General features: G+C 46.6%; 80 protein-coding genes. 45 read left to right on the top strand and 35 right to left on the bottom strand.

Translation table 11 applies throughout. The features are described from left to right. Positions 1-43: 43 nt before the first annotated feature. From hemG to R7Z47_RS21230, 3 genes are read right to left on the bottom strand one after another with little or no spacing between them, the layout of a single operon-like run. Positions 44-571 (bottom strand): menaquinone-dependent protoporphyrinogen IX dehydrogenase, encoded by a 528-nt coding sequence (gene hemG, locus R7Z47_RS21240; RefSeq protein WP_005378894.1) that lies wholly within the window; start codon positions 569-571, stop codon positions 44-46. A 9-nt stretch (positions 572-580) separates the two neighbouring features. Next, a complete protein-coding gene (locus tag R7Z47_RS21235; protein ID WP_005378893.1) occupies positions 581-2,038 on the bottom strand; it encodes a TrkH family potassium uptake protein in 1,458 nt (485 codons plus the stop codon). Positions 2,039-2,084: 46 nt separating this feature from the next. After that, entirely contained in the window at positions 2,085-2,708 is a 624-nt protein-coding gene (locus R7Z47_RS21230; protein WP_170897609.1) for a YigZ family protein, read from the bottom strand. A gap of 261 nt (positions 2,709-2,969) precedes the next feature. Between R7Z47_RS21230 and fadB the strand changes: the two genes are divergently transcribed. The 3 genes from fadB to R7Z47_RS21215 all read left to right on the top strand — a co-directional run bounded on the left by fadB (position 2,970) and on the right by R7Z47_RS21215 (position 7,564). After that, the gene (gene fadB, locus R7Z47_RS21225; protein WP_262607081.1) at positions 2,970-5,141 is read left to right on the top strand and encodes a fatty acid oxidation complex subunit alpha FadB; all 2,172 of its coding nucleotides are present in this window, start codon (positions 2,970-2,972) and stop codon (positions 5,139-5,141) included. A 14-nt stretch (positions 5,142-5,155) separates the two neighbouring features. Further along, positions 5,156-6,331 carry an acetyl-CoA C-acyltransferase FadA gene (gene fadA, locus R7Z47_RS21220; protein ID WP_005378883.1) on the top strand — a complete coding sequence of 392 codons (1,176 nt, stop codon included), beginning with the start codon at positions 5,156-5,158 and terminating at the stop codon, positions 6,329-6,331. Between the two features lie 252 nt (positions 6,332-6,583). Next, positions 6,584-7,564: an MDR family oxidoreductase gene (locus R7Z47_RS21215; protein ID WP_005378882.1), complete on the top strand. Its 981-nt coding sequence runs from the start codon at positions 6,584-6,586 to the stop codon at positions 7,562-7,564. Positions 7,565-7,616: 52 nt separating this feature from the next. On the opposite strand, the gene R7Z47_RS21210 is transcribed toward R7Z47_RS21215, so the two are convergent. Together R7Z47_RS21210 and R7Z47_RS21205 are read right to left on the bottom strand one after the other, a co-directional pair. Next, positions 7,617-8,561: a LysR family transcriptional regulator gene (locus R7Z47_RS21210; RefSeq protein ID WP_017821924.1), complete on the bottom strand. Its 945-nt coding sequence runs from the start codon at positions 8,559-8,561 to the stop codon at positions 7,617-7,619. A 167-nt stretch (positions 8,562-8,728) separates the two neighbouring features. Next, a complete protein-coding gene (locus R7Z47_RS21205; protein WP_005378880.1) occupies positions 8,729-8,911 on the bottom strand; it encodes a hypothetical protein in 183 nt (60 codons plus the stop codon). 133 nt (positions 8,912-9,044) lie between these two features. On the opposite strand from R7Z47_RS21205, the gene tusA reads away from it, so the two are divergent. After that, a complete protein-coding gene (gene tusA, locus R7Z47_RS21200) occupies positions 9,045-9,293 on the top strand; it encodes a sulfurtransferase TusA (protein WP_005378879.1) in 249 nt (82 codons plus the stop codon). A 44-nt stretch (positions 9,294-9,337) separates the two neighbouring features. Here the strand turns inward: tusA and R7Z47_RS21195 are convergent, their stop codons facing one another. Next, the gene (locus R7Z47_RS21195; protein ID WP_005378878.1) at positions 9,338-9,598 is read right to left on the bottom strand and encodes a hypothetical protein; all 261 of its coding nucleotides are present in this window, start codon (positions 9,596-9,598) and stop codon (positions 9,338-9,340) included. A gap of 160 nt (positions 9,599-9,758) precedes the next feature. Then, a complete protein-coding gene (locus R7Z47_RS21190) occupies positions 9,759-10,313 on the bottom strand; it encodes a TMEM165/GDT1 family protein (RefSeq protein ID WP_005378877.1) in 555 nt (184 codons plus the stop codon). A gap of 484 nt (positions 10,314-10,797) precedes the next feature. Here R7Z47_RS21190 and glyQ point away from each other — a divergent pair, with 484 nt between their 5' ends. The 4 genes from glyQ to R7Z47_RS21170 all read left to right on the top strand — a co-directional run bounded on the left by glyQ (position 10,798) and on the right by R7Z47_RS21170 (position 17,580). Continuing rightward, positions 10,798-11,715: a glycine--tRNA ligase subunit alpha gene (gene glyQ, locus R7Z47_RS21185; protein WP_005383818.1), complete on the top strand. Its 918-nt coding sequence runs from the start codon at positions 10,798-10,800 to the stop codon at positions 11,713-11,715. A gap of 13 nt (positions 11,716-11,728) precedes the next feature. Continuing rightward, on the top strand, positions 11,729-13,795 hold the full coding sequence (gene glyS, locus R7Z47_RS21180) for a glycine--tRNA ligase subunit beta (RefSeq protein ID WP_005378875.1): 2,067 nt from the start codon (positions 11,729-11,731) through the stop codon (positions 13,793-13,795). A 217-nt stretch (positions 13,796-14,012) separates the two neighbouring features. Beyond that, positions 14,013-16,097, top strand: a complete 2,085-nt coding sequence (locus R7Z47_RS21175; protein WP_170897607.1) for an alpha-amylase — start codon at positions 14,013-14,015, stop codon at positions 16,095-16,097. 229 nt (positions 16,098-16,326) lie between these two features. Then, positions 16,327-17,580, top strand: a complete 1,254-nt coding sequence (locus tag R7Z47_RS21170; protein WP_170897606.1) for a valine--pyruvate transaminase — start codon at positions 16,327-16,329, stop codon at positions 17,578-17,580. A gap of 126 nt (positions 17,581-17,706) precedes the next feature. On the opposite strand, the gene R7Z47_RS21165 is transcribed toward R7Z47_RS21170, so the two are convergent. The 6 genes from R7Z47_RS21165 to dnaA all read right to left on the bottom strand — a co-directional run bounded on the left by R7Z47_RS21165 (position 17,707) and on the right by dnaA (position 25,528). Continuing rightward, the gene (locus R7Z47_RS21165; protein ID WP_005378857.1) at positions 17,707-18,144 is read right to left on the bottom strand and encodes an Hsp20 family protein; all 438 of its coding nucleotides are present in this window, start codon (positions 18,142-18,144) and stop codon (positions 17,707-17,709) included. A 533-nt stretch (positions 18,145-18,677) separates the two neighbouring features. Continuing rightward, complete coding sequence (locus tag R7Z47_RS21160; RefSeq protein ID WP_054579440.1) at positions 18,678-19,094, bottom strand: GreA/GreB family elongation factor; 417 nt, start codon at positions 19,092-19,094, stop codon at positions 18,678-18,680. 343 nt (positions 19,095-19,437) lie between these two features. Further along, positions 19,438-21,855, bottom strand: a complete 2,418-nt coding sequence (gene gyrB / locus R7Z47_RS21155; protein ID WP_005378841.1) for a DNA topoisomerase (ATP-hydrolyzing) subunit B — start codon at positions 21,853-21,855, stop codon at positions 19,438-19,440. A gap of 13 nt (positions 21,856-21,868) precedes the next feature. Next, positions 21,869-22,948, bottom strand: a complete 1,080-nt coding sequence (gene recF, locus R7Z47_RS21150) for a DNA replication/repair protein RecF (RefSeq protein ID WP_005378839.1) — start codon at positions 22,946-22,948, stop codon at positions 21,869-21,871. 9 nt (positions 22,949-22,957) lie between these two features. Beyond that, positions 22,958-24,058 carry a DNA polymerase III subunit beta gene (gene dnaN, locus R7Z47_RS21145; RefSeq protein ID WP_158157052.1) on the bottom strand — a complete coding sequence of 367 codons (1,101 nt, stop codon included), beginning with the start codon at positions 24,056-24,058 and terminating at the stop codon, positions 22,958-22,960. A 63-nt stretch (positions 24,059-24,121) separates the two neighbouring features. Then, positions 24,122-25,528, bottom strand: coding sequence for a chromosomal replication initiator protein DnaA (dnaA, locus tag R7Z47_RS21140; RefSeq protein ID WP_005378835.1), 1,407 nt, complete (start codon positions 25,526-25,528; stop codon positions 24,122-24,124). A gap of 412 nt (positions 25,529-25,940) precedes the next feature. On the opposite strand from dnaA, the gene R7Z47_RS21135 reads away from it, so the two are divergent. From R7Z47_RS21135 to glmU, 23 genes are all read left to right on the top strand, one after another. Continuing rightward, positions 25,941-26,687, top strand: a complete 747-nt coding sequence (locus R7Z47_RS21135; protein WP_005378831.1) for an amino acid ABC transporter substrate-binding protein — start codon at positions 25,941-25,943, stop codon at positions 26,685-26,687. A gap of 114 nt (positions 26,688-26,801) precedes the next feature. Next, the gene (locus R7Z47_RS21130) at positions 26,802-27,473 is read left to right on the top strand and encodes an amino acid ABC transporter permease (protein ID WP_005378829.1); all 672 of its coding nucleotides are present in this window, start codon (positions 26,802-26,804) and stop codon (positions 27,471-27,473) included. Beyond that, entirely contained in the window at positions 27,470-28,207 is a 738-nt protein-coding gene (locus R7Z47_RS21125; RefSeq protein WP_005378827.1) for an amino acid ABC transporter ATP-binding protein, read from the top strand. Before R7Z47_RS21130 ends, R7Z47_RS21125 begins: the two co-directional genes overlap by 4 nt. A gap of 242 nt (positions 28,208-28,449) precedes the next feature. Further along, the gene (gene rpmH / locus R7Z47_RS21120; protein ID WP_005378825.1) at positions 28,450-28,584 is read left to right on the top strand and encodes a 50S ribosomal protein L34; all 135 of its coding nucleotides are present in this window, start codon (positions 28,450-28,452) and stop codon (positions 28,582-28,584) included. A 46-nt stretch (positions 28,585-28,630) separates the two neighbouring features. Continuing rightward, entirely contained in the window at positions 28,631-28,954 is a 324-nt protein-coding gene (gene rnpA / locus R7Z47_RS21115; RefSeq protein ID WP_005394102.1) for a ribonuclease P protein component, read from the top strand. Continuing rightward, positions 28,921-29,178, top strand: a complete 258-nt coding sequence (gene yidD / locus R7Z47_RS21110; RefSeq protein ID WP_005378822.1) for a membrane protein insertion efficiency factor YidD — start codon at positions 28,921-28,923, stop codon at positions 29,176-29,178. Before rnpA ends, yidD begins: the two co-directional genes overlap by 34 nt. A 2-nt stretch (positions 29,179-29,180) precedes the next feature. Beyond that, on the top strand, positions 29,181-30,803 hold the full coding sequence (gene yidC / locus R7Z47_RS21105; protein ID WP_005383834.1) for a membrane protein insertase YidC: 1,623 nt from the start codon (positions 29,181-29,183) through the stop codon (positions 30,801-30,803). Between the two features lie 130 nt (positions 30,804-30,933). After that, positions 30,934-32,295, top strand: coding sequence for a tRNA uridine-5-carboxymethylaminomethyl(34) synthesis GTPase MnmE (gene mnmE / locus R7Z47_RS21100; RefSeq protein ID WP_213867295.1), 1,362 nt, complete (start codon positions 30,934-30,936; stop codon positions 32,293-32,295). A gap of 100 nt (positions 32,296-32,395) precedes the next feature. After that, a complete protein-coding gene (gene mioC / locus R7Z47_RS21095; protein ID WP_005378900.1) occupies positions 32,396-32,830 on the top strand; it encodes an FMN-binding protein MioC in 435 nt (144 codons plus the stop codon). 477 nt (positions 32,831-33,307) lie between these two features. Then, a complete protein-coding gene (gene mnmG / locus R7Z47_RS21090; protein WP_005378901.1) occupies positions 33,308-35,203 on the top strand; it encodes a tRNA uridine-5-carboxymethylaminomethyl(34) synthesis enzyme MnmG in 1,896 nt (631 codons plus the stop codon). After that, the gene (gene rsmG / locus R7Z47_RS21085; RefSeq protein WP_005378902.1) at positions 35,203-35,838 is read left to right on the top strand and encodes a 16S rRNA (guanine(527)-N(7))-methyltransferase RsmG; all 636 of its coding nucleotides are present in this window, start codon (positions 35,203-35,205) and stop codon (positions 35,836-35,838) included. Before mnmG ends, rsmG begins: the two co-directional genes overlap by 1 nt. 10 nt (positions 35,839-35,848) lie before the next feature. After that, on the top strand, positions 35,849-36,622 hold the full coding sequence (locus R7Z47_RS21080) for a ParA family protein (RefSeq protein ID WP_005383838.1): 774 nt from the start codon (positions 35,849-35,851) through the stop codon (positions 36,620-36,622). Between the two features lie 24 nt (positions 36,623-36,646). Continuing rightward, on the top strand, positions 36,647-37,528 hold the full coding sequence (locus R7Z47_RS21075) for a ParB/RepB/Spo0J family partition protein (protein WP_005383840.1): 882 nt from the start codon (positions 36,647-36,649) through the stop codon (positions 37,526-37,528). A gap of 189 nt (positions 37,529-37,717) precedes the next feature. Further along, complete coding sequence (locus tag R7Z47_RS21070; protein ID WP_005378921.1) at positions 37,718-38,107, top strand: F0F1 ATP synthase subunit I; 390 nt, start codon at positions 37,718-37,720, stop codon at positions 38,105-38,107. A gap of 8 nt (positions 38,108-38,115) precedes the next feature. After that, positions 38,116-38,928, top strand: coding sequence for a F0F1 ATP synthase subunit A (gene atpB / locus R7Z47_RS21065; RefSeq protein WP_005378922.1), 813 nt, complete (start codon positions 38,116-38,118; stop codon positions 38,926-38,928). 57 nt (positions 38,929-38,985) lie between these two features. Next, a complete protein-coding gene (gene atpE / locus R7Z47_RS21060; RefSeq protein WP_002540812.1) occupies positions 38,986-39,240 on the top strand; it encodes a F0F1 ATP synthase subunit C in 255 nt (84 codons plus the stop codon). A 74-nt stretch (positions 39,241-39,314) separates the two neighbouring features. Continuing rightward, the gene (atpF, locus tag R7Z47_RS21055; RefSeq protein WP_005378929.1) at positions 39,315-39,785 is read left to right on the top strand and encodes a F0F1 ATP synthase subunit B; all 471 of its coding nucleotides are present in this window, start codon (positions 39,315-39,317) and stop codon (positions 39,783-39,785) included. 14 nt (positions 39,786-39,799) lie between these two features. After that, positions 39,800-40,333, top strand: coding sequence for a F0F1 ATP synthase subunit delta (gene atpH / locus R7Z47_RS21050; protein ID WP_017635596.1), 534 nt, complete (start codon positions 39,800-39,802; stop codon positions 40,331-40,333). A 13-nt stretch (positions 40,334-40,346) separates the two neighbouring features. Beyond that, positions 40,347-41,888 carry a F0F1 ATP synthase subunit alpha gene (gene atpA, locus R7Z47_RS21045; RefSeq protein WP_005378931.1) on the top strand — a complete coding sequence of 514 codons (1,542 nt, stop codon included), beginning with the start codon at positions 40,347-40,349 and terminating at the stop codon, positions 41,886-41,888. A gap of 44 nt (positions 41,889-41,932) precedes the next feature. After that, the gene (gene atpG / locus R7Z47_RS21040) at positions 41,933-42,799 is read left to right on the top strand and encodes a F0F1 ATP synthase subunit gamma (RefSeq protein ID WP_005378932.1); all 867 of its coding nucleotides are present in this window, start codon (positions 41,933-41,935) and stop codon (positions 42,797-42,799) included. 35 nt (positions 42,800-42,834) lie between these two features. Continuing rightward, positions 42,835-44,238 (top strand): F0F1 ATP synthase subunit beta, encoded by a 1,404-nt coding sequence (atpD, locus tag R7Z47_RS21035; RefSeq protein ID WP_005383849.1) that lies wholly within the window; start codon positions 42,835-42,837, stop codon positions 44,236-44,238. A gap of 18 nt (positions 44,239-44,256) precedes the next feature. Further along, positions 44,257-44,679, top strand: a complete 423-nt coding sequence (locus R7Z47_RS21030) for a F0F1 ATP synthase subunit epsilon (protein ID WP_005378937.1) — start codon at positions 44,257-44,259, stop codon at positions 44,677-44,679. A 149-nt stretch (positions 44,680-44,828) separates the two neighbouring features. Continuing rightward, on the top strand, positions 44,829-46,190 hold the full coding sequence (gene glmU, locus R7Z47_RS21025) for a bifunctional UDP-N-acetylglucosamine diphosphorylase/glucosamine-1-phosphate N-acetyltransferase GlmU (RefSeq protein ID WP_262607082.1): 1,362 nt from the start codon (positions 44,829-44,831) through the stop codon (positions 46,188-46,190). 80 nt (positions 46,191-46,270) lie between these two features. Here glmU and R7Z47_RS21020 read toward each other — a convergent pair whose 3' ends face one another. Continuing rightward, on the bottom strand, positions 46,271-47,011 hold the full coding sequence (locus R7Z47_RS21020) for an amino acid ABC transporter permease (RefSeq protein ID WP_005383852.1): 741 nt from the start codon (positions 47,009-47,011) through the stop codon (positions 46,271-46,273). A gap of 115 nt (positions 47,012-47,126) precedes the next feature. On the opposite strand from R7Z47_RS21020, the gene R7Z47_RS21015 reads away from it, so the two are divergent. Further along, positions 47,127-47,903 (top strand): transporter substrate-binding domain-containing protein, encoded by a 777-nt coding sequence (locus R7Z47_RS21015; protein WP_005378944.1) that lies wholly within the window; start codon positions 47,127-47,129, stop codon positions 47,901-47,903. A gap of 43 nt (positions 47,904-47,946) precedes the next feature. Here R7Z47_RS21015 and punC read toward each other — a convergent pair whose 3' ends face one another. Further along, complete coding sequence (punC, locus tag R7Z47_RS21010; RefSeq protein WP_005378946.1) at positions 47,947-49,152, bottom strand: purine nucleoside transporter PunC; 1,206 nt, start codon at positions 49,150-49,152, stop codon at positions 47,947-47,949. 152 nt (positions 49,153-49,304) lie between these two features. Here punC and punR point away from each other — a divergent pair, with 152 nt between their 5' ends. After that, positions 49,305-50,207: a DNA-binding transcriptional activator PunR gene (gene punR / locus R7Z47_RS21005; protein WP_017821565.1), complete on the top strand. Its 903-nt coding sequence runs from the start codon at positions 49,305-49,307 to the stop codon at positions 50,205-50,207. A 54-nt stretch (positions 50,208-50,261) separates the two neighbouring features. Here punR and ilvA read toward each other — a convergent pair whose 3' ends face one another. The 5 genes from ilvA to ilvG are packed head-to-tail and all read right to left on the bottom strand — an operon-like array spanning position 50,262 to position 56,560. After that, positions 50,262-51,809: a threonine ammonia-lyase, biosynthetic gene (gene ilvA / locus R7Z47_RS21000; protein ID WP_053304042.1), complete on the bottom strand. Its 1,548-nt coding sequence runs from the start codon at positions 51,807-51,809 to the stop codon at positions 50,262-50,264. 2 nt (positions 51,810-51,811) lie between these two features. After that, a complete protein-coding gene (gene ilvD, locus R7Z47_RS20995; protein ID WP_222712607.1) occupies positions 51,812-53,653 on the bottom strand; it encodes a dihydroxy-acid dehydratase in 1,842 nt (613 codons plus the stop codon). A gap of 13 nt (positions 53,654-53,666) precedes the next feature. Continuing rightward, positions 53,667-54,605, bottom strand: coding sequence for a branched-chain-amino-acid transaminase (gene ilvE / locus R7Z47_RS20990; protein ID WP_318130619.1), 939 nt, complete (start codon positions 54,603-54,605; stop codon positions 53,667-53,669). A gap of 12 nt (positions 54,606-54,617) precedes the next feature. Continuing rightward, the gene (gene ilvM, locus R7Z47_RS20985; RefSeq protein WP_005378958.1) at positions 54,618-54,902 is read right to left on the bottom strand and encodes an acetolactate synthase 2 small subunit; all 285 of its coding nucleotides are present in this window, start codon (positions 54,900-54,902) and stop codon (positions 54,618-54,620) included. A gap of 11 nt (positions 54,903-54,913) precedes the next feature. Further along, positions 54,914-56,560 carry an acetolactate synthase 2 catalytic subunit gene (gene ilvG, locus R7Z47_RS20980; RefSeq protein ID WP_005378960.1) on the bottom strand — a complete coding sequence of 549 codons (1,647 nt, stop codon included), beginning with the start codon at positions 56,558-56,560 and terminating at the stop codon, positions 54,914-54,916. A 465-nt stretch (positions 56,561-57,025) separates the two neighbouring features. Between ilvG and R7Z47_RS20975 the strand changes: the two genes are divergently transcribed. Continuing rightward, positions 57,026-58,549 carry a YifB family Mg chelatase-like AAA ATPase gene (locus R7Z47_RS20975; RefSeq protein WP_258488561.1) on the top strand — a complete coding sequence of 508 codons (1,524 nt, stop codon included), beginning with the start codon at positions 57,026-57,028 and terminating at the stop codon, positions 58,547-58,549. A 55-nt stretch (positions 58,550-58,604) separates the two neighbouring features. Here the strand turns inward: R7Z47_RS20975 and R7Z47_RS20970 are convergent, their stop codons facing one another. Then, a complete protein-coding gene (locus R7Z47_RS20970) occupies positions 58,605-59,561 on the bottom strand; it encodes a DUF2860 domain-containing protein (protein ID WP_054729808.1) in 957 nt (318 codons plus the stop codon). Between the two features lie 149 nt (positions 59,562-59,710). Between R7Z47_RS20970 and R7Z47_RS20965 the strand changes: the two genes are divergently transcribed. After that, complete coding sequence (locus R7Z47_RS20965; protein ID WP_137282462.1) at positions 59,711-60,589, top strand: acyltransferase; 879 nt, start codon at positions 59,711-59,713, stop codon at positions 60,587-60,589. A 46-nt stretch (positions 60,590-60,635) separates the two neighbouring features. Here the strand turns inward: R7Z47_RS20965 and R7Z47_RS20960 are convergent, their stop codons facing one another. The 5 genes from R7Z47_RS20960 to R7Z47_RS20940 all read right to left on the bottom strand — a co-directional run bounded on the left by R7Z47_RS20960 (position 60,636) and on the right by R7Z47_RS20940 (position 64,637). Beyond that, a complete protein-coding gene (locus R7Z47_RS20960; RefSeq protein WP_005379036.1) occupies positions 60,636-61,238 on the bottom strand; it encodes a thiol:disulfide interchange protein DsbA/DsbL in 603 nt (200 codons plus the stop codon). A gap of 34 nt (positions 61,239-61,272) precedes the next feature. Then, on the bottom strand, positions 61,273-62,259 hold the full coding sequence (locus R7Z47_RS20955) for a serine/threonine protein kinase (RefSeq protein ID WP_005379037.1): 987 nt from the start codon (positions 62,257-62,259) through the stop codon (positions 61,273-61,275). Positions 62,260-62,307: 48 nt separating this feature from the next. Beyond that, on the bottom strand, positions 62,308-63,729 hold the full coding sequence (gene ccoG, locus R7Z47_RS20950) for a cytochrome c oxidase accessory protein CcoG (RefSeq protein WP_005379038.1): 1,422 nt from the start codon (positions 63,727-63,729) through the stop codon (positions 62,308-62,310). Positions 63,730-64,036: 307 nt separating this feature from the next. Continuing rightward, complete coding sequence (locus R7Z47_RS20945; protein WP_005379040.1) at positions 64,037-64,303, bottom strand: YihD family protein; 267 nt, start codon at positions 64,301-64,303, stop codon at positions 64,037-64,039. Positions 64,304-64,469: 166 nt separating this feature from the next. Then, positions 64,470-64,637 carry a hypothetical protein gene (locus tag R7Z47_RS20940; protein ID WP_005379043.1) on the bottom strand — a complete coding sequence of 56 codons (168 nt, stop codon included), beginning with the start codon at positions 64,635-64,637 and terminating at the stop codon, positions 64,470-64,472. Positions 64,638-64,933: 296 nt separating this feature from the next. On the opposite strand from R7Z47_RS20940, the gene R7Z47_RS20935 reads away from it, so the two are divergent. Next, on the top strand, positions 64,934-65,740 hold the full coding sequence (locus R7Z47_RS20935) for a sporulation protein (RefSeq protein WP_005379045.1): 807 nt from the start codon (positions 64,934-64,936) through the stop codon (positions 65,738-65,740). 70 nt (positions 65,741-65,810) lie between these two features. Continuing rightward, complete coding sequence (trhA, locus tag R7Z47_RS20930; protein WP_175413472.1) at positions 65,811-66,464, top strand: PAQR family membrane homeostasis protein TrhA; 654 nt, start codon at positions 65,811-65,813, stop codon at positions 66,462-66,464. 33 nt (positions 66,465-66,497) lie between these two features. On the opposite strand, the gene R7Z47_RS20925 is transcribed toward trhA, so the two are convergent. From R7Z47_RS20925 to def, 6 genes are all read right to left on the bottom strand, one after another. Beyond that, positions 66,498-67,082: a DUF3157 family protein gene (locus R7Z47_RS20925; RefSeq protein WP_005379050.1), complete on the bottom strand. Its 585-nt coding sequence runs from the start codon at positions 67,080-67,082 to the stop codon at positions 66,498-66,500. A 26-nt stretch (positions 67,083-67,108) separates the two neighbouring features. Beyond that, positions 67,109-68,554: a TrkH family potassium uptake protein gene (locus R7Z47_RS20920; RefSeq protein WP_005386656.1), complete on the bottom strand. Its 1,446-nt coding sequence runs from the start codon at positions 68,552-68,554 to the stop codon at positions 67,109-67,111. Between the two features lie 9 nt (positions 68,555-68,563). Further along, positions 68,564-69,940 carry a Trk system potassium transporter TrkA gene (gene trkA, locus R7Z47_RS20915; protein ID WP_005379062.1) on the bottom strand — a complete coding sequence of 459 codons (1,377 nt, stop codon included), beginning with the start codon at positions 69,938-69,940 and terminating at the stop codon, positions 68,564-68,566. Positions 69,941-70,003: 63 nt separating this feature from the next. Continuing rightward, positions 70,004-71,287, bottom strand: coding sequence for a 16S rRNA (cytosine(967)-C(5))-methyltransferase RsmB (gene rsmB, locus R7Z47_RS20910; RefSeq protein ID WP_213969047.1), 1,284 nt, complete (start codon positions 71,285-71,287; stop codon positions 70,004-70,006). 80 nt (positions 71,288-71,367) lie between these two features. Continuing rightward, entirely contained in the window at positions 71,368-72,315 is a 948-nt protein-coding gene (gene fmt, locus R7Z47_RS20905; RefSeq protein ID WP_005461453.1) for a methionyl-tRNA formyltransferase, read from the bottom strand. A 33-nt stretch (positions 72,316-72,348) separates the two neighbouring features. Beyond that, positions 72,349-72,867 (bottom strand): peptide deformylase, encoded by a 519-nt coding sequence (gene def, locus R7Z47_RS20900; protein ID WP_005379068.1) that lies wholly within the window; start codon positions 72,865-72,867, stop codon positions 72,349-72,351. Positions 72,868-73,005: 138 nt separating this feature from the next. On the opposite strand from def, the gene R7Z47_RS20895 reads away from it, so the two are divergent. The 4 genes from R7Z47_RS20895 (at position 73,006) to R7Z47_RS20880 (ending at position 76,321) form a co-directional block, all read left to right on the top strand. Further along, positions 73,006-74,100, top strand: coding sequence for a LysM peptidoglycan-binding domain-containing protein (locus tag R7Z47_RS20895; RefSeq protein ID WP_151514380.1), 1,095 nt, complete (start codon positions 73,006-73,008; stop codon positions 74,098-74,100). Next, positions 74,084-75,193: a DNA-processing protein DprA gene (dprA, locus tag R7Z47_RS20890; RefSeq protein WP_213969048.1), complete on the top strand. Its 1,110-nt coding sequence runs from the start codon at positions 74,084-74,086 to the stop codon at positions 75,191-75,193. The genes R7Z47_RS20895 and dprA overlap by 17 nt, the downstream gene beginning before the upstream one ends. Positions 75,194-75,195: 2 nt before the next feature. After that, positions 75,196-75,675, top strand: a complete 480-nt coding sequence (locus R7Z47_RS20885; protein WP_005379074.1) for a DUF494 family protein — start codon at positions 75,196-75,198, stop codon at positions 75,673-75,675. Between the two features lie 76 nt (positions 75,676-75,751). Continuing rightward, on the top strand, positions 75,752-76,321 hold the full coding sequence (locus R7Z47_RS20880) for a type I DNA topoisomerase (protein WP_085570045.1): 570 nt from the start codon (positions 75,752-75,754) through the stop codon (positions 76,319-76,321). A 56-nt stretch (positions 76,322-76,377) separates the two neighbouring features. Here the strand turns inward: R7Z47_RS20880 and R7Z47_RS20875 are convergent, their stop codons facing one another. Continuing rightward, positions 76,378-77,511, bottom strand: coding sequence for a 5-(carboxyamino)imidazole ribonucleotide synthase (locus R7Z47_RS20875; protein WP_085570044.1), 1,134 nt, complete (start codon positions 77,509-77,511; stop codon positions 76,378-76,380). 4 nt (positions 77,512-77,515) lie between these two features. Then, positions 77,516-78,001 (bottom strand): 5-(carboxyamino)imidazole ribonucleotide mutase, encoded by a 486-nt coding sequence (gene purE / locus R7Z47_RS20870; protein WP_005379082.1) that lies wholly within the window; start codon positions 77,999-78,001, stop codon positions 77,516-77,518. Positions 78,002-78,200: 199 nt separating this feature from the next. On the opposite strand from purE, the gene R7Z47_RS20865 reads away from it, so the two are divergent. The 4 genes from R7Z47_RS20865 to R7Z47_RS20850 all read left to right on the top strand — a co-directional run bounded on the left by R7Z47_RS20865 (position 78,201) and on the right by R7Z47_RS20850 (position 80,925). Next, positions 78,201-78,758, top strand: a complete 558-nt coding sequence (locus tag R7Z47_RS20865) for an L-threonylcarbamoyladenylate synthase (RefSeq protein ID WP_005379084.1) — start codon at positions 78,201-78,203, stop codon at positions 78,756-78,758. A gap of 47 nt (positions 78,759-78,805) precedes the next feature. Then, positions 78,806-79,723 carry an oxygen-dependent coproporphyrinogen oxidase gene (gene hemF / locus R7Z47_RS20860; protein WP_053350839.1) on the top strand — a complete coding sequence of 306 codons (918 nt, stop codon included), beginning with the start codon at positions 78,806-78,808 and terminating at the stop codon, positions 79,721-79,723. Between the two features lie 101 nt (positions 79,724-79,824). Beyond that, positions 79,825-80,658, top strand: coding sequence for a shikimate dehydrogenase (aroE, locus tag R7Z47_RS20855; RefSeq protein ID WP_005379088.1), 834 nt, complete (start codon positions 79,825-79,827; stop codon positions 80,656-80,658). 3 nt (positions 80,659-80,661) lie between these two features. After that, a complete protein-coding gene (locus R7Z47_RS20850) occupies positions 80,662-80,925 on the top strand; it encodes a DUF1488 domain-containing protein (protein WP_005379090.1) in 264 nt (87 codons plus the stop codon). A gap of 7 nt (positions 80,926-80,932) precedes the next feature. On the opposite strand, the gene R7Z47_RS20845 is transcribed toward R7Z47_RS20850, so the two are convergent. Then, on the bottom strand, positions 80,933-81,481 hold the full coding sequence (locus R7Z47_RS20845; RefSeq protein ID WP_213969140.1) for a gamma carbonic anhydrase family protein: 549 nt from the start codon (positions 81,479-81,481) through the stop codon (positions 80,933-80,935). Between the last annotated feature and the right edge of the window lie 84 nt (positions 81,482-81,565).

Here is an 81,565-nt window from a genome sequence, read left to right as displayed (position 1 = left end):
CGGATAAATTTGCATCAAAAGCGGTCAAAAGAGCACGTTATTTCTACAGTTCTCTAAATTTATCTGCGAAAAGAGCCACTTTTTCCCAATTGGTGTACTCCACCTCTTTGGTCGTATCGGTTTCGCCACCCGTCATCGACATAATGAACCTAATCATAGTTCTGTCGAACCAGCTATAACGTGGGTAATAAAGTGCACCAGCAAAAACACCGATTAGCGTTGGTTTCCAAGGCGACTTAATTAGGAACTTGCGAATGTAGGCACTACCTTCAGGTGTATCCTTTCCTTGGTCCTCTTTACGAGCGGTTAGGTTTACGCAGAAAAATGCCACTTTATTTTGCTCCAATTGATTGAGGTTTCGCTCAATAAACTGGTATAGCTTTTTATTAAGATGGCCATAGCGAATAGAGGCGCCTATCAATACTCTGTCGTATTGGCTGAAGTCAATCGTCTCGACATTATGTAAATCCACCAGCTCACAATCGAAATCTGGAAGTTGTTCATCTATATAGTGGAGAATTTTTTTAGTCTGCCCTTCGCGGGAAGAGTATAGAAATAATGCTTTTGCCACGATTTCCCCTTAGCTACGCCAAAACGTCGGCGTAAGTAGAATAAGTAAGGTAAAGATTTCCAAACGACCAAACAGCATAGAAACTATTAATACCCATTTTGCTTTGTCGTTAACATCACCAAAGTGAAGCGCCACTTCTCCCAAGCCAGGACCGAGGTTGTTTAGAGTCGCAGCCACCGCCGAGAACGCACTGAGCTCATCCATTCCTGTTGCAATCAACCCCAACATACAAACCACAAATACCAATGCGTATGCGGAGAAGAAACCCCAAACCGCATCGACAACACGTTGCGGTAGGGCACTGCCACCTACTTTGATGGTGTAAACCGCGCGTGGATGGACTAAACGTTTTAGTTCACGCGCACCTTGTAAGGTAAGAAGCAGGATACGGATCACTTTCATGCCGCCGCCTGTTGAACCAGCACAACCACCTATAAAGGAAGAGAACAATAACAGCACAGGTAAGAAGAGCGGCCAATCCGCAAAACCTGTTGTCGTAAAGCCCGCTGTTGTGGATATTGATACGGTTTGGAACAGAGCCTGATCGAAAGCATCGTATGTCGATGTGTAAGAGTGATGTTTCAGTAATAATAGAAAGCAAATGATAAATAGCAGCACTTGAATAAACAAGAAGGCGCGAAACTCAGGATCTTTCCAGTAATACTTGGGATGTACGCCACCTGATGCAAATGCAGCAAAGTGCAGTGTGTAATTACATGCAGATATAAGCAGAAAAACCACCGTAATCAGGTTAATCGCGTAACTATCAAAGTATCCGATGCTGGCATCGTGGGTAGAAAAGCCGCCAATAGCAATGGTGGAAAAGCTGTGACTGATGGCGTCAAATGGCGTCATACCAGCTAACCAAAAAGCCGAAGCACAGGCGATAGTCAGGCTCAAATAGATGTACCAAAGCGCCTTAGCAGTTTCTGCTATGCGTGGCGTCACTTTAGTATCCTTGACTGGACCAGGGATCTCGGCGCGGTAAAGCTGCATACCACCGATGCCAAGTACTGGCAAAATCGCCACCGCTAATACGATAATTCCCATACCGCCGAACCACTGAAGTAACTGTCGATAGAATAGAATCGCTTTAGGTAACTCATCCAAACCAACAATAACGGTCGCCCCGGTCGTCGTGAGAGCAGAAAACGATTCAAAAAACGCATCTGTCACTGAGACGTTCGGGTTGTCAGCAATGAGAAAGGGGATCGAGCCTGCACTGCCAAGTACTGTCCAGAATAAGACGACAATAAGAAAGCCATCTCGAGCTTTAAGCTCGTGCTTATACCTGCGGTTTGGGTACCAACAAACGGCCCCACAAAACAGCAGAACAAAAAATGTCGTGACAAAAGGCACACCAGCACCATCTCGATAGATCAGAGCAACGAGTGCTGGCGCAAGCATAGTGACACTAAAGAGTGCGAGCAGTAGCCCGACGATTCGAATAATTGAACGAAATTGCATGGATAAATTGACTAGCGAAGCTGTCCCTGTTGCTTCCTGTTTTTCATTATTGTCCGTCTAGCGGAGTGACAATTGCCTTTGCTCCGCTTTTATTGATGATTGCTTGGGTAAACGCGCTCACTTCTCGAAGCTCAATTTCCACCATTAATACGACCTGATCGCTGTATTCAGCCTCGACTTCTATCGCACCAAATTGCGGCATGATTGATTGTGCGATCGGCATAAACCCATAGTCTAACGTTAGTCTGAGCTTTGTGGTTATTTTTTTCTCAATAGTTTGAAGCAGCTTGAGCGCTTGTTGTACCCCACCCCCATACGCTTTAACCAAGCCGCCTGTACCTAACTTGATTCCACCAGAGTATCGCGTAACCACAGCCGTGATCTCCCCCACACCAGATCCAGACAGCTGCGCCAGGATCGGTTTGCCTGCAGTTCCGGACGGCTCCCCATCATCACTAAAGCCCCATTTCATTGAATCTTCCGGGCGACCAGCAACAAAGCCCCAACAGTTATGTCTAGCATCAGCGTGTTTAGCTTTGATTTGATCAACAAATGCTTTTGCAGCTTCGATACTTGGCGTGTGTGCCAAATAAGTAATGAAGACGCTCTTTTTAATTTCTTCTTCAAATTGAGCGGGCTCTGCTGGAATCAGATAAGGCTTGTCATTCATAGGATTATGGATTCAGGTCTATTTGCCTGAAGTCTATCACGAGTGTGATTTACCCGTCGCATAAGATCTGCCACAGCGCACAATGTTAAACACTTGTTTAAAAAATGTATTGAAATTAAACAATCCACGATCCAAACTAACTTTACTGGTCAAACCAGAACAAAAATAAAACGACTTCCTCGATACCTATCTGCCGAGGTACACGGCGTCGTTGAAATAGGTATACAGACAATCCACGATTGTATGTCATGGAGATAGACAATGATTTACCAAGCCGAAACCCTACAGGTAAAGGAAATACAAGATGGTATTGCAGAGCTAAGCTTCTGCTCTCCAAAATCCGTCAACAAACTCGACCTAGCGACATTGGAATCGCTAGATAAAGCTCTTGATGCGCTCATTGCCCATCAAGGCCTCAAGGGGTTGTTGCTCACTTCAGATAAAGACGCATTCATTGTAGGCGCAGACATTACCGAGTTTTTAGGTCTGTTTGCTAAAACGGATGCCGAGCTCGACCAATGGCTGCAATTTGCTAATAGCATCTTTAACAAATTAGAAGACTTACCCGTTCCGACCATCTCAGTGATCAAAGGCCACGCTCTTGGTGGCGGTTGTGAATGTGTGCTAGCAACAGACATGCGTATTGGTGACAAAACCACCAGCATCGGCCTACCAGAAACGAAACTGGGAATCATGCCTGGCTTTGGTGGTTGTGTACGCTTACCTCGCGTTACTGGCGCAGACAGCGCAATGGAAATCATCACCCAAGGTAAAGCATGCCGAGCTGATGAAGCATTGAAAATTGGCTTACTCGATGCAGTTGTAGAGACTGATGCTTTATACGAATCAGCACTACAAACTCTTAACTCTGCAATTAACGAGAAACTTGACTGGCAAGCACGCCGAGCACAGAAAACATCTCCGCTAACGCTGAGTAAGCTTGAATCAATGATGAGCTTCACCATGGCGAAGGGTCTGGTGGCACAAAAAGCAGGTCCTCACTACCCTGCCCCAATGACAGCCGTTATCACGATTGAAGAAGGTGCTCGCTTTGCACGTAATGAAGCGTTAGACATTGAACGTAAGCACTTCGTGAAATTGGCTAAATCGGAAGAAGCAAAATCACTCGTTGGCCTATTCCTTAATGATCAATACATCAAAGGCATTGCGAAAAAAGCAGCGAAGTCAGCAAGTAAAGACACGCAACGTGCAGCCGTATTAGGTGCAGGTATCATGGGTGGCGGCATTGCTTACCAATCAGCGCTAAAAGGTGTGCCAGTCTTAATGAAAGACATCGCGCAAGCGTCGCTCGACCTAGGCATGACTGAAGCATCTAAGCTGCTGAATAAACGCTTATCTCGCGGTCGCATTGATGGCTTTAAGATGGCGGGTATTTTAGCGTCAATCACACCGAGCTTACATTACGCAGGTATTGAAAACTCTGATGTGATTGTTGAAGCTGTAGTTGAAAACCCGAAAGTAAAAGCAGCAGTTTTAAGTGAAGTTGAATCCCATGTCGGTGACGACACCGTTATCACCTCAAACACCTCAACGATTCCTATCAACCTATTGGCAAAATCACTAAAACGCCCAGAAAACTTCTGTGGTATGCACTTCTTCAACCCAGTGCATCGTATGCCTCTTGTTGAGATCATCCGTGGTGAGCACACCTCTGATGAAACCATCAATCGTGTTGTGGCGTATGCTGCGAAAATGGGCAAATCACCAATTGTCGTTAATGACTGCCCAGGGTTCTTCGTTAACCGCGTATTGTTCCCATACTTTGGCGGCTTCAGCATGCTACTTCGTGATGGTGCTGACTTTACGAAAATCGACAAAGTCATGGAGCGTAAGTTTGGCTGGCCGATGGGACCGGCGTACTTGCTTGACGTAGTCGGCATTGATACCGCGCACCACGCACAAGCTGTGATGGCTGACGGTTTCCCTGAGCGTATGGGTAAACAAGGTCGTGATGCGATTGATGCACTGTTCGAAGCAGACAAATATGGTCAGAAAAATGGTAATGGCTTCTACAGCTACACCATAGATAAAAAAGGTAAGCCGAAGAAAACCTTCTCCGAAGCGATCTTACCGGTACTTGCTGACGTTTGTGCCGATAAGCAGGACTTTGACGATCAGACCATCATTCAACGTATGATGATTCCAATGATCAACGAAGTGGTGCTGTGCCTACAAGAAGGCATCATCGCGACTCCGCAGGAAGCAGATATGGCATTGGTTTATGGTCTTGGTTTCCCTCCATTCCGCGGTGGCGTATTCCGCTATCTAGACAGCGTGGGTATTGCTGAATACGTTGAAATGGCAAAACAACATGCCGAGCTAGGTGCGATGTACCAAGTACCGCAAATGCTGATTGATATGGCGGCGAAAGGTGAAAGCTTTTACGGTGCACAACAGCAAGGTTCTATCTGAGGAGGGATTCTAAAATGACTAATCAAACAAGAAACGTTGTCGTAGTCGATTGTCTACGTACTCCAATGGGTCGCTCTAAAGGTGGTGCTTTCCGTCATACACGAGCAGAAGATCTATCTGCGCGCCTAATGACAGGCATTCTTGCGCGTAACCCACAAGTGAACCCAAGCGAGATTGAAGACATCTACTGGGGCTGTGTACAGCAAACACTAGAGCAAGGCTTTAACGTTGCACGTAATGCGGCGCTGCTTGCTGGTCTGCCGATTGAAATTGGCGCCGTGACGGTGAACCGCTTGTGTGGCTCATCAATGCAAGCGCTTCACGATGGTACACGTGCCATCATGACTGGCGATGCTGAAATCTGCCTAATTGGTGGTGTTGAGCACATGGGGCATGTGCCAATGAACCACGGTGTAGACTTTCACCCAGGTATGTCAAAGAACGTAGCAAAAGCTGCGGGCATGATGGGCTTAACGGCTGAAATGCTTGGTAAATTACATGGTATTAGCCGTGAGCAACAAGACGAGTTTGCCGCTCGCTCTCACGCTCGTGCGCACGCAGCAACCGTAGAGGGTCGTTTTAAAAACGAAATTCTACCAATTGAAGGCCACGCAGCAGACGGCACACTGTTCACTCTGGATTACGACGAAGTGATTCGCCCTGAAACATCCGTTGAAGGTCTATCTCAACTTCGCCCAGTGTTCGACCCAGCAAACGGTACAGTAACAGCCGGTACATCATCGGCTCTGTCCGATGGTGCATCAGCGATGTTGATCATGAGCGAAGAGAAAGCCAATGAGCTTGGCTTGAAGATTCGTGCACGTATTAAAGGCATGGCCATTGCGGGCTGCGATCCTTCTATTATGGGTTACGGTCCTGTACCTGCGACGAAAAAAGCGCTCAAGCGTGCCGGTCTTTCAATTGAAGACATGGATGTGGTTGAGCTAAACGAAGCATTTGCCGCGCAGTCTCTGCCGTGTGCTAAAGACTTAGGCCTGCTTGATGTTATGGATGAGAAGGTCAACCTTAACGGTGGTGCGATAGCATTGGGTCATCCACTCGGCTGTTCTGGTTCACGTATCTCAACAACGTTGATCAACCTAATGGAAGCGAAAGACGCGAAATACGGTCTGGCCACCATGTGTATCGGTTTGGGTCAGGGCATTGCGACAGTATTTGAACGACCATAACAGTTCAAGACGTTGTTGTAGTGATCGAGCCAACAATCATAAGCAAATGAACTAATAATAAAATTTTTAGTATTACACTTAAGGGCGACAATTGATGTCGCCCTTTTTGTTTTACATCAAACATGCATGAAGAGCATACATTAAATGCTCAAGTTTCATTTTATTCATAGACAAAGAAGACATACACTTAGACCAGTTGATATCTTGCTGCATGTGACCCAGAGTCATGCTACCGCACAATCGGAGAACCTTATGTTTAATGCTCTAGTTCTAAATCAAGAAGACAAACGTACTATCGCTAACATCGAGCAAATCGATGAAACACAACTGCCTGAAGGCGACGTTCTGATTGACGTTGATTACTCATCGTTAAACTACAAAGACGGTCTTGCGATCACAGGTAAAGGTAAAATCATCCGTAACTTCCCGATGGTGCCAGGTATTGACCTAGCAGGTACGGTAGTAAGCTCAGAAGACGACCGCTACCAAGCTGGTGACAAAGTTGTCCTTACTGGCTGGGGCGTGGGTGAAAACCACTGGGGTGGTATGTCTCAGCGTGCTCGTCTAAAAGCAGATTGGCTAGTACCACTACCAAAAGGTCTAGACAGCAAGAAAGCAATGATGGTTGGTACTGCTGGCTTCACTGGTATGCTGTGTGTTCAAGCACTGCTTGATGCAGGCATCAAACCTGAAAATGGCGAAATCCTAGTAACTGGCGCAAGTGGCGGTGTAGGCTCAGTCGCAGTAACGCTTCTAGCACAGCTTGGCTACAAAGTTGCTGCAGTGACAGGTCGTGTAGAGAAAAATGGCCCGCTACTTGAAAAACTAGGTGCTAGCCGCATCATCGACCGTACTGAATTTGAAGAACCAGCACGTCCGCTTGAAAAACAAGTATGGGCAGGTGCGGTTGATACTGTAGGCAGCAAAGTACTAGCAAAAGTATTGGCGCAAATGGATTACAACAGTGCAGTTGCAGCTTGTGGTCTTGCAGGTGGTTTTGATCTACCAACCACAGTGATGCCGTTCATCCTACGTAATGTTCGCCTACAAGGTGTGGACTCAGTAATGTGCCCAACAGAGAAACGTATCGCTGCATGGGAAAAGCTGGTAGAGCTACTACCAGACAGCTACTTCGAGCAAGCGTGTACTGAAGTTGCTCTTGCTGAAGCACCGAAATATGCAGAAGACATCACCAACGGTCAAGTAACGGGTCGTGTGGTTATCAAGCTATAAACACTGACTCAGTGTAAACAGACGAAGAGCCGGCATTGCTGGCTCTTTTTTGTTAGCAGTTCAGTCCCATATCTTCGATACGTTTAGCTATCAGACGACTACACTCTTCACGCACAATCGTTCTTAACCATTCTTGAGCGGGAGAATGCTCGCAACGCGCATGCCAAATCATCGAGTATTCAAACGGCGTGAATTGGAATGGTAACGGTTTCACCACCAAGTCATAACGCTCGGCAACCAGATACGCCAAATCCGCTGGCACTGTGATGATAATTGGCAAGGTATCCATGATCGCCAATGCGGCTTCTAAATGGTACGCCCGCAGGACCATTTTACGCTTAGGTTTCTCCATCAAAGCTTGTTCGATCAGTGCCTTAACACCATCACTGATGGCGATCATGGCATGTGGATGACTCAGATAATCATCCAAGCTCATTTCTTTATTCGCTAATGGATGCTGTTTTGAAAGCATACACAGCACCCCCACTCGCCCCAACACTTCACTGCGTAGAGGCTCCACCGGGCCTGTCGGGCGACAAATCGCTAAGTCTGCACCTTCATAAGTGAGCTGATCTGATAAACGGTCGTGTTGCAGTGGTAAGAAGTTGAAAGACACGTTTGGCGCTTCTTGGTAAATTCTCGGCAAAGCGAACGGTAAGATCGTTTGCATGGCATAGTCGGTGGTCACGATGTTGAAAGTCTGTACGCATTGCAATGGGTCAAACTCAACCGGAGATAACAACTGACGTAAAGACTCTAATGGTTCGCCCAATGAGCGATCGATCTCTAACGCTTTCTGAGTTGGGATCAAATGCTGTCCCTGACGAGTAAACAGCGGGTCTCCCAATAAGTCGCGTAGACGACCAAGCACACGACTCATTGCCGATTGACTCAAGTTCAGACGTGTTGCCGCCTTACTGACACTGTTTTCTTCTATCAGTACTCGCAACGCAACCAGTAAATTTAAATCTCGGCGATAGATGTCTTCCAGTTCCACGAATTAGCCACTTATTTTGTATGTGTTTGGGTAAATTGTACTCTTTAGGCAAAAAAAATCCCGCCTTTCAGCGGGGAAGCCCAAGAAAAATGGGGATAGTGTCGGAATGAAGTGTCGGTAAAAATAGGTGAGCGTTATTAAAAGCATTCTGATCCAAGCAAGAAGCGCTAATTTTCTTGCTCAGATGCGCCAGACCATCTGCGCATCTCGATCCAAATCCCAATAATAGTGGCAACCATGCCTACTAGAGGCGTCAAAGAGGTGTCAGCTGGCGTCCTGAGTACCAATGCACAAAACGAGATAAAACACAGCACTGAGTAAATCGTAAGTCTGTCTAACGCTGTTAACATTGCCTCTCCCTTGCCAGTTGTTACCAAATTGTTAATTTAAGGTAAAACAAAAAATTCGGTTTGCCAAGTGGTTATTGAATATTTTTTCAACGAAAGTAAAATTCAACGCTCAGTTAGTTACGAGAATCACACTATGAGCTTTAATCCTGAACTGGCAAACAAGACATTAGAGGCGGAAGGACTGCGCTGCCCAGAGCCAGTGATGATGGTCAGGAAGACAATTCGCAACATGCAAGATGGTGAGATTTTGCTGGTCAAAGCAGACGATCCATCCACAACTCGAGACATTCCGAGTTTCTGCCGCTTTATGGACCACCAATTAGTTGCGGCACAAACGGAGCAAGTTCCGTATCAGTACCTGATCAAGAAAGGATTGGAATAATCTGGTCGAACTAAAAACGGCAGCCAATATTGGCTGCCGTTTGTTTATTCGTCGTATTCGAGTGTGCGAACTTCTGATTGGAGCTTGTTAAGTTGTTTCTTCATTGCCCGCATCTCTTCATGCATAGGAATGATGTGAGCGACACGAATCCACGCTTCTACTGTCAATCCAGTAAGAACGAACGATCCTGCTACAATCGGTAACCACATATCAGTTAGCACCATCGCTAGTAAACACAGCGCTAAACCAAAAGTGAATAAATAACTCTGACTCTTCGGGGACATCCCCATGTAACGTGTAAGCATAAACTTGCCCTCTCGCTATCATTCACACCATTAAACTACCATGACAAGTATGACACTTATATGTCATCCGTCACGCAACGGAACGATTTAGAGTCAGAGTTTGAACTCGCGCAGCACGCCACTAATGATTGATAACTCACATCATTTCAAGTGCAAAAAATCAGAACAGTGCAGCCCCTATTGCCAGAGCAATAAACAAAAATGCGGTGATTTTACGGATCAGCCCTAAAGGCATCTTGTCGGCCGACAATTTACCAATCAGGACCACAGGAACATTCGCCAGCAGCATACCGATTGTGGTACCGATAATCACCAAACTTAACGCATCCGCGTATTGCGCCCCTAAGATGGAAGTGGCGATCTGAGTTTTATCGCCTATCTCCGCAACGAAGAACGCGATAAAGCTGGCAATAAATGGGCCTCGATTAGAAATCTGTTCGTCATCATCCAGTTTGTCCGGGATCAGAACCCAAGCCGCCATCGCGACAAAACTGACCACCAGCACCCACTTTAAAATCTCAGGTGATAGATAGTCTGCGACAACCACACCTAACCATGCAGCCAAAGCGTGGTTGGCAATAGTTGCCAAAAAGATTGCTGCAATAATTGGGATTGGTTTTCGGTAACGACTTGCGAGTAATAGAGATAGCAATTGGGTCTTATCGCCAATTTCTGCTAACGCTACAGTAGTAATTGAAATAGCTAAAACGCTCACGACATGCTCATTGGGGCAGGGATTATTATTTTTAACCGAAGACAAACCTCACGCCCCTACCCCGGTTCGTGATGATTTGTCTAAGGTCTTGCTAAACTTGAAAGGCTTCAAGTCTCGAACGCCATGGTGATTTTGCACCAATTATGTTGACGGACGAACCAGATGAAACAGAAACTTCATCAGGTAAGCTACTCCCCAAAGACAGGCGCAATTCTAGCCACCTTTGTTGCGCTTCTCAAGAGCCAAAGCAGGCAAAAACTCCCTTTTAGGAAAAATACAGCAGATAACGCGGTAAAAATTCATTAAAGGAGAAAATCGCCCACGAATTAATCAAGATTAGCTCTACTCCCATGCTCAATATCTGGTTATACTAGATTGTTAATTTATTCAACCGTAATTACTCTTTATCGCCGTTGTTAGAGTTGAAAAACTCGGCATAGATGACGAATTAACGAGTAACAAGAGAATCGCGCGAACCTGACTTATGCAAAAATACGATATCAAAACCTTCCAGGGAATGATCCTCGCGCTGCAGGATTATTGGGCTCAAAATGGTTGTACCATTGTTCAACCGCTAGATATGGAAGTGGGTGCGGGTACCTCTCACCCAATGACCTGTCTACGAGCGCTTGGCCCAGAGCCAATGTCGACAGCTTACGTACAACCTTCACGTCGTCCTACTGATGGCCGTTACGGTGAAAACCCTAACCGTCTTCAGCACTACTACCAATTCCAAGTAGCGCTAAAACCATCGCCTGACAATATTCAAGAGTTGTACCTTGGCTCCCTTGAAGTTCTTGGTATTGACCCTCTTGTACACGACATCCGTTTCGTAGAAGACAACTGGGAAAACCCAACACTAGGCGCATGGGGTCTGGGCTGGGAAGTTTGGCTAAACGGCATGGAAGTGACCCAGTTTACTTACTTCCAGCAAGTTGGTGGTCTTGAGTGTAAGCCAGTAACTGGTGAGATCACTTACGGTATCGAACGTCTAGCAATGTACATCCAAGAAGTAGACTCTGTTTACGACCTAGTTTGGAACATCGCACCAGATGGCAGCAAAGTGACTTACGGTGATATCTTCCACCAAAATGAAGTAGAGCAATCGACTTACAACTTCGAGCACGCAGACGTGGAATTCCTATTTGGTTTCTTCGAACAGTGCGAGAAAGAGTGTAAAGAGCTGCTTGAGCTTGAAAAGCCACTGCCACTACCTGCTTACGAGCGCATTCTAAAAGCCGGTCACGCATTCAACCTACTAGACGCACGTAAAGCGATCTCAGTAACTGAACGCCAACGTTACATCCTACGCATCCGCAACCTGACGAAAGCAGTTGCAGAAGCATACTACGCATCGCGTGAAGCTCTTGGCTTCCCAATGTGTAAGAAAGAACAAGCGTAAGGGGTAGAGTAACATGGCAAAAGAATTTCTAATCGAGCTAGGTACAGAAGAGCTACCACCAACGCAACTTCGCACTCTAGCAGAAGCATTCGCAGCAAACTTCGAAGCAGAACTAAAAGGCGCTGAGCTTGCTCACGAAGGCGTGAAATGGTTCGCGGCACCTCGTCGTCTTGCACTTAAAGTAGCAGCACTGGCAGACAGCCAGTCTGACAAAGTTGTTGAAAAACGTGGTCCTGCGGTTTCTGCAGCGTTTGACGCGGAAGGCAACCCAACAAAAGCGGCTCAAGGTTGGGCACGCGGTTGTGGCATCACGGTTGACCAAGCAGAGCGCATGGTTACAGACAAAGGTGAATGGCTACTGTTCAAACAAGAAGTGAAAGGTCAGCCAACGTCTGAGATCGTAGTTGAACTTGCAGCGAAAGCACTAGCAAACCTACCTATCGCAAAACCAATGCGCTGGGGTAACAAAACGACTCAATTTATCCGTCCAGTTAAGACGCTAACCATGCTAATGGGCAGCGACCTAATCGAAGGCGAGATCCTTGGTGTCGCTTCAGACCGCACTATCCGTGGTCACCGCTTCATGGGTGAGCAAGAGTTCACTATCGATTCTGCTGAGCAATACCCTGCGATCCTAGAAGAGCGCGGTAAAGTAATGGCAGATTACGAAGCGCGCAAAGCAATCATCCTAGCTGACGCACAAAAAGCGGCAGCAGCGGTTGGCGGTATTGCTGATCTAGAAGATGACCTAGTAGAAGAAGTAACGTCTCTGGTTGAATGGCCAGTGGTACTAACAGCGAAGTTTGAAGAAGAGTTCCTAAAAGTGCCTTCTGAAGCGTTGGTTTACACCATGAAAGGTGACCAAAAATACTTCCCTGTTTACGACGAAAACAAGAAGCTACTACCTAACTTCATCTTCGTATCGAACATCGAATCAAAAGAACCTCGTTACGTAATCGAAGGTAACGAGAAAGTGGTTCGCCCTCGTCTTGCTGACGCAGAATTCTTCTTCAACACAGACCGTAAGCGTCCGCTTATCGACCGTCTGCCTGAACTAGAGCAAGCGATCTTCCAAAAGCAACTGGGTACGATCAAAGACAAAACAGACCGCATCACAGAGCTTGCTGGCTACATTGCTGAGCAAATCGGTGCTGACGTTGAGAAATCAAAGCGTGCTGGTCTATTAGCAAAATGTGACCTAATGACCTCAATGGTATTCGAATTCACGGATACTCAAGGTGTTATGGGTATGCACTATGCTCGCCACGACGGTGAAGCAGAAGAAGTTGCAGTAGCACTGAACGAGCAATACATGCCTCGTTTCGCAGGTGATGAACTGCCATCAAACGGTGTTTCAACTGCAGTTGCAATGGCAGACAAGCTAGACACTATCGTAGGTATCTTCGGTATTGGTCAAGCACCTAAAGGCAGCGACCCATTCGCACTACGCCGCGCATCTCTAGGTGTACTACGTATCATCGTTGAATACGGCTACAACCTAGATCTTGTTGACCTAGTAGCAAAAGCGAAGTCACTGTTTGGCGACCGCCTAACCAACGACAACGTTGAACAAGACGTTATCGAGTTCATGCTTGGTCGTTTCCGTGCTTGGTACCAAGACGAAGGTTTCAGCGTAGACATCATTCAAGCGGTTCTAGCGCGTCGCCCGACGAAACCAGCAGACTTCGACCAACGTGTTAAAGCGGTTTCTCACTTCCGTGAACTAGAAGCAGCAGAGTCTCTAGCAGCAGCGAACAAACGCGTAGGTAACATCCTAGCGAAATTCGACGGCGAACTAGCAGCAGACATCGACCTAGCACTTCTACAAGAAGACGCAGAGAAAGCACTAGCAGAAAGCGTTGAAGTAATGACAGAAGCGCTAGAGCCAGCATTTGCTACAGGTAACTACCAAGAAGCCCTAAGCAAGCTAGCAGACCTACGTGAACCAGTTGATGCGTTCTTTGATAACGTAATGGTAATGGCAGACGACGAAGCACTTAAGAAGAACCGTCTGACACTACTGAACAACCTACGTAACCTGTTCCTACAGATCGCAGACATTTCTTTGCTTCAAAAGTAATTCATTACTCTTAGAAGTGATTAAGAAATAAGTAAAAGGGAAGCAGATGCTTCCCTTTTTTGTTGCCTTCAAACCGATGACGGTGACGCTTATTATTCATTTTGTGAACAAGACTAAAATTTGTAGGGTGAGACGCGTTTAACTTGTTGGTGTAGAGCTCGGATTGTAGAGGCACAGTTTTGCTATAACTGAACTGTTTATTCGGGGGAAGGACACAATGAAAAAAACAATTCTCGCACTCTCTATCGGTCTACTGAGCGCCTGCAGCCAGATTCCAGAAAATGCCATCGTATTAAGCGTTGGTGATGACACCGCTGTTTTTGAGGAAAACTCACAAGGCTTACTTGTCGCCGAGCAAAGACTCGAAAAAGGCAGTTATAGCTTTACCATTGCTGACAGCAAGCAAACTTGTGGCAGTAGCTTTGCCCTAGCAGAAGAAGATCGCATCAAGTTCAATCGTCCATTAAAAATGGATAATTGCGCCACTGATGCACAAATGCCGCTGCGCATCTTCAAAGCCAATACCTATCAATTTACGCTCAATCCAACCACCAACGAACTGACGGTAAAAATTAAACCAAAACAAAGTCAGGACATCACCTACTCTTGCCCTGTCGCAACTGACACGCCAAAAACCATCAACGTTGCTCAAACTTTTAATGATGGCACTGTCGTTCGTGATGCCTTAACCGAACAAGAAACCACTGTCGCCAATGGCAGTGTCACCATGCAACCGGGTCCTATGAGCCAAGGTCTATTGCTGCTAGAAGAAGTTGAACAGCAAGCCGACAAACCGTTCAGTTGGGACAATGCGACGGTGTACTTCGTCATGACCGACCGCTTCTACAATGGCAACCCAGACAACGACAACAGCTACGGTCGCAGCAAAGACGGAAAATATGAGATTGGTACCTTCCACGGTGGTGACTTAGCGGGTCTGACGAAAAAACTCGATTACATCGAATCACTTGGTGTGAATGCTATCTGGATAACCTCACCACTGGAACAAATCCACGGCTGGGTTGGCGGCGGCGATAAAGGCGACTTTAAGCACTACGGCTACCACGGCTACTATCACCAAGATTGGACCAAGCTTGATGCGAACATGGGCACCGAAGACGAACTCAGAACCTTCGTCGATACCGCCCATAAGAAAGGCATCCGCGTGATTTGGGATGTGGTCATGAACCACACAGGTTATGCGACATTAGCAGACATGCAGGAATTCGGATTTGGTCAGCTTTACCTTGATGACCAAGAAGCCAAAGAAGTCCTTGGTGAAAAATGGACCGACTGGCAGCCAAAATCAGGACAAAGCTGGCACAGCTTCAACGACTACATCAAATACAGTAATAGCGAAGCGTGGGATAAATGGTGGGGCAAAGACTGGATTCGCACTGACATTGGTGACTACGATGCTCCGGGCTACAACGACATCACCATGTCTTTGAACTACCTACCGGATCTAAAAACCGAATCAACTCAAAAAACCGGATTACCAAACTTCTTCCACAATAAAGACACCAATGCGCAAGATGAGCTGCAAACTCCACGTGAACACCTGATTACCTGGTTATCCGATTGGGTGCGCGACTATGGCATTGACGGCTTCCGTGTCGACACCGCTAAACACGTTGAAATGGAAGCGTGGGCAGAGTTGAAAGCCAGCACCACTCAAGCGCTTGCCCAGTGGAAGCAAAACAATCCAGACAAAGCACTAGATGACCTGCCATTTTGGATGACAGGTGAAGTGTGGGCACACAGCGTAGTGAAGAGCCCGTATTTCGATAACGGCTTCGATTCCATCATCAACTTCGAGTTCCAATCTGATGTGGCACCAAAAGCGCTGAAGTGTTTCGCTCAACTTGATAATGATTACCGCCGCTATGCAGAGCGCATCAATACCGATCCTGAGTTCAATGTGTTGAGCTACCTGTCTTCACACGATACACAACTGTTTTGGTCAGCTCGCAGCCGCAGCTTTGATGACCAAGCACGTGCGGCAAATGCTCTGATGCTGGCTCCGGGTGCAGTACAGATCTATTACGGTGATGAGATAGCTCGTGATTTTGGCATTACTGGTTCAGACGCCCACCAAGGCACACGCTCAGATATGCCATGGGATAAGATTCATGGCGAGCGTGAAGATCTGCTGCAACATTGGCAAAAATTGGGTGAATTCCGTAAACGCCACCCAGCGGTTGCTCAAGGTAAGCACATCACTCGCAATCAAGAAGGTTACTACGCGTTCGAACGCCAATACCAAGACGACAAGGTACTGATTGTTTACACCGGTGAGTAAATCACACTCTCTCCACCAGCAAGGGAAGCATAAGCTTCCCTTTTTTATTGTTCTTTTTGCCATTTAGTCTCGTCCCTCTGGTCTGATGACGCACTTTTTTCTTTTTCGGCTTAATTCACACTTTGCGTTAATTACACATTGAGGTAAGGTCAAGGATTACTCGATAAGCCGATAAAACATCGGCATAAACATACACAAAGCAATCACAATGAATTAGGTATAAGTCAGCATGCAGTTCTCAAAGTTTGGTGAAAAATTTAATCAGTATTCAGGTATCACGCAGTTAATGGACGATTTGAATGATGGTCTGCGCACACCAGGTGCCATCATGCTCGGTGGAGGTAACCCAGCCGCCATTCCTGCCATGCTCGATTACTTTCGCCAAGCCAGTGAGGAAATGCTCGCCAGTGGAGAGCTCGTCGCCGCCCTCGCCAACTATGATGGTCCGCAAGGCAAAGACGCGTTCGTTAAAGCGTTGGCTCAGTTATTCCGTGAAACTTATGGCTGGGATATTTCTGAGAAAAACATCAGCCTAACTAACGGTAGCCAAAGTGGCTTCTTCTACTTGTTCAACTTGTTGGCAGGTAAACAGCCAGACGGTTCGCACAAGAAGGTGCTACTGCCTATCGCGCCTGAGTACATCGGTTATGGTGATGCAGGCATTGATGAAGATATCTTTGTCTCATACCACCCAGAGATCGAGCTGTTAGATAACGGTCTGTTTAAATACCACGTCGATTTTGAGCAGCTCACCGTCGATGACTCTGTTGCGGCAATCTGCGCGTCTCGCCCAACCAATCCAACGGGTAACGTACTGACAGACGAAGAAGTACGTAAACTGGACAAGCTAGCACGTGAGAACAACATCCCACTGATTATCGATAACGCCTACGGTCTACCTTTCCCGAACATCATCTTTGAAGATGTCGAGCCGTTCTGGAATGAAAACACCATCCTGTGCATGAGCCTATCTAAACTTGGCTTGCCGGGCGTGCGTTGTGGGATTGTGATTGCGAGTGAAGAAATCACTCAAGCATTAACCAATATGAACGGCATCATCAGCCTAGCGCCGGGCAGTGTTGGTCCAGCGCTGGCAAACCATATAATTGGCAAAGGCGATCTGCTTAAACTGAGTTCAGAGGTGATTAAGCCGTTCTACAAGCAAAAATCACAACGTGCGGTTGAACTGCTCCAACAAGCAATTACCGATGAGCGATTCCGCATCCACAAGCCGGAAGGCGCTATCTTCTTGTGGTTATGGTTTGATGAACTGCCAATCACAACAATGGAACTGTACCAACGCTTGAAAGCGCGTGGCGTATTGATTGTCCCTGGTGAATATTTCTTTATTGGTCAGCAAGACGAGTGGGATCACGCGCACCAATGCCTGCGTATGAACTACGTTCAAGATGATGAGATGATGCAAAAAGGCATTGCGATTATCGCTGAAGAAGTGGAAAAGGCTTACCGCGAAGGTAAATAGATGGATTGAACTCAGCCGTTCTTCTCTTTGAAATTACGGCTTTAAAATAGCGGATTTGAAAACCCCAAACTAAAAAGAGCGCCCATATGGCGCTCTTTCTCATTCTATAACTGGGTGGTTAACTGATTAGTTGTTCTCAATCAGGTTGTTACCACCGATAGCAATCTTACGTGGTTGCATGGCTTCAGGGATTTCACGAACTAAATCGATATGAAGTAGACCGTTTTCCATTGATGCACCCACGACTTTTACGTAATCCGCTAGCTGGAATTTACGTTCAAAATCACGTTCTGCAATACCTTGGTAAACGTAGTTTTTGCCTTCTTCGGCTTTACGTTCGCCCTTCACAATCAACATGTTTTCGTTTTGAGTCAGATCGAGCTGTTCTTCAGCAAAGCCAGCAACGGCCATAGTAATACGGTAGTTGTGCTCGTCTTTTTGCTCAATGTTGTATGGAGGGTAACCGCCAGAAGTATTTTTCGCTGTATTCGCTTCCATCAGGTTTAGCAGACGATCAAAGCCAATTGCATTACGGTATAGTGGTGAGAAATCTACATTACGCATAAATCTATCCTCTTAATTAAGCAATAGTCTTAGTTCAGATGAGTTTCATCCTACTGGCGTGTTTATGCAAAAACCAACGCCGAACTAAGAGATTCTTATCATTCCACTGGCCTTGGTTTGGCTCGGAGACATGATATTGAATCTAAAGGTTTAAGTTGTGTGCTAAAACGCCATATCCTCTTCTGAGCGATCTCGTTTTAGCGATTTCAGAGGGCTGGTCTTCTAGTCTCTAGCAAGCCAGTCACCCTCTTCACAACTAGATATAAGGTCGTCAAAAATGACTTTCAAGGGAAAAAATAAAAAATTTTTAAAGCATCCACTATCCCCTTGAACAGCTTAGTTCCTCATCACTTCACGATCAGTGATAAAAAGCCCACCGTTCTGGAGGGCTCAATCTACACTTTACTTGCGGGAGGATTTACGCGCTTTTACAACGCCCTTTTCTGCCGCCTTTTCCTGCTTTAGTTTGCGCTTTTCTTTTAGACTCAACTGCGGTTGTTTCTTTTCTTTCTTACTCATGACTTCACCTCTATTTATTGGCACAACAGACAACCACACAGCATTTTCTGAGCTGGTGGCTGCGAGTGATGAACAATTTCAGTAATCACAAAGCAGCGTCGCTGATTAAAAATTTCCACTTCGAGCGCATCATTTTTAGCTCGACCTAACAGTCGAGATCCCAAATAAGAATCGACCGCGAGCATACCTGTCATCGGCTGCCCCTTGCGCGAGCTGACTAACGTCATGCGATATTGATAGGCGCGTTCAACATCCACTAAGCGAACCGTGTCCCCAACCGCAATACGAGTTCGGTTACGGCAATGGGCTTGTTGCTCGCAGGTTTCAAATAGCGATAACAACCTTAGTGGTGATTGATAGGTTAAAAAGCGACTGGTTAACCACCAAGTTCGCAGCGCCAAGCAGTACGCTGAGAACCAGCGTTCAAACATGATTATTTCCTTCTTAATGCCTTGTCTTACAAATAAATTCAGTGCATTGAACCGGAAGTGCATCACTTCCGGCTTAGTTCAGGAAAGTCATCACCATTTTCTTAGTCTCCTTAATCATCAGCTCTTCAGCACTATAGCGAGCAGAAAAAAGAAAGCAAAAGCGCTCAAGCGAACAAAATGGCGAGAAAAAAAGAAAACAGATATAAAATGGCAGGCTTGATCGGGTTGTTGGCAGTTAGTACCAGAAAAACATCCGCTTTAGCAGAAAGTGGCGATTTTAGCTGGTGGTACAACAAAAAAAGCAGCGATTTCTCGCTGCTTTTTACGATCACGAACAGTGTCGTTATACGTCTAGGTTCGCTACTTTCAGTGCGTTCTCTTCGATGAAGTTACGACGAGGTTCTACTTGGTCACCCATTAGCGTAGTGAACAGTTGATCTGCACCTACCGCATCTTCAATCGTTACCTGCATCATACGACGAGTTTCTGGGTCCATGGTGGTTTCCCAAAGTTGGTCTGGGTTCATCTCACCTAGACCTTTGTAGCGCTGACGGCTTAAGCCACGCATTGACTCTTTCACTAACCAGTCAAGCGCTTCTGCAAAGTTTGCCACTGGCATAGTACGCTCACCACGTTTGATGTACGCGCCTTCTTCCAGAAGTCCATCAAGTGCTTCTGATAGATCAGCCAACTTGCCGTACTCTTTCGAGTTTAGGAAGTCGATGCTAATTGCATGTTCGTGCGTCACGCCGTGAGTACGAACCACAATCTTAGGCAAGTTTAAGCCTAGCTCTTCGTGCTGCTCAACTTCGTAGCTGTACTGGCTTGCACCCACTTCTTTCGCATTCAGCTGTTCAATAAGCTGCTTCGTCCACGCTTCCACAACTGATGCGTCATGGCATTGCTCTGGCGTTAGGCGAGGAGTGTAAATCAACTCGTTTACCAAAGCACTTGGGTAACGACGGCTCATACGTTCCGCCAGTTTAATACCCGCATTGTACTGTTGAACAAGCTTCTCTAGTGCTTCACCAGCCAATGCTGGTGCTTCTGCGTTTACGTGTAGCGATGCATTGTCCAGAGCCAATGATACTTGGTATTGGTTCATCGCTTCTTCATCTTTGATGTACTGCTCTTGTTTGCCTTTTTTCACTTTGTATAGTGGTGGCTGAGCGATGTACACATAGCCACGCTCGATAAGCTCTGGCATTTGACGATAGAAGAAGGTCAACAGTAGCGTACGGATGTGCGAACCATCGACATCGGCATCGGTCATGATGATGATGTTGTGGTAACGAAGCTTGTCCGGGTTGTACTCGTCACGACCGATACCACAACCTAGTGCGGTGATCAGTGTTGCTACTTCTTGAGAAGATAGCATCTTGTCGAAACGTGCTTTTTCTACGTTAAGAATCTTACCTTTTAGCGGTAGGATCGCTTGGTTCTTACGGTTACGGCCTTGTTTTGCGGAGCCGCCTGCCGAATCACCCTCCACTATGTATAGTTCAGAGAGTGCCGGATCTTTTTCCTGACAGTCTGCAAGTTTACCTGGAAGGCCAGCTAGGTCTAGTGCACCTTTACGGCGCGTCATTTCACGAGCTTTACGCGCTGCTTCACGAGCACGTGCTGCATCGATGATTTTCGAACAAACCATCTTCGCTTCTGTCGGGTTCTCAATCAGGAACTCAGACAGTTTTTCACCCATTGCAGACTCAACAGCTGATTTCACTTCAGAAGAAACTAGTTTGTCTTTTGTTTGGCTTGAGAACTTAGGATCAGGCACTTTCACCGAAACAACCGCAGTTAGACCTTCACGCGCATCGTCGCCTGAAGTCGCTGTTTTCGCTTTCTTCGAGAAACCTTCTTTATCCATAAAGCTGTTCAATGTACGTGTTAGCGCAGCACGGAAACCAGCAAGGTGAGTACCACCATCACGCTGTGGGATATTGTTGGTAAAGCAAAAGATGTTCTCTTGGAAACCATCGTTCCATTGCATCGCCACTTCAACTGAAATGCCGTCTTCACGCTCAGAGTTAAAGTGGAAGATTTTTTCGATGATTGGCGTTTTGTTGGTGTTTAGGTGATCAACGAACGCTTGAATACCACCTTCATACATGAAGTGATCATGTTTGTCCGCTTCACGTTCATCAACCAATTTGATCGACACACCAGAGTTCAGGAATGACAGTTCACGCAGGCGTTTCGCCAGAATGTCATAGTGGAACTCAGTGTTAGAGAACGTTTCGGCACTTGGCCAGAAACGAATTTGTGTACCGGTTTTATCCGTATCACCCACAACGGCTAGTGGCGCTTGAGGCTCACCATGGCGGTAGGTTTGCGTATGGATATGGCCACCACGATGAATCGTTAGCTCAACTTTCTCTGATAGTGCGTTTACTACTGAAACACCTACCCCGTGAAGACCACCCGATACTTTGTATGAGTTATCGTCGAACTTACCACCCGCGTGAAGAACCGTCATGATTACTTCTGCTGCAGAGACATTTTCCTCTGAGTGGATTTCTGTTGGAATGCCACGACCATCATCGCTAACGGAAACCGAGTTATCCTCATGAATTGTCACAACGATGTCTTTACAGTGACCTGCCAACGCTTCATCAATTGAGTTATCCACCACCTCGAAAACCATGTGGTGAAGGCCGGTGCCGTCGTCCGTATCGCCGATGTACATTCCTGGACGCTTACGTACCGCATCCAGACCCTTCAGTACCTTAATACTCGATGAATCGTAATTTTCAGACATGAGTTTCTCTCTTCTAGTTTGACTCTATCCTGCCATGTTCCACATGAAACAATTTACCGTTATCGTCCAACATATCGGCGATTTGGCTTTCAGTGATAGAGCTTACAAATACTTGTGCGCCCGTCTCTTTTAAGCAGTCAGCAAGACGCTTGCGACGTTGGCTATCTAATTCCGACGCGAAGTCATCAATTAGGTAAATGCATTGTTTACCGGCCATCTCTGTCAGGTGTTGCCCTTGCGCTACACGCAATGCACACACCATGAGTTTTAATTGACCGCGTGACAGAACATCTTCAACGGGCGTTCCGTTCACTTTAATGCGCAAATCAGCTTTGTTTGGGCCACTAAAGGTGTATCCCAATGCCTGATCACGCTCAAAATTCTTTTCTAGTATCTCGTGGTATGGAGTGTCTTTATCCCAGCCACGATAATACTTCAATTGGATCTCAAATTCTGGCAAAAATGTCTGACAGATAGTTTCTGCGACAGTTTTCATCTGCTCGATGTAACTTGCTCGCCATTGGCTGATGTTTTCAGCCAATCCTGCCATTTCCTGATCCCAATAACTGAGCTCACGATAACTATTGGCGGTTTTCAACAACGCGTTGCGCTGCTTGTTCAGGCGCTTGAACCTTCCCCATGCTTGATAAAAAGCGGGCTCGGTATGAAACACGCCCCAATCAATAAACGCACGACGATGTTTAGGGCCATCTGTCAGTAAATCAAACCCTTCTGGGTGTATCAACTGCAGAGGCAGAACTTGTGCCAACTGCGCTAATTTTTGTCCAGATTGACCGCCTATTTTAACCTCTGTTGAGCCATCACGCTGCTTATTAATGCCGATAGGTAGCTCAAATTGATCCGAGTTCAAAAAACGACCATGAACAAACAGTTCGTCACACTCATTTTGTATCACTCGTCCGGTGAGAGAGCTCTTGAATGAGCGGCCATGCCCGAGCAGATAAACCGCTTCTAAGACACTGGTTTTACCGCTGCCGTTCGGCCCGATAAGAAAGTTAAAGCCTGCTGATAACTCAATATCACAGGCTTTAATGTTTCGAAACTGCTGAATGATGAGGCGAGAAAGTGGCATTCAGATGGCTTATAGACGAATTGGCATCACCACGTACATGGCACTGTCGTCGTCTGCGTTTTCAATCAACGCACTTGCGTTCGCATCTGACATCGACACACGCACGTTATCGCAACGCAGTGTATTAAGCACATCAAGCACGTAGCTAACGTTGAAGCCGATCTCGATAGCGTCACCTTCAAAGGTCACGTCTAGCATTTCTTCTGCTTCTTCTTGCTCTGGGTTATTGGCAGTAATGCGCATTTCAGTATCAGCCAGATTCACACGCACGCCACGGAATTTTTCGTTGGAAAGAATCGCAGCACGAGAGAAGGCTTGGCGCAACTCGTCACAACTTGCTATTAGGGTCTTATTGGTGCTCTGAGGCAATACACGGCGGTAATCAGGGAAACGACCATCAACCAACTTAGAGGTAAAAGTAAAGTTATTCACCTCAGCACGAACATTGGAGCTACCGATCTGAAGTACTACGGGCTGCTCTGGCGCATCCATCAACTTTACTAATTCTTGCACACCTTTGCGTGGCACGATGATTTGCTTCTGCGCAAAGTCCGCACCTAGCTGAGTTTGCGATACCGCCATACGGTGGCCGTCCGTCGCCACGCTGCGTAGCGTGGTGCCGTCAATTTCAAACAACATGCCGTTGAGGTAGTAACGAACGTCTTGATTCGCCATCGAGAACTGAGTTTTGTCGATCAGCGTACGTAAATCAGCTTGGCTCAGTGATACTTCCACTTCGCTTTGCCAATCTTCAATATTAGGGAAATCGTTCGCAGGAAGCGTTGCCAACGAGAAACGGCTGCGACCAGAGCGAACTTGTACGCGATCACCTTCTAATACAAATGTGATGATCGCATCGTCCGGTAAACCACGGCAGATATCGAGAAACTTACGCGAAGGAACGGTAATGCTGCCCGCTTCAAAATCACCTTCTAGCGTCACTTTGCTTACTAACTCTACTTCAAGATCGGTTGCCGTCATCGACAATACGTTCTCTTCTACTTTAAGAAGTAGGTTACCCAGGATTGGCAGAGTTGGTCGGCCACCTAAAGCGCCCGAAACCTGCTGTAGCGGTTTGATTAAATGACTACGTTCAATGGTAAATTTCATGCTTGGCTCTTTACGCTGTCAGCTCAATAAATGATTTGCTTAGAATACCGTTATTCTAACCGATTACGAAGACAGGGTGCGAATCAAGTTAGAGTAATCTTCTTTAATGTCGTGGCTCTCTTCACGCAGCTGCTCAATCTTGCGACAAGCATGAAGTACGGTCGTATGATCGCGGCCCCCAAACGCATCGCCAATTTCAGGCAAACTGTGGTTGGTTAGCTCTTTTGCTAACGCCATAGCCAGCTGACGAGGACGCGCTACAGAACGAGAACGACGCTTAGACAGCAAGTCCGCCACTTTAATCTTGTAGTATTCCGCCACGGTCTTTTGAATGTTATCGATCGTCACCAGCTTCTCTTGTAGAGCAAGCAGATCGCGCAGCGCTTCACGCACAAAATCAATCGTGATTGGACGACCAGTAAAGTTCGCGTTCGCGATAACACGGTTCAATGCACCTTCTAGCTCACGAACGTTCGAACGCAGACGCTTGGCAATGAAGAATGCCACTTCATCAGCAAGGTGGATTTGGTGATCTTCAGCTTTTTTCATCAAGATCGCCACACGCGTTTCAAGCTCAGGCGGCTCGATCGCAACAGTAAGACCCCAACCAAAGCGAGATTTAAGACGATCTTCAACGCCATTAATTTCTTTAGGATAACGGTCAGACGTTAGAATGATCTGCTGATTACCTTCCAATAGTGCGTTGAAGGTATGGAAGAATTCTTCTTGCGAACGTTCTTTATTAGCAAAGAATTGGATGTCATCGATAAGGAGTGCATCCACACTGCGGTAGTAGCGTTTGAATTCTTCAATCGCATTGTTTTGCAGCGCTTTCACCATGTCTTGCACAAAACGTTCTGAGTGCATGTAGACCACTTTTGCGTTCGGGTTGTTATCCACAATCGCGTTACCCACCGCATGCAATAAGTGGGTTTTACCCAAACCCGTGCCGCCGTATAGGAATAGTGGGTTGTAAGCTGCACCTGGGTTATCCGATACCTGACGCGCCGCAGCCAAACCCAGTTGGTTCGACTTACCTTCAACAAAGTTGTCGAACTTGTGTTTTGGGTTCATGTTTGAGCGGTGATTGATAGCCGCAATCGCTTGAGCGTCGTCATCCCAGGTTTTGTGTACTGGCTTACGCGCCTGTAATTGCGCAGGTGCAGATGACTCGGCAGCCACATCTGCAGGCGTACGTGTCGGCGCTGGTTTTGGTGCAGAGACAGGTCGGCTCCCCACTTCAAAACGTAAGTTAGGAATATCGCCACCGCAGTATTCCTGCAGTAAGCGAGTAATATTGTTCAGATACTTATCACGCACCCAGTCCAACACAAAGCGGTTTGGCGCGAATAGAGTGAGAGTATTGTCATTGAGCTCCGCTTGTAGCGGACGAACCCACATGCTGAATTCTGTAGCTGGTAGCTCTTCTTGAAGCTGCTGCAAACATTGCAGCCAAAGCGAAGATGACACGGTGCCCCCACTGAGTAATTGAATTATCGGAAAAGACTGGCAATTTTACCTGTTGATAACCAAGATCGCCAGCGATTGATCGACGATCCAGTGAATAAGATCCAAGTTATTCACAATTATTTCTGCAAACTTGATGAGATCAACACACCTTGCCCCAAATTTGCCCACACAACGATCCACAATTGGGCAAAATTCACAAGATCGAGCGATTGGTGATAAGTCTGTGTATTATTTTATTCCCAATGCTGATTTTGTCGATCATTTCGCTAGGTTCAGTTCGCATTTTCGTCACATTTAACATTCTTCTTCTATTATCTAATAACTCACAGGTCTAGGTTATTGCTCTTGGTTATTTATTTAATTGAGCTAACTAACAGTAGTATTTCCAACCATAAAATTATGGAGATGTATTATGAAAAACTGGATTAAGGTTGCCGTTGCAGCCATTGCACTGTCGGCAGCAACCGTACAAGCCGCTACTGAAGTCAAAGTTGGTATGTCAGGTCGCTACTTCCCGTTTACTTTTGTAAAGCAAGACAAGCTACAAGGCTTTGAAGTCGACATGTGGGATGAAATCGGTAAACGTAACGATTACAAAATCGAATACGTAACAGCCAACTTCTCTGGTTTATTTGGTCTTTTAGAAACGGGTCGTATCGATACGATCTCCAACCAAATCACCATGACTGATGAGCGTAAAGCTAAATACCTATTTGCTGACCCTTACGTTGTAGATGGCGCACAAATTACCGTGCGTAAAGGCAACGACAGCATCAAAGGTGTTGACGATCTTGCGGGCAAAACCGTTGCGGTGAACCTAGGCTCTAACTTTGAGCAACTGCTGCGTCAATACGACAAAGACGGCAAGATCAACATTAAAACGTACGACACAGGTATCGAACATGACGTGGCGCTCGGTCGAGCAGATGCATTTGTAATGGATCGTCTTTCTGCGTTAGAGCTGATTAAGAAAACTGGCCTTCCTCTGGAATTGGCAGGCGAACCGTTTGAGACCATTCAAAACGCATGGCCTTTCGTTGACAACGAGAAAGGTCGTAAACTGCAAGAAGAAGTAAACAAAGCACTGGCTGAGATGCGCGCAGATGGTACAGTAGAGAAAATTTCCGTGAAGTGGTTTGGCGCTGACATCACGAAATAAGAACTCTTTGTACTTTAGGCCGCAAAGTGGTATCACTCTCGGACTAAAATAAACTTACGTAAAGGTGGAACTTGTTTTCCACCTTTTCTTTTCTCTAGCCTTTAGGTAAGCCGTATGGGATTTGACTTTAATTACATGTTGGAACTGTTGCCGATATTGCTGAAATATCTTGGCACAACCATGGAAATGGCGACATGGGGATTGGTGTTTTCGCTGATTTTATCCGTCATTTTAGCCAATATTCGCGTATTTAAACTGCCAGTTCTGGATCAATTAAGCCAACTGTACATCAGCTTCTTCCGTGGCACCCCACTGTTGGTTCAGCTTTTCCTGCTTTACTACGGCTTACCGCAAATTTTTCCATTGATGGTCGGTATCGACGCCTTTTCAGCAGCGGTTATCGGTTTAACGCTGCACTTTGCCGCTTATATGGCGGAAAGTATTCGTGCCGCCATTATTGGTATTGATCGCAGCCAAATGGAAGCGAGCTTATCGGTCGGTATGACGACATCCCAAGCAATGCGCCGAGTGATTTTACCTCAAGCAACGCGTGTCGCACTGCCTTCATTGATGAACTATTTCATCGATATGATCAAGTCAACGTCTCTCGCCTTCACGCTTGGTGTGGCCGAAATCATGGCGAAAGCACAGATGGAAGCCTCATCAAGTTTCCGTTTCTTTGAAGCTTTCCTTGCGGTTGCTCTTATTTACTGGGGCGTGGTGGTGATTCTGACTCGCGTACAAATCTGGGCAGAAGCAAAACTGAATAAGGCGTACGTACGATGATTAAGTTAGAAAATATTCACAAACGTTTTGGTGAGACTGAAGTGCTGAAAGGCATCGACCTCGATATTAAGCAAGGTGAGATCATCGTGATTATCGGCTCAAGTGGTACGGGTAAATCAACCTTGCTGCGTACGGTGAACTTTCTAGAGCAGGCAGATGAAGGTCGTATCACGATAGATGACATCTCCGTTGATACTCAAAAACACACTAAAGCCGAAGTATTAGCGCTGCGTCGTCGAACTGGCTTTGTGTTCCAAAACTATGCCCTGTTTGCCCACATGAATGCGCGCCAGAACATTGCCGAAGGTCTAGTGACCGTTCGAGGCTGGAAAAAAGCCGATGCTCTCAAACGAGCGCAACAAATTCTGGATGACATCGGCCTTGGGGATAAAGGCGATAGTTATCCAGCGGCATTGTCTGGCGGCCAACAACAACGTGTGGGTATCGGCCGAGCGATGGCGCTGCAACCAGAACTGCTGTTATTTGACGAACCAACTTCTGCGCTGGATCCTGAATGGGTCGGTGAAGTTCTCTCATTAATGAAGAAGTTAGCTAATCAGCATCAAACCATGCTGGTGGTGACGCACGAGATGCAATTCGCGAAAGAAGTCGCTGATAGAGTGATCTTCATGGCGGAAGGCAATATCGTAGAGCAAGGTTCTCCACAGGATATCTTCGATAATCCACAAGATCCTCGTTTGAAAAAATTCCTTAACCAAGTAGGAATAGAGTAACGATCAAGCATCAGGATCGATTGATCCTTGAGATTTTACTCACACTACGTATAATCGCCCGGCCGGAATTTCGTACTCATTGAGTCATTGACACATTATGTGAGTGTGATTACAATTCCGCCTCTTTGTTGAGAGGCGTCGGTTGTCCTTCTCTATATAAAGAGCTTCTTTATATAAGAAAGCAAATACCCACGCCGGGTTTAACAAGAACCTAAAACTACTGATCAGTAAAGGTAATTATCATGAAACGCACTTTTCAACCTACAGTTCTAAAGCGCAAGCGTACTCACGGCTTCCGTGCTCGCATGGCAACTAAGAACGGTCGTAAAGTTATCAACGCACGTCGTGCAAAAGGCCGTGCGCGCCTATCAAAATAATCGCTAGTTTATTTTGAACACGTACGCGTTTAATCGGGAGTTACGTTTGTTAACTCCCGAGCATTATCAAAACGTCTTCCAGCAAGCTCATCGAGCTGGCTCGCCTCATTTCACCATCATTGCTCGCAATAACAAACTTTCTCACCCACGATTAGGTTTAGCGGTTCCCAAAAAGCAAATCAAAACGGCTGTCGGTCGTAACCGATTTAAGCGTTTGGCTCGTGAAAGCTTTCGTAACAATCAACATCAGCTTCCAAACAAAGATTTTGTTGTGATTGCGAAAAAAAGCGCGCAAGATTTAAGCAATGAGGAAATTTTTAAGTTGTTTGATAAGCTATGGCAACGCCTGTCTCGCCCTTCACGTGGATAGCCATTGGGCTCGTTTATCTGTATCGCTGGTTTATCAGCCCTTTGATTGGTCCTCGTTGCCGGTTCACACCAACCTGTTCCACTTACGCGCTAGAAGCTTTGAGAGCTCACGGTTTTGTAAAAGGATGTTGGTTATCAGGCAAACGTCTATTAAAATGCCACCCTTTGAATGAAGGGGGGTATGACCCCGTTCCACCAGTCCAAAAACAAGACAGAGATAACTAACGATGGATTCTCAACGTAATATCCTGCTCATCGGTTTGGCCCTGGTTTCTTTTTTGCTGTTTCAACAATGGCAAGTTGCAAAGAATCCAGAACCTCAAGCAGTTGAACAGGCTCAATCAAGCAGCACTCTACCTGCACCATCTTTTGCTGATGAACTTGACCCAGTTCCTGGTCAACAGCAAGCTTCTGCAAAAACTATCACAGTAACGACTGATGTTTTAACTCTGTCGATCGACACCGTTGGTGGCGATGTGGTACATGCCAACCTTAACGAATACTCTGCTGAGTTAGATTCATCAGATTCCTTTGTTCTGCTTAAAGACGCTCAAGGTCACCAATTTATCGCTCAAAGCGGTCTAGTGGGTCCTCAAGGTATCGACTTGAGCAGCACAAATCGCCCTCACTACAACGTAAGTGCAGACAGCTTCACAATGGCTGACGGTCAAGATGAACTTCGCGTTCCGATGACATTCACTGCAAACGGCATCGAATACACCAAAACTTACATCTTTAAACGCGGCAGCTACGCGCTTAATGTTGAATACGATGTAGTGAACAACTCAGGCAACAACGCAACATTTGGTATGTACGCTCACCTACGTCAAAACCTAATGGACGATGGTGGTAGCATCACAATGCCTACTTACCGTGGTGGCGCATACTCAACAGAAGATACGCGTTACAAGAAGTACAGCTTTGATGATATGCAGGATCGCAACCTGTCTCTTAACCTAGCCGATGGCCAAGGTTGGGCAGCAATGATTCAGCACTACTTTGCCGCAGCTTGGATCCCACGTAACGAACCAGGTACTAACCTATACACTCGTGTAATTGGCAACCTAGGCGACATCGGCGTTCGTATGCCAAACAAAACTATCGCAACAGGCGATCAGGCTAAGTTTGAAGCAACACTTTGGGTTGGTCCAAAACTGCAAGATGAAATGGCAGAAGTGGCACCTAACCTAGACCTAGTAGTGGACTACGGCTGGTTATGGTTCATTGCGAAGCCTCTTCATATGTTGCTTTCATTCATCCAGAGCTTTGTTGGTAACTGGGGTGTGGCAATCATCTGTCTGACCTTCATCGTTCGTGGTGCAATGTACCCACTAACAAAAGCGCAATACACGTCTATGGCGAAAATGCGCATGCTACAGCCTAAGCTGCAAGCAATGCGTGAGCGTATCGGTGATGACCGTCAGCGCATGAGCCAAGAAATGATGGAACTGTACAAGAAAGAGAAAGTGAACCCACTAGGTGGTTGTCTACCTCTTATCCTACAGATGCCTATTTTCATCGCACTATACTGGGCGCTAATGGAATCGGTAGAGCTACGTCACTCACCATTCTTCGGTTGGATTCATGACCTTTCAGCGCAGGACCCTTACTACATCCTGCCTCTACTGATGGGTGCGTCTATGTTCCTAATCCAGAAGATGAGCCCGACAACGGTAACGGATCCAATGCAGCAGAAGATCATGACCTTTATGCCGGTTATGTTTACCTTCTTCTTCTTGTTCTTCCCATCAGGTCTCGTTCTGTACTGGTTGGTGTCGAACATCGTAACGCTTATCCAGCAAACTCTGATCTACAAAGGATTAGAGAAAAAAGGCTTACACAGCAAGTAACCTTTTAGGAAATGATTGAGAAAGGCGGCCAAAAGGTCGCCTTTTTGTTTTTGGCTGATTACAATTCAGCTAATTAATTGTGATGGCTCCCTAGGTATCTTCCCTATAGCCCAGCTCAAAAGGCAAAATTATGACTACAGATACGATTGTCGCTCAAGCGACCGCGCCTGGTCGTGGCGGTGTCGGTATTATTCGAGTTTCTGGCCCTAAAGCCAACCAAGTGGCGTTAGAAGTCACTGGCAAAACACTAAAGCCCCGCTACGCAGAGTACCTGCCGTTTAAGTCAGAAGATGGCACTGTGCTTGATCAGGGCATCGCACTGTACTTCCCTAACCCGCATTCATTTACCGGTGAAGACGTACTTGAGCTGCAAGGCCATGGCGGCCCTGTCGTGATGGATATGCTGATAAAACGCATTCTAGGTATAGATGGTATTCGAGCTGCTCGCCCTGGTGAGTTCTCTGAACGCGCATTTCTGAACGATAAACTCGACCTCGCTCAAGCCGAGGCGATCGCAGACCTCATTGATGCCAGTTCTGAAGAAGCAGCAAAATCGGCACTGCAATCCTTACAGGGCGCATTTTCAGGCCGCATTAATACCTTAGTTGAGTCGCTGATTCATTTGCGTATCTATGTTGAAGCAGCCATCGACTTCCCTGAAGAAGAGATCGACTTTTTGGCCGACGGTAAAGTGGCTGGTGACCTACAAGCCATCATCGACAACCTAGATGCGGTGCGCAAAGAAGCTAACCAAGGCGCTATTATGCGTGAAGGGATGAAAGTCGTGATTGCGGGTCGTCCAAATGCGGGCAAATCAAGCCTGCTGAACGCACTATCGGGTAAAGAGTCTGCAATCGTAACCGACATCGCAGGAACCACGCGTGATGTACTGCGTGAGCACATCCATATTGATGGCATGCCACTACACATCATTGATACAGCAGGTTTGCGTGATGCTTCCGATGAAGTAGAGAAAATCGGTATCGAACGTGCGTGGGATGAAATAGCCCAAGCAGACCGCGTGTTGTTCATGGTAGATGGCACAACAACCGATGCCACCGATCCGAAAGATATCTGGCCAGATTTTGTGGATCGCCTACCAGACAACATTGGCATAACGGTGATCCGTAATAAAGCGGATCAAACGGGTGAAGATATGGGGATCTGCCACGTCAATAACCCTACCCTTATCCGTTTGTCAGCGAAGACTGGTTCAGGGGTTGAAGCTCTGCGCGATCATCTCAAGGAGTGTATGGGCTTCTCTGGCAACAGTGAAGGTGGGTTTATGGCTCGTCGTCGTCATCTCGATGCATTAGAACGTGCCGCACAGCACCTTCAAATAGGCCAGGAGCAGCTTGAAGGCTATATGGCTGGTGAAATATTGGCTGAAGAGCTACGCATCACCCAACAACATCTCAATGAGATTACCGGTGAGTTCAGTTCTGACGACTTACTGGGACGAATCTTCTCTTCATTCTGTATCGGGAAGTAAATAATCGAACGCGCGGTGCTGAGCTTAACTCACACCGCGTTTCTTTTTGTACGGCAAGCCATCCATGAGCTTTAGCCGTCGCATTCAATAAGGAAGAAGTATGATCCACATTATTACAGGCAGCACGTTAGGTGGCGCAGAATACGTAGGGGATCACCTGAGTGATCTACTCAACGAGAATGGATTTGAAACAACGATCCACAACCAGCCTTCCCTCAGTGATATCGAAAATCAAGGTACGTGGTTGGTGATCACCTCTACACATGGAGCTGGTGAGTATCCTGATAATATCCAACCTTTTATCGCAGCATTACAAAATACACCGCCAAAAATGACTGATGTAAAATTTGCGGTGATTGCGATTGGTGACTCTAGCTACGATACGTTCTGTGCCGCTGGTCAACACGCTTATGATTTATTAGAGGATATTGGTGCAACCCCTCTCGCAGATTGCTTTAAAATCGATGTACTGAGCCATGATGTGCCAGAAGACGCCGCAGAGATGTGGTTAAAAGAGAATATCGAACGTTTTTAAACTCACGACTTTCCCTTCAACAGAGTCGAAATTCGGCTCTGTTTTCTCCCATGTGAATAACTCCCACCAAATTATTTTGTTTAACCGCTCAAAAACCAACCAAACAGACTGTGGATAACTACAATAAGATCCAGTGATTTTCCTTTAGTTATCCCAATAACAACTTTGATCAATTTTACCCCCTGTGTATAACCACCACTTTTGATCCCAGGTAATCCTCGATCTGATCCAATCATGATCACAAGATATGATCCAAAGAAGATCCATGATCTTGTTGATCATTTTTAGGTTATCCACAGAAACGGTCGATCCTAATAGTAGATCTAATAAAAGATCATATATATAGATCTTATATATATTTATCTTGAAGCTTAAAACGGATAAAACGAGAAAACGTTTTTCTCTCTGGCATAAAGCAGGTAAAATACGGCTCCTTTATCTGTCCATTAAATCCCTTTGAATACCTGAGGTCAGTTCATGCTTTATCACGAAAACTTTGACGTCATTGTTGTCGGTGGCGGACACGCAGGAACGGAAGCCGCGCTCGCATCTGCACGCACAGGACAAAAAACGCTTCTCCTTACCCATAACATCGATACATTAGGCCAGATGTCTTGTAATCCGGCGATCGGTGGTATTGGTAAAGGTCACTTAGTAAAAGAAGTAGATGCTATGGGCGGTTTGATGGCTGAAGCCATCGACCATGCAGGTATTCAGTTTCGTACACTAAATGCCTCCAAAGGTCCTGCAGTACGAGCAACTCGAGCTCAAGCCGATCGCGCTCTGTACAAAGCGTACGTTCGTAATGCATTAGAAAATGCGCCTAACTTAACGTTGTTCCAGCAATCAGTTGATGATCTGATTGTTGAACAAGATCGCGCAGTTGGTGTGGTAACTCAAATGGGACTTCGCTTCCATGCGAAAGCCGTTGTGCTAACCGTGGGTACCTTCCTTGGTGGTAAGATCCACATAGGTATGGAAAGCTCGTCTGGTGGTCGTGCCGGGGATCCACCATCGATCGCATTAGCGGATCGACTGCGTGAACTGCCGTTCCGTGTGGATCGTTTAAAAACAGGTACTCCACCGCGCATTGATGCTCGTACTGTTGATTTTTCAGTGCTAGAAGCTCAGCACGGTGATAACCCAACGCCTGTATTCTCGTTCATGGGCAAACGTGAACAGCATCCGCGTCAGATTCCATGTTTCATCACCCACACCAATGAACAAACTCACGATGTGATCCGCAGTAACTTGGATCGCAGTCCAATGTACGCAGGTGTGATTGAAGGTATTGGTCCTCGTTACTGTCCGTCTATTGAAGACAAAGTGATGCGTTTCGCTGACAAAAACAGCCACCAAATCTTCATTGAGCCAGAAGGCCTAACCACGCACGAGTTATACCCTAATGGTATCTCGACCAGCTTGCCATTTGATGTGCAAGTACAAATCGTGCGCTCAATGAAAGGGTTTGAAAATGCACACATCGTTCGCCCAGGTTATGCGATTGAATATGATTTCTTCGATCCACGTGATTTGAAGCAAACGTACGAGACGAAGTTCATCCATGGTTTGTTCTTTGCTGGCCAGATTAATGGTACGACTGGCTACGAAGAAGCCGCAGCGCAAGGCTTGATGGCGGGCCTAAACGCAAGCTTGTTTAGCCAAGACAAAGAAGGCTGGAGCCCACGTCGTGACCAAGCTTACATGGGCGTGTTGATTGATGACTTATCGACCATGGGTACCAAAGAGCCGTACCGCATGTTCACTTCTCGTGCGGAATACCGCCTGCTACTTCGTGAAGATAACGCCGATTTACGTTTAACGGAAAAAGCGCGCGAGCTAGGCTTGATTGATGATGTTCGTTGGGCTCGCTTTAACGAGAAAATCAACAATATGGAAACGGAGCGTCAGCGTTTGAAAGCAACGTGGATGAATCCGAAGTCAGAGGGTGTTGATGAGTTGAACAAGCTGCTGAAAACCCCAATGGCCCGTGAAGCGAGTGGTGAGGATCTTCTGCGTCGTCCAGAGATCACTTATTCGCAACTGACGCAACTTGAAGCGTTTGCTCCTGCTCTTGAAGATCAGCAAGCGGCTGAGCAAGTTGAAATTCAAGTGAAATACGATGGTTACATCAAGCGTCAGCAGGAAGAGATCGAAAAATCACTGCGTCACGAAAATACCAAGTTACCTGCTGATTTGGATTACCGCGATGTAAAAGGTTTATCAAACGAAGTCGTTGCTAAACTGAGCGAGGCCAAACCAGAGAGCATCGGTATTGCATCACGCATTTCTGGTATTACGCCTGCTGCAATTTCTATTCTACTTGTTCACTTGAAAAAGCATGGTTTGCTGAAGAAAGGTGAGGAAGAATAATGAGCGCATTGCGAACAAAGCTGGATTCACTGATCGCGAAAACCGATTTGGAAGTGTCAGAACAGCAACGAGAGCAGTTAGTTGGTTATGTCGAACTGCTCGACAAATGGAACAAAGCATACAATTTAACATCGGTACGTGATCCGCTTGATATGTTAGTGAAACATATTCTTGATAGTATCGTTGTAAGCGCACACCTGCCCGGTGAGCGCTTCATTGATGTTGGTACTGGTCCGGGGTTACCGGGCATCCCTTTGGCAATCATGAACCCTGAGAAAACCTTCTTTTTGCTCGACAGTCTTGGCAAACGCATCCGTTTTATCAAGCAAGTTGTGCACACATTAGGGCTGAAAAACGTGACACCAATTCAAAGTCGCGTCGAAGAATTCCAGCCTGAAGAAAAATTTGATGGCGTTTTGAGTCGAGCTTTTGCTTCAATGACAGACATGGTGGAATGGTGCCACCATTTGCCGAAACAAGAGCACGGGGTGTTTCTAGCGCTGAAAGGACAGCACCCTAAAGATGAAATGGATCAGCTTCCTGAATGGTGCAGTGTGACAGAGATCATATCTTTGGCTGTTCCTGAGTTGGAAGGTGATCGTCATCTAGTAATCTTATCGCGCAAGGAAAATTAGCGAGGTAATCGTGGGTAAAATTGTAGCAATCGCCAACCAGAAAGGTGGGGTCGGCAAAACAACAACGTGCATTAACTTAGCGGCTTCGATGGCGGCAACAAAGCGCAAGGTTTTGGTGATCGATCTCGACCCGCAAGGCAATGCTACGATGGCCAGTGGCGTGGATAAGTATATGGTCGACGCCACTGCATACGATCTTTTGGTTGAAGATACACCGTTCGATCAAGTCGTTTGTACCCAAACAACAGGGAAGTATGATTTGATCGCGGCGAACGGAGACGTGACCGCGGCAGAAATCAAATTGATGGAAGTTTTCGCTCGTGAAGTGCGTCTAAAAAATGCATTGTCGTCAGTTCGCGATAACTATGATTTCATCTTTATTGATTGTCCTCCTTCTCTAAACCTTCTTACAATCAATGCGATGGCGGCAGCTGACTCTGTGCTGGTGCCGATGCAATGTGAATACTTTGCGTTAGAAGGTTTAACTGCTCTTATGGATACAATCAGCAAGTTAGCGGCTGTCGTGAATGAAAACCTCAAAATCGAAGGTTTATTGCGTACCATGTACGACCCACGCAACCGCTTATCGAATGAAGTATCCGATCAACTTAAAAAACACTTTGGGAATAAAGTTTACCGTACTGTCATTCCGCGTAATGTTCGTTTGGCTGAAGCACCAAGTCACGGTAAGCCTGCAATGTACTACGATAAGTACTCCGCAGGTGCCAAAGCGTATCTTGCTCTAGCGGGCGAAATGCTCCGCCGCGAAGAAATCCCAGTTTAACTCTAACCTAAGGAATTCAATCCCATGTCTAAGCGTGGTCTCGGAAAAGGACTGGATGCGTTATTGTCGACCAGTTCGTTTGCTCGTGAAAAACAGCATATTGCATCGCATAGCCAAGAATTATCGGCAGACGGTGAGTTAACCGATTTAGCGATTGGTCAATTGCAGCCGGGCGTATACCAACCGCGTAAAGATATGGCGCCTGAAGCGCTAGAAGAACTAGCGGCTTCGATTCAATCACAAGGCATTATTCAACCAATCGTGGTTCGCCAGGTCGAAAATGGTCAGTTTGAGATCATCGCAGGTGAGCGCCGCTGGCGTGCTGCAAGGCAGGCGGGTTTAAAACGCGTGCCGTGTTTGGTGAAAAAAGTTGAAGATCGTGCCGCCATCGCCATGGCGTTGATTGAAAACATTCAACGTGAAGACTTGAATGTGATTGAGGAAGCCCAAGCGCTTGAGCGTCTACAAGATGAATTCACGCTGACACATCAGCAAGTGGCCGATGTGATTGGTAAATCAAGAACGACGGTGAGTAACCTATTACGTCTGAATCAGTTGGAAGTTGATGTAAAAGGTCTGGTTGCAGATAAAAAATTGGAAATGGGTCATGCTCGAGCTCTGTTAGCGTTAGAAGGCGAACAGCAAGTCGAAGTAGCTCAACAAGTGGCTAAGAAGCAAATGACTGTTCGCCAAACCGAACAGTTAGTAAAAAAGTGCTTAGCCCCACAAAATGAGCAAAAAGGGCAACAAGAGGATACCGAAGCCGAGCAAATGTCGCATAAATTGAGTCAGCTGCTTGATGCAAAAGTTTCTCTTACCCGTTCTGCAAACGGAAAAGCGAAATTGACGATAAGTCTTGATGAGCCTCACAAATTGGACCAACTAATTGCCAAGCTTGAGGCCTAGATGAGATAATTGATTTAGGTCAATTAATCTAATTAATCGAATTTTGTGCGAAAGTTGTCGTTTTGTAAACAAAACTGTAAGTTTTTGATGCAATCGAATTGCTTTACGTTGAACTGAACGTATAATTTTCGCCAATTTCCCAGCACAGAGAGTTAAGTGCGAAGTGGATATTACTAGAGGTACGAATACATGGTAGCTGCGTTAGCTAGACCAGGACGAGAGCTCGCAAGGCAATTGTTAATGATCCAGTCTGGCGCGGTTATTTTTGTGGCAGCAGGAATGGCGGTAGCCATAAATCCTGACTGGGGATTTTCAGCGCTGATTGGCGGAGGCATTTTTGTTGTTGCCAATGCAGTATTCGCGCTGTGTGCTTTCATGTTTAGTGGAGCTCGCGCTGCCAAGCGCATCGCTGCTTCCTTCTATACGGGTGAAGTACTGAAAATTCTCATCACGGTTGCACTGTTCTATGTTGCCTACATGTATATGCAGGTGGAACTTGTTCCCCTCAAACTAACCTATTTGCTGGTACTAGGTATTAATATCTGTGCACCAGTGCTATTCATTAACAACAAAAAATAGGATGAGTTATGGCTGCGCCAGGTGAAGCGCTAACATCGTCCGGTTACATTGCCCACCACCTTTCTAACCTATCGCTATACAAGTTGGGTTTAGTAGGGTCGGAGACAAGTTTCTGGAACGTACATATCGATAGCCTGTTTTTTTCTTGGTTTACTGGTTTAATTTTCCTCGGAATTTTTTACAAAGTAGCAAAGAGAACAACAGCGGGTGTACCGGGTAAGCTTCAGTGTGCTGTAGAAATGATCGTTGAATTTGTCGCCGATAACGTCAAAGACACGTTCCATGGACGCAACCCACTGATCGCGCCTTTAGCACTGACTATCTTTTGTTGGGTATTTTTGATGAACGTGATGGACTTAGTTCCTATCGACTTCTTACCATACCCAGCAGAGCATTGGCTAGGTATTCCTTACCTTAAGGTTGTACCGTCTGCTGATGTGAATATCACCATGGCTATGGCTCTAGGCGTTTTTGCATTGATGATTTACTACAGCATCAAAGTAAAAGGTCTAGGTGGATTCGCAAAAGAACTTGCACTACATCCATTCAATCACCCACTGATGATTCCGTTTAACCTACTAATTGAAGTGGTATCGCTATTAGCGAAACCTCTATCACTTGGTATGCGTCTATTCGGTAACATGTTCGCGGGTGAGGTTGTATTCATTCTTTGTGCGGCAATGCTACCATGGTACTTACAATGGATGGGTTCACTACCGTGGGCAATCTTCCATATCTTGGTTATTACGATTCAAGCCTTCGTATTCATGATGTTGACAATTGTTTACCTGTCAATGGCACACGAAGATCCTGATCATTAATTTTTTTAAAGCTTTTTATTTGGGCACTAAGCCAACAACTATAAATTGGAGATAGTAATGGAAACTTTACTGAGCTTTTCTGCAATCGCCGTAGGTATTATCGTCGGTCTTGCTTCTCTTGGTACAGCGATTGGTTTCGCACTGCTAGGTGGTAAATTCCTAGAAGGTGCTGCACGTCAACCAGAAATGGCTCCTATGCTACAAGTTAAGATGTTCATCATCGCGGGTCTACTTGATGCGGTTCCAATGATCGGTATCGTAATCGCGCTACTATTCACTTTCGCAAACCCATTCGTTGGTCAACTAGGTTAATCACCTTTAACTCGGGACGGGCGATTATCGCTTGTCACTGATTAACACTAAGTCCAAATAGAGGGGTAGCTGTTGTGAACATAAACGCAACTCTGCTAGGTCAAGCAATCTCGTTCGCACTATTTGTGTGGTTCTGCATGAAGTATGTATGGCCACCATTGATGCAAGCGATCGAAGAGCGTCAGAAGAAAATTGCTGATGGTCTTCAAGCAGCAGAACGTGCTGCGAAAGACTTGGATCTAGCACAAGCCAACGCTTCTGATCAATTGAAAGAAGCGAAGCGCACAGCAACTGAGATCATCGAACAAGCGAACAAACGTAAGTCTCAAATTCTTGATGAAGCTCGCGAGGAAGCTCAGGCAGAACGCCAGAAAATCCTAGCGCAAGCAGAAGCAGAACTTGAAGCTGAACGCAATCGTGCACGCGATGAGCTGCGCAAACAAGTTGCTACTCTGGCTGTAGCTGGTGCTGAGAAAATCCTTGAGCGTTCTATCGATAAAGATGCGCAAAAAGATATTCTCGACAACATTACTGCAAAACTTTAAGTCTGGGGGCGCATATGTCTGATTTGACTACTATCGCACGCCCCTATGCTAAAGCAGCCTTCGACTTTGCTTTAGAGAAAGACCAGTTGGACCAATGGGGCCAAATGTTATCTTTTGCTGCTGAAGTGGCCAAAAACGAACAAATGAACGAACTACTAACGGGTTCGGTTTCTGCTGACAAAATGGCAGAAATTTTTGTTGCAGTTTGCGGCGAACAAGTTGATGCGCACGGTCAAAACCTTTTGAAGGTAATGGCTGAGAATGGTCGTTTAGCGGCCCTTCCTGATGTTTGCACGGAGTTTTTTACTCTGAAAAAAGAACATGAGAAAGAAATTGATGTTGAAGTAATTTCAGCAACAGAGCTTTCTGATGAACAACTTGCAAACATTGGCAGCAAACTTGAAAAGCGTCTTGAACGCAAAGTGAAGCTGAATTGCAGTGTAGATGAGACCCTACTTGGTGGGGTTATTATTCGAGCCGGAGACCTAGTCATCGATGACTCAGCGCGTGGTCGTTTGAACCGCCTGAGCGATGCATTGCAGTCTTAATGGGGATTGGAGCATGCAACTTAATTCCACGGAAATTAGCGATCTGATCAAACAACGTATCGAATCTTTCGAAGTTGTTAGTGAAGCTCGCAACGAGGGTACTATCGTATCGGTAAGCGATGGTATCATCCGCATCCACGGCCTAGCGGACGTGATGCAAGGTGAAATGATTGAATTACCGGGTGGCCGTTATGCACTGGCACTTAACCTTGAGCGTGACTCGGTTGGTGCGGTTGTAATGGGCCCATATGCTGACCTTAAGGAAGGCATGAAAGTTACAGGTACTGGCCGCATTCTTGAAGTGCCAGTTGGTCCAGAACTACTAGGCCGCGTAGTAAATACGCTGGGTGAGCCTATCGATGGTAAAGGTCCAATCGAAGCGAAAATGACTTCGCCTGTAGAAGTGATCGCACCAGGTGTAATCGACCGTAAATCGGTAGACCAACCTGTGCAAACTGGTTATAAGTCAGTTGACTCAATGATCCCAATCGGTCGTGGTCAGCGTGAGCTTATCATCGGTGACCGTCAGATTGGTAAAACAGCACTGGCGATCGACGCGATCATCAACCAGAAAGACTCTGGTATTTTCTCTATCTACGTAGCAATCGGTCAGAAAGCATCGACTATCGCTAACGTTGTTCGCAAACTAGAAGAGCACGGCGCACTACAAAATACTATCGTTGTAGTTGCATCAGCTTCTGAATCTGCAGCGCTTCAATACCTAGCGCCTTACGCAGGTTGTGCGATGGGTGAATACTTCCGCGATCGCGGTGAAGACGCACTGATTGTTTACGATGATCTATCTAAGCAAGCGGTAGCTTACCGTCAGATCTCTCTACTACTTAAACGTCCACCAGGCCGTGAGGCATTCCCAGGTGACGTATTCTACTTACACTCGCGTCTACTAGAGCGTGCAGCTCGTGTAAACGAAGAGTACGTAGAGCGTTTCACTAACGGTGAAGTGAAAGGTAAGACTGGTTCTTTGACTGCTCTTCCTATCATCGAAACTCAAGCAGGTGACGTTTCAGCATTCGTACCGACTAACGTAATCTCGATTACCGATGGTCAGATCTTCCTACAAACTGAGCTATTCAACGCTGGTGTTCGTCCTGCTGTTGACCCTGGTATCTCAGTATCTCGTGTAGGTGGTTCAGCTCAGACGAAAATCATCAAGAAACTATCAGGTGGTATCCGTACAGCACTAGCTGCATACCGTGAACTAGCGGCATTTGCTCAGTTCTCTTCTGACCTTGATGACGCAACGAAGAAACAGCTAGACCATGGTCAAAAAGTTACAGAACTAATGAAGCAGAAGCAGTACGCTCCAATGTCTGTATTTGACCAAGCTCTAACTATCTTCGCGGCAGAGCGCGGTTACCTTGATGATGTAGAACTTAACAAAGTTCTAGATTTCGAGGCGGCTCTACTATCGTACGCTCGCGGTCAATACGCTGAACTAGCAGCTGAGATCGACAAGTCTGGCGCTTACAACGATGAAATCGAAGCTCAGTTGAAGAAACTGACTGACGACTTCAAAGCAACCCAAACTTGGTAATTAGGTCGGTGGCAGTTTCTGCCACCAACTAACGGAGAGTAACGATGGCCGGCGCAAAAGAGATACGTAATAAAATCGGTAGTGTTAAAAGCACTCAGAAAATTACGAAAGCGATGGAAATGGTAGCAGCTTCAAAAATGCGTCGTTCTCAAGATGCAATGGAAGCTTCTCGTCCATACGCTGAAACAATGCGTAAAGTGATCGGTCATGTGGCTAACGCAAACCTAGAGTACCGTCATCCGTACCTAGAAGAGCGTGAAGCTAAACGTGTTGGTTACATCATCGTTTCGACAGACCGTGGTCTGTGTGGTGGTTTGAACATTAACGTGTTCAAAAAAGCCGTTACAGACATGCAAGCATGGAGAGAGAAAGGTGCTGAGATTGAGCTAGCCGTTGTTGGCTCAAAAGCAACAGCTTTCTTTAAACATGGTGGCGCAAAAGTTGCGGCACAGGTTTCTGGTCTTGGAGATAATCCAAGCCTACAAGACCTAATCGGCTCTGTTGGCGTAATGCTGAAGAAATACGATGAAGGTGAACTGGACCGTCTATATGTAGTATTCAACAAGTTTGTTAATACTATGGTTCAGCAACCAACGATCGATCAATTGCTACCTTTGCCTAAATCGGACAGTGAAGAGATGCAGCGTGAGCATTCATGGGACTACATCTATGAGCCTGAACCAAAACCTCTACTGGATACGCTATTAGTGCGTTACGTAGAGTCTCAGGTATACCAAGGTGTGGTTGAGAACCTTGCTTGTGAGCAAGCGGCTCGAATGATTGCGATGAAGGCTGCAACGGATAACGCAACCAGTTTGATTGACGATTTGGAACTTGTGTACAACAAAGCCCGTCAGGCTGCGATTACACAAGAACTATCAGAAATCGTTGGTGGTGCAGCTGCGGTTTAAGCTTAGGTAAAACGAAATAGTTTAGAGGATTAACGATGGCTACAGGTAAGATCGTACAGATCATCGGTGCGGTAGTCGACGTAGAGTTCCCACAGAGCAATGTACCTAGTGTATATGACGCTCTAAACGTAACGGACTCAAAAGAGCGTCTAGTTCTTGAAGTTCAACAACAGCTAGGCGGTGGCGTAGTTCGTTGTATCGTAATGGGTAGCTCTGATGGTTTACGTCGTGGAGTAGAAGTGGTTAACACTGGCGCTCCAATTTCAGTACCAGTAGGTACTAAAACTCTAGGTCGTATCATGAACGTCCTAGGTGACGCGATTGACGAGCGTGGTGAAGTGGGTGCGGAAGAGGTTTACTCTATCCACCGTAGTGCACCAAGCTACGAAGAGCAATCAAACGAAATTGCACTTCTAGAAACGGGCGTTAAAGTAATCGACCTAATTTGTCCATTCGCTAAGGGTGGTAAAATCGGTCTATTCGGTGGTGCAGGTGTAGGTAAGACCGTTAACATGATGGAACTTATCAACAACATCGCACTACAGCACTCAGGTCTATCAGTATTTGCTGGTGTTGGTGAGCGTACTCGTGAAGGTAACGATTTCTACTACGAGATGCAGGAAGCGGGCGTTGTAAACGTTGAGAAGCCTGAAGAATCAAAAGTAGCGATGGTTTACGGTCAGATGAACGAGCCACCAGGTAACCGTCTACGTGTTGCACTGACTGGTCTAACAATGGCAGAGCGTTTCCGTGACGAAGGTCGTGACGTACTACTGTTCATTGATAACATCTACCGTTACACACTTGCAGGTACAGAGGTATCAGCACTACTAGGTCGTATGCCTTCTGCGGTAGGTTACCAGCCAACTCTTGCAGAAGAGATGGGTGTACTTCAGGAGCGTATCACGTCAACGAAATCAGGTTCTATCACGTCTGTACAGGCGGTATACGTACCAGCGGATGACTTGACTGACCCGTCTCCAGCAACAACGTTCGCGCACTTGGATGCAACGGTTGTACTTAACCGTAACATCGCTGCAATGGGTCTATACCCTGCGATCGACCCGCTAGATTCAACATCTCGTATGCTTGATCCACTAGTAGTAGGTCAAGATCACTACGAAGTTGCTCGTGGTGTTCAGCAGACTCTTCAGCGCTACAAAGAGCTGAAAGATATCATTGCTATCCTAGGTATGGACGAGCTATCTGAAGAAGATAAGCAAGTTGTATCTCGTGCACGTAAGATTGAGCGTTTCCTAACTCAGCCTTACCACGTAGCAGAAGTATTTACAGGTGACCCTGGTATTTACGTACCTCTAAAAGAGACTCTACGTGGCTTTAAAGGTCTACTAGCTGGTGAATACGACGACATTCCTGAGCAGGCATTTATGTACTGCGGTAGCATCGACGATGCTATTGAGAATGCGAAGAAGCTATAAGGCTAACTAGGAGGCGATATGGCAGCAATAACCTTTCACCTAGACGTAGTAAGCGCTGAGAAGAAAATCTTCTCTGGTCGTGTTGAAACGTTTCAGGTGACCGGTAGCGAAGGTGAACTTGGTATTTTCCATGGTCACACACCGCTGCTGACCGCTATCAAGCCTGGTATGGTGCGTATTGTGAAACAGCACGGCCACGAAGAAATTATTTATGTTTCTGGTGGTATGGTAGAGATTCAGCCTGGTACAGCGACTGTACTAGCTGATACAGCTATCCGTGGTGAAGAGCTAGACGCAGCGAAGGCAGAAGAAGCCAAACGCCGCGCTGAGGAGCAAATCCAGAATCAGCATGGTGACATGGACTTCGCACAAGCGGCCAGTGAACTGGCTAAAGCCATTGCTCAGCTACGAGTTATCGAGCTGACAAAAAAGCGTCGCTAAGCTCAATTAGCAACGTTGCATGAAAAAAGGCGGCCAATTGGTCGCCTTTTTGATTAATTTTAGTTGGAAATTTACCTTACTCCATTAACTATTTTAAAAGAGCTGTTTAAAATAACGGCCAATTAACATAAAACGTCAATAGGTTATCAATGAAATTCAGTGCTGTGATTCTTGCAGCGGGTAAAGGTACCCGTATGCATTCGAACATGCCTAAAGTGCTACACACTTTGGCAGGCAAGCCAATGGCAAAACATGTTATCGATACATGTACAGGTCTTGGCGCACAAAACATCCACTTGGTCTTTGGTCACGGTGGTGATCAAATGCAAACCACTCTTGCAGAAGAGCCTGTAAATTGGGTGCTTCAAGCGGAGCAGTTAGGGACAGGTCATGCGGTTGATCAAGCATCTCCTCGCTTTGAAGACGATGAAAAAATCCTCGTGCTTTACGGTGATGTTCCACTGATTTCAGCTGAAACGATTGAAAACCTATTAGATGCACAGCCAACAGGCGGTATTGCACTACTAACAGTGATTCTAGATAACCCGACAGGCTACGGTCGTATTATCCGTAAGAATGGTCCTGTTGTGGCGATCGTTGAGCAAAAAGATGCAACAGAAGAACAAAAACAAATTAAAGAGATCAATACTGGCGTGATGGTTGCGACTGGTGGGGATCTTAAGCGTTGGTTGTCTGGCTTAAACAACAACAACGCACAAGGCGAATATTACCTAACTGACGTTATTGCAGCTGCACACGAAGAAGGTCGTGCCGTTGAGGCTGTACACCCAGTCAATGCCATTGAGGTGGAAGGGGTCAATGACCGCGCACAGCTTGCTCGTCTAGAGCGTGCTTTCCAGTCAATGCAAGCTCAGAAGCTACTAGAGCAAGGTGTCATGCTACGCGATCCAGCACGCTTTGATTTGCGTGGTGAGTTACAGTGCGGTATGGACTGTGAAATCGACGTGAATGTTATCGTCGAAGGTAAAGTTTCACTGGGTGATAACGTGGTTATCGGTGCGGGTTGTGTACTGAAAGATTGTGAAATCGACGACAACACCATCGTTCGCCCTTACAGTGTGATTGAAGGTGCAACGGTTGGTGAAGAATGTACGGTTGGTCCATTTACTCGCCTTCGTCCTGGTGCTGAAATGCGTAACGATTCCCATGTGGGTAACTTCGTTGAAGTGAAAAATGCGCGCATCGGAGAAGGTTCAAAAGCGAACCACCTAACTTACTTAGGTGATGCAGAGATCGGTCAACGTACTAACATCGGTGCAGGTACTATCACTTGTAACTACGATGGTGCGAACAAGTTTAAAACCATCATCGGTAATGATGTTTTTGTTGGTTCTGATAGCCAGCTGGTGGCGCCTGTCACTATCGCTGATGGCGCAACCATCGGTGCTGGCACGACACTAACAAAAGATGTTGAAGAAGGTGAGTTAGTAATTACTCGCGTCAAAGAGCGCAAAATTATTGGCTGGCAGCGTCCTGTAAAACAGAAATAAGCATTACCTACACTCTGTCTCTATATTGTCAAAGCCGCTCAACAAGAGCGGCTTTGTTGTTTCTAGCTAAGGCTTCATCGCTAGTAGCTAGGAATGGCAATACGTTTTTCGAGCCAACGAACGGCTTGAGATACAAATAGGATGAGCAACAAGTACTCCAAAACGAGGAAGGTATAAATCTCTAAGGGTAAGTACTCATTCACCACCAGCTCATTAGCACGGCGAGTGAGATCGCTTAAACCAATCACGCTGACTAAAGAACTCATCTTGAGAATGTAGACAAATTGATTACCCAGTGGTGGGAGAATTTGCCGAAACGCTTGGGGAAGAATTACCAGGCGCATCTTTTGCCAATAGCTTAAGCCCAAAGACTCAGCTGCTTCATGCTGGCCACGGCTGATAGCTTGTATCCCACCGCGAAACACTTCCGCCATAAACGCACTCTCAGCGATAGTCAGTGCAATAACACCCGCCCAAAAGTGATTGAGTGAGACATCCAATAGCGTAGGCATGCCGTAATACACCCAAAGTAGTAAGACTAAAACTGGCACTGAACGGATCACCTCGACATAAATACGGTTTATCCACTTCAGAGAGGCAGAGTCCGACAGAGCGGGTAACGCAACGATCAGACCCAAGCTCATCGCAAATAACATACTGAGGAGTGATACCTGAATGGTGTCATTAAACCCAGCGATTAAAAACTTTAGATTGGTGAGCCCTTGATCCGTCGAAGGGTCAAGTACATACCAGCCCCATTGATAATCTGAACAACCAGTGAGTAATAGCAGTGAAAACAGCCATAGAGTTCGAAACGTCACATTTACTCCCTGAATTAACTAAAAAACTTCCTTTGTTGCTGCTATGTTATCAGTAGAGCTCTAATAAAGGTTAATTATTAAACCGTATAAGGTCATTATTTTTAAGGGAATAAAAATGAGAAAGATTTTACTAGTGCTAGGAATGTGTTTGCTTGCTGCGACTCAAGTCGCTCACGCTGAAAGCCGTCTTCAATCCATTTTAGACAATGGCGTACTCCGAGTTGGAACGACGGGAGATTGGAATCCGATGACGATGAAAGACCCCGCGACAAACAGTTATCGTGGCTTCGATATCGATGTAACAACAGAACTTGCTAAAGATCTCGGTGTAAAAGTGGAGTATGTGCCCACGGATTGGAAGACGCTAGTTAATGGCATTACCGCCAACAAATACGATATTACTGGCAGCGCATCTCTGAACATGTCGCGCGCGAAAGTAGCTGGATACAGCCAGCCGTATTTCTACCTTGCCTTTGTACCTGTGGTGCAAAAGAAAGATCTCGCCAAATTTTCTGATTGGGCGGATTTTAATAAACCAGAAGTAAAAGTCGCAGCGACGTTAGGTACGGTACAAGAAAAAATGGTGAAAGAGTTCTTCCCGTCTGCTCAGCATATTGTTATTGAAGCGCCAGCGCGCGACTTCCAAGAACTACTAGCTCGCAGGGCCGATGTATCGGTGACGTCCAATGTGGAAGCAGCGACGTTGGTGGATAAGTTTAAACAGTTGGCGATAGTGCCAGTGACCGCACCGCGTAAACCAACCCCAATTGCTATGTTGTTGCCGCAAGACGATCAAGTATGGATTAATTACATCAATCACTGGGTAGAGTTGAAAAAGACTCAAGGCTTTTTTAAGCAGACTGCCAAGAAATGGGGGTTGAAAAGCTTATAAACAGAAGAGCCGCATTGCGCGGCTCTTTTTATTATCTGAACGATTAAAGTTCGTCTTCACTCACGACTCGGGCGTTGTCAGGAGTCGTAAAGTGCTTGGATAATTCGCGATTCGACAGAATGTATCCCATCCACAGCCCACCCATACAGATGATGATTGCGATGCCAGTAACCATCTGAGCTTGGCTTGCCATTGCGGCTACTAATGCACTTGAGAAGCTACTTACACAGATTTGCAGGCTGTTTTGCAGACCTGCTGCTGTTGCAGGGCTCTGTTGTGCGCTGGCCAGTGCACGGTTTACCACGATTGGGTACAGTGCGCCGTTAGCAACGGCAATCAAACAGAATGGCGCAAGAATAGGCCAAATCGATGACAGCTCCCACTGTGAAGCAATGAAAATCATTAATGCCGCGACACTAAATAGGCCAATCAGTTGGCGCAGAACCTTTTCATCACCAAATTTTCGAACGCCTACTTTACCTAAGTAGCCACCAGCCATAAACGCGATGGTTTGTGGGATAAAGCTCAAACCAATATCTTTTGCTTCGTAGCCCAGTTGCGCCATGATTTCTGGCATCCCAGTTAGGTAAGCAAAGAATGCAGCTGAAGCCGTCGCAAACATAAACACGTTGCCAAGGTATTTTTTAGAACTCAGCAGCGCTTTGATGTCGGCAGACATACTGGTTTGTTTGATTTCTGCTTTCTCGTCTTTTTGTGCCATGGTCGCAAAGACCAAAAAGACGCCAACTAGTGTTAGCGTAATAAAGATACTGTGCCAGCCGAAGTTATCTGCCAACACAACCCCTAATTGAGGTGCTAGTGCTGGTGATAGCGCGACGAGTGGCATGATTGTCGCAAAAATTTGTTGGCTACTGCTTGAGTAGCGCTTAATGACCATAGCCTGCCAGATCACGGCTGGTGCACACACACCGATAGCTTGGATAAAGCGCAGTGTGAGTAGTTGCCATACTTGATCACAGAAAGCCAAACCGAATGACGCGATAGTAAATAGCACCAACCCGGCTGCGAGTGTATTACGATGGCCAAATTTATCGGATGCCAATCCCCACATTAGTTGGCCAATCGCCATACCAACGAGGAATACCGTTAAAGAGAGCGCAATTTGCTCAGGGCCTGTTGCAAAGTCGATTTCCATCGCTTTGAATGCTGGCAGATACATATCGGTAGCAACGAAGCCAAGCATCGATAATGCTGCCAGATAAATGAGCTGTAGTTTTGAGATTTTCATGATTCAACCAGTCAAATTATTTAATCATTTTTTAATCAACATCAGTTGGCGCCAACCCTGATTTATTTACCTTATTATTCTATTTTTCGATTTTGAGAAAATAAAACGCTAAAATTGTTGGTTATCAATCAAATTTTTTGAAAGGTTAAATCATGTTCTCTAAAGCGTCTTTGGAAATGCTGGATACGGTTGCCCGTTTAGGCAGTTTCACCGCTGCGGCTGAGGTATTGCATAAAGTCCCCTCAGCCATCAGCTATGGAGTAAGGCAGGTCGAGCAAGATTTAGATGTGGTGCTGTTTCGACGTTTACCAAGGAAAGTCGAGCTAACTCCAGCGGGTGAACTTTTTATGGCCGAGGCGCGCTCTTTGCTGCGTCAAATGGAAGAGGTGAAAGCACAAACGCGGCGAGCGGCTCAAGGATGGAAAAGCACGTTAAAGCTGACCTTAGATAACGTGGTGAAGTTAGAAAAACTCAAACCTTTGGTGGAAGATTTTTATCGCGAGTTTGAATTTGCTGAATTGCAGATCAATATGGAGGTCTTCAATGGTTCTTGGGAAGCCATAGCACAAGGTCGAGCCGACATTGTCGTTGGCGCGACATCTGCGGTTCCCGTTGGGGGAGATTTTGAAGTCAAAGATATGGGCGTATTAGATTGGGCATTTGTAATGTCACCCGCTCATCCTTGCGTTCGACAACAAGTGCTTACTGAAGAGTTTGTGAGTCAATTTCCGGCGATCTGTCTTGATGATACTTCGAACGTGCTGCCAAAACGCCATACTGGCCATTATCCGCAACAGCGCCGATTATTATTGCCCAATTGGTATAGTGCGATTGAATGTTTAAAAAATGGGGTGGGCGTGGGTTACATGCCACGTCATATTGCAACACCCTTAATCAATGATGGTGTGCTGGTGGAGAAGGTCATGCCGGATGATAAACCGCTCAGTCACTGCTGCTTAGTATGGCGCAAAGATGATAATCATAAATTGATCCAGTGGATGGTGGACTATCTTGGGTCGCCTAATCAGCTACATAAAGATTGGTTACAGTCATAAAAAACACCTCGCATTAGCGAGGTGTTTTCATTGATATGTTTAAAATGTGGCGTTTTATGACAAGAAAAACTTATACGATGGGTTGTCTGTCTCGTCTTTGCATTGATAGCCAAGTTCACGTAAATGTGCAGAAAACTGAGCTAAATCGCTTTCATCTAACTCGAAACCACATAAAACACGTCCGTAGTCAGCGCCGTGGTTACGGTAGTTGAACAAACTGATATTCCAGTGTGTGCCGAGTGTGCTTAAGAACTTGAGTAGCGCTCCCGGATATTCTGGGAATTCAAAGCTGTAGAGGCGCTCTTTAAGCGGCTTAGACGGCTTACCACCAATCATGTAGCGCACGTGCAGTTTCGCCATTTCATCATCAGACAGGTCAACCACTGGGTAGCCACCATCACGTAAGTCGTGAATGATATGTTCTAGCTCTTCCTGACCGCCTTGCAAACGCACACCGACAAAGATATTTGCTAATGCGTCATCGTTGTAGCGGTAGTTAAACTCTGTCACGGCACGGCCGCCAATGAGGTTACAGAACTCAAAGAAAGCACCTTGACGCTCAGGGATGGTGACGGCAAGCAGACCTTCACGTTTTTCACCAAGCTCGCAGCGTTCAGAAACATAACGCAGACCGTGGAAGTTGGTGTTTGCGCCAGACAATACCGTACCTAGGTTTTTGTCTTTCAGCTTGTTCTGTTCAGCAAACTTCTTCAGCCCCGCCAGAGCAAGCGCCCCCGAAGGCTCAGCAATGGCGCGAGTGTCTTCAAAGATGTCTTTTACTGCTGCGCAGATTTCATCGCTAGAGACTGCAATATGGCCATCAATGTACTTTTGGCATAGACGAAACGTCTCTTCACCAATGCGTTTTACTGCAACGCCATCGGCAAACATGCTGACCTGGTCTAATACTACTGGTTCACCTGCATCCAATGCCGCTTTGAGGCATGAAGAATCTTCTGGCTCGACCGCAATCACTTTGATTTCTGGCATGAGCTGCTTCACGAGTACCGCAACACCGGCAGCCAAACCGCCACCACCGACAGGGACGAAGATGTAATCAAGGTGACCATTTTGCTGCAGCATTTCCATGCCGATGGTGCCTTGACCTGCAATCACCAGTGGGTGATCGAAAGGAGGGACAAATGTGTACCCATGCAGATCAGAAAGGCGTTCCGCTTCCGCTTTTGCCTCATCAAAGTTGCTGCCGTGCAGCACTACATTGCCACCGAAGCCACGTACCGCATCGACTTTGATGTCTGGTGTGGTTTTAGGCATCACGATGGTGGTTTTGATGCCTAGCTTAGTACCAGAGAGCGCCATGCCTTGAGCGTGGTTACCTGCCGATGCTGCAATGACACCAGCGGCTTTCTGCGCTTCAGATAAACTCGCCACCATGTTGTATGCACCGCGCAATTTGAACGAGTGTACGGGTTGGCGATCTTCACGCTTGATCTGCACGTTATTCCCGATACGTGCAGATAAACGAGGCATTTCTTGCAGTGGCGTCACTGTTGCTACTTCATAAACAGGTGCGCGAAGGATTTGGCGCAGATAATCTGCGCCAGTTTGGTTCACTTGTTTTTCGGGTTGAGCTTCCATCATTGCTAGCCCTCTAGCTTCGACTTGTCTCGTACTGCACCCTTGTCAGCACTGGTTGCCATACTCGCGTACGCTTTGAGTGCAAAGGAAACTTCACGTTGGCGGTCAACTGGTTTCCAGCCTAGTTCGTCTTGTTTTGCACGGCGCTCAGCAAGTTCTTGTTCAGACACTTGGAGTGAAATTGAACGGTTTGGAATATCAATTGCGATCATATCGCCTTCTTTTACCAGGCCAATTGCACCGCCGTTTGCTGCTTCAGGAGAGGCGTGACCGATTGACAGACCTGATGTGCCGCCAGAGAAACGGCCGTCAGTCAGAAGTGCACACTCTTTGCCAAGGCCCATCGATTTTAGATAAGTGGTTGGGTAAAGCATTTCTTGCATGCCCGGACCACCTTTAGGGCCTTCGTAACGGATAACAACCACGTCGCCTGCTTTTACTTTGCCACTCAAGATGCCTTCTACGGCGTCTTCTTGGCTTTCGAAAACTACGGCTGGGCCAGTGAATTTATGAATGCTCTCATCCACACCAGCAGTCTTAACGATACAACCATCTAATGCGATGTTGCCTGATAGAACGGCTAGGCCACCTTCTTGGCTAAAGGCATGATCGATAGTACGAATACAACCTTCCGCACGGTCGTCATCAAGGCGATCCCAGCGGCAATCTTGTGAGAACGCTTGAGTAGTACGAATACCCGCAGGACCTGCGCGGTAGAACTTAAGTACTTCTTCGTCTTCAGTTTGGATGATGTCGTATTTCGCCAGCTGCTCTTTCATCGAAAGGCCAAGCACGGTGCGCGCATCATTGTGTAGAAGACCTGCACGATCTAACTCACCAAGAATCGCCATGACGCCACCTGCGCGGTGTACGTCTTCCATGTGATATTTCTGGGTAGATGGTGCCACTTTACATAGGTGTGGTACTTGACGTGATAGGCGATCGATATCTTCCATATCGAAATCCACTTCACCTTCTTGCGCCGCGGCAAGTAGGTGCAGAATGGTGTTGGTTGAACCGCCCATTGCGATGTCCAGTGCCATTGCGTTTTCGAACGCATCAAACGTAGCGATGTTGCGCGGCAGTGCTGATTCGTCATCTTGCTCGTAGTAACGACGAGTCAGTTCAACGATACGACGACCTGCATTAAGGAACAGTTGTTCACGGTCAGCGTGCGTTGCCAGCATAGAACCGTTACCTGGTTGAGAAAGACCCAGTGCTTCCGTTAGACAGTTCATTGAGTTTGCAGTGAACATGCCTGAACACGATCCACACGTTGGACATGCGCTGCGTTCGATCTGCTCGCTTTGCTCATCAGACACTTTTGGATCCGCGCCTTGGATCATCGCATCTACAAGGTCTAGTTTGATGATCTGATCAGAAAGCTTGGTTTTACCCGCTTCCATTGGACCACCAGAAACAAAGATAACAGGGATGTTGAGACGCATAGATGCCATCAACATTCCCGGAGTGATTTTGTCACAGTTAGAGATACATACCATGGCATCGGCACAGTGCGCGTTGACCATGTACTCCACAGAGTCTGCGATAAGTTCGCGTGAAGGCAGTGAGTACAGCATGCCGCCGTGACCCATTGCAATACCATCATCAACCGCGATGGTGTTGAATTCTTTCGCAATACCGCCAGCTTTTTCGATTTCGCGTGCTACAAGCTGACCCATGTCTTTCAGGTGTACGTGACCCGGAACAAATTGAGTAAACGAGTTTACAACGGCGATGATTGGTTTACCGAAGTCTTCTTCTTTCACACCCGTTGCACGCCACAGTGCTCGTGCACCCGCCATGTTACGACCATGTGTGGTGGTAGCTGATCTATATTTTGGCATTTCCTAATCCTTCTTACTTCTGTTCTGGGTACACATAGTCTAACCAGCCCCACTTATCTTCCGTGGTGCCGTCAAATAGGCCAAAGTAGGCTGCTTGTAGTTCTTTAGTGATAGGGCCGCGCTTACCAGTTCCCACTTCAATCTTGTCGATGGTTGCCACTGGTACAATCTCAGCCGCTGTACCTGTCATGAAGACTTCATCGGCAAGGTAAAGGGCTTCACGAGCAATGTTCGCTTCACGTACTTCGTAGCCTTTATCGCGTGCAATTGTCATGATCGAGTCACGAGTGATGCCCGGTAGAATCGCGCTAGTTGCTGGTGGTGTGGTGATTACGCCATCTTTGATAACGAAGATGTTTTCACCAGCCCCTTCCGATAGGTAACCATCTACGCTTAGCGCAATACCTTCGTCGTAACCGTGACGACGCGCTTCACCACCAACCAGTAGTGAAGATAGGTAGTTACCGCCTGCTTTAGCCGCAGTTGGGATGGTGTTTGGCGCAGCGCGGTTCCAGCTTGAAATCATCGCATCGACACCTTTTTCTAGCGCTTCTTCGCCTAAGTAAGAGCCCCAAGGAAATGCTGCAATGATTAGATCCATCTCAGTGCCAACTGGTGGACATACGCCTAAGCCAACATTACCGACAAAACCCAATGGACGAATGTAAGCGCTGTCGAGTTTGTTTTGGCGCAGTGTTTCGCGGGTCGCTTCCATTATTTCCTCTACAGAGAAAGGGATCGGAAAGCGGTAAATCTTGGCGGAATCTTTTAAACGTTGTGCATGCTCACGGTGACGGAAGACTATTGGGCCTTTTGGTGTGTTGTAACAGCGCACGCCTTCAAACACGGATGTGCCATAGTGCATTGCGTGAGTCAGAACGTGAACGTTCGCCTCTGCCCATGTAACCATCTCACCATTAAACCAAATGAAATCTGCAGTTTTCGTTGCCATTTGTTGCCTTCCTTATGCACTTACGTGTTGTTGTAAGTTGTGATTTGGCAGTTCATCGTTGCGGATTTTTAGCACCTCAACCTTACGAACGTCCCACAACTTCTCTATTTGATTGATCAAAAACGAGATTGGTCGATCGCTGTCGACGATGATCTCGACGCTGGCTACTTTGCTTTCGTGGTTTTGCGTAGCAGCGACTTGTTTGATCACGAAGCCTCGGTGACGAATCACACGTAGAACGCGCTCCAACAGTACCGGTTTGTCATCGGCTTTGATGTCGAGTAAATATCTGTCCATGCGATTGTCTCCTATGTATTTTCCAACATATCACTGTTTGATGCGCCAGGTGGCACCAATGGCCACACGTTTTCTTCTTCATCAATCAAAACGTGAAGCATGTAAGAAGTTTCACTCGCTAGCATCTCTTTGAGAGCAGGTTCGACTTCTTCTTTCTTGGTGATGGTTTTGCCCGGGATATCGAACGCTTTTGCTAACATCACGAAATCTGGGTTGTCATCAAGAATGGTTTCACTGTGGCGACCGTCAAAGAATAATGACTGCCATTGGCGAACCATGCCAAGACGTTGGTTATTAAGAAGGACAATCTTCACTGGAATCTGACGACGCTTCAGCGTGCCCAATTCCTGAACGTTCATCATAAATGAACCGTCACCTGTAATAAGGATAGACTGATCATCAGGACGTGCGACTGCAGCACCCATCGCCGCTGGCAAGCCAAAGCCCATGGTGCCAAGGCCAGCAGAAGTGATAAAATTTTGTGGTTCGCGTGGCTGGATATGTTGCGCTGCCCACATCTGGTGCTGACCGACGTCGGTCGAGACAATTGAGCTATCTGGCATCATGTCAGACAGCTGTTTAAGCAATAGCGGTGCGTAGATTAACTCGCCTGGGTGGTCGTAACGCCACTTAAAGCCGCTGCGCAGACTTTCACTGTGATGAACCCACGGTGAGATATCTTGAGTCAGCTCTAGCTGAGGAAGAATGGTGTTGATGTCGCCACGTAATGGTGCGTTGGCGTGGCGCAGTTTATGAATCTCCGCAGCATCAATGTCGATGTGAATCACTTTCGCATTTGGTGCAAACGTGTCGAGCTTACCCGTCACACGGTCATCAAAACGCGCGCCAACCACGATCAATAGATCAGCTTCTTGAACCACTAGATTGGCGGCTTTGGTGCCGTGCATACCCAACATACCAAGATAGTGAGGATCATGGCGTTCAATGGTACCGAGGCCTTTTAATGTGCTAACTGCAGGCATTGGGTTTAAGCGAAGAAATTCGCGTACTGCATCGGTTGCTTTCGCAAGTTGCACGCCACCACCAACATACAACACTGGGCGAGTTGATGCTGCCAGCACATCTTGCGCACGTTTGATATCTTCAGCGCTGACATCTTCGATTGCTGGTGCTATGTATGGAGGAAGAAGGTCTGTGGGTGCTTGAGCGAGTTGAACGTCTTTGGCGATATCGACAATGACAGGACCCGGACGACCGGTTTTTGCGACCTCAAAGGCTTCGGCAAGTGTCGGAGCTAGATCTTCAATTTCAGTCACGAGATAGCTGTGCTTAGTACAGGCTAGGGACATTCCGATCACATCCATTTCTTGGAATGCATCGGTACCGATATGAGAGCTAGCAACCTGGCCTGTGATGGCAACTAGAGGTACGGAGTCAAGGAAAGCGTCGGCAAGGCCGGTAACAAGGTTAGTGGCTCCTGGGCCGGAAGTTGCCATGCACACAGCAACGTCTTGAGTGGAACGAGCCATCCCGATAGCAGCCATAGCGGCCCCTTGCTCGTGACGGCATAGGATGTGTTCCACCCCACCGTCATACAAAGCATCATAGATTGGCATGATGGCCCCGCCGGGGTAGCCAAAAACGGTTTCGATGCCTTGCTGTCTTAAAGCGGCTACGACAAGTTGTGCACCAGTCATCGTAAACCTCCTTTGCTACGTTGTGGCTCGTAGCGATTGCCATATTTATTGCACTTCATGTGCACTCCCATTCTTCCCGTTAAACTGTCCGAGGGTTAGACAGATGACAACTTGTAGTTGTAAAAAAACCCCCGGACTTTTCAGTGCGGGGGTTTTTTGTAATTTGTGGTTACCTTTCGCCCACAATACCCCGCGCGGTGCCAATAATGACCACGATAATCAGGGCTAGCAGTGCGTTGATATGAGCGAAAAGGTTCATCTGTCTGTCGTTCTTTTTTCGTTAAAAAATGTTGTGTAATGTTCTACGAAATTGTTTGCGTCATTAGTGGTATCACACAATTCCGCTGCATGACAAGCAAAAAGTCATTCTTTTTTCACATTAACTCTCAATTGGGACGCGGTATATAACATAACCAACTAGATAAAACATTTGTTTACAGAGTGTTCAAAAAAATTGAGGAACGTATGGGGCTGGCAATCATTCATAGTCGAGCAAGCGTCGGGGTGCAAGCGCCATCGGTTAGTGTAGAAGTTCATATCAGCAACGGCATGCCAGGGTTTACCTTAGTAGGCTTGCCAGAGACAACGGTAAAAGAGTCCAAAGATCGCGTACGCAGTGCGATCATTAATTCTAACTTTCAATTTCCTGCTAAGCGGATCACCGTGAACTTGGCTCCGGCAGATCTACCCAAGGAGGGAGGACGTTTTGATCTTCCTATTGCATTGGGAATTTTGGCTGCTTCGGAGCAAATCGCGACAGATAAGCTCAAAAACTACGAATTTGTGGGTGAGTTAGCACTATCTGGTGGTCTGAGACCTGTAAAAGGTGTGCTGCCTGCTGCGCTGGAAGCCAGTAAGATTCAACGTCATTTGGTCGTCCCACATGTGAATGGCGATCAGGCGGCGCTGGTGGGGAAGGAACAACATAAATCGGCCCAATCATTACTGGAAGTATGTGCCGAGCTTTGTGGTCAACATCGACTGAATCTTTTTCAAACGCCTAAGCGAAAAACGATCGAAAAACATGGTCGAGACTTACAAGATATTATTGGCCAACAACAAGGTAAGCGAGCACTGGAGATTGCTGCCGCTGGAAACCACAACTTACTTTTCCTTGGCCCGCCAGGTACTGGAAAAACGATGTTGGCTTCGCGTTTGTGTGACTTATTACCGGAAATGAGTGACGAAGAAGCAATGGAAACCGCTTCGGTGGCATCGTTGACTCAGAGTGAAATTAATGAGCATAACTGGAAGTCGCGTCCATTTCGTTCTCCGCATCATTCAAGTTCAATGGCGGCATTAGTCGGCGGTGGTTCGGTCCCTAGGCCAGGGGAGATCTCTTTAGCTCACAACGGGTTATTGTTTCTCGATGAAATGCCCGAATTTGATCGTAAAGTTCTGGACTCGTTACGCGAACCGCTCGAATCTGGCGAGATCATTATCTCTCGAGCGCAAGGTAAAACACGCTTTCCGGCTCGTTTCCAATTAGTTGGAGCATTGAACCCAAGCCCGACAGGATATTACGAAGGCAATCAAGCGCGCACCAATCCACAAGCTATTTTGCGCTACCTTGGTCGATTATCTGGACCACTGTTAGATCGCTTTGATATGTCTTTAGAAATCCCAGCTTTGCCCAAAGGGACATTAGCAGAAGGTGGTGATCGCGGTGAGCCGACTGCTATCGTAAAAGCGCGTGTGAGCGATGCGCGTAACAATATGCTAAACCGCAGTGGTAAGGTCAATGCACTGCTAGGTAGTCGAGAAATTGAGGCGTTTTGTCCCTTGCACAAGAGTGATGCTGAGTTTCTTGAAACCGCTTTGCATCGTTTAGGGCTTTCGATTCGTGCGTATCATCGTATTATCAAAGTGGCGCGAACAATCGCCGATCTGGATGGGGCGGAGCAAATTGAACGAACGCACTTGGCCGAGGCACTTGGGTATCGAGCGATGGACCGTTTACTGAAACAGCTTACGGCGCAAGCGGTATAGACAGCAAAGTGTCATCGCAACAAGTGTTGTAAGCCCCTTGTTGCGATGAAGGGCGTTAGAAGGTGTAGTTGAGACCAAGCGACAATAGGTACTCTTTCTCCTCATAAAACGTGATATTCGAGTCAGTTTGGCTATAGCCGGCTAAAGAAATGAACGACCAGTCTTGCCAGTCAAATACGTTTTGATATTCGTAGGCCGCAAATAGGCTGATGGTGTCGTCATTTCGTGTTTTAGCAAAAGTTTGGCTAGCTCCTTGATAGTCTTTCCATGCATAACCCGCGGTGAGAGCCAATCGATGGCGATTGATAAATTTAAACCAGCTGATGTCAAACCCGTACGAATCAAATGATTCCGCCTTACCGTCGGCATCTTGATTGATGTAGGTGAAAGCGGGTTGCAACATAGACGTTTGGTTGAGTGGAATGCGATAGTCGCCTTTGACATAGTAAAGGTTAGCATCGCGAGCAAGTGAGCGGTCTGTCACTTCCTCCTGCTCGATGTCTTTATCAGCATAAGCAAGATCAAGGTTGAAGTTCTTATCAATTAACCCTTTGATCTGAAAGCGATATGCATTGCCGTCAACATCCGTCTCTTTACGTGCGGTTCCTACTTGATAAGGGTTGCGCCAAGTTTCGCCTTTGAGTACCGTCGGCAGATAGGAAACATCGAGCACGGTGCCAGATTGTAGCTCGTGTTGATAGCCCAACTGAAAAGCGAGTGTACCTACCGCGACATCTGAGCGTGTGGTACCGGCGTAAACTTGGTGGTTGAGTCGGCTACCAAAGGTGTATGTCACACTCCCTAGCGGTGCAGCGATAACGGAACTGTCACTATCGGCACGCTTATCGAGAGAATCGATGGTGTTACTATTTTCTGTATTGAAATTGGATTCTGATGATATGAATCCGGCATTCAGCGAAATTTCACCGCCAAAACCTGCGGTTTCAGCGAGTTGAGCCTGAGCAGAACTGACGACAAAGGCCAAAGGCAAGAGAAGTAGCCTTGGTTTCATTCGTTATCTCCTTGTTGTCGAATGAGTGGTGCACATATTGGTTGCGGTAACAAATCTGACCATTCCCACGCATGTTCCAATGTGGCAAAGGCGCAGTATAATTACACGCTGTTTTATTCTTCACACATTATCACTGTTGTTTGACTATCATGTTGGCATATTTGTTATTTTTTTTTAACGCTTCTTTTGTGATTCTCAATTCTGCGGTTTGTTCACTCGCAATTTGTGTTATCGCTGTATTTAAAATATTGCTTCCTGGCGTAAAGCTAAAAGCGATAGCGACCGCTTGTGCCAATAAGGTGATGTGGTTATGGGCTACCGTTAATGCGTGCATTCTGGCGGTATCTAACCGTGTTGAGTGGGATGTTCAGGGCGGTGAAGCGCTTAAAAAAGACGGGTGGTATCTGCTGATCAGTAACCATCTCAGTTGGACAGATATTGTTGTGCTTTGCTGCGTGTTTAAAGACCGTATTCCCATGCCGAAGTTTTTCCTCAAGCAACAACTGCTGTATGTGCCTTTCATCGGGATGGCGTGTTGGGCGCTCGATATGCCATTTATGCGTCGCTATTCGCGAGAGTATCTGATCCGCAACCCTCATAAGCGAGGTCAAGATTTAGAGACGACACGTCGCTCGTGCGCTAAGTTCAAACACAGTCCAACCACAGTGGTTAACTATGTCGAAGGAACTCGATTTACCGAAGAAAAGCAGCGTAAGAGTAAAGCAAACTATCAATATTTGCTGCAACCAAAATCGGGCGGGATTGCGTACACGTTAGCGGCGATGGGGGAACAGTTCGAGAGCATTATCGACGTTACGTTGGCGTACCCAGAAAATACGCATAAACCGTTCAAGGATTTATTGATGGGTCGCATGAGCAAGGTGGTTGTGCGTGTGAATGTGTTACCCGTTGATGAACGAGTGCTCGGTGATTACTTTAACGATAAACCCTATAAGCGACAATTTCAGCAATGGTTGGGTGATGTGTGGCAAGAAAAAGATCGGTTACTACAAGAGATTTACAAATAAACAAAAGGGGAGCGACGTGCTCCCCTTTTGATTGATATCGATGTGCTTATTTTAGTGTCAGCAAGTAGTTCACCAGAGAGAAGTACTCATCCATCGTTTTGATGCTTTGTGCTTGAACTAGGTATTTGTTGTTAACGATAACCGCAGGAACGCCGGTTAGACCGCTGTTTTCAAATTGCTTGTCCATACGGCGAACCATGGAATCAACCGCGAAGCCTTTGAATGCAGAATCGAATTTTTTCGCGTCTACACCTTCATCAAGGAAGATTTGACGAAGTTCTTCATCATTACGTGGTGCTTTCTTTAGATTGTGGATGCGGTTAAACATCACTGGCACCATTTTGTCTTCCACTTTTAGTGCAACCATCGTTGCGTAGGCTTTGCTCATTGATGGGCCCATGTTGCCACCCATGAAAGAAACGTGGTTTTTTAATAGCTTAGTACCTTCTGGCAACTGCTTTTTCAGTTGCTGGATAACCGGTTCAAAGCTATTACAGTGCGGGCAGTAGAAAGAGAAAAACTCCGTCACAAGAGGTTTTTTTGATGCCTCAAGATCCAATACTTTGTAATGTTCACCTTCTTTGAATTGCGCTGCATGTGCCGACAGGCTTAGCATCAGCATAGAAAACAGTGCGAACAGTTTTTTCATCGAAATATCTCCATTTTTGAATTTGTGGCCTGACTTACCATTGAGGCATTAAAGACAGCGGTGCTTCTTCTAAAGCGGCGATCTGCTCTTTAAATGCAAGGACCTGACCTTCCCAGTATTTTGGCTCATTAAACCATGGAAAAGCGAGAGGAAACGCAGGGTCATGCCAACGTTTTGCTAGCCATGCCATATAGTGCACCATTCGTAGACCGCGAAGTGGCTCAATTAGTTTCAATTCTGCGGGGTTAAAGTCGCAAAACTCTTGATAAGCTTCTAAAACAATATCCAGCTGCATCAGTTTGTCTTGGCGTTCACCGTTCAATAGCATCCATAAGTCCTGCACAGCAGGGCCGTTACGAGCGTCATCCAAATCAACAAACATAGGGCCATCTCGCCACAAAATATTGCCTGGGTGGCAATCGCCATGCAAACGAATCATATTGAAACCTTCTTGCCAGTGGCTTTCAATTGATTTGATCAGCATATCCAAGTCATTGAAGAAGCTGTTCTCCAAGTGCATTGGAATCATATTGGCGTTTTGCAGAATCTCTCTTGGTTGATACAGGTATTCTTGTAAGCCAATAGTAGGACGATGTTGGAAGGCTTGGCGGCTGCCGACTTTATGGATTCGGCCAAGGAAACGCCCTACACCTTCGAGCTGATCTAAATTGTCAACCTCGTATTGGCGACCACCCACACTATCAAACAGCGCAAAAGCATAGCCTTGATAGTGATGCAGGGTTTCACCGTTGATGCGCACAGGTGGTGCGACGGGGATCTCATTGCCAATCAGCTCTAAAGTAAAGTCGTGCTCCTCTTGGATCTGTTCATTGCTCCAACGTTCAGGACGGTAAAACTTGACGACATAACGACGACGCTCTTCGTCAGTAAATTGATAAACACGGTTTTCGTAGCTATTGAGGGGAAGAAAGCCTGATTCTGCGCGAACGCCGATGCTTTCTAACGCGTACCACATAAAGTCTGGGGTAAGGGCGTCAAAGTTAAACATACTTTGGGACATATAAACAAAAAGGCTCATTACTGAGCCTTTTTCCATTAGTCATCGAAGTTATAGCTTCTTGATAAATCGGCTTTCCACTTCAATGGTGAATTCGTTGCTCTTATCGGTGAGTATAAACTGAATTGTCGTAATCGCAGAGTTTAGCTTGTCAGGATCGGCACCAAGACTCATTGGCAGGTTCAATACCTCACCTGGCTGGACCTGAATTGTCTGCTTACCATACCAGCTTACATCGGATAGCCCTTCAACATCCAACGAGTACTCTTGCACTTGCTGAGTTTTGTTGATCACCTTGAGGGTGTAGGTGTTTTCTACTTCGCCCGAGCTATTAACGCGGAACAGTTGGTTACGGTCGCGAATAACACTCATACCGGCTGGGTCTACCGCTGCAATTTGGGCAAAGAAAAGACCGACCATGACCAGTAGCACAGCTCCATAGCCCAGCAGCTTCGGACGCATGACTTTGGTACTCTTACCCGATAAGCGGTGCTCGGTGGTGTAACTAATTAGGCCCTTCTCGTAGCCCATGCGATCCATGGTGTTGTCACACGCATCAATACAGGCGCCACAGTTGATACATTCATACTGCAAGCCGTCACGAATATCGATACCTGTTGGGCACACCTGCACACACAAGTCACAATCAATACAATCACCCAAACCAAGTTGCTTTGGATCGGCTTTGCGCGGACGTGGGCCACGTTTTTCCCCACGTTTTGCATCGTAGCCAACGATGAAGGTGTCTTTATCAAACATGGCAGACTGGAAGCGCGCGTAAGGACACATGTGAATACACATGATGGAACGCATCCAACCAGCATTACCATAAGTACAAATGGCAAAGAACATTACCCAAAAGACGGGCCAGAAGTTGGCGTTAAAGGTGAAAAAGTCGATAACCAATTGCTTCATTGGCACGAAGTAGCCAACAAAAGTAAAACCAGTGGCGAGTGCAATGGCAAACCAAGCTATATGTTTGACGGCTTTACGCATCGCTAAATTCGCCGTCAGCTTATTGGAGTCTTGTTTACGGCGTTTATTGGCACTACCTTCGAGCTTCTCTTCAAACCAGATATACATGAAGGTCCAGACGGTTTGTGGGCAGAGATAGCCACACCAAACCCGACCTAAGAAGGTGGTAATAAAGAACAACCCAAACGCCGCGATCACAAACAGCAAGGCGAGTAGGGTAAGATCTTGTGGGTACAGTGTGGTACCGAAAAAGTTGAACTGCTGGTTGCCAATATCAAGCAAGATCGCTTGACGTTCACCGTAAGGAATCCACGGTATCAAAGCGAAGAGAAGTAGTAAGAACCAACCACCGTAACGACGCAGTTTCTGGTAAGTCCCTTTGCTTTCGCGTACATAGATGCGATTACTTGGGTTGAACCGATCCCCGTTTCCTTTATGGGTTTTGGGATTATAGGTTTTAGGAGTCACATCTTTGATATCGATCTTGTCCTGACTCATGCACTCATCCTTCTTAGGCTTTTATAATGTACGGCGTCATTTCTATTGATGTCGCTCGATGACATTGCTGCTCGTTCCGTCATAAAGATGACCGAACATAATTATTTTAGTAAATACTGATGAACGGCGATTATACAATCAATAACAATTCCGTTTCTTTAACGCAGTCAATGTTTAACAACAAAAATCAGTACAGTTAACCTGATAATTGGCTGAACAGTTATAACCAATTGTGGGACTAAAAACTTTGGTTATAAAAAGCGACTCACAGAGAGAGTCGCTTAAAGAATACTGGCTGTTGAGCTAGTTATTTGATGATGCCACGAGCGCGTAGGATCGCCGTTTTAAAATCGTCCTCTTGGTCTTTTTTGAGTCCAGGGATCATTTCATCTTTGCTGCTATTACGCATTTTAAGGTGGTAGATCAGTACATCGTCGGTCAGATCTTCTAGCTTTCCTTTATAGCCTGCTTCTTTTGCCAGCTTAACGATGAACTGCAAGAGGTTCAGCTCTTGATCTTTATGCCATTCAGGCTCTAGTAGCTCAAGCAGCTCTTCAATGCGATGACACTTCATTTCTTTCTCCACAGAATTTATAGGTGTAATTAGCAGTAAAGGTACCAAATTGCTTTGCTAAGACCAAATAGGAAAAACGATCTCTTTCACCGTGGTTTGTTCTAAGTCTTTGAAGTTTTATGAGTTGCGTGCAAAGAAAAAAGCGCAGCTGGCGCCGCGCTTTTGATTAAGCTGCTTTGATAACTTTGGCCGGAACACTCGACATCATTGCTGTCTTCTCAACCAATGTCATTGCTGGCGCAACTTGCTTTGCCTTTGGTGCAGTAGTAAAGCCACTGCGGCGGCGCATTGCACTAGTATTAGTGTGTGCGAACCTGACTGTTGTTGGGCGCATTAATTTACCTAACTGTCAGGCATATCCATTGCCGATGTAATGGCCTGAATCATTATGAGCTAGGCTCCAACAAGATTGAAGAATCACTCTTCTGGCTCTCGCCAATCCAGTTAATGAGTCAGGAATACCGATATGCATGCATATCAAGTGTAAGATTAGCATCCTTGTAATAATTGGTCGATAGTTGAGCAATTGAATTGTTTAGATTTTGTCATTTTGTCGCGATGTTCGAGGCAATTTTTGTTTGATCCCTCGATCAGCAGTAGTAGTATGAGATCTCGATGAAGGAGGTGCCTATGTCATTTTTGAAGAAGACACTTGCCAGTTTTGGGATTGGGAGCGCGAAGGTCGACTCAATCTTAAACCAAGACGTGCTATACCCAGGTCAAAGTGTGGATGTGTCTATCCATGTATATGGTGGTGCGACTGAACAAGCGATCGACAACATTGATTTAAAACTCTGTTGCCGCTACATCGCCGAAGCCCCTGATGACCGTGGTGCGCGAGAAGGACACAGCATGCGCCGAGTACCTCAAACTCATGTGCTTGCTAAGTGGAGTCTCCCTTACGCATTTACCATCCATTCCGGCGAAGAGCGTACCTTCGATGTTAAGCTCGATGTGCCTTGGAACACGCCTGTCACCATTGGTGATGCCAAAGTATGGTTAGAAACTGGTTTAGACGTTGCTGCTGCTTTGGATCCGACTGATAAAGACATCCTCACCGTTCGACCTGATCCACTGATGGATGCGGTACTATCTGCATTTGAAGCGCAAGGTTTACGAATTCGCCAGGTGGAATGCGAGGAAGTGAAAGGATTCGATCTACCATTTGTGCAAGAGTTTGAACTGGTGCCAACCGACGGACCTTACCACGGCGTGTGGCGCGAATTAGAATTTGTTGCCCACCGCAGTGAGCAAGAGCTCAAGTTGTGGTTTGAAGTTGACCGCACACGCAAGGGGCAAGGTGGCATGCTCGCGAGCTTACTGGGCAGTGGCAAACTCAAGCGAGAGCTGACCATTCCTGCCACGACTAAGCCAGATCAAGTTGGCGAACTGGTACTCAATTATCTCGATCAAACTACTGCCGTTCATGAGTCTTAATTTAGGCTTACACGTGTAAGCCTAATGTGCCATACTAGAGCAAATTTCAAACTCTAGTATAGGCGCATTGATGTCCGAACTGCAGAAACCTCAATACAGTCAACGTGAAGAACTGGCCAATACCATCACCCACGGTATAGGGATGATTTTTGGTATTGTTGGCTTGATACTGCTGTTAGTTAAAGCCATAGACCATCAAGCTGACACTTTAACGCTTACCAGTATGGCGATTTATGGTGCGAGTATTATCGTGCTATTTTTGGCCTCGACGCTCTATCATGCGATCCCTTATCCCAAAGCGAAACGTTGGCTAAAAACCTTCGACCACTGTGCTATTTATCTTTTGATAGCAGGCAGCTATACCCCTTTCTTGTTAGTCAGCTTAAGAACACCTCTAGCATTTGGGTTGATGATCGTTATTTGGAGCATTGCGTTGATCGGCATCATCATGAAAGTTGCGTTCGTCTATCGATTTAAAAAGCTTTCTTTGATGACGTATTTGGTGATGGGATGGTTATCGTTGATTGTGATTTATCAGTTGGCGATCAACTTGGATGTCGGCGGACTTACACTGCTTGCTGCTGGTGGAGTTGTGTATTCACTGGGCGTGATTTTCTACGTTGCGAAGCGCATTCCCTTTAACCATGCGATTTGGCACGGCTTTGTTTTGGCTGGCTGCGTGTGCCATTTCTTTGCTATTTATTACTTTGTTGAGCCTATCTAGCCGATAGGCTCAACAAAGAATATTAAACACGTATTAGCGAGTTTTTACCTCTAGCACTTTGGCAGAAAACTGGTATTGCTGTGATTGCGGTACAGCCAATTTAATGCTCTTACCTTGTTCCGCTTGCTGTGGTCGCAGGTAGGTATCCGCCATGCGCTTGATGGATTGCCAAACCGTCACGTTTTCTTTTGCCAGTTGCTGACCAGACATATCAAACACTTGCACCTCAACTTCCACTTGAATGACAGATTGAGAGCTTTGGTTAGTGATTGATGTAGGCAAAATAAGCTCACCGCTTTGATAGCTTGCTGAACCAATCAATACATCCACACCTGAATCTGATAGCTGCATGGTTGGCTTTTTGGCGTTTACCACCACGGTCGTGCCAACGGTTTTCGTTACCACTGGAATTGTCGCAATCGCAGGAGCTGCGATTGTTTCAACTACGCTTGCTGTTGTTTGTGTCTCCGTCGCTTGCTGCGCCGGTTTTTTCATGACGTACTCCCAGGTAAAGTCATCGTTCAACTTCACTTCTCGACCATCGGCTAAAGTGATGACCTCGGCGGCGTATGTGGATGAGGCGGCAAGTAGGGTCGCCAGAGTAATCCATGTTTTCATTGTTATACCTTTTAATTAGAGTCTGCTTAGCGGCGCCAAAACGCAGGAAAGAACAGTACAAGAATAGTCAGAATTTCCAAGCGGCCCATTAACATCCCAAAGCTTAAGAGCCATTTGGCAGTATCGGGCAGAGGCGCGAAGTTGCCTGTCGGGCCAATCACACTGCCCATACCAGGGCCAACATTGGCAACGGCGGTGATTGAGCCAGAAATACTGGTCACAGGGTCGAGGCCAAGAGCACTTAAACAACCCGCGATAAAGATAATGGTGATAAAAAACATCAAGCCAAATGCCACCACTGAGCGAACAATATCATCATTCACCGGTCGCTGGTTATAACGCTGTACAAACACCCCAGAAGGGTGAATCAACTTCATCATTTGTTTGTTTAGCAGCGTCATTGCAATTTGGAAGCGGAAGATTTTGATCCCGCCAGACGTTGATCCTGAGCATGCTCCCGCCATCATTAAGAATGCGAAAAGAGTAGTGGGTAATGCGCCCCATGCGGTGAAGTCTTCTAAGCCAAAGCCAGTTGTGGTGACGACAGAGACAATATTAAACATCGACACTCGCAGGGCATCCAAAATGGTGTACCCATCTCGAATCACTAGCCAAGCTGAAATCACTAAGCTAGAGAATACGAACAGGTACGCAAATCCTCTAACTTGAGCGTCGTTAACCAACACATCAATACGGCGTTTACGTAATGCGGCGATAAAGAGCAAAAACGGCAAACCACCTAAGAACATAAAGGTAGTGGCCACCCAATGTGCGCCATTAGAGAAGTGGTTCATTGACCCATCAGATGTAGAGTATCCACCCGTCGATAGCGTAGTAAAGGCATGGTTGATTGCTTCGAACAGGTTCATGCCGGTGACCAAGTAGCCCAAAATACATAAGCCTGTTAGCATCAAATAAACCGCTACGATGTTTTTGGCGACCGTTTTCGCTCTTGGACTACTTTTATCCGACCAATCTGATGATTCGGTTTGGAATAGCTTCATACCACCGACATTCAGCATAGGTAACACTGCTACCGCCATCACGATAAAACCAATGCCACCAAGCCACTGTAAAATAGAGCGCCACAGCAAGATGCTCGGCGCCATGTTGTCTAGGCCACTGAGCACCGTTGAGCCCGTCGTGGTGATACCCGACATCGTTTCGAAGTAGGCGTCGGTGAAGCTGATGTGGTTGATAAACACAAATGGCAAGGCGGCAAACGCACTCGCGATGGTCCAAACCAAACTGGTGATGAGGAACATATCGCGTACGCTGAGTTTGAACTTGGCGGTTCGACCTATCGTTAGGCAGATGAAGGCGGCAAGGTGCGTGATCACAACGGCTTGGGCGAAATCGAGGAACCCCCCCGTACCGGTAAAGAAAGCGACCAAAGTCGGCACGTACATAAACAGGGCCAGTTTGGATAAAACCAGCCCGATAACAAACAGTACGGGACGTAAGTTGACCATAGGAAAATCCTAGAGGAAGAATGGACTCGGCTGGAATAGCGCTTCGACGTCTGATACGTATTTTTTGTTGACCAGGAACATCACCACATGGTCATCCTGCTCGATGACCGTACGGTCGTGGGCAATAAGAACTTCTTCGCCACGAACGATAGCACCAATGGTGGTCCCAGGTGGAAGCTTTATATCTCCAATCGCACGTCCAACCACTTTAGATGTACTTTCATCACCGTGAGCGACGGCTTCAATCGCTTCCGCAGCGCCGCGGCGAAGTGAGGATACGTTTACGATATCAGCGCGACGAACGTGCGTTAGCAAGGCTGAAATAGTGGCTTGCTGAGGTGAGATTGCTACATCAATTACGCCGCCTTGTACCAGGTCTACATAAGCGCCACGTTGGATCAGCACCATCACTTTTTTAGCGCCCATGCGTTTTGCCAACATTGCAGACATGATGTTGGTTTCATCTTCGTTGGTCAGCGCGATGAAGACGTCGACTTGGTCGATGTTCTCTTCCGAGAGAAGCTCTTGGTCTGCCGCATCACCGCAGAACACGATGGTGTTTTCTAGTTGCTCAGAGAGCTTTTCTGCACGCTGGTAGTTACGCTCAATCAGCTTCACGCTGTAAGTTTGCTCTAGGCGTTTTGCCAAGCTTGCGCCAATGTTACCACCTCCAACAATCATGATGCGGCGGTACGGTTTTTCTAGGCGCTGAAGCTCACTCATCACTGAGCGAATATGATTACTTGCTGCAACGAAGAACACTTCATCGTCGGCTTCAATAATGGTGGTACCTTGTGGGCGAATCGGACGGCCTTGACGGAAAATCGCCGCCACACGGGTATCGATGTGCGGCATGTGCTCACGCAAAGCAGACAGCGCGTTACCCACCAACGGGCCACCATAGTAAGCTTTCACCGCCACTAGGCTGACTTTCTGTTCAGCAAAACTCACCACTTGCAGCGCGCCTGGGTATTGGATCAGACGTTCGATGTAGCTCGTGACGAGTTCTTCTGGTGCGATAAGGTGATCAACAGGAATAGCGCCAGATTTAAACAGGGCTTCTTTTTCTGCCAAGTATTCTGGAGAGCGAATACGCGCAACGCGGTTTGGGGTATTGAATAGAGTGAACGCGACCTGACAGGCGGCCATGTTGGTTTCATCAGTGTTGGTTACTGCGACGAGCATATCGGCGTCTTGCGCGCCAGCTTCGTGTAGCACGTCTGGATGGCTCGCATGGCCATTGACCACACGTAGGTCGTATTTGTCCTGCAATTCACGCAGTCGGTCGGCATTATTGTCGACGATGGTGATGTCGTTGTTTTCACCCACTAGGTTTTCTGCCAGTGTGCCGCCAACCTGACCTGCACCAAGAATAATGATCTTCATACTCTTTTCTCGTATCTGAAAAAGGCGATTGAAATCACTTCAATCGCCCTATTTAGCATGCTGTTACGCGTGTGTCTTAGTTAGCACTGCGTAGTAGAAACCATCCATATCTTCTTCGCCTGGTAGAATTTGACGACCAGGCTGGTCGGGATCAGAATCCAGCAGTTGCGCATCCGCGGTACGTGCTAAAAACGCTTTTACTTGCTCCACGTTTTCTTGCGGTATGATTGAACAAGTCGCGTAAACCATGGTGCCGCCGGGCTTCAGTTGCGTCCACATGGCATCAAAAATTTCACTTTGCAGCTCTGCTAATGCGGCGATGTCGTCTGCACGACGTAGCCATTTGATGTCTGGGTGACGACGAATCACGCCAGTCGCAGAACATGGGGCATCCAGCAAAATGCGATCAAATTGCTCGCCTTGCCACCATTCTTGTGGATTACGCGCATCACCGCAAACCACTTTTGCCTGAAGGTTGAGACGCTTCAGGTTTTCATGCACACGTTTCAAGCGTGTGTCGTCGCAGTCAATCGCGACCACTTCACTGCCCGACGTGCGCTCTAGAATGTGCGCAGTCTTGCCACCTGGCGCAGCACAGCAATCTAAAATCCGTTCGCCGTCTTGTGGTTTTAGGTAGTTGATCGAAAGCTGCGCCGCCGCATCTTGTACCGAAACCCAACCTTTATCAAAACCAGGTAGCTTCATCACGTCACATGGTGCGGCCAATTTTATGGCGTCCATTGCTTCTGTGTGTGGCGTGCTATCAATGTTTTCATTTTTGAGCAGCGCAAGGTATTCATCACGAGTGTGGTGTTGATGGTTCACACGCAGCCACATTGGTGCTTTTTGGTTGTTCGCTTCAACAATACTTTCCCATTGCTTTGGGTAGGCCTCTTGCAGCAGTTTTAGTAACCAGCTTGGGTGACCGTACTTGCCAGCGTTGTTGCTGACGGCCATTTGGTCGAGTTCTTCTTGGTTGCGCTGGTAGTTACGCAATACCGCGTTAATCAAACCACGCAGACGAGGACCTTTCAGCTCTTTAGTGCCTTCAACCGTTTCACCGACTGCTGCGTGCGCAGGAATACGCATGAAGCTCAGTTGGTAAATACCAACCAGAATTAGGTGATGGAATACACGTTGTTTGCCTTTTAGCGGCTTATCCATCAATTGGTTTGCGATCATTTCTAGGCGAGGTAGGTAACGTAGCGCACCGTAACAGATCTCTTGTAACAGAGCGTGGTCACGAGGTCGTACCGTTTGTTGAGCCGCTGGAAGAGCGCTTGAAAGTGAGTGGCCCTTGTCGACGACAAGATACAGGACGTTAGCAGCCGCAGCGCGAACATTCATGATGAGTACCTTAAAGTAAAGGAGGGCATCTCTGCCCTCTAAAAGTTCGTATAATCGGGGATAATAACCCCTAGTATGGCTTAAACCAGCAGAGTGCCAACTTCAAACCAAGCCGCACGCGAATTCAGAATATCCTGAACTGACATGGCTTTTTTGCCAGGAACTTGCAGTTGCTCTAGCACCAGTACGCCGTTGCCTGTCGCAACATAAATACCGGTTTTATCTGCTTGCACGATGGTGCCGGCTGGCTTGTCACTGGTTTGCTCTGCCACACGGCTTTGCCATACTTTGATGCTGTTTTCTGCCGCCTCAAAGTGGCTCATTGGCCATGGGTTAAATGCACGAACGCAGCGCTCAATGTGCGCCGCATCGTCGTTCCAGTTGATGCGTGCTTCTTCTTTGCTGAGTTTTTTCGCATAGTTCGCTAGCTCATCGTCTTGCTTCACTGGCACTGCTTTACCCGCAGCAATGTCTGCTAGGCAGTCAATCAGGGCTTCTGGACCAAGCTCAGCCAATTTTTCGTACATTGAAGCGCTGGTATCTGTCGCTTCGATTGGCAGAGTTGCAATCTTCAGCATATCACCAGTGTCGAGACCGATGTCCATCTGCATGATGGTTACGCCAGTTTCTGCATCGCCCGCCCAAATAGAGCGTTGGATTGGAGCCGCACCACGCCAACGAGGTAGGATAGAACCATGTACGTTGATACAACCCAGTTTAGGGGTATCAAGAACCGCTTGTGGCAGCAGCATACCGTACGCCACGACAACCATGAGGTCGGCGTTCAGATCGGCAAGTTCTTGTTTCGCTTCGTCGGACTTAAAGCTTTCAGGTTGGTAAACCGGGATATTGTGTTCTAGCGCCAGTTGTTTTACCGGTGGCGCAGCCAATTTTTTGCCACGACCCGCTGGACGATCTGGGTTTGTGTAAACCGCGATGACTTCATGCTCCGAAGACAACAACGCCGCCAAGTGACGGGCGGCGAAATCCGGAGTACCTGCAAAGACAATTCGTAAAGACTGACTCAAGGTAGACTTCCTTCTAATTGGTATGGTTCGAGATTAAGCGTTTTGCTGCTTCTCGTTAAAGCGTTTGATTTTCGCTAGCTTGTCCTGAATGCGTTTGCGTTTCAGTGGCGATAGGTAATCCACGAACAGCTTACCTTGTAGGTGATCAAGCTCGTGTTGAACACAAATCGCTAGCAGGTCGTCGGCTTCAAAGGTGAACTCTTTGCCATCACGATCCAGTGCTTTAACGGTAACTTCTGCAGCGCGAGGCACAAGTGCGCGCGCACCTGGTACCGACAGACAGCCTTCTTCGATGCCATCTTCGCCACGCTTTTCCAGAATCTCAGGGTTGATTAGCACCATCGGCTCATCGCGAGTTTCTGAAATATCAATCACTACGATACGTTTGTGGATATCAACCTGCGTTGCAGCAAGGCCAATACCTTCTTCGTCGTACATGGTTTCAATCATGTCATCGACGATTTTTTGAATCTCAGGGGTCACCGCTTCAACAGGCTTTGCGACTGTGCGCAGGCGATCATCCGGGAATGTTAATACTTGTAATACAGACATATTCACTCGAAATATTGAACTGTGCCGAAACAGCACAAACCTTGTTGGCTCAATTCTAGACATTTTATAGCCTAAATGACAGCATCCTTGCACCAATTTCCATTCTGGTTCCTGCTTAATAGACCAAGGACGAGGGTCATGAATCGAATTTTCCGCAACGTTGCCAGTGTTACGTTGCCGCTACTTTTCTCTTTCAACGCTGTAGCAAATGTGGATGCGAACCCACTGACTGTTAAAGATGATGCGCCACAAACGTATGTAGTCGTGAAGGGCGATACGCTATGGGATATTTCGGCCATGTACTTAGATAGCCCGTGGTTGTGGCCTCGTTTATGGCAAGTAAACCCGGAAATCGATAACCCTCATTTAATTTATCCCGGAGACAAGCTGTCTTTGGTGTGGATTAACGGTCAGCCCGTGTTGAGCCTAAAACCGGTTAAGAAGCTGAGCCCGAAAGTTCGCATCACAGAAAAGAAAGCCGTACCAACCGTTGCGGAAGGTTTGGTGATGCCTTACCTTAAATCGGATCGGTTGCTAGATAAAGATTCGTTGAACAATGCTGCAAAAGTGATGGGTAGCAGCAAAGGCAGTAAGTATCTGACTGCAGAAGATGTGCTGTATATCAATGGCAATCAGACCGCGACAGGTTGGGCTATTTACCGACCAGTAGCTACCTTTTCGCGTGACGATGTGTCCGAAGAGATTACCGCGCTGCGTTTGATTGCCAAAGGCGAGCTCGTTGAAGCTTCGAGTGATTATTCAGGTTTGAAGCTTACATCGCAAATGCAAGAAATCCTACGTAACGATATCGCGTTGCCAAATCAATCGGTTGAGAATACTGACTTCACAACAACGTTCTATCCGCTGCCGTCGCCACAAGGCAGTTCTGCAAAGTTGCTAGGTAATATCGAAGGTATTCGCTTTAGTTCAACTAACCAAGTTGTGGTGATTGATAAAGGCACGTCAGACAATCTGAAGCAAGGCAGTGTGTTTGATTTAAAAGAAGACGCGCACCCAGTTTACAAAGACGGCGATGAGTTCAAGAAAGAGTTTGGCGTGCTTGATAAGAAAATTACTTTGCCTCAAAGCAAAGTTGGTGAGTTGCTGGTCATTCGCCCTTATGAGTACTTTAGCTTGGCACTGATCACTAACAGTACGAAACCCATTAACCAAGATATTTCGGTGGTGTCACCGTTGGCGGACGAATTAACCATCGATGAATCGACGAAATAACGATGATCTCGCTGCCTGGTTAAAACTGAGTTGTTTACCAGGCATTGGCGGCGTCAAAATGAATAAGCTACTGGCAAGAGACACGCCACGTAACATCGTAAACTTCTCTCCTGAACAGCTACAACAACTTGGGTTAACAACTAAGCAAATTCAAGCTTGGGCTTCAACAGATAAAGAAGTCGATGCTTGTTTAAGCTGGCTTGAGGCTTCTACAAATCATCATATCCTGACACTGACTGACCCGTGTTATCCACCTCAGCTCAAACAAATCGTTGCACCGCCACCTCTACTTTTTGTTCAAGGAAACCCTGCTTGTCTTTCTCAGCCACAAATCGCGATGGTTGGAAGTCGAAATGCGAGTATTGATGGATTACAGCATGCACGTCAGTTTGCTGCAGAGTTTGTTCAGCACGATTTTATTGTCACCAGTGGTCTCGCTTTAGGCATTGATGGTCATGCGCATGATGGTGCGTTGCAAGCGGGTGGTAAGACGATTGCGGTGCTAGGATCTGGCTTAGAAAATATTTATCCGGCACGTCATCGTGGTTTAGCGCAACGTGTTATTGAACATGGGGCTTTGGTGTCTGAGTTTCGGCCTAATGCCAAGCCGCGCCCAGAAAACTTCCCGCGTCGTAATCGTATTATTAGTGGATTATCGCTTGGTGTACTGGTCGTCGAGGCGGCGAAAAAGAGCGGCTCGTTAATTACAGCTCGTTACGCGCTTGAGCAAGGTCGAGAAGTATTTGCGCTGCCAGCGTCAATCAATGCCCCCAATGCCTGCGGTGGAAACCAGTTGATACGTCATGGCGCTTGCCTAGTAGAAAAGACGAAAGATGTCTTAGATGAAATACAGTCCTTGCTTGATTGGTCTATTAATCAGAGTACCGATTTATTTTCTACGTTAAATGATGAAGAAGAATTGCCATTTCCTCAGCTGTTAGCTAACGTAGGAAGTGAAGCTACACCGGTTGATATTCTTGCAAACAGGACCAATATACCTGTCCAAGAAGTCATGATGCAGCTCTTAGAGTTAGAACTCTCTGGGCATGTCGTTGCGGTTTCAGGTGGCTATATTCGAAAGGGGAGGGGCTAGCTATGATGATGGATATACTGATGTATCTATTCGAAACCTACATCCATAGCGATGCAGAGTTACAGGTCGAACAAGACGAGTTGGAAGAAGAATTGCTCCGTGCAGGCTTCCAACAAAAAGATATCTACAAAGCCCTTGTCTGGTTAGAAGAGCTTGCCGCATTGCAGCAAAGTGACACCTCTTCTGCAATCTCGACTTGCATGGCTTCGTCATCAACTCGTATCTACACAGCGAAAGAGATGCAGCGTTTAGATTTGGAATGCCGAGGGTTTCTATTGTTTCTCGAGCAAATCAATGTGTTAACCACAGAAACTCGCGAAATGGTGATTGACCGAGTGATGGGATTAGAAACGAGTGAGTTTGAGCTTGAAGACCTCAAATGGATCATTCTGATGGTGCTGTTCAATGTGCCTGGTAACGAAAACGCTTACACGCTAATGGAAGAGCTGTTGTACACCAAGGAACAAGGGATTCTTCACTAACCATCTGGGCAAGCTCGAGTTTAGCTAGAATAAACGCGAGCTTGTCTTTTTGTGTGTTTTTCACGAAACGGTAAGTATGAGTAGTAAAATCGACAACACCCTTTTCTCTGCCCATGAACACGCTTTGGAACACGAGCCGTGTCCAAAATGTGGTGGTGAGCTAGCTCTCAAGCACGGAAAACATGGCCCATTTCTCGGCTGTAACCATTACCCAAGCTGTGATTACATTAAACCGCTACACAGCAATGATGGGCACATCGTGAAAGAGTTGGGTGTGCCTTGTCCTGAGTGTGGCAATGAGTTGGTACTCCGCCAAGGGCGCTACGGCATGTTTGTCGGTTGTAGTAACTACCCGGCTTGTCATCATATTGAGTCGATTAATCAACCAGAGCCAGAGGCGCAGTCACAAGAACAACACGCTTGCCCTGAATGTGGCAAAGGACATTTGGTTGAGCGTAAAACCCGATTTGGCAAAACATTCTACGCGTGTGATAACTACCCTAAATGCAAATTTGCTGTGAACCTTGCTCCGGTCAAGGGGCGATGCGAAGAGTGTGGTTTTACTCTGTTGGTGGAGAAGAAACTTGCCAGTGGTGTGAAATTGCAATGTGCTAATCGTAAGTGTCAGCACACCCAGCAAGGTTAAATGAATTGAAAAGGGTCGCATCGTGCGACCCTTTTTTGTTTTTTTGCTGCCAAACGTTAGTGTTGAGACTGTTTAGCGAACGCTTGCACGGCTGGGAAAGCTATTGGGTCTAAGATGTCTGCCAGGGCGCACAACCTACGGTGCAATTCTCCTGGGTAGTCGCCACACACGTTGATGTGTCCCATCTTGCGACCTGCACGTTTCTCTTTGCCATACCAATGAAGGTGGCAACCATCCATTGATAACAATGCATCTGGTAGTGTGTCTTCACCAAGAATATTGATCATTGAGGTTTCACGAACCAATTTCGTACTACCTAATGGTAAGCCGCACACTGCGCGCAGATGGTTTTCAAACTGACACGTTTCTGCACCTTGCTGTGTCCAGTGACCAGAGTTGTGCACGCGTGGAGCAATCTCATTCACTAAAAGTGCCCCATCGACATCAAAGAACTCAAGCGCTAATACGCCAACGTAATCTAGGCTATCTGCGACTGCCGTGAACATTTGCTTTGCTTGTTCCTGTAACCCTGGCGCATCAATCGCAGTAGAAAGACTCAATACACCGTTGGTGTGAACATTCTCTGCCAGAGGGTACACTTCCACATTTCCATCTTTGCTTCGAGCACCAACCAGTGATACTTCGCGGTTAAAAGGAACAAACTCTTCAGCAACAATCGCTTGAGTTGGTGTTGCCGCGATGCACTCTGCCATCTCAGTCCAAATGTCGTCGACTTGAGAAGCTTCTTTTAAGCGCCATTGGCCTTTACCATCGTAGCCACCCAATGCACTTTTCAGAACCATTGGCATACCAACGTGTTCAATTGCGCGCTCAAAGTCTTCACGAGTTTCAATGACGTAGTATTTCGCGTTGCGCACGCCAGCATCATCAAGCAGTGCTTTTTCAATACGGCGATCACCACCTGCTTTGATGGCTTGCGTACTTGGTAGGAACTTGCCGCTCGCTTCGCAAACCTTGAGCACGTCATGTGGAATATGCTCGAACTCGGCAGTAATCACATCAACTTGCGTAATCGCATTTTCCAAGCCATGGCCAAGTACCTGTTGAGTTAAAGGGTGAACGACATCACCGCTGCTGACATCGTAAGCTGAAATTTGAATATTCAGTGGCGCACCAGCCAGAGACATCATACGAGCCAACTGACCCGCACCAAGAACCAGTACATGCATCTGATTAATCCTCTGCAGGGTTTGGATTTGCGAGAACTGTTTCCGTTTGCTCATTACGGAATGCTTCTACCTTCGCCATGATGTTTTCATCATGAGTGCCTAGGATTTGCGCAGCTAGGATACCGGCGTTTGCTGCGCCCGCTTCGCCAATCGCCAATGTACCAACCGCAATTCCCTTTGGCATCTGTACAATAGAAAGCAGTGAATCCATACCTTTCAGTGCACGAGACTGAACGGGAACCCCAAGCACTGGCAAACTAGTAAACGCCGCCGCCATACCTGGTAGGTGGGCTGCACCACCTGCGCCTGCGATGATAACTTTGATGCCGCGTTCTTTTGCGCCACTGGCGTAGTCAGCCAGTAATTGAGGAGTTCGGTGTGCTGACACGACTTTTGTTTCGTAAGGCACGCCAAATTGATCTAGCATGTCCGCTGCTAGTTTCATGGTTGGCCAATCGGATTTAGAACCCATGATGATACCGACTTTCATCTCAAACTCCTTTAAGCTGCAAAAATTAGGTGAGCTATAAATTTGTGAGCATTATACGGGGATTTTTATCTCAAGCAAACGTTTGCGTCTTGTTGTTGGCGCTATTGATACATTTTATAAAAAAATTGCTTTAGTGTCTGAGAATGAATATTTGTACACTTAGTGAAAACAACACAGTCAAACAAATAGGAAGTAATCGGTGGATAACTTTGAACAAGTGCTCAACGCACTCAAGCAAGGCGAAGTGATTGCCTATCCAACAGAAGGGGTTTTTGGTGTCGGATGTGATCCAGATAACCCAGAAGCAATTCAAAAGCTATTAGAGCTCAAGCAGCGTCCGGTAGAAAAAGGGCTGATTCTCATCGCGGCAAGTTACGATCAGCTCTTGCCTTATATTGATGAATCTCAGTTGACTGAAGAACAATTACAGACTGTTCATGCCACTTGGCCAGGCCCATACACTTGGATCATGCCAGCGAGCGATAAAGTATCCAACTGGGTTTCAGGGCAGTTTGATTCAATTGCGGTTCGTGTGACTGATCATCCTTTGGTGCAAAAAATGTGTAATGCATTCGGAAAGCCGTTAACCTCTACCAGCGCGAATCTTTCCGGCTTACCACCGTGTATGACCACGGAAGAAGTCGAAGAGCAGTTGGGTGATAAGCTGGTCGCCATTCTTCGTGGCGAGACCAGCGGTCGTGATAAACCCAGCGAGATTCGTGACGCCAAAACTTCACAAATATTAAGACAGGGTTAACCCTGCTAGCCAGCCATCATTAGGTTTCACGTAATAGGTAATAACGTATGTCAGCGATCGATAAGCACGCCGTAAAGCAGTTCTTGATGTCACTTCAGGACTCCATTTGTCAGCAGTTAGAACAAGAAGATGGAAAGGCCGTCTTTGTCGAGGATGCATGGCATCGTGAACCGGGCGAACGTCTTGGTGGCGGTGGGCGCTCACGTGTTATGCGTGATGGCCTTGTTTTCGAGCAGGGAGGCGTGAACTTCTCGCATGTGGAAGGGAAAGAAATGCCAGCATCTGCGACAGCGCATCGTCCAGAGCTAGCGGGTCGTCGTTTTGAAGCGATGGGTGTTTCTTTGGTTATTCACCCTAAAAACCCTTATGTACCGACTTCACACGCCAATGTCCGCTTCTTTATTGCAGAAAAAGATGGCGAAGACCCAATTTGGTGGTTTGGTGGTGGTTTTGACCTAACGCCGTTCTATCCATTTGAAGAAGATTGCCAATCATGGCACGACACTGCAAAACTGCTTTGTGCGCCATTTGGTGACGATGTTTACCAAGAGCATAAAGCATGGTGTGACAAATACTTCTTCCTACCACATCGTAATGAAACTCGCGGTGTTGGCGGTTTGTTCTTTGATGATCTAAACCAGTGGGAATTTGATAAGTGTTTTGCTTACATCAAAGCAGTCGGTGAAGGCTATTGCCAGGCTTACTTGCCGATCGTTTCTCGTCGTAAAGAGATCGAGTATGGTGAGCGTGAGCGTGAATTCCAACTATATCGTCGCGGCCGTTACGTAGAGTTCAACTTAGTGTATGATCGTGGTACCTTATTTGGTTTACAAAGTGGTGGGCGTACTGAGTCGATTCTGATGTCAATGCCGCCGCTCGCTCGCTGGGAGTACTGCTACGAGCCAGAAGCGGGATCGCCAGAAGCTGAACTTTACGAGCGATACCTAACGCCCCGAGAGTGGTAAGCACGGAATCTCCTTTTCTATATAGATAGATAGTGATAGGGTCATCTGTAATCAGGTGGCCCTGTTTTCTCTATATCTAAGTAAGGAACAAAGGTAAGGAAATGACCCAGCAAATCGATCGCTATGCCGTGTTTGGTAATCCTATCGGACACAGTAAGTCGCCATTCATTCACACCTTGTTTGCTCGTCAAACTAATCAATCTTTGGTGTACACCGCAGAAAGTGCACCTGTTGATGGTTTTATTGACGCGGCGAAGGTGTTTTTTGCTGAAGGTGGCAAGGGGTGCAACATCACTATGCCATTTAAAGAAGATGCTTATCAATTTGCTAGTCGATTGACAGAACGGGCTCAGTTAGCAGGCGCGGTAAATACCCTCAAGAAGTTAGACGATGGTGAAATCATCGGTGACAACACTGATGGTGCAGGTTTAGTGCAAGATCTGCTTCAGCATCAGGTTGTATTGGAAGGCGCGCGAATCCTAATTATTGGCGCTGGTGGTGCAGCTCGTGGTGTTATTAAGCCACTACTTGATCAAAAGCCGACCTCTTTAACCATTACCAACCGTACCTTTAGTAAAGCACAGGAGCTTGCAGAGCTGTTTGTCTCTCACGGTCCTATCCTCGCCAAAGAGATAGCAAGTATTGATGAAGAGTATGATGTCATCATTAACTCCACATCCGCTTCTCTTAGTGGTGAACTGCCGACTATTTCATCCTCCATCTTTGCCGCTAACAGTACAAGCTATGACATGATTTATGGCAAAGGGGTGACGAGCTTTAACTTATGGGCAAAAGAGAATGGTGCCGCTCATGCGTATGACGGTCTTGGAATGTTAGTTGGGCAGGCTGCGGAAAGCTTTATGCTCTGGCGTGGCTTACGTCCTGGTGCCAAACAAATTCTCAGAGAACTAAGAAAGAACCTTGAAGGTCAATAAGCGATGAATCAATCCATCTTATTCCCAGATATTCAATCATGGGATGAAGTATCACAATCGGTAAACTTTTCGGCGCAACAATCAGGCGCACTAATAGAGTGCTTTGTGACGAAACAAAAGTTAGAAAAGCTCAGTGGTTCACTGATTGAAACTGAGCAAGCGGCAATTAAAGTGTTTACTGATTACCGATTCGACCTAGAAGAAATGGCTGAAGAGCTAATAGAAGATGAAGCCTTCAACGAAGAAGGCCATATCATCATCGGTTAACAGGGTTTTAGTTCAAGTCTTTTACTTCATTTAAGTAGTCGTTTTTGTTCTGCACATAGTTGTTGGCAGACTTTTGCAAGAAAGCTCGTTCTTTTTCTGATAGAGGGCGAGCTTGTTTTACTGGGCTTCCAACATATAAGTAGCCACTTTCTAATACTTTCCCAGGTGGCACTAAACTGCCTGCTCCGACCATCACCTCTGACTCAATTACAACAGCATCTAAAACAATAGCTCCCATACCAACCAAAACACGATCGTGGATCTCACAACCGTGCAGCATCACTTTGTGGCCAATCGTAACGTCATTACCAATAATCAATGGGTAGCCGTTTGGGTTTTCGGCGTTCTTATGGGTGACATGCAAAACACTGCCATCTTGAATATTCGTTCGATCACCAATGTGAATGTGGTTTACATCGCCTCGCGCTGCTACCAATGGCCAAATGCTAGAATCATCGCCAATTCGGATATCACCGACTAAAACAGAGGTTGGGTCAACGTAAACACGCTCACCAAGTTCAGGCTTTATACCTTTGTAGCTTCTCATTGAGCTCATCTTTTTTCCTTATTCAGGGCGATTACAGGGTGTATGGAGGTAGAATAGTAGTGAAAACTCGCCTTTTAGAATAAAAAACACCCA

The organism is Vibrio sp. 1641 (genome assembly GCF_033339995.1).
Lineage (GTDB): Bacteria > Pseudomonadota > Gammaproteobacteria > Enterobacterales > Vibrionaceae > Vibrio > Vibrio alginolyticus.
Note: the sequence above shows the minus strand (reverse complement) of the source record. Positions and strands in the feature narration are given on the sequence as shown.

What these genes read in the sequence shown, in the direction of transcription:
- R7Z47_RS21235 (WP_005378893.1), bottom strand. Translation starts at nt 2,038, where the DNA reads ATGCAATTTCGTTCAATTATTCGAATCGTCGGGCTACTGCTCGCACTC.
- R7Z47_RS21230 (WP_170897609.1), bottom strand. Translation starts at nt 2,708, where the DNA reads ATGAATGACAAGCCTTATCTGATTCCAGCAGAGCCCGCTCAATTTGAA.
- fadB (WP_262607081.1), top strand. Translation starts at nt 2,970, where the DNA reads ATGATTTACCAAGCCGAAACCCTACAGGTAAAGGAAATACAAGATGGT.
- fadA (WP_005378883.1), top strand. Translation starts at nt 5,156, where the DNA reads ATGACTAATCAAACAAGAAACGTTGTCGTAGTCGATTGTCTACGTACT.
- R7Z47_RS21215 (WP_005378882.1), top strand. Translation starts at nt 6,584, where the DNA reads ATGTTTAATGCTCTAGTTCTAAATCAAGAAGACAAACGTACTATCGCT.
- R7Z47_RS21205 (WP_005378880.1), bottom strand. Translation starts at nt 8,911, where the DNA reads ATGTTAACAGCGTTAGACAGACTTACGATTTACTCAGTGCTGTGTTTT.
- tusA (WP_005378879.1), top strand. Translation starts at nt 9,045, where the DNA reads ATGAGCTTTAATCCTGAACTGGCAAACAAGACATTAGAGGCGGAAGGA.
- R7Z47_RS21195 (WP_005378878.1), bottom strand. Translation starts at nt 9,598, where the DNA reads ATGCTTACACGTTACATGGGGATGTCCCCGAAGAGTCAGAGTTATTTA.
- glyQ (WP_005383818.1), top strand. Translation starts at nt 10,798, where the DNA reads ATGCAAAAATACGATATCAAAACCTTCCAGGGAATGATCCTCGCGCTG.
- glyS (WP_005378875.1), top strand. Translation starts at nt 11,729, where the DNA reads ATGGCAAAAGAATTTCTAATCGAGCTAGGTACAGAAGAGCTACCACCA.
- R7Z47_RS21175 (WP_170897607.1), top strand. Translation starts at nt 14,013, where the DNA reads ATGAAAAAAACAATTCTCGCACTCTCTATCGGTCTACTGAGCGCCTGC.
- R7Z47_RS21170 (WP_170897606.1), top strand. Translation starts at nt 16,327, where the DNA reads ATGCAGTTCTCAAAGTTTGGTGAAAAATTTAATCAGTATTCAGGTATC.
- R7Z47_RS21165 (WP_005378857.1), bottom strand. Translation starts at nt 18,144, where the DNA reads ATGCGTAATGTAGATTTCTCACCACTATACCGTAATGCAATTGGCTTT.
- R7Z47_RS21160 (WP_054579440.1), bottom strand. Translation starts at nt 19,094, where the DNA reads ATGTTTGAACGCTGGTTCTCAGCGTACTGCTTGGCGCTGCGAACTTGG.
- gyrB (WP_005378841.1), bottom strand. Translation starts at nt 21,855, where the DNA reads ATGTCTGAAAATTACGATTCATCGAGTATTAAGGTACTGAAGGGTCTG.
- recF (WP_005378839.1), bottom strand. Translation starts at nt 22,948, where the DNA reads ATGCCACTTTCTCGCCTCATCATTCAGCAGTTTCGAAACATTAAAGCC.
- dnaN (WP_158157052.1), bottom strand. Translation starts at nt 24,058, where the DNA reads ATGAAATTTACCATTGAACGTAGTCATTTAATCAAACCGCTACAGCAG.
- R7Z47_RS21135 (WP_005378831.1), top strand. Translation starts at nt 25,941, where the DNA reads ATGAAAAACTGGATTAAGGTTGCCGTTGCAGCCATTGCACTGTCGGCA.
- R7Z47_RS21130 (WP_005378829.1), top strand. Translation starts at nt 26,802, where the DNA reads ATGGGATTTGACTTTAATTACATGTTGGAACTGTTGCCGATATTGCTG.
- R7Z47_RS21125 (WP_005378827.1), top strand. Translation starts at nt 27,470, where the DNA reads ATGATTAAGTTAGAAAATATTCACAAACGTTTTGGTGAGACTGAAGTG.
- rpmH (WP_005378825.1), top strand. Translation starts at nt 28,450, where the DNA reads ATGAAACGCACTTTTCAACCTACAGTTCTAAAGCGCAAGCGTACTCAC.
- yidD (WP_005378822.1), top strand. Translation starts at nt 28,921, where the DNA reads ATGGCAACGCCTGTCTCGCCCTTCACGTGGATAGCCATTGGGCTCGTT.
- yidC (WP_005383834.1), top strand. Translation starts at nt 29,181, where the DNA reads ATGGATTCTCAACGTAATATCCTGCTCATCGGTTTGGCCCTGGTTTCT.
- mnmE (WP_213867295.1), top strand. Translation starts at nt 30,934, where the DNA reads ATGACTACAGATACGATTGTCGCTCAAGCGACCGCGCCTGGTCGTGGC.
- mioC (WP_005378900.1), top strand. Translation starts at nt 32,396, where the DNA reads ATGATCCACATTATTACAGGCAGCACGTTAGGTGGCGCAGAATACGTA.
- mnmG (WP_005378901.1), top strand. Translation starts at nt 33,308, where the DNA reads ATGCTTTATCACGAAAACTTTGACGTCATTGTTGTCGGTGGCGGACAC.
- rsmG (WP_005378902.1), top strand. Translation starts at nt 35,203, where the DNA reads ATGAGCGCATTGCGAACAAAGCTGGATTCACTGATCGCGAAAACCGAT.
- R7Z47_RS21075 (WP_005383840.1), top strand. Translation starts at nt 36,647, where the DNA reads ATGTCTAAGCGTGGTCTCGGAAAAGGACTGGATGCGTTATTGTCGACC.
- R7Z47_RS21070 (WP_005378921.1), top strand. Translation starts at nt 37,718, where the DNA reads ATGGTAGCTGCGTTAGCTAGACCAGGACGAGAGCTCGCAAGGCAATTG.
- atpB (WP_005378922.1), top strand. Translation starts at nt 38,116, where the DNA reads ATGGCTGCGCCAGGTGAAGCGCTAACATCGTCCGGTTACATTGCCCAC.
- atpE (WP_002540812.1), top strand. Translation starts at nt 38,986, where the DNA reads ATGGAAACTTTACTGAGCTTTTCTGCAATCGCCGTAGGTATTATCGTC.
- atpH (WP_017635596.1), top strand. Translation starts at nt 39,800, where the DNA reads ATGTCTGATTTGACTACTATCGCACGCCCCTATGCTAAAGCAGCCTTC.
- atpA (WP_005378931.1), top strand. Translation starts at nt 40,347, where the DNA reads ATGCAACTTAATTCCACGGAAATTAGCGATCTGATCAAACAACGTATC.
- atpG (WP_005378932.1), top strand. Translation starts at nt 41,933, where the DNA reads ATGGCCGGCGCAAAAGAGATACGTAATAAAATCGGTAGTGTTAAAAGC.
- atpD (WP_005383849.1), top strand. Translation starts at nt 42,835, where the DNA reads ATGGCTACAGGTAAGATCGTACAGATCATCGGTGCGGTAGTCGACGTA.
- R7Z47_RS21030 (WP_005378937.1), top strand. Translation starts at nt 44,257, where the DNA reads ATGGCAGCAATAACCTTTCACCTAGACGTAGTAAGCGCTGAGAAGAAA.
- glmU (WP_262607082.1), top strand. Translation starts at nt 44,829, where the DNA reads ATGAAATTCAGTGCTGTGATTCTTGCAGCGGGTAAAGGTACCCGTATG.
- R7Z47_RS21015 (WP_005378944.1), top strand. Translation starts at nt 47,127, where the DNA reads ATGAGAAAGATTTTACTAGTGCTAGGAATGTGTTTGCTTGCTGCGACT.
- punC (WP_005378946.1), bottom strand. Translation starts at nt 49,152, where the DNA reads ATGAAAATCTCAAAACTACAGCTCATTTATCTGGCAGCATTATCGATG.
- punR (WP_017821565.1), top strand. Translation starts at nt 49,305, where the DNA reads ATGTTCTCTAAAGCGTCTTTGGAAATGCTGGATACGGTTGCCCGTTTA.
- ilvA (WP_053304042.1), bottom strand. Translation starts at nt 51,809, where the DNA reads ATGATGGAAGCTCAACCCGAAAAACAAGTGAACCAAACTGGCGCAGAT.
- ilvD (WP_222712607.1), bottom strand. Translation starts at nt 53,653, where the DNA reads ATGCCAAAATATAGATCAGCTACCACCACACATGGTCGTAACATGGCG.
- ilvE (WP_318130619.1), bottom strand. Translation starts at nt 54,605, where the DNA reads ATGGCAACGAAAACTGCAGATTTCATTTGGTTTAATGGTGAGATGGTT.
- ilvM (WP_005378958.1), bottom strand. Translation starts at nt 54,902, where the DNA reads ATGGACAGATATTTACTCGACATCAAAGCCGATGACAAACCGGTACTG.
- ilvG (WP_005378960.1), bottom strand. Translation starts at nt 56,560, where the DNA reads ATGACTGGTGCACAACTTGTCGTAGCCGCTTTAAGACAGCAAGGCATC.
- R7Z47_RS20975 (WP_258488561.1), top strand. Translation starts at nt 57,026, where the DNA reads ATGGGGCTGGCAATCATTCATAGTCGAGCAAGCGTCGGGGTGCAAGCG.
- R7Z47_RS20970 (WP_054729808.1), bottom strand. Translation starts at nt 59,561, where the DNA reads ATGAAACCAAGGCTACTTCTCTTGCCTTTGGCCTTTGTCGTCAGTTCT.
- R7Z47_RS20965 (WP_137282462.1), top strand. Translation starts at nt 59,711, where the DNA reads ATGTTGGCATATTTGTTATTTTTTTTTAACGCTTCTTTTGTGATTCTC.
- R7Z47_RS20960 (WP_005379036.1), bottom strand. Translation starts at nt 61,238, where the DNA reads ATGAAAAAACTGTTCGCACTGTTTTCTATGCTGATGCTAAGCCTGTCG.
- R7Z47_RS20955 (WP_005379037.1), bottom strand. Translation starts at nt 62,259, where the DNA reads ATGTCCCAAAGTATGTTTAACTTTGACGCCCTTACCCCAGACTTTATG.
- ccoG (WP_005379038.1), bottom strand. Translation starts at nt 63,729, where the DNA reads ATGAGTCAGGACAAGATCGATATCAAAGATGTGACTCCTAAAACCTAT.
- R7Z47_RS20945 (WP_005379040.1), bottom strand. Translation starts at nt 64,303, where the DNA reads ATGAAGTGTCATCGCATTGAAGAGCTGCTTGAGCTACTAGAGCCTGAA.
- R7Z47_RS20940 (WP_005379043.1), bottom strand. Translation starts at nt 64,637, where the DNA reads ATGCGCCCAACAACAGTCAGGTTCGCACACACTAATACTAGTGCAATG.
- R7Z47_RS20935 (WP_005379045.1), top strand. Translation starts at nt 64,934, where the DNA reads ATGTCATTTTTGAAGAAGACACTTGCCAGTTTTGGGATTGGGAGCGCG.
- trhA (WP_175413472.1), top strand. Translation starts at nt 65,811, where the DNA reads ATGTCCGAACTGCAGAAACCTCAATACAGTCAACGTGAAGAACTGGCC.
- R7Z47_RS20925 (WP_005379050.1), bottom strand. Translation starts at nt 67,082, where the DNA reads ATGAAAACATGGATTACTCTGGCGACCCTACTTGCCGCCTCATCCACA.
- R7Z47_RS20920 (WP_005386656.1), bottom strand. Translation starts at nt 68,554, where the DNA reads ATGGTCAACTTACGTCCCGTACTGTTTGTTATCGGGCTGGTTTTATCC.
- trkA (WP_005379062.1), bottom strand. Translation starts at nt 69,940, where the DNA reads ATGAAGATCATTATTCTTGGTGCAGGTCAGGTTGGCGGCACACTGGCA.
- rsmB (WP_213969047.1), bottom strand. Translation starts at nt 71,287, where the DNA reads ATGAATGTTCGCGCTGCGGCTGCTAACGTCCTGTATCTTGTCGTCGAC.
- def (WP_005379068.1), bottom strand. Translation starts at nt 72,867, where the DNA reads ATGTCTGTATTACAAGTATTAACATTCCCGGATGATCGCCTGCGCACA.
- R7Z47_RS20895 (WP_151514380.1), top strand. Translation starts at nt 73,006, where the DNA reads ATGAATCGAATTTTCCGCAACGTTGCCAGTGTTACGTTGCCGCTACTT.
- dprA (WP_213969048.1), top strand. Translation starts at nt 74,084, where the DNA reads ATGAATCGACGAAATAACGATGATCTCGCTGCCTGGTTAAAACTGAGT.
- R7Z47_RS20885 (WP_005379074.1), top strand. Translation starts at nt 75,196, where the DNA reads ATGATGATGGATATACTGATGTATCTATTCGAAACCTACATCCATAGC.
- R7Z47_RS20880 (WP_085570045.1), top strand. Translation starts at nt 75,752, where the DNA reads ATGAGTAGTAAAATCGACAACACCCTTTTCTCTGCCCATGAACACGCT.
- R7Z47_RS20875 (WP_085570044.1), bottom strand. Translation starts at nt 77,511, where the DNA reads ATGCATGTACTGGTTCTTGGTGCGGGTCAGTTGGCTCGTATGATGTCT.
- purE (WP_005379082.1), bottom strand. Translation starts at nt 78,001, where the DNA reads ATGAAAGTCGGTATCATCATGGGTTCTAAATCCGATTGGCCAACCATG.
- hemF (WP_053350839.1), top strand. Translation starts at nt 78,806, where the DNA reads ATGTCAGCGATCGATAAGCACGCCGTAAAGCAGTTCTTGATGTCACTT.
- aroE (WP_005379088.1), top strand. Translation starts at nt 79,825, where the DNA reads ATGACCCAGCAAATCGATCGCTATGCCGTGTTTGGTAATCCTATCGGA.
- R7Z47_RS20850 (WP_005379090.1), top strand. Translation starts at nt 80,662, where the DNA reads ATGAATCAATCCATCTTATTCCCAGATATTCAATCATGGGATGAAGTA.
- R7Z47_RS20845 (WP_213969140.1), bottom strand. Translation starts at nt 81,481, where the DNA reads ATGAGCTCAATGAGAAGCTACAAAGGTATAAAGCCTGAACTTGGTGAG.